Genomic DNA, 94,723 nt, shown 5'->3' with positions numbered 1-94,723 from the left:
AGCTATACGTTTTCCGTTACTGGGACACGTTAGGGACTTTAACCCTTAAGAGTTTGCCCATGCTGGGCAAACAAAAAACACCAACCCTACTAGTAAGGATTGGTGTGTGTAGCTATTATTCTTTACCGTCTAAGATATTCAAACGGACTTTTTTCGGTCCTTCCGTACGGACACCGTAAACGATAGTGCGGATGGCTTTGGCCACACGACCTTGTTTGCCGATGATGCGTCCGATATCTTCAGGAGCGACAGTCAAGTTGTACTCGAAAAAGTCATCGGATTCGACAACCTCCAAGTTTACTTGATCTGGATTAGTGACTAAGGGACGAACGATGGTTAAGACTAAATCTCTTAAGTCAGTCATCTAAGGTCACCTTATTTCGTAAATTTAGCTTCGTGATGTTTTTTCATAACGCCTTGTTGAGACAAGATATTACGAACTGTGTCAGAAGGTTGCGCACCTTTAGACAACCAATCCAAAACTAAATCTTCTTTGATCACGACTTCTGCTGGATTAACCAAAGGGTTGTATGTCCCTACAGTTTCGATGAATCGTCCATCACGAGGAGAACGAGAATCAGCTACCACGATACGGTAAAAAGGTTTCTTTTTAGAACCCATACGTTTCAAACGGATTTTTACTGCCATTACTTACACCTCCATATATTTTTCTCACAATGGGTAGTTTAACAGGTTTTTCCAACGGTGTAAAGAGTTTTTTCTTTACAGCTTAAAAAAGATCCTTTTCCCACCGTCTCTCTCCCCTCAAAAAAAGCTCAAAAACCGGTACAAAGCATATTCTTTGTTAAAATCACCAACTGTCGGTACACTTAAATCAGAGAGAAAAAACTTTAATTATTTTATCTAATGTATAGGAGGATGTTTTATGACAGTCAAAATTGGTTTCATCGTAGGAAGTCTGCGGACAGCTTCTTACAACAAGAAAGTTGCCGAAAAATTTGCAGAATTATTGCCAGCAGATTTTGAAGCAGTCTTTTTAGAAATTGGCAATTTGCCATTATACAATGAAGATTTAGATGTCGACGGCAAAGTCCCTGTGGAATGGCAAGCTTTTCGTGATCAGGCGGCAGCCTTGGATGGTTTCTTCTTCTTCACACCTGAATATAACCGCTCCGTACCAGCAGCCTTGAAAAATGCTTTAGATGTTGGTTCTCGTCCTTATGGGGCAAGCGTTTGGGGTGGCAAACCCGCCTTGGTGGTTTCCGTCTCACCTGGTGCGATTTCTGGCTTTGGGGCTAACCATCACCTTCGTCAATCCTTGGTCTTCTTGGATATGCCGACTCTCCAACAACCGGAAGCTTACATCGGTGGGATCAATAATCTAATCGATGACAACGGTGACATTGCAGAAGGTACTGTGAACTTCTTCCGGACCATTATTTCTAAATACGTAGACTTCTACAATAAACTGAAAGCTTAAACCTTTAATGCAACAGACAGCCACGTGATGGCTGTCTGTTTTTTTATACTTTAGATCGCTATCAAATAACCCCTCCGTTTGCTACTCTTCTTATTTCATTTCGGTCTCGTGGGAAACTTGCAACACTTCCGCCGCAGCCCCTAATAAATCCCCCGTCAAATCTAAGGAATACTCCCAAAACATCAAGCCTCGCAAATCTTCAGCTAGAATATACTGGGCTTTTTCCCTCATGGAACGCGGATTGTCAAAAGACAGATACATCTCCCCATCAAAATAGTATGGAGCGTAAGCAGCTTCATCCCAATAAAGGTTTTCCGGATGGGCTTCAAAAAGTGGTTTCAACTGATTATAATTATTGGTCTCGCCACCGGTGCCTTCCGCCAAAGCTCCCACTGGCATAGCGGTGTCTGCAGGAAATCCCCGCCAAATACGACTATAAAAAGCGGCTCCAATTACGATTTTTTCATTAGGGACGCCTTTCGCCCGCAAGTTATTTACCGCCTGCATCACGGATAAATCCCCATCTGGATAAGAGGCCAAATTTGTATGGTGACCGGCTTGATGGGTAAAACTGCCTCGCATATCATAGGTCATGACATTGATAAAATCTAAATAATCGGCATATTCGTACGCCTCATTCGGACTCATAGTATCCAGTAATTTTTTCGCAGCACCAATTGCAGCGGTCAATAAATAGTATTTGCCAGTTTCGGCACCTTGTTTATCCAACGCTTGACGTAGCTCTTTGACAAAATACAGAAAGTTTTGGGCATCGTCTGGGCTTGCTTTGATCCCCGCTAAATCCATCCCCGGGTATTCCCAATCCAAATCAATGCCATCAAAGTGGTATTTTTCCATATAAGCGACAAGATTTGCAATCAACACCACCCGATTTTCCTTGGTTGCTACACCATCGGAAAAGCCATCAGCACTCCAGCCGCCGATACTGATACAACTTCGCAAATGGGGATGTTCGGCTTTCAGCTCATTGATCAAATGAATCTTTTTCAGATCCCGCAGGATTGTTAGTCCCTGAATATTTGCAAAAGCATAATTAATGATGGTCAATTTCTCAGCAGCGATGTCCTCCTTTTCCCAGACTTTGTTGTCATCTAAATAGGCAATAATCTCTTTCATAAGTTCCTCCTTGAAATTGTAATCCTTTTCATTGCTACCATAGCCAATCCTACGTCACACCTCAATATGTATCCTTCTCCTACTATGTAAAAACCGTCTGCATGCCAGAAAATCACTTGGCCATTGAGGTATCGAAAGGTAGATACAGTCAAACATAAGAAAAACTCCTCTTTAGCAGTGTCTGTCAGACACCATCAAAGAGGAGTTTCTTACTGAAAAAGCGTTTAGCGGTTCAACCCAATCAACAATCCTAATAAGAGGACTAATAAAAGAGTGGCAATCAAGGCTAAAATAACGAGTCCTCTTCGGATATCATCGCCGAAAATACGTGCCAAAATGGAATACAGACAGAGCCCCACCAAACCGCCAGTGGTGTTCATCAGGAGGTCGGTGATGTCCGTTGCGCCGATGCCTAGAAGGTATTGCAAAGCTTCATAGCTGGCACTGATGGCAATTACCAGTGCCAGTTTTTGACCAAAATGCCACCTGCTCCCCCAGATCATCTGAAAATACAGTCCTAATGGCACAAAAGCCAGTCCGTTTAAGACGATTTCATTTAGCTGGATATGCCCATTGACGATGGCTGAACCGGCAAAGGGAATCAGATTCACCTGGCGATAGCTGCCCCAAACTAGCTGATCCAGATTGGTGGCCAGTTTAAAAAGAATGCTCCACGTGAGTAAAACCAAATAGATGACCAGCAAGATCGATGTCAGTTTTCTTTCCCAAGAACTATCCCGTAGCGTTGTTTGTATTGCTTGATCTCGTGGTTTCATTTTAGCCACCACCTTTGAGGGCTTTTTTCTCCAAATGTGCATCCCATTTTTCATGCAAAAACTTGCGGATGCCACCGAAGAATAGTAGCGAAGTAGACAAAGCAATTGCAATCAACAATTGGATAATCATGGAAACGACGACCTCTCGTAATGGATAGGACCAATAACTGCTATCGATTCGTTGAGCGTACAGATAAGTATGCCATGTGTTCGTAAAACTAAAGAGTAAAATAATGAAGGTATAGCCAGTCAACAGGAACCAAACCGGCCAACGAGATTCTGGGTAAAGTAAGAATTCCCCATCATTTTCTAATGAGAGAACTTGGTATTTGCGGTAGGCCCAGAAAAGCAAGGCACCACTCACTAGCAGCATCACCAGGGCGGCCTGCCAATAGCCACTGCTTTTACCGATATCCCAAGTAAAGATGCGAAAATAACTATTGCTATAATTAGCACTTTTCCCTCGTAACAAGATATTCAACGTATCCATTAAATTAAACAAGACATAAGGAAGTTGTGTCCCGGAAGCCAGCAACAACAAGTATGCCAAAGGACCAAAGACGATATTTCCTACCATCGTGCCGACAAACACACTCACACTAAACCCTAGCAAACACGTACTAAAACTAGTACCCACCGAAGCCAGCAGTTGGCCCCAGCTAGCATTCATATATGGTTGCGGAACTCCCAGGTGTAAAATTACTACATTTAAGATACTTCCCACCAAAAAACTCCCTAAAATAGGTAAGCCTACTTGAATCAGCTTGTTCATAAAGAGTTTTTTGCGACTGACAGGTAGACTAAATAGGAAACGATTGAAAGCTGTTTTTTGGTCGACGAAAAAGAGGAGAAACCCGCATAAAGCAATCAAACCAATCACTACTTGACCCAAAGTCTCCTGGTAGCTGCTATAGGTTTCTAGCTTGGGATCGAAGTTTGCTGGTTTCATCTGTTCTCGTAGCTCATCGATTGTCCGATAGCTAGGCCCTTCACTCGTGTCATAGCTCTTCCAAAAATAGGATTCCTCTTCAATATAGGTGGCAAGATCATAATAATGAGTGATGGCATTGCCTTCTCCATCGTAAGTGTAATACTCTGAGGGATATTCCCGGTATTCTTCCCGAAAATCATCTGAGTGCAACCATTTTTGATTGGTATGCCAGTTATGCACAGCGCTATAACCCACCCCGCAAAAATACAGTAAGATCACTACCACTACTGAAAGTGTTATTTTGCCATAACGTTGGCGATAGATTTGTTTGATCATTGTCATCCCTCCTATTGGATCATGCTTTCCCGGTTCAAATTGGCTTCAAATAAATCTTCCAATGATAATGGCAACTCTTCCATCAAGACCGGTTCACACGCCTGGATAGCTTGTTCCAACTCCGGTGTAAAGCGCTCAAAAACAGCAGTAATCACTCGTCCTTGAATAGTCAATAATTTTGAATTTTCTTTTACGACAGCCGGCACCTTTTTCGTTTTGAAAACCAATTGCAGTTTTCGCGCATTTTCTCTCATGGATTCCAGGCGATACTCCCGGACAATCGTCTTGCCCTTCAGTAACAAAGCACGATCGATGATATCTTCTAGTTCCTTCAGATTATGGGAAGCAATCAAGACGCTACAGCCCTTTTCAGCGACATGTTCCAATAAAAGTCCGATCACTTTTTTACGCACGATCACATCCAAACCGTCAAAAGGTTCATCTAGCAATAAATAGTTGGCACCGGAAGCAATCGCTAAAATCATCTGGTATAAGCCCTGCATCCCCTTTGACATCCGGCGATAGCTCAGATGCTCAGGAAACTGGTTTTCAGCCAGCAGCTGCAAGTACAGGTCTTGATCGAACTTTGGATAGGCGTAACGGTAAAAGTGATTGAGTTTTTTAAGGGTATACCCCGATAAGAAATTATCCAATTCATCAATATAGAAAATCTCAGCTTTTTTCGTCGGGTCTTGATAAATCGATGCGCCTGCCACCTGGATATCCCCAGTTTCTGGTAGGTAATTGCCGGCAATCGTGCGAAATAAGGTGGTTTTTCCGGACCCATTGCGCCCAATTAGCCCGACGATTTCATTTTCAAACAATTCAAAATTAATCTGGGTAATGATGATTTCTTCATTCATTTGTTTTCGTAAGTTGGTCACTTTCATGTCCGATTCCCTCCCATTTGGCGATAGTTTTGTTGTAGCCAATTGATTAATTCAGCTTCGGAAATTTGCAAATGAGCGGCTTCCACCACTAACTCCTCAAGTTTTTGTTTTAATTGCCCCACACGGACTTCATCTCGAGGCAAATCTGAAGCTGCTTTGACGAAAGTTCCCTTGCCTTTGATAGTTACTAACGTTTGTTCCATTTCCAAGACTTTGTAGGCTTTGGCCACCGTATTTGGATTCATCAATAGCTCCTTAGCCAGTTCCCGTACAGAAGGCAACTTGTCTCCTGGTCGTAAAATGCCTTGCAAAATCGCCTCTTTGACACTGAGAATCAGCTGCTCATAATAAGGTTTACTGGAACCTTTATCAATCGTAATCATGCCACCACATCCTTCCTCTTTCGATTGAGGTGTTCTACGTGTACTATCATAACTAATACACTTCTAGTCCACAACATTTTTCTGAAAAATTTGGTAGACTATTAAGAAAGACTAAACAACGGCTAAAAGGAAATTACGGAAAAAGAGGGGGATAACATGACCAAAAAACGTTGTGATTGGGCGGAAGCTAATGAGCAGATGCGCCAATACCATGATCAAATCTGGGGAAGGCCAGAGTTTGATGATCAAAAACTGTTTGCCAAGCTAGTGTTGGACATGAATCAAGCTGGCTTGAGTTGGAATACAATTTTACAAAAGTGGGCCCATTTTGAGGTAGCTTACGAAAATTTTGCGATCGATAAGGTGGCAGCATTCTCAGCTGAAAAAGTTGAAGAACTGATGCAGGATGCGGGGATTATTCGCAATCGTCGCAAAATCGAAGCAGCAATCCACAACGCCCAACAAGTACAGGCACTTCAAGAAGAATTTGGTAGTTTTAGTCAGTATCTCTGGCACTTTGTTAATGGCCAACCGGTGATAAATCATTGGCAACATGCAGCTGAAGTCCCTGCCAGCAGTGAATTATCTGATGAGATCTGTAAAGATTTAAAACAGCGTGGCTTCAAATTTGTAGGAACGACGATTATCTATAGTTTTTTACAAGCAGTCGGCATCGTTAACGACCATCTGGTAACTTGTTTTTGTTATGAGGAACTGACAAACTAAAAGAACAAATTTTATGGTCAGAAACACTAAGCATTCCCTTGTTACTTGGCTTTCGTCGTTCTAGCCACTCATCCTCATTTCTACGCAACTAAAGTAAAATACCGTGGGACTCCCTCATTACGAGCTAGTCCCACGGTATTTTATTGGCTTGATTGATTAGTCTCAGCTGACGAGACTGCAAAAAGATAATGGGGCATAGTCACACCACGATAGACTTTGACAAATCGCTTGCGGGCGGTCATGCCGTTGCGAATCGCCACGTTCATAGAAGCTAGATTGGTGTCTCGTACGATGGAAGCCACCGCTGATAACCCTAGCGTTTTAAAAGCGTAGTGTTTCACCGCCTGCGCCGCTTCGGTCATATAACCTTGGTGCCAGGCATCATAAATCAAATGATAGCCGATTTCCGGAAACCTTTCTCCTTCCACTTCTTGCATGGTAAGACCACATTCACCAATCAGCTTGCCGTCAGATTTCCGCTGAATCCCCCATAAGCCAAAACCATGTTCGGCATAAGAGGCTAGATTCCATCGCAGCCACTTAGCGATTTCCGCTTCATTAAAACCACCCTCATAGGCATGCATCACACGGTCATCCCCGAGAAAAGTTGCCAATAACGCCTCCTCCCCTGGTTGCCATTCCCGCAAAATCAATCGCTGAGTTTCAAGGATTTGCTTCATAATTGTTGGGCCTCCTTTAAGGTACGCCATTCTTTTTGCAACAATCCATAGTCATACTGAGGATACCACTGACCTTCATGAAAGATACTTTCACGATTGGTGCCTTCCAGAATAAAGCCGATTTTTTCGTACAGCGCAATCGCTGGCTTGTTGAAACTATGGACGGATAGGCGAACTTTGTGCAAGCCGATATGATCAAAGCAAAAGGCTAGCATCAGTTGCAAAGCTTCTTTAGCATAGCCTTTGCCCCGGCTTTCTGGATCATAGATTGCTAGTCCTAGCTCACCGTTGCGATTTTTGACTTTGACATCAGACAGCGTAATAAAACCCACCGCTTGATCATCTGCTTGTCGCCGGATCACAAAAGCAAAATTCTCGTTGCTTTGGGTATCAGCAAACAGCGCCTCCCAGTCTTTCACCTGAAAAGGGTGGTAAATATCCTCCGCCAAGCCAGACATGAGGGCCGGATCCCATTGCCACATAGTAAAATCAAGCCCATCTTGCTCCCGGTATTCCGTCAGAGCGATATTTGTTCCTTGCATCATTTTTTATCCTCCGCTTCACTTGGCTTACTTAAATACAACACCTCAGTGGCAACATTTTTCAAAAAAGTTTCATCATGCTCCACGATTAGCATCGTCGGTTGTACCTCGGTGATCATCGTTTCCAACTGTTCTTGATTGAAAACATCTAGGTAATTCAACGGCTCATCCCAGATAAACAGTTCAGCCGCAGTCGCCAATGACTTCGCCAGCTCCACGCGTTTTCGCTGCCCCATACTCATGTCTTGGATAGGATTTTGAAAGACACTCCGCTCAAAGCCAAGTTTTTTCAAGTTATTCAATAAATCTTGATAATTCAAATGATGACTTTCCGCAAATTCGGTCAAGGTCCCTTGGTTGTCTTCATAGTTTTGCCGCACATAACTTACAGCCAGTCGCTGGGGTCGGAGGATTTCACCAGTTGCTTCTCCGTCAAAGGTTCCTTGCAACCAGCGAATAATCGAGGATTTGCCCGAGCCATTCGCCCCTTGGATTGCCAAGCGTTGGCCTTGATGTAGCTCAAAAGATAGCGGATCAAACAGCGGTTTCCCCTCATAAGAAAGCTGCAAATCGGTCACTTTGAGTAACAACTTGTGGTGGGTCGGCTGATAATTAATCGTCAAAGGATCGATGTATTCAATATCTTTCAGCAGCTGCTCTTTTTCCGAAATCTGATTATCCATCCGGCGCTGGAGGTTTTTGGCTTTTTTCATCACCCGAGCAGCTCGCGCACCGATTGCACCAGTATCACCAATTGCACCACTGCCCTTGACGTTGGGCTTGCCATATTTATCTTTCTCCCGTCCACGGGACCACTCGGCTTTGTCCGCTGCCGTCTGCTTCAAACGTCCGATTTCTTTTTTTAGCTTCTGGTTTTGCTCTTGTTCGTAGCGATCACGCATGCCTTTTTGTTCTTCGTAGACGGAAAAGTTCCCTTGGTACAACACCAAACGACTTTTTTCGATGGACAAGACATGATCCACCACCTGATCCACAAAACCACGATCATGACTTACCAAAATAAATCCCTGCCGCTTTTGCTTCAAATAATCCGCCACTTGTTTGCGGGCTACCACATCCAAATGATTGGTCGGCTCATCAATCAATGGAAAATTCACTTCATCCACAAATAACAGTGCCAACAATACCTTCGTCTGTTCTCCGCCGGAAAGAGTGCCAAATTCCCGCCACAAAATCTCTGGATCCAGCTGCAACAGATTCAATTCCCGTTGAATTTTCCAATCTTCAAAATCCGTCAGTTCTTGCAAGACATAATAAGTCAGCTGCGTCGGATCCGTCACTGCCTGTGGAAAATACGTAAAACTAACCCGGTGCTGGATTGTTCCAGCATAGGGAAGCTTGTTTTGCAATAAGTTTAATAACGTGGTCTTGCCACGTCCGTTACGACCAATCAAACCCAACTTCCACTCGGTCTGTAGCGTCAACTCCGCATCCGAAAACAGCTCAGTCCCTTGATTATCATAACCAAATGTCAAATGTTTTATTTCAATAGTTGACATCGTTTCACCCCTTTTTGATTTGTGTTTTTCAGATTATTGAATTCTTGCCGAAAAACACAAAAAACCTCGCCAATTTACAGGACAAGGCTTTGCGATATTCAGGTCTGTATCGGCTGTTTGCGACAAAACATCGGCGTTGTAGCCCTCAGTATCACACTGCAAAAACAGCAAAAAAGACCCACCATCGAAAAACCATTTGTCCTGAAAATCTGCACACTCATCCCTTGTCTTCACAAGAAATCAGTCTTGATGCAGCTTCAACAGGTCAAATTAGTTTTTCAACGGAGGATCCCTCATTTCATTTTTTAGTAGTCTTAGAGTAGCACGGTGTTGTTTTTTTGGCAACTAGAAAATACCTAAGACAACTACTTTATGAAAATAGAGGAAATCATTTATGAATATTTTTAAACAAGATTCCCTTGCCCCGCTTTTCTTTTTGGCTCAACTTTTTTATTTGTTTCCTTACCCGCCAAATAATAGCGCCATGCCAGCTGGATGAAAAGAATCAAAAGCGCACCAATCCCCAAAACAGCATAAGCTAGCATGCGGGACGCCGATTCACTACGGGTAGCGGTTACATTGAACTCCCACTGACTAACAAAGATTCCCAAAGAAATAAACAACACACACCAATACACATTTGCCATACGCCAAAATTTCATATTCTCCCTTAACCCTTCTAATGCAACCTCTTACAAAAAGCGGTTACTAAATTTCTCTAATCAAATTATAACACAAATCTTGGAATCTAGGTGGAATTTTTACTAAACGAAGAAAGCCTTTCCTCCCGATTGCAAAAAAACAAGAGTTATACGGAAGGCAATTTCTAAACACAATCCAAAAATCCGAAAATTTTCCTAGCTCAGCTACTCTTATCGTAGAAAGTGGTGAAATGTGGCGGAGTAGGATTGGCGTGACAGTAGCTCTCAGGATTCCAGATGAATTACTTAGAGTTGGGGTGCTTGCGTCACTTACTCTAAGTTTGAAGCGAAAAGGACAAAGCCAAACACGCCTTTCGTTTGGCTTTGTCCGGTCCAGCTACCGTCACCCCAATCCTACGGAGCCACATTTCACCATTTTAACACCACAAAAAAAGAACAAATCACCTGTAAAAATTTCCAGGTAATTTGCCCTAACTGTCTGTCATTAGTTTTATTTCCGTTTTTTCTTTTTCTTCTTATTCTTTTTCACCATGCGGTTCATAGCCATCTTGCCAAGTTTGCCTTTGACGCCGGTCCCAAACATTTGGTCCATCCCCGCCGGCATACTACCTTTGGACATTTGTTGCATCATTTTTTGGCTTTCCTTGAACTGTTTGATAAAGCGATTGACCTCCACTACGGAATTCCCGGAACCCGCTGCGATTCGGCGGCGGCGACTTGGATTGAGCAAATCCGGATTTTCCCGTTCAGCAGGCGTCATGGATAAAACGATGGCTTTTTGGCGAGCCAACATTTTCGGATCGACTTTGACATTTTCGATGCCTGGAATTTGGCTCATGCCCGGTATCATCTTAATCAAATCTTCCAATGGTCCCATGTTTTGAACTTGATCCATCTGTTCGATAAAGTCGTTGAAGTCAAAGGAATTTTCCTTCATCTTGCGGGCCAGTTCTTCGGCTTGTTTTTCATCGTATTCGGATTGGGCTTTTTCAATCAGGGTCAGCATGTCCCCCATTCCCAAAATACGGCTAGCCATCCGGTCTGGGTGGAAGACTTCCAAGTCCGTCAATTTTTCACCAGTCCCGGTGAACTTGATCGGTGCGCCAGTCACTTGACGAATGGACAGCGCTGCACCACCACGGGTATCCCCGTCGAGTTTGGTGATGATCACCCCACTGATACCTAACTGGGCATTAAAGCTATCGGCAACATTCACCGCATCTTGCCCGGTCATGGCATCCACCACCAGTAAGATTTCATCTGGTTGGGCGACCTCTTTGATTTGTTTCAACTCATCCATCAAGGCTTCATCGATATGCAAACGGCCGGCGGTATCAATCAAGACATAGTCATTTTTCTTTTCTTGGGCTACAGCCATCCCTTGACGGACGATTTCCACCGGGCTGACGTCGGTCCCCATATCAAAAACAGGCACATCCAATTGTTGTCCTAAGACTTTCAATTGGTCGATGGCTGCTGGACGATAAACGTCTCCGGCAATCATTAACGGCCGTGCATTTTCATTTTTCTTCAAATAATTGGCCAGCTTACCAGCAAACGTGGTTTTCCCGGCCCCTTGTAGCCCCACCATCATGATGACTGTCGGGATTTTTGGTGATTTATTGAGACCGACTGTTTCTTCCCCTAAGGTTTTGGTCAGTTCTTCATTGACGATTTTAACGATTTGTTGCGCTGGGGAGAGACTTTCTAGAACTTCTGAACCCACCGCCCGCTCCCGGACATTTTTGGTGAATTCTTTGACGACTTGCAGATTGACGTCGGCTTCAAGTAAAGCAAGGCGGATTTCCCGCATCATTTCTTTGACGTCAGCTTCGGTTACCTTTCCTTTTTTACGAAGGCGGCTCATGGCCGACTGTAGGCGTTCTGTTAAGCTTTCAAATGCCATTCATTTTCATTCCTTTATTCATCGATTTCTTGGATTTCTTCAATAAAACCTTGCAAGATAGCATCTTTAGGATAGTGCTCGCTGACATAAGTCGTCAGTTTTTCCAGCACTTCATTACGGACGATGTAATCAGAGAACATATGCAGTTTGCGCTCGTAGTCCTCCAGAATTTTTTCAGTCCTCTTTATGTTATCATAAACTGCCTGACGACTCACCTGAAATTCTTCGGCAATCTCCCCCAAAGAAAAATCATCGGCATAGTACAACTCCATATAATTCATCTGCTTTTCCGTCAGCAAAGTGGAGTAGAACTCAAACAAAGCATTCATGCGATTGGTTTTTTCAATCTCCATCGTTTCCACTCCCTTAATCTTTGTACGTAACTGCTAAGCCATCAAGTAGCTCATGGTAATTGTCTTCAGTGTAAACAGTGATTCCCCGCTTCAAAAAATAAGCAGTAGCTACTCCCACCCCACTAACACGGGTACCTGAAAAGCTACCGTCATAAATCAGCTGACTGCCACAAGACGGACTGCGCTCCTTCAAAATCACTTGCTGGATCCCTTGGGCTTGCAATTGTTGATAAGCTTTTCGAGCACCGTTTTTATAGGCTTCTGTGACATCGACTCCGGCCGTATTGACCACTTGGGCTTGCCCCTGCCAGACGTCAAAGCCATCCCCACCAATGATTTCAGCGGGTTCGCGAGGCGTTGGGAGCCCTCCAAGGACTTCCGGGCAGATTAGTTGGGCTTGCCCCGCTTCAATCAAAGGGCGTAAGTCTGTCAGCTCCTGCGTATTGCCATCATAGCGACAAAAAAGTCCGCCTAAACAGGCGCTAATTCCAATCACGACTTGATTTCCTCATGACTTATTCCTTTCACCGCGGTTACTTCAACAAAATCCGAAACTTCAGTTGCCATTATAGCATTTTTCTGCTTACTAAAATAGTAGCCTACTGGATTCTATGCTAAAATGAAGCCAATTATATGGTCTTTGGTGCCTGCACTTGCTAACAAGCTTTGGCACCATTCACTCTAGTTACAAAAGGAGATTTTCATGAAAAAAGTATTGATTGTCGACGATGAATCCTCCATCGTCACCTTACTAAGCTTCAATCTCGAAAAAGAAGGTTATCACGTTACCAGTGCCAATGACGGCTTAACCGGGTACGACTTGGCGTTGCACCAAGCCTTTGATTTTATTATTTTGGATATCATGCTACCAGGATTAGACGGCATGGAAATTACCAAGAAATTGCGGCAAGAAAAAGTTGATACGCCGATTTTATTATTGACTGCTAAAGATGAAACCATCGACCGCATTTTAGGTTTGGAAATTGGAGCTGACGATTATCTCACCAAACCCTTTAGCCCGCGGGAAGTTTCTGCTCGGATGAAGGCGATTTTCCGGCGTCTGCAACCGCGAAATCTCCCCCACAATGCGGCAGCTGCAGCTAGTGACCAAGAAGCCAAAAGTGACATCCTGACGATTGGCGAAATTACCGCTGACTTGGCTAATTTTGAAGTGACGGTTGCCAAAGAGCCAATCTTTTTGACACCGAAAGAATTCGAACTGCTAGTGTACTTTATGAAACGCAAAGATCGCGTGATTGATCGCGACACGCTATTGGATCGGATTTGGAAGTTTGACTTTGCCGGCCAAAGTCGGATCGTGGATGTCCACGTCTCCCACCTGCGAGAAAAAATCGAAAAAGACCCCAAAAATCCTGAGTATTTGGTGACCGTACGGGGCTTTGGGTATAAATTTCAGGAGCCCAAACAATGAAAAAGCACTATGGGGAATCCCTCGCCTGGTTAGCAGTTTTATTGGTCATTTTCATCGGCGCTTGGCAATTGATTGCAGGCTTTTACCAGCGTCAGGTTTTGGATCAGCAACAGACTTATTTGGAAAAAAAAGGCAGCCTGTTGATGCACATGGCAGAACTAAATGGTGGCGGGGATAGTCTAAAAGACCTTAGCCAACACTACGTCACCTCTTCTGACGAACGCATCACCTTGCTGGCTGCTGATGGGGCGATCTTATTTGATACCTATGACCCTAGTCTCGAAGGTACCCGCAGTGATCGCCCGGAAATCAAAACTTTGTTACAAGGGGGTAAGCTGGGAGTCTCTTTGCGGCAAAGCGATACCTTGAACAAGGAACTGCTCTATGTAGCCATTCCAGTGATGACTGATGGCCATCTCAGTAATATCATTCGGATTGCTGAGCCCACTGCCACCTTTATGGCCGAAGCCGGCTCGGTACGGCAATCGATCTTTTTCGTATACAGTGTTTTATGCCTGCTGATAACCTTTTTGGTGCTGTATTTTTTACGACAAAAAAATCGCCCCATCGAAAAAATCTTACCGGTGCTGAAAAAAATGGCAACCCAACCTCAAAAAACCGAACTGATTATGCAGACTTCACCTCAATGGCAGGAACTTTATCAGACCATCAACCAGTTAAGCGAGCAACTCAGCCAAACTTACCAAGCCTATACCGCTACTGAAAATCAGCTTCATACCTTACTCAACGAATTGATGATTGGCGTCTTTATTTTGGACGAAGAGCAACAGCTAGTGATGATCAATCCCACCATGCAAGAACAGCTTGGCATCACGGGAACGCTCAGCTTGCCAACGGAATTTGCCAGTGTGATAAAAGATCCTGGCTTGATCCAACTCATCTACCGGATCAACAAGCACCAGCCAGTCCTCCAAGAAGAATTGCGGCTAAAGCTCCCAGAAGAAAAAGTACTGGACATCAACCTCCGTCTTTTTAATGAGCAAAAACAGCTGATGGGAATTTCTTATGATCTGACTCGTGTGCGCCAACTCGAAAAAATGCAAAAAGATTTTGTCAGCAATGTTTCCCATGAACTGAAAACACCGGTGACTTCCTTGATTGGCTTTACAGAAACCTTGCTGGCAGGAGCCATGCATGATCCTGAAATCACCGAAGAATTTCTCGTGATTATGCAAAAAGATGCCCAACGTCTGCAACGCCTGATCCAAGATATCATTCAACTTTCCAAAACCGAAGCTGAATTGCAATACGAACTGCAACCTATCGAACTCCCGACGCTCTTCCAGCAACTGAAAGACAGCTATCGTCAGCTATTGGCAGAGAAGCAAGTAACCTTAACCTTGACGGGTAGCGAACCGACTTACTGGTTAACCAATCGAGAGTTCTTCTACCCTATTATCAAAAACTTGGTGGAAAACGCCATCCAGTATTCTCCAAAAAATAGCCAGGTGAAACTCAGCTGGCGCCTGACAGCGGCAGACCAACTGGAAGTCACGGTTCGTGATCAAGGATTGGGCATTGACCAAGATGACCAGGAACGGATTTTCGAGCGTTTTTATCGCGTCGATAAAGCCCGGGCCCGGCATTCTGGTGGTACGGGACTCGGTTTAGCCATCGTAAAAGACTATACCGAAAAACTTGGGGGCACCCTCCATTTGACCAGTCATCCACAGGTGGGCTCCACCTTTTCTGTTGCTTTCCCCAAATTAACCAAATAGAATGGACTTATTTCCGAAAAAACACTTGCTTGAAAGCGGAATTGGTAGGTACCAACGAATGTGTAATTCTTATTTTGCTAATCCGTAAAATAAAGTCTACAAATAAAAACTGCTGGCCACTTTGACAGTGAACCAGCAGTTTTTATGATCCTTTTTCAAAAGAATCAAGGGATGAAGGATTTTCTTGGTAGACCTGGCAAAGCTTATTTTTAATCGTTGAACGTTGCTCGATAGTTATGCAAAGATCCACGAGTCACACGAATAAAGCAATAGAGCAGGGCCAGAAAAAAAGCTCCAAAAAATAACGATCCTATCAGATGAGACAGTTTCAAAAATCCAACTGTTACCATTAAAATAAGCCCCAGAATCAACAAGTATAGAAAGCTGCGCACAATCCCTTGGATGATAAATCTTCTCTGACTAGCACCGGCAGGAGTTCTTTCAAAAATCCATTGAAAGAAGATTTCAAAGACTAAATCAGCCATATTCACTACCTCTTCTATTCACTGTTTTATTTTACTTAGCATAACATATAAAGTAACCTTGGGAAAATCAAATCTTGTCTTTCCCACATTGTTTTGACTAAAGTCCTGCCCCTCTCTGGAACAAGTAAACGCAGCTTTGTCAAAAAAAGTTACTCGTAACAGCACCGAAACACGACACTAGCCAACGTCTGTCTAATCCCTTTCAAAAACCAAGAAAGATTCTTTGACCAAAAGAGCTTTCCCGTCTAAAACTAGACATGTAAGATCATTCCTACTCCTACACTAAGGATGCTTGAGTAAGGATGGCAAGTATTCACCAATAATTGGAGGAATTATCATGAAAGTATTGGTTTTAGGTGCCCATGGACAGATCGCTCGCTTAGTCGAAACACAGTTAGCAGCAGAGGCGCCGGAGATTCAACAAACTTGGTTTTTAAGGGATAGTCAACGCCTAGCCAGTGACGCCTCCCCTAGCATTACCCTTTTTGAAGGCGACGCTGCCAATGAAGCTGATATTCAGCGAGCGTTGCCAGATGTCGATCTCGTCTACGCCAACCTTTCTGGCAGCAATATCGAAGCCCAAGCCACCGCTGTCGTCAAAGGGATGAAAAAAGGCGGGGTCTCTCGTCTCATTTGGATTTCTACTTTGGGTATTTACGATGAGGTTCCCGGTGCCTATGGGAAATGGAATCATGACATGCTAGACGGTGGGTATTTGGAAACCTATCGTGCTGCCGCCAAAATCATCGAAGCTTCCGGTCTGGATTACACCATTATTCGCCCGGCTTGGCTCAGCAACAAAACAGAAGTCGACTATGAGCTGACGGAAAAAGGCACACCATTTAAAGGGACAGAAGTTTCCCGCGCTAGCGTTGCCGATTTGGTGGTAAAAATCATCCAAAATCCCGCCTTATACCAAAAGAGTTCCCTTGGAGTCAACAAACCAAATACCGATGGTGACAAACCAGAATGGTATCGCTAAATCTATGTAAAACAAGTAAATTAGGTAGTAACAACTCTAGATATCAACATACCAAGCCAACAACAAAGACAGCCTCACGGATTCCTGTTTTCCGTGAGGCTGTCTTTGTCGTTTTCACTTCTACAAGTCTTTCACTTCACCAGTAGCCGAGCGCTCGACTTTCATATCTGTGATTGGCAAGTAGCCCAAGTCTTTTACCACGCCTTGTTGCACATCGGCTTCTAACATATAATCAAGGAACTTCTTGGTAGCGGCATCAGGCTCGCCTTTCGTGTACATATGTTCATAGGACCAGATTTTCCAGTCGTTCGTAGCAATTTTTTCCGCAGTGGGTGCAACACCATCGACTGTCAAGGCTTGTAGGCTATCGTCTAAATATGACAACGCCAAGTAACTGATGGCTCCTGGTGTTTCCGCCACAATCTTTTTCACCGTTCCGGAAGAATCTTGTTCTTGAGATTGGATAGCCTCAGCGCCATCTAGCGCCCATTTTTCAAAAGTTGCCCGCGTGCCACTTCCAGATGCTCGGTTAATAACAGCGATTTCTTGGTCTTTCCCACCAACATCTTGCCAGTTAGTGGTCTTACCCGTGAAGATATCAATGAGTTGGGCTTTGGTCAATTCTTTGATCCCCACCTCTTTGTTGGCTACTGGTGCCATGCCAACGACAGCCACTTTATGGTCCACTAACTCATCAGCAGGGACGCCATCTTTTTCTTCTGCGAAAACATCTGAGTTGCCAATAGTCACGGCCCCGGTGGCAACTTGAGACAACCCTGTCCCACTTCCGCCCCCTTGGACAGAGATTTGATAATTAGCGTTTTCCTGTGTAAAGCTTTCTTGTGCTGCATCTACCAATGGTTGCAATGCTGTCGATCCCACGGCAGTAATTTTGACAGCTTCACTGCTTTTACTGCTAGCGTCACTCGCGGCATTTCCACTTCCGTTTCCTTTGCCACAGCCCGCCAATAATAAACCGGCTGCAAGAACTATCAGACTCATTTTTTTCACTTTTTTCACGATTATTCCTCCTTGATAGTCACACACAATGACCTGCTTCATCAGTTGGTAAACAGCCTGTCACGCTCGCAGCTGCCTCACTGACTTACAAGCATAGTCTAACAAGTTCATGTAAAGGCACCACCAACATCAGGTAAAGATTGGGTGAAGGGATGTAAAAGTTCTGTAAATTCTGCCACCAAACTAGTGTCGGAATAAAATCGCTTGTGCCCTTTATTCAAGGAGAACCTAAAAAGACGGCCCAAAATGGCAGCCGTCTTAAACTTATTTATGCTTAAAACCCTTGAGGATTTTCTGCTCGTACATCCAAATGGACCAGATAACGCCAGCGACAAATGATAAACAATAGCGTCATCAACCCACCATAACAAGCAATAATGATGAAAAAGTAATGCCAGAGATTCAAAGAGGATAACTGAACAATCCCCCAATAAGCCACTGCCGAATGAATCGTCGCCACAAGCATCGGGATATAAAACATCCCTACCAATTGCTTAGTCACGATTTGATGTCGTTGTTTTGGTTGTAGGCCCAATTGATACAAACTGCGATGGTAACGCCCTTCTTTGTCCAAATCGCCAAATAAGCGGAAATACATGATAGACGCCGTAAAGATGAAGAAGACGCCGCCTAATAAGACCCCAATCATCAAAATCAAGCCGTTGGACTGGCGTTGTTTTTGCCAGCCTTCATAGCGGGATTCATATTGTAAATAATAGTCGTTGTAGAGTTTTTCCCAATGTTCTTCCATTTCTTTGTCTGACAAGTTTTCATCGACTGGCGCCATGGAAAGTTCCTCGTATTTGTCCTGTTTGTCGTGGAGCAAGGTCAATAGTTTTTGATTGACGTTTTCATCGGTGCGCCATTCTTTAAAGTCTAATAACTGGTAACGAATCATTGGGTAATTATCGTCTTCTGCAATCTGAAATTGAGCTACCATATCATCTGGCGCAATAAAGAAGCGATACATATTAGCAATCCGAAACCGCACTGGTTGGGAAGTCAATGTAATCTCTTTTGTGCCAGACTGCAAGTCAACTTCTAACGTTTGTTGCCGCTGACTAAGCTCCTCTTCCTGATATTTGTTTTCTTCCACCGCCGTTGAAGCCGGTGCAATGATTTCATCGGCTTTGGGATGCAGCGCTTCAAAGCCAAATTTCTTGGCTACCTGATTGTAATCAGAAGCCTTCATACAATAAGCAATGTAAGTCCCGACTTCTTGATCTTGGGCCCCTTTTTCTTGATAACCCATGGGATAAGTAATGACTTGACTATAAAGGGGAGTATGCCCACCAGCTTTGATGATGTTGATCATTTCTTGAGCAGTCTTTGACGTATTGGTGACCTGATCAGCCTTTGTGACGCTTTCGTTTAGTACGAAGGCGGTAGAAATACTATTCCGGCTACCCGTCTCAGAACTTCCCAAAGCCACTGTCACCGAAATCCCAACTAAAGCTACCGAAGCGGTACAAGCAATCAAAGCAAACATGGTAGCATTACTTTTGGCTTTGTAGATCCCTTCTGCAATACCGAGCAATTTCTTTCCTTGCCAATAGCTACTGCTTTTTTTGGCTCCTTTGTAGAAGTACACCACCACTTGATGGAAAAACAAGAAGGTACCCAAGACAGTCAACAACACGCAGGCCAACACTAAAAGAAGTCCCATGCCCGACGAACCATAGATAAAGTACACCAGTGAACCATAGCCACCAGCTAAACACATAAATGCTAAAACGACTAGCAACGGATGGGTCTTAGGCAGAGGTTGTGGCGTTTCATCACTTTTCCCCAGTTGGCTCAATGTTTCTGTCTCGATTCGCAAAGTCATAATCAAACTAATCAACAGATACAGCCCCAAAAAGACCACCACAGTTAGTAAGATTCCCAAAGTCGGGAAGTAAAACCGCAAACCGGTAATAATCCCTAACAGATTTTGAATCACGATCAAAATTACCTTAGTAAACAAGACACCGAGCCCAACACCAGTAAAGATCGAAGCGAAGCCAATCAGCATATTTTCCCCAAATAAAATCTTTCGTAGATCTTTAGGCTTCATCCCCAGCATCAAATAAATCCCCAAGTCTCGCTTGCGAGCTTTGACGAAGGTCCAAAAAGAATACCAAAGAAAAATAATCGATAGTAAGACGATCAACACTTGGCTAGCAATCATCCCGAAACCTGCGAGTTCCGATACATCCCCACTAGAGCCTTGAATCCCGCCACGCATTTGTGGATGGAAGGTCAACATGGCAAAAGTGAAAAAGACAAAGACGGAAAACGTACTGGCGAGAAAATAGCTGCCATAAGTCCGCGCAGAACGCAGAACATTATTAATAATCAGCTTGAAGAAGCTCATGAGAACGACCTCCTAAATGACTTAACACCGTCAAGATTTTTTGGTAAAAGGCATTGCGATCTTCTCCAAGATAGATTTCATTGTAAAAGCGGCCATCTTTGATAAAGATGACCCGATTACAAAAACTTGCTGAAAAGGCATCATGGGTCACCATCAATGTCGTCACTTGTCGTTCTTGATTCATGGCTGACAAAAGCTCCATCACAGCATTGGCAGCTTTCGAATCGAGATTACCAGTGGGTTCATCCGCCAAGATCAAACTAGGATTATGAATCAACGCCCGACAAATCGATACCCGCTGTGCTTCCCCACCAGACAATTGATAAATTCGCTTGTTACGCAAATGAGCAATCCCCAACTCTGTCATCAATCGTTCTGCTTCTTTTAGCATCACTACCGGCTTTTCCCGGTCCAACGTCAATGGTAAGACGATATTTTCCACTACTGTCAACGGTGCGAGCAAATTGTAGTTCTGGAAGACAAAGCCAAGTTTTTGACGGCGAAAATCTGCCAATTTATTTTTATTGTATTCATGGGGATTTTCCCCTTCCAAAAGGATTTTGCCAGAAGTTGGCTGATCCAAAGTCGCCACACAGTTAAGCAAGGTCGTCTTACCACTTCCTGAAGGCCCCATGATTGCTACAAATTCCCCTTTTTGAATCTTTAAGTCGATGCCTTTCAACACTTCAACAGTAACTTCTCCACTGTAGTTTTTCACCAATTGCTTGATTTCTAGCAATGCCATGGTGTTTTTCCTCCTTTAACCTGCCCTTACCCATATGTATTTGACAGGACTTCTTTGTATCCATAGTTTACCAAGGAAGCTAGCTTTTACCTATCTGTCAAGTTGACAAAAAGCTTACAAAGTCGTAAGAAACTAAAAACAGTCGCCTATAGCAAAAAAAAGGAATACCTACACATAAAAATGCTGGTCTTCCTTTAGCTTTATCTTTTTAAGAGTATTATTGCAACCCATCATCTGGAAAACGTAAAGTCACTTGGGTCCCCTCACCGACTGTGGAATCAATCGCAAAAGCAATCCCTAGCTCTTCGCTCACTTGATCCACCAAGTACAGTCCCATCCCTGTGGCCTCGCCGAACTTACGGCCATTTTCGCCGGTGAAGAAGGGCCGTTTGACTCGTGGCAAATCGGCTGGTGGAATCCCAACACCATGGTCAACAATCCGTAAAATAGGAGCGCCTTCAGAGCTTGTTCCAGTCAAAGTAACTTTGCTACCAGCCTTTGAGTATTTGATGCTATTGATCAAAATTTGTTCAAGGACAAATTGCAACCATTTTTCATCCGAAATCACCACGAGCTTTTCTGAAATTTTCATCTCAGGAAATACTTGGTGTTGGATAAAGAAATTTTTCTGTTGATTCACTGCGGTATTGACCACTTTTTCCAATGAAAGTTGCTGCAATGTAAAATCCTGGGCCATGCCACCGATTAACCGCGCTTCGTTTAAAGCTAAGTTAAGGCCACTTTTCAAACGCTGCGTCTCCCGCAAAACTTCTACTGAATCCAGTTGATTTTCCTGGGCCATCATTTCCAAAACACTGATTGGGGTCTTCATCTGATGGGTCCAGAGGTTCATAAAAGTCACTTGTTGTTCCCTTGCACGGGTGGACTGGAGTATCTGATCCTCTTGTTTTTGAAGCAGGCTATTTACCTTATCGAAAATGAGACGACTTTCTTTGTCAGTATCCCCTCGCAACAATGCAGAACTTTTTCCCGACAGAAAATCATACCAGCGCCGTTTCCGAAAATAATCCAAGAGAAAACAGCCAATCAGCAAGAGGGTGCCCACCGCCAAAAGGTATACTAATAAACGCCAATTTTCACTGTGTGCTAGACCCAGCACCACAATTACAAAAAGCTGAACTGTAAAGACTAACAAAAATTGTAGCCAATGGGTCTTCCCATAAAAGGCCATCACCCTTGCCCCCAATCCAATTGGTAGCCTTGGCCCCGCAACGTATGAATCTTAGCCACCAAGCCCATGTCCTCCAATTTTTTTCGTAAACGCCCCATATTCACAGATAGCGTATTGTCATCCACGAAGCGCTCATCATCCCACAGCTTCATCAAAAAAGTCTCACGTTTAACTATGGTTGGGGCATTTTCTATCAATAGTTCCATCAATTCCCCTTCTTTTTTCGTCAGAAATTCTTTTTTATCGCCATAGCGAATTTCTAAACGTTCAGGAAAATACTGTAATTCACGATAGGTCAAAATCCGCTCACCAGCTACCGAGTATTCGCCGGAGGTTCGCCGGAGTTGGCTTTTGATTTTCGCAATCAAGATTTCATTGGCAAAAGGTTTCACCAAATAATCATCTCCGCCGTATTCCATCGCCATCACTTGATCCATCGTATGATCTCGAGCAGACAAAAAGATGATGGGCAGATTGGATAGCTTTCGCAACTCTCGTGTCCAATAAAAACCATCAAAATAAGGCAAGTTGATATCCATAAGGACCAAATCCGGCATCAATTTACTAAACTCCCCCACTAAATCAGCAAAATCTACCGGAACCGTTACCTCAAATCCATATTTTTCAATAGCCTCTTTTACTACTTTGGCCAGTGCCTCATCATCTTCAATTAAAAATATTTTCATATTCAATCCCCATTTCTCAGAGCCGTTTCTTTGCTTCATTCTATCAAATCTTCGAATGCTTTTGGTTATCCTTTTTCACGAGTATGCCAACAACCATTATTTGTGAAAGCGAGGTATACTATTACTAACAAAAAGAAAGAAGGTCTTTTTCATGTTAGAAATTCACTATATTCCTGTCGGTGGTGCTGAGAAAGTCAAAACCTACGAGACGGCAAATGCCTTTTTAGCGGCCCAATATTTGGAAGTCCCTGAACTGCAAGACAACTCCCGTGTGACAAAAGTCTTGTTGGATGGGCAAGCAGTTGAACTACAAGATAAGACGGTCGCCGGTCTCTTTGATTATCTAAACCACTAATTTATTGAAAAACATCCCCATTAAATAAGATAATTTTTATGAGTTGTCTTAGGACTTAGCTAGTCATAGGCTGCCTTCGTTTCATTATTGAAAGGTAGCCATTTTATTTTTAGTCTAAAAAAGCAGTCGTCTTTTCGTTGTGGAAAAGCCGACTGCTTTTTTTATTACGTAAAACAGATTTTTTTGTGGATAACTTCGGTAAATAACACAAAATTTGTTTCATGTTCCGTGAAAACATAGAACCATCAATCTTTTTGATCTTTAAGATACTTTTTGGAAAAAATCCTCAAACTATTGACATCTGCAAAGTTACAAAACTAAAGTCAAAAAATAGAGTTATTTTATTTGCTAGCGTTTCACAAAAAGTAAATGTTTCATATTTGAAAGCGTCTTATTCTTTCCAGCCTAATTATGACTTCTTTCAGAAAATATTTTTGTTCTATCAAAGCAGCTCTTTTTCCATCACCAATAACCGACCTTGAGGTGAATCTTGCTGAGAAACCTCAATGAAGCCTTGTTTTTGCCACATCTTCTGACCAATTCCATTACTCTGATAGACGCCTAAACGTAGCTTGGACTGGCCTTTTTCCCGGCACCTGTTCTCAACTTGTTGGTAACAAAAAGTGCCTAACCCTTGATGCCGTACCACTGGGTGAAAAACCATCAAGCCGAGTATCGTCGTCTCTTCTTGGGGATAGTCATGTAACAAATCAATTAATCCCACTAGCTGACCAACTTTCATCACCGCAAAAACTTCTTTGTCGGCAAGGTCCGTATCCGGTGGAAGGTCATAAAACAAGTCATGTTCGACTTCTTCAATCGACGGTTGCTGCTTTTGCCAGTGGCTAAAATAATCCAAGCAACTCATCATCAGTTCATAAACCGCTGGACTCTGACTAGCAGCTATTTTGACTAGCTCAATTTCCTGATTCATTTTGTGTTTGCCATATAGGCGGCCAAGCGGGTCATCGCCTCTTTTAAAGAAGCCATCTCAGCAGCGTAACTAACCCGTACATAGCCTTCTCCTTCAATTCCAAAGGCGACACCCGGAATTACAGCTAATTTATTTTTTTCCGCCAAATCCACACAAAAAGCCATCGAATCTTGTAAGTAACCTGCTGGAATTTTGGCAAAAAGGTAAAACGCCCCTGCTGGTTTCGCCACTTCAAAGCCCAATTGCGACATCTCATCGTAAACAAAGTCCCGGCGTTTACGGTATTCTTCTTTCATGACTGCTGCATCGAGAAGCCCTGCTGTCAGAGCTTCCACCGCCGCTTTTTGGGAAATCGTAGAAGCTGCCGTCACCAAATATTGATGGACTTTGATGATTTGGGCAGTCAAGCTTTCCGGTGCGAAGATAAACCCAATCCGCCAGCCCGTCATCGCATGGGATTTAGACAAGCCGTTGATCAAGATCGTCTGCTCAGGAATAAACTCAGCGATAGAAACATGAGTCTGGTCATAGCTCAACTCGCTATAGACTTCATCACTGATGACAAAGACCGGATACTTTTGCAAAACCTCAGCTAGTGCTTGGACTTCCTCGCGGTTATAGGTCACACCGGTGGGATTGCTAGGATAATTCAAAATCACCGCTTTGACCTTGTCCCCTTGTTCTTGCAAAGTCGTTTCTAAAACTTCCGGCGACAAGACAAAACCATTGTTGGTGGTATCCATATAGACTGCCTCTGCACCGGCTAGAGTGATGACTGGTTCATACCCGGGATAAATCGGTGCCGGTAGCAAGACTTTATCGCCGGCTTCTAACATGGAGAGTAGCGCAGCCGAGATGGCCTCTGTCGCCCCCACCGTCACCAAGATTTCCTTTTGTGGATGATAGCTTAAGCCATAGCGTTCTTTCAAATAATAGGCCGCAGCTTCTCTGACATCAGTCAGTCCTGCCATCCCGCTATAGTGACTAAAATTTTCAGTAATCGCCTGACGTCCGGCTTCTTTGACATGTTCTGGCGTATTAAAATCCGGTTCTCCTAAAGTTAACTTCAACATACCGTCGATTCCCGACACTCGTTCATCAAACTGTCGAATCAAAGAAACGGCAATTTTGTAGACTTGTTGATTGAAACGTTCTGTTAATGGCTGCATATCCAACGGCTCCTTTTTGATTACACGTTACTGTTATTCATCAGTGACGCCCTCAATTATTTTGAGGTCCTTTTGTACAATCCTATCACACTCTTGACATTCAAAAAAGCCAAAGACTAACAAAAGAAACCACTTAAGACTTTGATGTTCGCATTTTCGCGAGTCTCAGGAAGGCGAATTTTCCGTGGATTTTAACGGCTTAAAAATTCACGAAACCAAGGGCTCATCTTCTGCTCATTTAGCCAACACAAACGTTATCTTTTATTTTTAGAAGAAGTCACTAAAAAAAATCTAATCTTTCTGAAAAATATTAAAATGTGGATTGCTACTAATTTTAAATGGTCGTAAAATGAAAATGAAATAACACATATCTAGGAGGTGTACCATGTTAAAACAACTTTATCGTCTGCCACTTATGTTATTTATGATTCCTTTTGTTTACTTGTCGCTTTGGTTAGATACATACTTCCAGTCAGTCCTTGGTTTTTTCTTTTCATTGGTTTTGGCTGTGTTGCTAGGTTTTTATTTTAAGGCCTCGAAGCAACTGCACTTATGGGCCGTCGGTAATATCGTCAGCACCATCATTTCCTTATTGCTACAGCACCAACATCCAGAATGGCATTTTCATTACCAGCCCTTTAACCCCACCCTTTTGGTATTGTCTCTTTCCTTGCTTTACTTGATTCCGCAGCTATTCGGAATCTTTTGGGCCAAAGTCTTGCGGATCAATCTGGCCCAAGATAATCAAAAATACAAATTCATTTTTATGAAAAAATGACCGTTAAAAACCCCCGAGCCTAGATTGGTTCGGGGGTTTTTGATTACTGGATATCTTTCAAATGAATCTTTTTAATGATCAGCTTATCAAACATCGTGCCTTGATTATCTTGTTCGCCGATGACCTCAGCCACAACATTTTTGCCATCATGTTTTTTACGGAGTTGGTAGATGATTTTGCCGGTTTGCTTCAGCTCAGTCACCATGTCCACTACTCCACCAAAGCCAGTTTTACGGGTGATGAAACCTAGTGCGACCATCCGTTCATCCAAATTTTTAGCCGAGATCGTAGCACCGGTAATCAGTGCTTCTCTCATCACATTTAGAAATTCCTCTAAGCCATCCACGGTGCCGATTTCATCTTCCACCGGTTCAGGGCGACTATGGAGTTCCTGTAAGAGGTTTTCGTACTGCTCTTGCGTCAGCATGACACCAGCGACTTTTTCCCGATTAAACACGTAAACAGCGGTCCCTGCTTGCCGTGCTTGCTCAAAAACATCCATCGGTGATTTTTTGACCTCGGTAATCGATGTTGTCGGTACTTCTAACTTCTTCAGTTCCATTCCAGTCACTCCTATATCTATCTGAGGCGCTAAACCGCGTCCTCCCTAACTTAACAGTGCCTCATCCGGCCATCACTGCACAAACTTCAATGGTCACATTATATCATAAACTCGCTGTTTCACCACCTACTACTGGCAAAAAAACACCACCCACAACTCGCGCTTTACAAAGAAGACGAGCTAATCTCGCTTGATTTTTAACGTCAAAGCATTGATTGCGACAATCACAGTACTCAAGCTCATCAAAATCGCCCCCACCGCTGGATTCAAAACAATTCCAATCGGAGCTAAAATCCCCGCTGCTAAAGGAATGGCAAAAATATTGTAACCAGCCCCCCACCAGAGGTTTTGAATCATTTTTTTGCGAGTTTGTTGGGCCAAGTCAAGGAAATGTAAAATATCTTCTGGGTTGGAATTGGTCAATACTACATCAGCTGAGTCAATCGCAACATCAGTCCCCGCACCAATGGCTATCCCGACGGTAGCACGAGCCAGACTAGGCGCGTCATTAATGCCATCACCAACCATGGCTACTCGTTTACCGGCTTTCGTCAGATCGGCAATAATCGTTTCTTTGCCATCTGGTAGCAGTTCAGCATGAAAACGAGTCACCCCTAAATAATTCGCCACAGCGCTAGCCGCATGTTGGTTATCACCAGTCAGCATCACCGGTTCAATCCCACGATTTTGCAGCGCTTTAATGAAGGCTTTGGCATTGGGTTTGATTTGGTCTCCCAAGGCAATCAAGGCCACCAAGTCATCATCGGCTAACAAGTAACTGATGGTATTGCCTTGCTCTTGGTAACGAGTGATTTTAGCGGTAGGAACCTGTAGAGTCAACCGTTGCAATTCTTTTTCATTGACGATTTTGATTGACTTGCCGTCAACAACCCCTGCTAGCCCTACGCCAGAAATATTTTTTACATTCTCAGCTATAGCCGGTTGGACCTTTTGTTCTTTGATATACTTCATGATTCCAGTAGCGATGGGATGATTGGCGGAAGCCTCCAAGGCCCCAAGCCACGATAGGAGTTTCTCATCATTATAAGTGGTGCTAAGATTTTCAAAACCGGTTACTGCAAAAGTGCCCGCTGTCAATGTCCCAGTCTTATCTAACAACACCATATCTAAATCATGGGCGTTTTCCAACGCATTGCGGTTTTTCAATAGCAAGCCATTTTTAGCAGCAATCGAAGTCGAGCGGGCCACCACCAATGGAATCGCCAACCCCAAAGCATGGGGACAGGCTATCACAAAGACAGTTACCATGCGATCCATTGCGGTTGGTAAATCAGCCACTAACAACCAAATAATAAAGGCCAACACCCCCACTGCTAAAGCGACATAAAAGAGCCATTTAGCCACTTTGTCCGCTAAACTTTCTAGCTGTGATTTTTCTGATTGGGCTCGCCGCACCATCTCCATCACTTTGGCTAAATAACCTGTCTCGCCAGTCCCGGTAACCTGGATCCGAATCGTCCCGTTCCCATTTACCGAGCCCCCGATGACCTTGTCCCCCACTTGCTTTTTCACGCCGCGGGATTCACCAGTTACGGCGGACTCATCGACGGTGGTACTACCTTCTTCAATCACACCATCGGTCGGCATCTTATCACCAGCTCGTACCAGAAGATGATCTGCTGCTTGAACTTCTTGTAAAGAAACTTTTTCTTCCTTGCCCTCCTTGGTCAGACGAATCACCGTATCTGGCAATAACTCTGCCAATTTTTGCAAAGCATTGCTCGCATTTGAAACAGCACTCATTTCAATCCAGTGGCCCAAAAGCATAATGACAATCAAGGTTGCCAGTTCCCAGAAGAAATCCATCACATGGGCACCATGGAGGAAATGATTGGCTACAAACGCATAGAGACTATACAGATAGGAAACAGTAATCCCCATCGCAATCAACGTCATCATCGCTGGGCTTTTTTGCTTCAGTTCCATCTTTGCCCCAGCCAAAAACGGTTGGCCGCCATAGCAAAAGAGCACCGTCGCTAAAATCAATACCACCCAATCAGATCCTGGGAAGGTAAACTGAAATGGCAAATCAATTCCCATCATGGGGGACAAAAGAATTATCGGAATCGCCAAAACTAGCGACAACCAAAATTTTTGCTTGAAGTTTCCCATGTGCATCGAGTGGTCCATCCCCCCCATGTCATGATCCATGTGGTTCATATCATGATGGGTCATCTGGCTGTGATCCATTTCCGACATGTCTTCCTGATGATGCATGTCGCCATGATTCATTTTGCTATGATCCATTTCCGACATATCTTCCTGATGGTGCATGTCGTTGTGGTCCATCTGGCTGTGATCCATTCCCGACATATCTTCCTGATGGTGCATGTCGCCGTGATTCATTTTGCTATGGTCCATTTCGGCCATCTCTTGCCCATTTGATTTGCGAGAAGTTGTTTCCTTTGCTCGCTGCTTAGCTAGCTTTTCAGACATTGCCAACACCCTTTCTTTACTTTCTTCTTTCATCGTAACAACAAATCAAGAAAAGTGAAACGAACTTGTTTAGCATTTAAAGCCAAGTATCCTTTGATTTGGTATGACAAACTTGTCTCAAGTACAAAGTCTGTCATACCTTAATCTAATAAAAAAGCCGGCCGGTCTTGCTTCCGGAGAATCCCTCGGGTGTTAGTGGGACCGGTAAATGCCAACTAAAGAACCGTTGTCATTTTGCTAGCTCATCTTAGCGATTTCTGCTTAGATGAACTGTATGCGTCATGCTTCTGATGGCTCCTTGCCGAAGTCAAACTTGTTGCAAGTCCAACAAAATCGTTGGGCAACAACAAGTAATTTGCTAGTTTATCTTAGCGCTCTCTGCTTAGATGCAACTGTATGCGCAATGGTCTTTTAGCCCTCGGACATCCTCGACACTACTACCGAGACATTCTCCTCCAGCAAGTCCGCCCTGTTTTATCGGTAAGCGATTTATTCTCTTTGCTTCGTAAAACCAGCAAATCATTTTCTTGTAGGGTAGCAGATGTACTGTGAAAAAGGTGAGATTTAGCAGAGTAGAATTGGATTGACAGTCGCTCTAAAGATGCGTAATGAATTACTTAGAGTTGTGGTGCTTGCACCACTTACTCTAAGTTTGAATGTGCAAGGCAAAGCTAAAGGTGCGTCTGCGCATACAGTTCATCTAAACAGACACCGTTAAGATGAACTAGCAAAGACAAACAGATTTTTTCGTTTGGCTTTTACCAGTCTAGCTACCATTAACCCAATTCCTAGGTCGCTAAATTTCACCTTTTTCGGGCATCTCAATGTCGGCATGATAGGCCACTTAATTACTGATACATCAATGGCGAACTAGCTAAGTTTTTTCCGATTTAAACTGAGGGAATTCAAAAGCACGCTCACCGAACTAAAGGCCATGGCCCCACCAGCTACAATCGGATTCAAAAATCCTAATGCAGCGAAAGGAATGCCAATCGTATTGTAAATAAAAGCCCAGAAAAGGTTCTGTTTGATTTTCCGCAAGGTTGCTTGAGAGAGAGCAATCATCTTGCCCACATACGTCAAATCACTGTGAATCAAGGTGACATCAGCGGTTTCCATCGCAATATCCGTTCCGCTACCCATTGCGATACCGATGTCTGCCAAGGCCAATGCTGGCGCATCATTGATTCCATCTCCTACCATCCCGACAATCTCGCCTTTATCTTGTAAATAGGCGACTTTCGCTGATTTGTCTTCCGGCAATACTTCGGCAAAAATATTTTCTACGGGAATCCCCACTTGTCGGCCAATCGCCTGCGCAGCTTTTTGGTTATCCCCAGTGAGCATGTAAACTGAGACTCCAGCTGTTTGCAATTGCTTGATGGCTGCCTGGGACGTCTCTTTGATTTGGTCTGCCACAGCGATCGCACCTAGCACTTTTTCTTCGTCAGCCAACAACATTAAGGTTTTCCCCTCTGCTGCCCACTGGTCGATAACGACTTGATAATCCTTTGCTCCAGCCAACTCTTTGACAAAATTATAGGTTCCTAAGCGGTAGTTCACACCAGCAACTTGCCCTTTGATACCAAAGCCTGGGACCGCAGCAAAATCAGATACTTCTTGCAAGTGAGCCCCTTTTTCTTGGGCGTAACTCAAAATGGCTTGCGCTAAGGGATGTTCCGACTGGTTTTCAAGACTGGCAAGCACTTCAAGATACCCCTCATCAGATAATTGCAAATCCGTCACGACGGGTTTGCCCACCGTAATCGTTCCTGTTTTATCCAAAATCACGCTGGAAATATGAGAGGCCGTTTCTAGGGCTTGTCCACCTTTGATTAAGATGCCATTTTTTGCACCTAAACCTGTCCCCACCATTATGGCAGTTGGTGTCGCTAAACCAAGGGCACAAGGACAGGCAATCACCAAGACCGCCACGCTATGAATCAAGGCTTGTTGCCAATCTCCCACAATTAAACCTGTCAACACTAAGGTCAACAAAGCGGCGATTAACACTGCGGGCACAAAGATACCAGAAATTTTATCGGCAATTTGTTGAATCGGGGCTTTTGACCCTTGGGCATCTTCCACCATGCGAATGATACGAGCTAAAATTGTCTCATTGCCGACTTTCAGAGCTTGCATACGAATGGTTCCAGTAGTATTTACCGTGCCACCAAACACCGTATCGCCAACCATTTTTTCCACCGGCAAGCTTTCCCCCGTCAGCATGCTCTCATCCACGGAAGTTCCCCCGTCAAGGATGGCACCGTCCACCGGAATTTGCTCTCCGGGACGTACTAAAATCGTCATGCCCACGCTTACTTGATCTAAAGTCAAATCGGCCACGCTGCCATCTTCAGCTACCACGCGGGCCGTTTTCGCTTGCAGACCCACCAATTGTTTGATGGCATTAGAGGTTTTAGTTTTCGCTAAGGTTTCCAGGTATTTTCCTAGGAGAATCAGCGCAATAATCATCCCGCTAGACTCAAAATAGAGTTCTTGTGGTTTTCCAGCGAAAAAGCCGTTGTAGACACTTAGTAAATAAGCGGCCGTCGTTCCCATCGCTACGAGGACATCCATGTTAGGGGCTTTGGTTTTGATGGCATGATAGGCCCCTTTATAAAAACGACTACCGATAACAAACTGAATCGGCGTCACCAAGATCAGCTGCACCCACGGATTGTGGAAAAAAGCCACCACTGGATTGTGAATGCCAGCTAACATCAGGAGCATCGAAATCATCAAGGGGGCTACCAAAATCCCACTGATTATCAAGTCTCGTTTCATTTTAAACAAGTGTTGCGCTTTTTCGGCGGCGACTTGCTTCTTATGATTTTCATCATCCAAAATTGCACCATAGCCAATATTGGTGACCGCAGCAATCAACGCCTCCGCTGTCGTCTCGGCATAAGAAACGGTTGCTTTTTCTGTTGCCAGATTGACGTTAGCTGATAAGACTCCCGGGGTTTGGTTGAGTTCCTTTTCCACCCGAGCTGAACAGTTGGCACAAGTCATCCCCGTAATCACAAAACTTTGTGTCTGGGTGCCTGCTACATTTTCTACTCCATTATCATGACTCACTGCCATTTAAATCACCTCAGTAGGGTAACCCACAGCGGTGACCTTTTCAGCAATTGCTGTTGGCGTTACTTGACTTTCATCGAATTTGACCACACCATTGGCTTTTTTTAGGTTGATTTTCACTTTTTGAATGCCAGGCAGTTCCTTGATTCCTTTTTCCACCCGTGCAATGCAGTGTTCACAACTCATACCTTTGATTGAAAATGTTTGTTTCATCTTAATTTCCTCCAATAACTCGTTTTTATTTTTGATGTTCCCGGCACTCACACTGGCCCGGGATACAATTACACTGAATTTCGGCGACCGGCGTCTTTTTCGCCAGAGCCTGTTGAATCATGGCAATATCTGCTGCCGTCAGCTGCGCCTCTGTCACCAAATCGGTAATGGCGCTCCCGACTTTTTTAGCACAAATCCGGGAAAACAGATTCTCTGTCGCGCTTTGTAAAGTTTCTTCTTCACCAACTTGAGGAAAATAAATGTATTTTTTGCCACTAGGTTCGGTGCGGACAGCTTCTTTTTTTACCAGCCGACCGAGTAAAGTCTTCACTGTGGCCAATTTCCAGTCCATCCGTTGGCCTAAAACATCAGCAATCTGCTGTGCATCCGCCTCGCCCAAAGTCCACAAGACACGCATGACTTCCCATTCCGAATCCGAAATCTTGATGGCATCTGTCGTTAGTAAATCGGTTTTAGCCATGAGGGTTCCCCTTTCGTTTACATCCGTAATCGTCATTGACACCGTCAGTTTACACTTGTAATCGATAGCTGTCAATAAAAAAGAACGGAAAACCTAAAAATCAGTTTTCCGCTCGTAAATTGAGTAATTAAAAATGTAATTTAAAGCTGCTTTCTGCCATAAATGGTTTTTCTGGATCAAGACGAATACTACCAAATTGGGGATACTTTTCTGTTCCAGGAATCCCTTGAGGTTCAATGGCAATCGCCGCATGTTGACTCATAACACCATTTTTAAAGTTCAAACCTGCTTCGGCATCCCGAGTCGTGTAAATCACCACAGCCGGTTCGGTGGTAGTCAATTCCATCGAAATCAAGCCGTCTGGTGAAGTCAGAACCAACACGCTCGCTTGGTTGTTATCAAAAACAAAAGGATCATCTAACAAAGTAGCGCCGATTTTCTTACCACCAAGGAAGTCAAATTTCGTTCCTGCTACATCCAAAAGTCGTCCAGTAGTGGTGATATCATCATTGGTTTCACCTACTTTGGAGGCCCGAATTTCTAAGGTATGTTCATCGATTGTATTGGCTGGTGAACCAGTCAAATTGTAATACCCATGATTGGTGGGATTGAAGATGGTTGGTTTATCTGATGTCGCTTCAAATTTAAAACTATAAACGTTTTCGTCACTCAAGGTATAAGTCGCTTTGACTTGAACTGTTCCAGGGAAGCCATGAGCCCCATCAGGATCTGTATAAGCGAATATCACGCCTGCTTTGCCTTCTTCTTGGAAAGGCGTGGCATCAAAGGTTTGCTTGTCATAGCCGTTTAACCCACCATGAAGGGTATTGCCTTGTTGACTATCTTCCGTGGTGAAGGTTTCACCATCCAATTCAAACTGGGCGCCAGCTACACGACCAGCGATTGGTCCAATAGTCGCATTGTAATATGGGTTCTCATGATAGCCTGCCAAATCTTTAGGCCCGACCATCAAGTCTACTTCTTTTTCGCCGACAGGGACGATCAAATCCAACGCCCGCGCCCCAAATGGACTCAGTGCTAATTTGACACCATTTTTGTTTTCAACCAAGTAATAATCTTGGTATGCCTCGTTATGCATTGCTTTAACTGTTGCCATTATTTTGTTCCCACCTTTATTTGCTTTGTAAGTCCTTACACAAGTCTTAGTATAAAGGTAACATTGCCTCGGGTCAAAGTTTTTTTAGTGATATTTACTACAAATATTTACTAACATCAACATGCCGGAAAATGAGCTTTAGTCGTACGAACAGCTTCAAACTCTCTAAAAAAACAAAAAAACGATTCGTCCCAATAACGAAGCGTAAAACTGGGGTAGCTGGATTCGAACCAACGCATGAGGGAGTCAAAGTCCCTTGCCTTACCGCTTGGCTATACCCCAATGAAATGGTGGAGGAGAGTGGATTCGAACCACTGAACCCGAAGGAACGGATTTACAGTCCGTCGCGTTTAGCCTCTTCGCTACTCCTCCATAAGTCGGTCTCAACTTGTTATCTCAACCCGACTTCATTATGATACTAAAAAACATTTTTGATTGCAAGTGGAAATTCCAATTTTTTTACAGGAAAACGTTTTTTTCTTAATCATGAAGATTATGCTGCATTAAAACCGCCTCAACAGCTAAATCCACTGACTTGTATGCCCCAAGATCTTCTTCACCTAGAAAGGCTTCATGTTCTTTTGGTCCCATAGTCAAGACTTCGCCAATCATTTTCTTGCCAATCAACAGTTGGTTGACAGTATACTCAGTACCTTTAATACTGCGAGTGGTTTCTTCCACTTTTACTTCGATATCTTTGTTTTTCTTGGACATGCTACTCACCTCGTTATCATACTCCCAGACGGTAATCGCTGCTACCATCTGATGTGCTTCATTCTGCCTAACTAGCTTACCACAGGCCATCAAAAAAAGCACGAGTCAGCGCGATTTTTGATGGCGAGATAGTCTTATTTTCTGAAGTTCTATTGTATCAAAAATTACTCATCCGTAAGACGTTTTTTCTTACGCCATAATTTACTCAGCTTCAATCCATACAGTTTGGTATATTGTTTAAAGAATACCGCTTCTGGATCAAGATAGGTCATTACCTGCATCAAGGCCTCGGCAGCTGTTTTTTGAATGGCAAACAAATCGTAGTTGCCATTCTTTTTACCATAAAACAAAGCTGATTTATTTCCCATAGTATGTTTTACATTAAAATATGGCGCGATAGCTAAGATTTCTAGTTCAGCAAATAAAATCCGCTTTAGTTTTTTTGTTTCAAACCACTCCACTGGTGTCGTTTTGAACAAACCAGCTGCAGTCAAGATCAAATAATAGCCATTATCTCCCCTAAAGTATTGTTGATAAAGTCGCGATTCTTCTGTATCAGTCGGACAATCTGCAGATAAGTTGCTACCAACACCTGTTGGCAGTGCCGGGATAACCGTTTGCCATAATACTTTTTCTGGTGCCAATTGATGACTGATTGGTATGAAAAACTTCTCTTCAAGAAAAGTAATTTGCGTCTCAGTTGGTACTTGGTTAGGGCATAGTAATTTTACTGTCTTCTCCGCCATATCCTGTGCAGTCATACCTGTCAAAGCCATGATTTTTTCCTCCTTTAGCTGCAACAGTTCATCTAAGGAAAAGTCATAGAGTATCGCCAGTTTCTTCAACATGGTTAAATCTGGAAGACTTTGATCCAGTTCCCACTTTGAGATACTTTGGCGGGAGATCACTAATTGATCTGCTACCTCCGCTTGTGACCATCCTTTCACTTGTCGCATCCCTTTCAAACGAGTTCCCATCGTCATGACCAGACTACCTTCTTTCAAATAAAAATACCATTATTCGTCTCGCATCAGTTTAGTGCATCAGCTTTAACTATCGCAACCACCAGTTGCAAGGCTACTGCATCAAGTTTCTTTAATGTTTTAAGTTAGCTGAGCTAGTCTTGCAATCCTCTCGATAGTTTTATACACAGAAAAAAACCGCTTCATAATTATTGAAGCAGTCTTCCTCCCAAATGTAAAGTTTTCTTCTAGCATTTCCTTAAAAGCAACTAACCGCCATCACAAAATCTCACGCTTTCCATAAAAGCCTCCAACAGTTCCGTCACTTTCCTTTGGGGCAACGACGCTTTTAACTTGCTCCGACTGATTTCAAAATAGGCAGTCGTACAAAACTTCGTGTACCAGAGATTCCAGTCTCATACCCCCACGGTTTCTCCTAACGCATCAGCATCAAATCACTGAGGGACCTTTCTCCATCACTTTAATGAGGATTCGTCGCCACCACGGCTTTGACAACAAAACCTTCTGCAGTCAACAACTGCCTTAGCATCTCCGTATTACGAGAAGACACCTGAATTTCGACAATCGTGGCCAACTCCATGCGATTTACCACGACGGTCAAAATACTGATTTCATGGTCGGCTAGAAGTTGGGTAATCTTTGCCAAAATCCCCTGATGGTCCTCTGTGATTTGAAGGGTAATGCGAGCTCCACCTTCGTTATAGCCGGTAATTTTCAAAAACGCATCAAAAATATCATTATTGGTAATCATCCCCACCAATTTCTCACCAGCTAAGACTGGCAAAACCCCGACATTATGTTGACGCATTTTGTAAATGGCATCTTCTAAAAGGTCATCTGGTGCAATCGTCAGTACTTTTTTCTCCATCACATCGCCGACTGTCGTCTTATTCAAGAGATAATTGGCTTCATACACGCTGAGGCTAGTGGCTTTGGAGGGCATCGCTTCTGCAATAATCCCCTCGGTAATCAAACCTACCAACTTTTCGTGTTTCAGTACTGGTAGTCGATGAATATCATTTTTCTTCATGAGATCCACCGCATCAAAAATTGGCGTCTCAGGTTTGACGGCAATCACATTTTTGGTCATAAAATCCTGTACACTCATCCTTTACCCTCCTAAATAAGCTTTCTTGACTTCTTCTGAGGCTAACAGTTCAGCCCCGGTGCCTGATAACACGATTTTCCCTGTCTCCAGGACATAGCCTCGGTGAGCGACTGAGAGCGCCATTTTGGCATTTTGCTCTACCAATAACACCGTGGTTCCCTGGGCATTGATTTCTTGAATAATGGAAAAAATTTCCTTGATAAAAATCGGTGCCAAGCCCATGGAAGGTTCGTCCAACAGTAGTAGTTTTGGTTTTGACATCAAGGCCCGCCCCATCGCTAACATCTGTTGTTCACCTCCAGAAAGGGTGGCCGCATCTTGATTTTTCCGTTCTTTTAAGACTGGAAATTTTTCAAAAACTTGATCGTAATCCGCTTTAACACCTTGATCTTTTCGAAGGTAGGCGCCCATCTCGAGGTTTTCCATCACTGAAAGGCCAGCAAAAACGTGCCGCCCTTCTGGAACTTGGGAAAGACCGGCTGCCACGATTTTTTGTGGAGCTGTTTTCGTAAGGTCATTGCCTTCAAAAAGGAGCTGACCGGTAGTTGGTCGAATCAGGCCGGAGATGGTGCGTAAAATTGTCGTTTTACCGGCACCATTTGCGCCAATCAAAGTGACGATTTCTCCTGGTTTAACCTCTAAACTGACATCATGAACCGCTTGAATCATGCCATAATGAACGGCGAGATTTTCAATTTTCAGCATCATAGCTCGCCTCCTAAATAGGCCGCGATGACCTGAGGATTGTTTTTGATTTCTTCTGGGGTGCCATGGGCAATCAGCTGGCCATACTCCAAGACATAGATCCGCTGGCAGACTTCCATCACCAAACTCATATCATGTTCAATCAACAAGATGGTAATTTGAAAATCTTTTTGAATTTTACGAATCAAGCTTGTCAGTTCCGCCGTTTCTTGGGGATTCATCCCAGCTGCTGGTTCATCTAAAAACAACAACTTCGGATCCGTCGCCAAGGCCCGCACAATCTCTAGCCGGCGCTGCTCCCCGTATGGCAAGTTTTTTGCTAAGGTGGCGGCTTTTTGAGCTAAGCCGAAAATCGCCAACAAATCCAAGGCTTTTTGTCGTAGCTCCTCTTCTGCTTGATAAAACTTTGGCAGCCGCAAGACACTAGTGAAAAAACCTTCTTTACGTTTTGCATTCATGGCGATTAGCACGTTGTCCATCACCGTTAAGTTTTTAAAGAGGCGAATATTTTGAAAGGTTCGAGAAAGCCCCGCTGCCGCTACTTTGTAAGGTTTCATGCCATTCAGACGCTGGGATTGCCCTTGTTCGTAAAATAAGACATCGCCACTGCTAGGTTCGTAGACGCCCGTCAGCAGGTTAAAAAGGGTGGTTTTGCCTGCGCCATTGGGTCCAATCAGCCCTACTAACTCATTGGTTTCCAACGTCATACTGACATGGGAAACGGCAGTCAGACCGCCAAAATTTTTTGTCAAATTATTCACTGTTAATAAAGGCATCAGACATCCGCTCCCTTCTTAGCAAATTTGTCGAAGATCCGTTTCACCGAAAATTCCCAAGTGCCTAAAAGTCCACTTGGTTTGAAAATCATGATGATAATCAAAGCTAACGCATAGATGATCATCCGGACAGAACCAAAATCTTGCAGTAAAGTGTTTAAAATGCCCAACACCACGGCGGCCACCACAGCACCAGTCGTGGAGCCCATCCCACCGAAAACGACGATGATCAAGATATCCACGGACTTCATAAAATCAAAGTCTCCAGGAAAAACGGATTGCTTGTAACCAGCAAATAAGCTCCCCGCCACGCTAGCAGTCATCGCGCCGACGACAAAAGCCATCACCTTGTATTTCGTGGTATTGACCCCCATGGATTCGGCAGCGATCTCGTCTTCTCTAATCGCCAAAACGGCACGGCCTGGGCCACTATGGATAAAGTTCACGACTATTAAAAGTGCCAAAGCAGCAAAGAGAAATACCATTTCCCAGCTAGTATATTGGGGAATTCCAAAGATTCCGGCCGGTCCATTGGTGATGCCCTCCAAATTCACAATTAAAATCCGGATAATCTCCGCTACTCCCAAGGTGGCAATCGCTAGATAATCCCCTTTTAGACGCAAGGTCGGAATCCCAACGGCTAAGGCCACCAGACCAGAAACCATCGCCCCCACCAACATTCCCAAAAAGAAACCGCCGTATGTGGGCATTTTCATACCAAAGATGGCTCCAGCATAGGCCCCAATCGCCATAAATCCCGCATGTCCTAAAGAAAACTGCCCGGAATATCCAATAATCAGATTCAACCCTACCGCTAAAATCACATTGATCCCAATATTGACAATAGCATTGTCCAAAAATAGATCGATTATCCCCATATTATAAAATACCAATAAAGCCAGATAACTAACCACCAAGATGGCTAGCCAAATCAAGTTGTATTTTAGATTCTTCCTCATGGCTAGCACCTACACTTTCTCTTTGATATTTTTGCCTAAGATCCCCGCTGGACGCACCAACAAGATGATGATCAGCACCAGATACACCAAGGCATCCTTAAACGCCGAGAAACCTAACGCCGTCGCAATTGTTTCGATCAAACCAATCACAAAGCCTCCCAATGCTGCCCCTGGGATGATGCCAATCCCACCTAACACAGCAGCTACAAAGGATTTCAACCCAGGGGCGACTCCCATCATGGGATCGATGGAATTGTAATACAACCCGATCAACATGCCCCCAGCTGCCGCCAAAGCCGAGCCTAACGCAAAAGTAAAGGAAATCGTGCGGTTGACATTGATCCCCATCAATTGCGCAGCATCCCCATCGACAGAAACCGCCCGCATGGCTTTCCCCATCTTGGTCTTTTGGATGATGACTTGCAGCAAAACCATCAATAACAAAGAGACGAATAAAATAATCAACTGAATATTGCTGACTTTGATGATTCCTAAATCATAGCTTTGTTGCTGAATCACTTGAGGAAACGACCGCGCATCCGACTTGAAAAAATAAGTCATCACATTTTGAAGTAAATAGCTGACCCCGATAGCTGTAATCAAAGCTGAAATTCGAGTGGCTTTTCGTAACGGACGATAGGCCAGAAACTCAATCAAGACTCCCAGTACGGCGCAGACTACCATTGAAACAATCATCGCCGGGAAAAAGCCGATATTCTCGTTGTAGTTTAAAATAAAATAGCCGATAAAACTCCCAATCATATAAACCTCACCATGAGCGAAGTTAATCAGTTTAATAATGCCATAGACCATCGTATAGCCGAGAGCCAATAAAGCGTAGATCGAGCCTAAAAACAGCCCATTGACTAACTGTTGCAGGATTATTTCCATAGCGTCACACTGCCCTTCTTTTAGCCCAAAAGAGGAACGCCTACAAAAGACGTTCCACCTTGGTTTTTTTATCTTACGGGTTCACCACATCAGCAGAGGCTTCGACACCTTCTTGCATCCCCAAAACCACGGCTGATTTTTCAGGATTATGATCCTTGTCGATCGTCATCTTGCCAGTGACCCCTTCGAAATCTTTCAGCTCTGCTAAGCCTTTGGTGATGGCTGTTGAATCAGCAGACCCTTGCTCTTCAATCGCTTGTTTCACCATGTAAACTGCGTCATAACTCAAGGCATTGAAAGAAGAGGGTTCTTTCCCATATTTTGTTTTGAAAGCATCGATGAAAGTCGTCACTTTTTCACTTGCGTCCACTTTCGTTGAGAAATGAGAAGCATAATAGATATCATTGACATTTTCTTTGCCAGCAATTTCCACGTATTTTGGATCAGAGAAACCGTCAGGGCCCAAAATTGGAACGTCAATCCCCATTTCTCGAGCTTGTTTGGTAATCAAGCCTGTTTCCCCGTAATACCCTGGCAAATACATCACGTTAAAGTCTTTGTCTTTAATCTTGGTCAAGACAGCTTGGAAGTCTTTGTCCCCTTTAGTAAAGTTTTCTTCTGCGACAATCTCCCCTTCGTAGGCATCCTTAAAGGCTTTGGTCAACCCTTTGGCATAATCACTGGAGTTGTCCCCCAAAATAACCGCCTTATCGGTTTTTAAGGTTTCGTGAGCATAGACAGCCAAGACTTTACCTTGGAAACTATCCTGGAAGCAAGTACGGAAAGCATATTCCTGCACCTTGCCATCCTGAAGGGTAATGGAGTCATCCGTACCAGAAGGTGTCACCAATGGTACTTGGACTTTCGTCGCATTTGGTAAAGCAGCTTTCACCGCACCAGAAGTCGCTGGGCCCAAGATTGCCACCACCTGATCTTGCGTCGCCAAACTCGTAGTTACCGAGACCGCCTCGGTACTGTTGGATTTGTTGTCTTTTGTGATCAATTCGATCTGTTTTCCATCAATTCCACCAGCCTCGTTGATTTCCGCAACGGCCATTTCGATTCCTTCTTTTTCTTGGTTCCCGTAAGCAGACACATCACCGGATAATTCCATATTCATTCCCAGCTTAATGGTGTCGCCACTCTGCTTGTTGCCCCCATCAGCTGTCGCCGAACCGGCTGTTCCCGATCCTTTCGGTGCCGCACTACAAGCTGACAACAGCAGCATCCCCATAAACAAAAACGCCAATTTCTTTTTCATCGCTTTTCCTCCAAATTCTTAATAATTATAAAAGAATCTCTCTTCAAGTATGTTTACAAATATACTGAAACTTTCATGACAAGTCAATACAATTGTCTGAAAATTCCTTTTATTCAGAGAAATAAATCCACCATTTTCTAAAATTCAGATTTCTTGCAATCTTCCCCAGCTAAAAATCATTTAAAGCTAATCTTATTTTTATCATTTTATCATATTGAGTAAAAATCCCAAACTAATTCACTAACCTTTCTTCAAAAGAACTGACACTTGAAGGCTTGCCTTTTATTAAAATGCTTGAAACCACATTCTCAACTCTCCCAGACGAAAGCAGAAATCAAGTCAAAAAAAAGCCGCTCCAACATTGGAGACAGCTTTATTTTCTTGCTTTTGTTATTACCTAGGTTTTCTTTCCAAAATAACTTGGTTGCGGAGTTGTTGTCCGTCCTCAAAGATAGGCTCGGGATAATGCTGAACAAAATAGTCTTTCACAAGAGCGATTTGGTCAAAACCCTTTTTCTGGTACAAGCTTAAGGCTGGTGAAGTCAGATCTCCGGTTTTGACAATGATGGGCAAGTTATCGGCTTCTGCATCGATGTTTGCTAAACAAGCATCCATCAGTTTGCCACCGAGGCCTTGCCCCTGTCGTTGGGGCGCCACTGCGACGTTCAAAATCTCCCAGTTTGCTGCTTGCTTTTCAAAGACCAAACTCCCGATAACTTCCTTAGCAGTCTCCGGAAGCTGCGACTTTCCCTTCGCCATTGCTTCAGTCTCGAAGGCCACGAAGACGCGGCTCCTGGTTAAGTAACTTTTAACAAGGGCCACATTGGGATCAGCATCTAGTAACAACGCCCAGTTTAACAAACGAGGAAACTCTTGATGGGGCAGCTCACTGATCATGATCATTTATTGGGAACTCCTTTGCGAAAAGTATAATTGGGACGTTCTTTATCCACGGTATTGCGTTTTAGGGAAAAATTGCGGGGGACATAATCGATGCCACCTCGTACGAAAGGATGACAACGTAAAATCCGGGCCGTCCCCATCAAAAGCCCTTTAAAGGCACCATGAACTTGAATGGCTTGAATCATATAACTCGAACAAGTGGGGTAATAGCGACAGCTGGGGGGAAATAACGGGGAAATAAACCGTTGGTACCCTCGCACCAGCGCAATCATGATACGCTTCATCACATTTCCTTCTTTCTACATTTCAAATCATAGCTTCTTTCCTATCAAATTTCAAGGATTGAAACTGACGGACTGCATCGGCTTCATTGCTTCGCCAGAATCTAGGAGCCCCATTTCAAAGATCCCTTTCCAGCAAAGAAAAAGACCGAAGCATCCGCCTCGATCTCAATTAACCATTCAATCATAATTAACCTAGTATTGTCACTTGAACTTGACGACGGCCCCAAGCGTAACACTGGGCAGCGGTAGAAAAATGAACATCGATGATATTGCCACGGATGGCACCACCAGTATCTACTGCATAAGCTTCGCCGTACCCTTCAATGTACAATCTTGTCCCCAGGGGAATGACGTTAGGATCCACAGCTACTGCCATAGGATTTTCTAATAGATTCTGACCTGTTGCGGTGATATGTCCCCCACCCAATGAATCAGCTGGATCAGAACTATAGGCAGTCGATTCCATCGTGATGGTCTGACCTCCACTTGGGGCAGTAGAAGCCTGTTCTTCTGCAGCAGCTTCTTCCGCCGCAACCCGTTCAGCTTCTTCTTGAGCTGCTTTTTCGGCAGCTGCTTTAGCGGCCTTTTCAGCAGCTTCCTTGGCGGCTTTCTCTTTAGCTGCTTTCTCTTTGGCTGCCTTTTCTTTCGCAGCTTTCTCACGAGCAGCCTTTTCTTTGGCGGCTTTTTCCTTAGCGGCTTGTTCTTTGGCAGCAATATCTGCTTTCACCAAAGTAACGGCTTGATTATCTTGACTCACTTCTGCCAATGAAGCAGATAAGTTCATAACAGTTTCTTTTGCTACGATTTCTTGCTTGATAGGCGCATCTTCTGATTGATTCTCGTTGGCGTATACTGGTAAAAGGCTGCCAAACGCTAATACGGCGGTCGCTCCAATCAGTGGCCATAGACGTGTATTCATAAAGTGCTATTTCCCTCCTACTTGCTCACGAGGAATATCTTAACACGCCCTCTCTTGCCGTTGGTTACAAACGGGTTAAGCGCAATTAACAGAGGAGTGTAAAGCGCTCTCTATCTTGTTACAATTGAAACACTTTCATCTGATTATCATTATCTGGTGATTATCAAGCATCCAAAACAACTGATTTAACAGTGAATGAACAAACATAGATTAAAATAAAATGAAAATTGTTTGGTAACCTTTTGGATGCCCATGGTTTTGTAAAAGCTCACGAATTTAGCCGCTTTTGCCTTAGGATTATCGTAAAAAACGACTACTATTACATTTTTGTAACAATTAAGTCAAAAAAACAGTCACTCTGCAATAAGAGTGACTGGCTGCTAAAGCTATTTCATGAAATCTAAAATGTGGGTCCAGAGGCCTGGGTAGAATACTTTCAAAGGCATGCCACCACCGATACCGCCATAACCAATCATCGTGCCGAGAATAAACAATCCCAACGCCAACAAAATAACGACTAAAATCTTGACCAGAGTCGTCAAAATATAACGATTTAAACGCATGGGAACACCTACCTTTATCGTATTCTTAGCCAGCTAAAGAAGTGTAGCCGACTAGCCTCTTTTAAAAAAAGCGGGATTCATTTTACTAATTAAGCAATCGTGGTCGTTTGATTTTCGTTAGCGACGACTTCTTCCGTGTCTACCCGTTGAACATTGGCGCCAAGAGCCTGTAATTTTTTATGGAATTGGTAATAGCCCCGGTCCAAGTATTTCAAATTACGTACGCGAGTGATGCCATTTGAAGTCAAACCCATCAAGATCAACGCAGCGGCAGCCCGCAAATCAGTAGCATATACCAACGCCCCTTGCATCGGATGGCCCCCTTCAATGATGGCCACGTTGCCGTCGATTTTCACATGAGCATTCATTCGACGCATCTCTTCTAAGTGTTGGAAACGATTTTCGAAAACAGTTTCTGTGACGATGCTTGTCCCTTTTGCCAACATTTGAACAGCTGTCATTTGCGCTTGCATATCTGTTGGGAACCCTGGATGAGGCATCGTCTTCACATCAGTTGGTTTCAAGACTGCAGGACCAACAACACGAATCCCATTTTCTTCTTCAGTGATTTTCGCACCCATTTCCGTCAATTTGGAAATCAAGGGACGGTTGTGCTCACTGATGGCATCTAAAATCAAGACATCCCCTTGCGTCATTGCGGCCGCTACCATAAAGGTCCCGGCTTCGATCCGATCTTGCACGATGGAATGGGTCACGGAATGAAGATGATCCACGCCTTCGATACGCATCGTTTCAGTCCCAGCTCCATGGATGGAAGCACCCATTTTATTCAAGATATTGGCTAGGTCAACAATTTCAGGTTCCCGAGCAACGTTTTCAATGATGGTTGTGCCTTTTGCTTTGACCGCTGCCATCATGATGTTTTGGGTTGCACCGACACTTGGGAAATCCAAGTAGACGTTATTGCCTCGCAAACCATTTTCAGCGATGGCTTCGATATAGCCGTCACGTTGATTGATGGTGGCACCTAACGCAGCAAAACCTTTTAGATGCAAATCGATGGGACGTTTGCCAATCGCACAGCCACCAGGCATCGCTACTTTGGCATGTCCATTGCGGGCCAAAAGAGGTCCCATGACTACGATGGAAGCTCGCATTTGGCTAACCAATTCGTAAGGGGCTTCGACTTTCAATTGTTTGGTTGCATCGATCGTCACTTGATTGCTCGCTTGATCAAAATCAACAGCGACATTTAGCTGACGAATGACTTCATTCATAATCAATACATCGGACAAGATTGGTACGTTCTTTAAGGTCGTCACGCCTTCTTCCGCTAGCAAAGTTGCGGCTAGGATTGGTAATACGGCATTTTTAGCGCCTTCAATTTTTACTGTACCTTTTAGTTGATTTCCACCTTGGACGATGATCTCTTCCATAATATTCCCTCCAGAATAGCTTTGACTTTCTTAGCAGCCAAAATTCCCACCATTCGCGTCACTTGTACGCATGGGTTTTGTATTTTTTAATTTGTAAATGTCAAAAAGATGTTTTTGCATAAAGCCAAGAGCTCTAAGAAAAAGGTACTCGCCTGATAGCCGACTACGATGGCAACCAATGACAAGACCAAGCGCACTTGGTGGGTGTGGTAAGCACGAAAGAATGTATCCAGACGAATGGCTTTCAAGCCCCAAAAGGCCAAATAAATAAATGCCAAGTGGCTGACAATGCGCACCACAGCGTCCGTTCCATAGAACTGCATAGCACCCCTTCTTTCAAAAAACTCAATACGTAGATAGTACCATAAATACGCTAGAATGAAAAATTACTTTTCTTGCCTCAAAACTTTTAAAGGTTTTTTAAAAGCTTCCTAAGCTCTCATGACTGTTGTGACAAGGTTTCTAACTAGGGTTGAAAAAGTGCGATAACAAAAGGTTTTTAATGCCTCCTGCACTTTTGAAACAGGAAAATTCGCGAAATAACAAGGAAATAATGGACATTTTTTCGAAAAAATTTTCATAAAAAATGACTAGCTATTTGGCCTACAATTAACATTTTCTTAAAATTTACATTACTGTTTTCATTCCTCGTAAACCTAGTGACCCACAGAACCATAACTCCAGCTAGCAAAAAGATAAAATAGCCTTCGTTGTTATTCAGTTACCCATAGTTTATCAGGTTTCCCGAAGCTTTGCGAGAAACCAGTCTGCTCGTCTTTTGTGTTTTCAATATGCCAGCTGCTAAGTCCCAGAGGCAGTTTGCTGTATATTGGAAAAGCTAAAGGAGCCTCTACCGCTCTTGAAAAATTGAAAAAAACATCTCGTGAATAATCACGAGATGTTTTTTGGATTAACACTATCGGATAGTCCCTTTAAAAGTTGCTATCTTCATCATGTACGCGGACTTACAAAGCCTGTCGCCGCGATTGAACTAACCATGTTTTGATACATTGATCCGGTTAATGGCACGATGCAAAGCGACAGTCGCCCGACGCAATTGATCGACATCTTCGGATTGTTTGGCTTCTTCGATCATTTTTTCTGCGCGAATCTTCGCCCGTTCTGCCCGGCTTACGTCAATATCCCGTTCCCGTTCAGCACTATCGGCGATGATGGAAACTACATCGTCGCGGACTTCTAGGATGCCGCCATTGACAGCGATCCAATCCACGTGAGTATCAGAATCCACCCGTTTAACACGGACTTCATCGATATCCAAAGGGGCGATAATCGGAGCATGGCGAGGCATGATCCCGATTTCCCCACTGACTAGTTTTGCTACAACGATTCGGGCATGGTGGTCGTAAACCAAACCATCAGGTGTTACCACATTCACGGTTAAGTATCTTTCTTCCATGGGCCACCTCTCCCTTCACTTCTTAGCGTCAGCTGTTAATAGCCCAGTTTTTTCGCTTTTTCTACGACGTCTTCAATTCGACCAACACTACGGAAGGCTTCTTCTGGGAGATCATCGTATTTCCCGTCTAAGATTTCAGCAAAGCCTTTGACGGTTTCTTCAACTGGCACATAAGATCCTGGTAAACCAGTAAATTGTTCAGCGACGTTAAAGTTTTGTGACAAGAAGAATTGAATCCGACGAGCCCGTGCAACGAGCACTTTTTCATCGTCAGATAGTTCATCCATCCCCAAAATAGCAATGATATCTTGCAATTCACGGTAACGTTGCAATGCATGTTGGACTTCTGTCGCCACGCGGTAATGCTCTTCACCGACGATTTCTGGTGTCAAGGCACTAGAAGATGACGCCAATGGATCCACGGCTGGATAAATCCCTTGTTCCGTCAATTTACGTTCCAAGTTGGTAGTTGAATCCAAATGGGCAAAGGCTGTCGCTGGCGCTGGGTCAGTATAGTCATCGGCTGGTACATAGATTGCTTGAATCGAGGTAATAGAACCTTTTTTAGTAGAAGTAATCCGTTCTTGCAATTGACCCATTTCAGTTGCCAAAGTTGGTTGGTAACCAACGGCTGATGGCATCCGACCTAACAAGGCAGATACTTCAGAACCGGCTTGGGTGAAACGGAAGATGTTGTCGATAAACAACAACACATCTTGTCCGGCTTCATCACGGAAGTATTCCGCAATAGTCAAACCAGTCAAGGCAACCCGCATCCGGGCACCAGGTGGCTCGTTCATTTGCCCGAACACCATGGCTGTTTTTTCGATAACGCCAGAATCCTTCATTTCATAGAAGAGGTCGTTCCCTTCACGAGTACGTTCACCAACACCGGTAAACACGGAAATCCCACCATGTTCTTGGGCGATGTTGTGAATCAATTCTTGGATTAAGACGGTTTTACCAACTCCGGCACCACCGAAGAGGCCGACTTTCCCACCTTTTAGGTAAGGGGCTAACAAGTCGATTACTTTAATCCCAGTTTCCAAAATTTCGGTACTGGTACTTAATTCGTCAAAAGCTGGGGCGCTTTTATGGATACCACTCCGAGGCGCATCAGCAGGAAATGGTGCCTCCATATCGATGGTATCGCCTAATACGTTGAACACACGACCAAGCGTGTCTTGTCCAACTGGTACGGAGATGGCACTGCCAGTATCGACAACTTCCATCCCTCGTTGCAGACCGTCTGTAGATTCCATAGCGATGGTACGAATCACTCCATCACCTAGCTCCAATGCTGCTTCCAAGACGATCCTAGTCTTTTGTTCATCGTTTCGATACACCACGAGGGCGTTATTGATATCCGGTAATGACTGATCCAATGAGAATTCCACGTCGACAACGGGACCGATGACTTGAACAATCTTGCCTGAACTCATGTGTTTTCCTCCTTGCTTAGTGTGCTTGGATGGGTAGCTCTGAAGATGAGTAGTAAAAACGAATAATCATGGTGGTGCTTTGCCACCCTGATTGTTTGGGCTTACTACCGATTCTTCAACCCATTCAAGCCTTCCTTGCTTAGTGTGCTTTGGGGCGTCGCTTAGAAAGTGAGTGATCAAAACGAAGCAACTAGGTTGGCGGTTTTTGCCAACTTATTGCTTTGAGCTTATCAAACTTTCTACGTCTCAAAGCTTGTTTTACTTCTTGTTGCGCGAATGGTGTTTAAGCGGTTGGCTTCCCCCATCACTGCACAAGTTTGTCTGTTACTCTAGGGCAGCTGCCCCGGCAACAATTTCGGTAATTTCTTGGGTAATGGCACCTTGACGCGCTCGGTTATAAGAGATTGTCAGATCACCAATAATATTCTTGGCGTTGTCGGTAGCGGTTTTCATCGCTGTCATTCCGGCAGCGTGTTCAGCTGTTTTGGCATCCACAATCGCGCCATAAATCAAACTTTCGGCATACTGTGGCAACAATTGATCCAAAATCGCTTCTTTTGAAGGTTCGAAAAGATATTCTTGCTCATAGCTTTCCGCTTCATCTGGATCCAAGTCAGAGATGGGGAGCATTTTTTCAACCCGGAACTGATTGGTCAGTGAATTGATATGATGGTTATAACAAACATATAGCTCATCAAACACTTCATTTTGATACATAGTAGTGGCCATCGTCACGATCTTGCGAACTTCTTCAAAGCCTGGCTGATCCGAGAGGTTTCGCAATTCATAAGCCAACTCGATGCCCCGAGCTTTGAAGAAATCCGCTCCAGTAGCACCGATGGCAATCATCACGTAGTCCTCTTGTGAATCATGGTCATCTTTGAGCATGGACATCATCTGCTTCAATATCGAACTGTTGTAACCACCGACTAGTCCACCGTCAGAAGTAATCACGATGTAGCCGGTTTTTTTAACAGGACGACTGATGAGCATGCTGTTGTAATTGACACCATCTTGCACGTTATTGGTGTAGATATCTGTCAATTCTTGAGCGGTCATATGAGTGACGACTTCCCGCACTTTTTGTGCATAGACCTGAAAATCTCGGGAATTACTCTCGGATTTCGTCAATTTTGAAGCCGACACCATTTGCATGGCATTGGTAATTTGACTGGTCTTTTTGGTGGAAGCGATGCGCTGCTTGATCTCATTCAAGGAAGCACCCATGTCCAATCACTCCTTTCTCATACTAATGATGTGATTTTCACAAAAATCACTTCTATTTTCGAGCCGTATACCATTCGACTAGATTATACATGCAAGTCGAACTGGCATCCTTTCTCATACTAATGATGTGATTTTCACAAAAATCACTTTTTCCACCTACTGACGGATTAACGATCAGCTTCGATGGTTTTCATTTTTTCTTGAGCGGTAGCCGTCCGACTATTAGAAGCCATGAAGAGGTCTTTGGCTTCTTTAATCGCCGCATCTAATTTTTCGTTGTCTGGCAGATCTTTCGTAGAGCGAATCGTTTCAAACAAGTCATTGTGATTTGCTTCGATTTGTTCAAATAAGAATTCTTGGAAATCCAAGACTTTCCCTACTGGAATACTGTCGATAAAGCCGTGGGTCAAGGCGTACAAAATAACGACTTGTTTTTCCACTGCCAATGGATTGTGAAGTTTTTGTTTCAAGACTTCCACGGTCCGGCGACCACGATTCAATTTGGCTTGTGTCGCTTGGTCCAAATCAGAACCAAACTGTGTGAAGGCTTCTAATTCACGGTAACTAGCCAAGTCCAAACGCAACGTACCAGCAACTTTCTTCATCGCCTTAATTTGCGCAGAACCCCCTACACGGGATACAGACAACCCAGCATCAATGGCTGGACGCGTTCCGGCATAGAACAAATCACTTTCCAAGAAGATTTGACCGTCAGTGATAGAAATAACGTTGGTTGGAATATAAGCAGAAATATCTCCAGCTTGTGTTTCAACAAATGGCAAGGCAGTCATCGAACCGCCACCCAGTTCATCAGATAATTTCGCAGCCCGTTCCAAAAGACGAGAATGCAAGTAGAAAACATCCCCTGGGTAAGCTTCACGACCTGGTGGACGACGTAACAGCAAGGATAATTCACGGTAAGCAACGGCTTGTTTTGATAAGTCATCGAATACGATCAACACATGTTTGCCGTTATACATAAATTCTTCACCCATCGCAGTCCCAGCATAAGGTGCAATGTAGAGCATTGGTGCTGGTTGAGATGCGCCGGCAGAAACAACAATTGTGTAATCCATCGCACCATAACTGCGCAATGTTTCCACTTGAGCCCGGACAGTTGAGTCTTTTTGACCGATAGCGACATAGATACAGATCATGTCTTGGCCTTTTTGGTTGATGATGGCATCGATGGCGATGGAAGTTTTACCTGTTTTCCGGTCACCAATGACCAGTTCCCGTTGACCACGACCGATTGGTACCAAGGCATCGATGGCTTTTAAACCAGTTTGCATTGGTTCAGAAACGGATTTCCGTTGCATAACCCCTGGTGCCATTGCTTCAACTGGACGGAATTTATCCGTATTGATTGGACCTAAACCATCGATTGGTTGGCCCAAAGGATTTACGACCCGGCCAATCATTGCGTCCCCAACCGGAACTTCCATGATTTTGCCAGTCCGTTTTACTTTGTCACCTTCACGAATGGATTCAAAATCCCCTAAGATGATAATCCCGACATCATTTGTTTCTAAGTTTTGTGCCATACCGAATGCGCCGTTGGAAAACTCCAACAACTCACCACTCATGGCGTTTTCCAAACCGTGAGCCCGTGCGATACCATCCCCTACGTAGGTGACAGTGCCGACTTCTTCAACTGAAAGCTCACTTTGGTAATTTTTTATTTGCTCTTTAATCAAAGCGCTGATTTCTTCAGCTTTGATGGCCATTCGATTCACCTCTTCTTACCTAATGTGCTAAAAAGCGTTGCCCAGAAAGTGAGTGATAAGAATGAAATACCACAGTGACGTTCTTGGTCACGTGGGATTTTAGGCTTATCACCGAACTTTCTACGCTTTTTAGCCGAAATACCTAATGTGCTGCTTCACTGAAACAGCTTATTTTAATAAGTCACGCAGCTTTGCCAATTGAGCGGCAACACTACCATCGATGACCCGATCTTGGACTTCCACTACCACGCCACCAACGATTTGGGGATCGACTTTTGCAGTCAATTGGGCTGTTTCGTAACCAAGACGTTTAGCAACAGACGCTTCCAGACGACTCTTTTGTTCAGAACTCATAGCTACCGCAGTAGTCACCGTTCCTAAAATCAAGCCTTTTTCTTCATCGTAGCGCAGTTCATAGTCGTCAATAATCAATGGCACATCCGCCATACGATTGTAACGATCGGCTACTAATAGGAAGTTTTTTACAAGACCGTCGAATCCGGCAGTCAAGTGTCCGAGCAGTTGCTTTTTCGCTGCGAGATCTAGGCGGACATCACTGAGCATGTTGCCTAGATCAGGGATTTCTTGATAAATCTGACGTAGTTTCAACAAATCTTGATAGACTGCCTCCGACTGATTCTCTTCTGCCGCCAGTTCGAAGAGAGCTTTGCCGTAACGTTTGCCCACCGTGTGCTTATTTAGCTTCATGTTGAGAACCTAGGCCTTCAATGTATTGATCAATCAATGATTCATGAGTATCAGCAGAAAGTTCCTTATTCAAGATCTTGGCTGCGATTTGGAGAGAAAGTTCAGCCACATCATCTTTAACTGATGTTAAGGCATTTTCTTTTTCCATTTCGATATCCACTTGAGCTTTTGACTTCAAGCGGGAAACCTCTTCTTTGGTTTCCTCCAAGATTTTTTGACGGCTGGCTTCTCCACTGTCCTTGGCAGTCTTGATGATCCCAGCTGCTTCAGATTGAGAAGCCATCAGTTTTTGCTGACGCTCTTCTTCCATCTTTGCCGCTTTGATACGAGACTGCTCGGCTGAATCTAAATCATTGGCGATTTGATCTTCACGTTTTTTCATTATTTCGGTGATCGGTCCCCAGGCGAATTTCTTCAAGAGGGCCAACAGGATCAAAAACGATCCAGTGACGACCACCATGCTAGAGATTGTTGTATTGGTAATCTCTGCAAGTACCAAATGATCCAGCATACGCTTGTGCTCCTTTACTTAGGATTAACTCGTGCCCGATTAAAGCACTCAAAAAAGCGAAAGACAAATTTTATAACGTTGACTTCCGCTCCTATAGTCTTCTACATCAATACGAGAATAAAAGCAATTACGATACCCAAGATAGGCACAGCTTCAACTAGGGCAACCCCGATAAACATTGTTGAACGTAATTGACCTGCAATTTCAGGTTGGCGTGCCATGGATTCCAAAGTTTGTGAAATAACACGTCCATTACCATAACCGGCACCGATTGCGGCACCTAATACTGCGATTGCTGCTGCGATTGAATTCAAGTCCATAATTTTCTTCCTCCATTTAAATAAACATTTTTGTGTTGTAACGCATTAGTGTTCTGATTCCACCTTGTGGCTCATAAATACCATCGACAAAGTGACGAATACATAAGCTTGGATTGCACCAATAAACAGTGAGAACCCAATCCAAATCATCTCCAGTGGCATGACGATTGGCAATGACCACCAGCCCAAACTGTTTGCCATTGAGACGATCAATCCCAATAAGACTTCACCGGCATAGATGTTCCCATAGAGACGTAAGCCCAAGGTGATTACATTGGTAAACTCTTCGATAATCTTGATCGGTAACAAGAAGGATACCGGCTCCAAGAAGGAGTTTTTGATGTAACCACGAAATCCAAATTTTTGAACTCCGAAGAAATGAGTGATGACGATCATCATCATGGCTAATGACATGGTCACAATCGGATCAGCTGTGGGACTCTTCCAAAAGGAAAATTCTTGCCCCCCTCGATCGATTGCCAGCTTAGTGATCAGCCCGATTTCGTTGGCAACAAAGATAAACAAAAACAACGTTACCGACATCAAATGAAAATTGTTGACTTCTTTAGTTGAAAGATTGTCTTTCAAGATGCCCCGTACAAAATCGATTAACCATTCAATCACATTTTGCTTTCCTTTTGGCCGCAATTGTAAATTCCGTGTACAAAAGAAGACAAAAGCAAATACGATAACACACGACAATAACGTCATTGACACGACCGTTCCATCAAACCAGACTGGACCTATGTGGAACATCCAGGATTTTTCTTCCAAATTCCTCACCTCTTTTCCTGCAATTTTCCTCAATCTCTTTTGGTAATGAATAATGCCAAAATGCTTTAAGGCGGATAACCAATGGAATCATACCACCATGAAAAGAAAATTTCAAAGTATTTTCACGAAAATTAGACAAAGTCACTATTTTGCCGAGTTTTCTCTAAAATCCCTTGAAAACTACTGAGAAATCCAACTTTTTTGGTAGGGCCTTCATCGTTGGAAAAACCACCTCCAATTGACTAAATGCTACCAAAAAGGGCGATTTTAATAAAGTAATATCCCTCAAATGTCGTGGATTTTTTATGAGTATTTCATGAGGAAAAATTCGTTTTTAACTTAATTTAAGCGCTGTTTTCGACAGATCTTTCCTTTTATTAGAAAATTCTATCGATAAAACTTTCTGATAAGTATTATTAACGATTTTTCAAGGCCCGAGAAATCTGCCGTTCTTGGTCTTTTCGTTTCAAGGTTTCTCGTTTGTCGTATTGCTTTTTCCCTTGAGCCAAGCCGATTAAAACCTTGGCATAGCCATCTTTTAAATAGACTTTCAAAGGGACCACCGTCATTGAGGCTTGTTTCATTTCGCCATAGAGACGATCAATCTGCTTGCGATGCAACAACAGTTTGCGGGTCCGCAGGGGATCGTGGTTAAAAATATTCCCTTGTTCGTAGGGACTGATATGGACATTGTAAAGATACGCCTCGCCATTGCGAATCCGGACAAAACCATCTTTCAAGTTGATGCGACTATTGCGAATGGATTTGATTTCGGTTCCTTGCAAGACGATGCCGGCCTCGATGGTATCGACAATCGTGTAATCGTGCCGGGCTTTTTTATTTTGGGCAATTAGTTTGCCTTCGCCTTTTGGCATCGGGATTCCTCCTACTCCATGGCGCCAATCGCAACGAAGGTTCATTTACGTTAGCGCCATTACTTCTTATTTATGGCCTTTTTTGATTCCTTTATAAAATGGTTTCTTGTTTTTGCGGCCTTTATTGGCTTTTTTACGAGCCTCATTGCTTTTTTTAGCTCCCCGGTTATTTTGATTACCGGATTTATTGCTGGCTTTTGCTTTAGCAGACTGTTCGGCTTTTTTACCGTTGTTTTGTTGCCGCTGTTGTTTTTCATTTTTACGGCGTCGTTTACGATTGGCTTGCGGACGTTGGACTGGGGTAACTTCTTCGGCTGTCACCAACTCAAAATCAATGTCATTGGTAACCGGGTCAGCCTTGACGACTTTGACCCGAACTTTTTGACCAATCTTAAAGGTCAGTCCCGTGCGTTCCCCTACCAAAACCAATTGTGTTTCCATAAAATGGAAATAATCTTGCTTCAAAGCGTTGATGTGAATCAAGCCTTCGATGGTGTTGGGTAATTCGATAAACAAGCCAAATTTGACGACGGAGCTAACCACCCCATCAAACTCTTCTCCCACGTGTTGAGCCATGTATTCGGCTTTCTTCATGGCATCCACTTCCCGTTCACAATCCACCGCTCGCCGCTCCATTTGTGAAGCTTGAACCGCAATTTCTGGCAATTTTGCTGCCCAAGCTTGTTGTCGGGCTAGACTTTTATCTTCGGAATACGAGCGAATCAGGCGATGGACGATCAAATCCGGGTAACGACGAATCGGTGACGTAAAATGAGTGTAATAATCTGCAGCTAAGCCATAATGTCCCAAGTTTTCTTCAGAGTATTTGGCTTGTTGCATGGATCGCAGCAACATTTTATTCACCACAAAAGATTCTGGTTTAGTCGCCACATCTTCTACGATTTTTTGCAAATCTTTCGGAGTAATGCTGCCTTTAGTGGTCTTGACGACGAGCCCTAACGTCGAAGCAAAATCAAAGAAACGCCGGAGTTTATCTTCTTTCGGTTCTTCATGGATTCGGTAGATAAAAGGGAGGTGCTGACGATTGAAATGTTCTGCCACCGTTTCATTAGCAGCTAGCATAAAGGATTCAATCAAACGTTCCCCCAACCCCCGTTCTCGCAACAGAATGTCTTGAGGGTGGCCTTCTTCATCCACCACTACTTTGGCTTCGCGATCTTCGAAAGAAACGGCTCCTCGCCGGATACGCTTTGTTTCTAAAATCTGATGCAGTTCTGCCATTGATTGAAACATCGGTACTAAGTCACGGTAGCGTTCCATCGTGGCGGGGTTTTGCTCTTCTAAAATTTGATTCACCGCAGTATACGTCATGCGCTCCGTCGTTTGGATAAGGCTAGCAAAAATATCGTGAGCGACCACGTTTCCTTGTCCATCGATTTCCATCTCGCAACTCATAGTCAACCGAGGAACATGGGGATTTAACGAACAGATGCCATTAGACAGCCGCTGAGGAATCATGGGAATCACCCGATCTGTCAAATAAACACTCGTCCCTCGCTCAAAGGCTTCACCATCTAACGGACTATCTTCGGTGACATAATAAGAAACATCGGCAATATGGACGCCTAAGAAAAAGTTGCCATTGGCCAGTTTGCGAACGGCGACCGCATCATCCAAATCCTTAGCGTCTTCTCCATCAATGGTGACGATTTGTTGATTCCGTAAGTCACGGCGCTCTGGAAAGTCCGCTGGATCAATGCTATCAGGGACTTGATCTGCCTGCTGCAAAACAGCTGGTGGAAACTCCACTGGAATTCCATGAGCCACCACGATGGCCAAGATATCCATCCCTGGATCATTTTTATGCCCTAAAACCGACTTCACTAAACCTTCCAAACTGGTGGCATAACCTTTTTCAGGATAATGGGTAATTTCCACCAACACGATGGCTCCATCTACTGGGCGGATTCCCTCTGCTGCAATCATGACTTGGAGTTCCGCTTGCTTTTTATCCTTTGGTTTTACCACACCATATAAATCCGTTTCCGCGATTTCTTCTTCCGAAAATACACTAAATTCCCCAACAATCTGGGTAACTCCTCGTTTAAGGATTTCCACCACTTGCCCTTCTGGACCTTTTTCAGCAAAAAGGTTCGCCGCTGCAGTGATGTCCACCGCTACCGTATCTCCGTCCATGGCATAGCCGGTAGCACCTTTGGGAATATAGATATCTTCTTCTTCCTCATCGTAATGAACAAAGCCAAAGCCCCGCTCATTGGCGCGAAAGGTACCTTCCAACAGCACTTGTGGTTCTGGTAATTTCAGTTTTCCTTTTTTGGTAAAAAGCAAACTACCTTCTCGTTCCATCGCTGCGACAGTTTGGACCAAGGCTTTGAAATCCGCACTTTTTTGTAAGCCTAGACCGGCTGCTACCTCTTCCACGGAAAAACTCTTTTTAGTTTGTTCCTGGAGATAGTGCCTAATTTTTTCTTTTAGATTTTCCTTCACTATTTTTCCTCATTCCAAGGTAAATTTTCAATAAAGTTCAGCACAGTTTGCTCAAATTGTTGATGAACAGGATCGACAGTGATGACGTGGCCACTTTCGGCAAACCAATGAAAACTAACATCTGTTTGCTGTAAGGCTTCAAGGGTTTGAAAAGCGGTGGCAGCTGAAATCAGCTCATCTTTTCCTCCTTGAGCAATGTAAACTGGCACACGCAACTGTTGCAATTTCGTCGCCACTTCGGCACCTAATTCTTCTATCCCTTGCATCTGTTGTTGCTGAAGCTCTTTTACTTTCGTTAACCGTTGTTGCCTCTCCTCGGTTGGGAGCTCTGCCACTTGATATACTTGTTGGGCGTATTTCAAGAAATTTTCGGGGACATTGTTTTCATTTTTAAACAAGGGCGAGCAGAATACCCCTCCGCCAAGCAAAGGTAGAGTTGCTTGAGCCAACGCGTCCATCGCTAAAATTCCACCCATGGACAAGCCAAATACCGCCACTTCATCACAATCCTGTGCCAATGTAGCTAACGCATCGCTGACATCTTCCCGCCACTGCTGCACCGATACTTGCACAATTTCCAAAGGTTCCATCGTCCCGTGACCGGTTAACATCGGCGCTGAGACCGTGTACTGATGCTTTTCTAACAAACGACAAAGCATGCGCACATCATTGGGGCTTCCTGAGTAAGCATGTAAAAGCAAAATTCCCCGACGACTTTTTTTCACATAAAAAGGTCTGGGAAGACTAGGTTTTCGTTGCATTTTTTTCATCACCTCGCACCTTTCATTCTACCATATTCAAACAGAAATATCGGCAAAAAGGCTAAGCCACTGCACCTGCATCTTTACTAAAGTCTTTAGTTAAAAACAAGCTTGTCCACTGATAACTAGCCTATTAGAAAAGCTAGAGACATTCTTTCATTCCGAAGAGGACTAGTTTCTGAAGCCAAACATACCTTAATCTATTAAAAAACCGTGACCTCCACATGGCGAAGTCACGGTAGCTTGGTCTTATTTTGATGACATATAGGCTAAGACGAACAGCAAGATCATCCATATTGCGCCCATGATTGCGGTAGCACGCTGCATCACGGCTTCAAACCCGCGAGCTTTTTGCTTACCAAACAATTCTCCAGCCCCGCCGGAAAAAGCACTGGCTGCACTATTTTGTTTACTTGGTTGCATCATGATAGCGATGATGATCACCACCGATAAAATAATGGTCACTGCCAATAAAAATTCATACATTCAGCTTTAGCTCCCTTCATTGCAAAATCACTCTAGTATACTTTATCATATCCCATGTCGTTTGGCTATCATCAATCCCACAACTAATCGAAAAATGCATTCAGAAAAGCCGAACTTCCTTTGATAGTCATCTTTTGAGTGGCCTACACTTTGATACTAAAAAAGGAGCCTGTCGACACAGGCTCCCACGAAAATGTTTTATAAAATTTTACTTGCGCAAGACATCTTGATACTCACTTTTTTCGGCGAATTCTTTTTTGGCGAAGGGACACAATGGAATAATTTTCAAATGGTCGCGACGGGCTTTTTCTACACCAGCTGCTACCAATTGTTCCGCGTAACTATGGCCACGATAAGCTGGATCAACGAAAGTATGATCGATAATGATCATTTCATCTCCTGCATTGGACCAAGTCATTTCACCGATTTCTTCTCCTGTATCATTGTACAAAGCAAAACGATTTTGTTCTTCTTTGATTTCCATAGCTGATTCCTACTTTCTACTCAATCGTTTTAATTCTAAGCAAGCCGTTCCTAAGGCCAGACATCGTTCGTCTCAGAATTATTTGCGAACAAATTTTAAGGCACCCGTCGGACAAGTGTTGATTACTTGGGCATCATTTTCGGCAGTACCATTGTCCGGAATGATCCAAGGTCTGCGTCCTACTTCAAAGACGGCTGAATTGCCCCGCACGCAGTTGCCGACATGGGCGCAAATGTCCTTATTATAATAAATATCGATGGTTTCACCGGTATACTTCCGGTAGCCCTTTGCTAATAACTCTTCTTCGGTTGTTAATTTTCCGCCAATCTTATTTCCTTCCACAATACTTCCTCCTTTTGGTATGTAACCAAGGTTTACGGGACCTGCTATTGGTCGTTTCTTTGTCCCACTGGTGAATCAAAGGAGCGACACTAAATGCCGACCTCAAGCCTGTTGGTTTACTCTTAGTTTATCAGGGGTCAATAAATCACACAAGTAATTGTACCTTAAGCAAAGTCACCCCCCCTTAGAACCTAAAGCACTTCACGTTTATTGTTTCGTAAAAAACAAGTCAGCGTTCATTGTCGAAAAAATTAGTCTAACCCATATTTTTCGATAAAAGCTATTACCGTCTGCCAATACAGGCTGGCTGCCTTTTCTTTGGCTTCCAAATGACCGCAGCCCTCAAATAGTCGGCATTCTTTGGGACCCGCTGTCGCTCGTAATAACGTCTCCATTTCTTTTGCCGCAATAAAGCGATCTTCCTCGCCGTGGAGCAACAAAATCGGCAAATGATTGCTACCCAGCTGCCGGGTGACAGAGGCTTGGATTAGAGAATAACCGATTTTGCGACGGGCATACCGGTTGGCCAGTACCATAAAGCGATTCACTGGGTATTTGGTGTATTTTCGCAACAACCATTTAAATTCACTATAAACTGAAGTATAAGCACTATCAGAAATAATCAGTTTGACGTTATCCGGCAGTTTTTCCCCACTGGCCATCAAGGCTGCCGCACCACCGATGGAACAACCGTGTAAAATAATCTGGGCTTGGGGCTCTCGCTGACAAATTTGCTCAATCCACTGGACTAAATCCAAACGATCCAACCAACCCATTCCGATAATTTCGCCTTGACTCCGACCGTGGCCCCGTAAATCTGGGACTAGGACATTGTAGCCTTCTTCATAATAATGCTGAGCCACATCCGCCATGTCTTGAAAACCAGTACTACGATAACCGTGAAGGGCAATCACCCATGAGGGACTAGCCGTTTTCTGGACAAAAGCCGCTGCCACGAGGGTTAGCCGATCTGGCGTTTCAATCCGCCACGTGTGTTCCTGAAGCCAAAAATCCGCGTGACTGGCCTGATGTTCGCTAGTTCGCCTTTCCCAACCAGGGTTGATTAAAGCCGCCCCCTCTGTGGCAAACCACTGATTACTTCTTTGGACCGCCCCGTCAACGAAAAACTTAACCCAGCGCTTCAAATAGAGCCAGCCAATCCCACTGATAATCACCATCACCATGATAATTAGCACGAACCATTTCCACATAATCTTTCATCCTATCTTTCATTGCAACTGACTTTCCAGCAGCTTCTTGTTGTTTATATACCTTAGCTCAGTTAGAGAGATTTCCTTTCTCTCACCAAAGATTTTGTCTCAAGCCAATTCTTTTCAAGTGTATCATGCTTTTTTTGCGACACAAAAATAAAAGCCACTGATTTTACAAGGACTTAAGCTTTCAGACGGATTTAATGTCGAAATTTTTGCTGGAAACCAATATTTTGAAGTTTTCTATCGAAGGTCTTACAATTAAGAAGTAATGAGTTTTTTAAAATACTTTGAAAGAAGTGAACGTTATGTCAACAATCCATGCAGGTGTTGCAATGTTGAAGGTAATGGAAGCTTGGGGAATCGATCATATATACGGTATTCCTGGCGGGTCCTTTAACTCGACGATGGACGCTTTGTACAAAGAACAAGAACACATTCAATACATCCAGGTGCGCCACGAAGAAGCTGGTGCTCTAGCTGCTGCTGCAGATGCGAAACTCACTGGCAAAATTGGTGCTGTTTTTGGTTCGGCAGGTCCGGGAGCGACTCATCTCATCAATGGCTTATACGATGCGCAAATGGATCACGTCCCCGTTTTGGCATTGCTAGGACAAGTGGCCACTACTTCGATGAACTATCATGCTTTCCAAGAGCTTAACGAAAATCCCCTCTTCGCCGATGTCAGTGTCTACAATCGCACCGTGATGACCGCCGAAAGTCTCCCCCATGTGGTGGAAGAAGCCATCAAAGCTGCCTATCAACATTCAGGTGTTGCCGTGGTCACCATTCCAGTCGATCTAGGTTTTGCAGAAATCGCTGATAATTACCAAACTACAGCGGAAATGCGGCAAACAAGTTTGCCGCAATTGGATGAAACACAGTTGCAAAAAGCTTTACCGCTAATCAAAGCTGCCCAACGCCCCATCTTATTTATCGGACAAGGATTACGGGGGCATTTTGCAGAAATTAAAGCTTTTTCTGAGCATTTCAGTATGCCTATCATCAACGCTGTGTTGGCAAAAGGTATTGTGCCCGATCGCTATGAGAATTATCTTGGCTCCTCTGCCAGAGTTGCCACCAAACCTGCCAATGAAGCCGCTGCTAGTGCGGATTTAGTCGTCTATGTAGGTACCGATATGCCCTTCACGCAAAATGTCGTAAATCCCGAGGCCAAGTTTATTCAAATTGATATTGATGCTTCTAAATTTGGTCGGCGCCATAAAGTCGATGTGGCAATTCTCGGCGACGGCGGCGAAGCTTTGCAGCGCTTAGTGGCCCTGGGCGAACCTCGTCCAAAAGATGACTGGCTAACAGCTAATCAAGAAAACATCAAAAACTGGCATGCTTGGCGCCACAGTTTTGATACGTTTGACGAAGGGATTGGTTTACGCCCCGAACCGGTTTATGCAGAGGTCAACCGGATCGCAAAAGAAGATGCCCTCTTTGTGGTAGATGTCGGTAATGTCACCACCCACTCTGTCCGTCATTTGGAGTTGAATGGTCAACAAGCCTTCACAACTTCCGGTTGGTTTGCGACTATGGGTTACGGTGTACCTGGAGGAATTGCTGCCCAGCTAAGTTTTCCTCAGAAGCAAGTGTTCACTTTTTCTGGAGATGGTGGCTATGCAATGAACCTCTCAGATATCATTACCCAAGTGAAATATCATTTACCAATCATCAATGTCGTCTTGACCAACGATAGCTTTGGGTTTATCCAAGCAGAGCAAGAAACCACTAATACCGCCTTGTTTGGTGTCGATTTGGCAGATGCCGATTTTGGTAAAGCCTCTGAAGCCTTAGGAGCTCAAGGATTTACCGTCAGAACTATGGCTGAGTTACGTCCTGCGTTTGAAGCTGCGGCAAAAACAGTGGATCGTCCAGTGGTTATCGAAGTTAAAATCAAAAATGAAGATCCATTACCAGTCGAGGCCTTGCAACTGGATCCTGCCAAATTTACCGCTGCAGAAATCAGTGCCTTTAGCGAGCGTTATCACGTCCACGATATGCCGACTTTAAGCGAGTTATTAGCGAAGAAATAAAGTCCTTGTGCTGATAAAAAATGATTTGATAAGTTTTTTTGGGGTCAGAAAGCGATAGTGCTCTGTCTTTACACCTGACACATCTTCCCAAAAGACGTCCTCGGACAGAAAGCCATCTACATTTGTAGCTTTCTGTCTCCCAATAAAAAAGTGCCCGTCAGTTGGATGAGCACTTTTTTTACTTCTTCATTCTGTTTTATGGCGTCACCGTCTGAATCCATCCCGGTGGTGCCGCAATATCACCAAATTGAATCCCAGTCAATTCATCATAGAGTCGATGCGTTACCGGTCCAACTTCGGTTTCCGAATAAAAAACATGGAAGGTATCCCCATACTGAATCCCGCCGATAGGACTGATTACCGCTGCTGTACCACAAGCACCGGCTTCAGTAAAACGATTAAGATCAGCAATCGGACAATCCCCTTCAAGGACTTTCATTCCCAAACGATTCTCTGCCAAATACAGGAGGGAAAACTTCGTGATACTTGGCAAAATCGAGGGCGACTTCGGAGTAATAAATTCATTAGCGGCAGTGATTCCGAAGAAGTTTGCCGAACCTACTTCTTCAATCTTGGTATGGGTTTCCGGATCTAAATAGATACAATCAGAAAAATTTCCTTCTTGGGCTTCTGCTCCTGGCAACAAGCTAGCTGCATAATTTCCGCCAACTTTGGCTGCCCCGGTTCCCTGAGGTGCCGCTCGATCGTATTCCGAGACGATAAAATTCGTAGGTGCCAAACCACCTTTGAAATAAGCCCCCACTGGTGTACAAAAGACCAAGAAAATGTATTCCGAAGCTGGGTGTACTCCGATATTTTCCCCGACGCCTATCAATAGTGGCCGCAAATACAACGTCGCTCCACTACCATAAGGAGGAACATAGGCTTCATTGGCCTTGACCGTTTCATGAATCCCTTTTAAAAACAATTCCTCTGGCACCATCGGCATCAGCAAACGCCGCGCGCTACGGTTCATTCGTTGACTGTTTTGATCCGGGCGAAACAAATTGATCTGACCATCTTTACGACGATAGGCTTTCAACCCTTCAAAACATTGTTGGCCATAATGCAACGCCGGTGAGCCTTCGTGAATATGCAAAATATTATCTTCAATCAATTCCCCTTCGTCCCAAGCGCCATTTTTCCAATGAGCAATAAAACGATACGGCGTCTTAATATATGAAAACCCCAACTCATCCCACTTGATATCTACCATGTGATTCCCTCCCGTCTATTGCTAATATGGTACTACACAATCATTTCTTTGTCATGAAAATATTTTTAAAATTTTCAGATTATTGTAAACTATAATTCTCGAGATGACATTCCTCGAAAACAGACAAGCCACTCTAGCGCTAAAATCACCCTGAAAACCGTTTTGAAAGGGCACAGTGTCCAAGCACATTTGCTCCCCAACTAGTCACCGAGTTTTCGAAACGCTCTTCCTCGAAAACAGACAAACCACACTACCGCCCAGCTCACCCTGAAAAACCAAAAAAAGCCTGCAAGGATTTCTCCTCACAGGCTCCCATACAGACGTTCATTTAACAAATAATTACTTTATTTTCTCCATCCCTTAATCCCAGATGATTTGCAATAAAACACCTGGAACTACTCTGTTGTTTCATCTCGCAAAGATTCGATAGCTGCTTCGGTAACTTGGTCAGGAACTGGTTCAATGGGTTCGATAGGCTCCCAATTTTCTTGTGGTTCCATAAAATCTTTCTCCTGATTCACCCGCAACTGATACTCTTCTTCAGTTAAATTTCCACCTTCATATTGTTCTTGAAAAGCTAATAAACGTTTTTCTAATTCAATGGATTTTTGTGTTCGTTTATCCGCTTCTTCTTCCCATTGCTCATACTTATCAACCATCTAATCCCTCCTTTCTTTAACAAGTGACATCAAATAAGGCTTCTACTACTAAAGTATCAAATTTACTACTATTCAGCAAAATATACGTTTAAGTCTTTTTCATAAAGTTTAAGCAAAGGAATCACCCCATCGAAATAGTTTTTTTAGAACATTTCTAACCCTTCACTCCAACAAAAATTCTTCTACGCCTTCTCCACTTACCATTTCTCAAAAAAACACTACCGTTAGAATCGGCATATATGCAACTATTGCAACTAGAACACAACAAAAAAGCCTGCAAGGATTTCTCCTCACAGGCTTTTTTCAATCAAGTAAACAAGCGTCTTAGCTTATTTATTTTTCAAGTTGTAGAAAGAGTTAACGCCTTTGTATTCAGCAACGTCACCCAATTGGTCTTCAATGCGAAGTAATTGGTTGTATTTCGCGATACGGTCAGTACGAGACAATGAACCAGTCTTGATTTGGCCAGCGTTAGTTGCAACAGCGATATCAGAGATTGTAGAATCTTCTGTTTCACCAGAACGGTGGGAAACAACGGCAGTGTAGCCAGCTTCTTTCGCCATTTCAATAGCGTTGAAAGTTTCAGTCAAAGTACCGATTTGGTTGACTTTGATTAAGATTGAGTTACCAACGCCCATTTCGATCCCTTTAGACAATTTTTCAGTGTTTGTAACGAACAAATCGTCACCAACCAATTGAACTTTGTCGCCAAGAGCTTCAGTAAGTTTCTTCCAACCATCCCAGTCGTTTTCGTCCATACCATCTTCAATAGTGATGATGAATGGATATTTTTCAACTAGTTCTTGCAAGTAAGCTACTTGTTCGTCAGAAGTACGTTTTGCAGCGCCTTCGCCTTCGAATTTAGTGTAGTCGTAAACGCCATCTTCGTAGAATTCAGAAGCAGCACAGTCAAAACCAAGACGTACGTCGTCGCCGATCTTGTAACCAGCTTTTTCAACTGCAGCTACGATTGTTTCAACAGCATCTTCAGTTCCTTCAAAACGAGGAGCGAAACCACCTTCGTCACCAACAGAAGTTTCTAAGCCACGAGCTGACAACAATGATTTCAATGCGTGGAAGACTTCAGCACCCATGCGCAAGCCTTCTTTGAATGTTTTCGCGCCAACTGGTAAGATCATGAATTCTTGGAAAGCGATTGGAGCATCTGAGTGAGAACCACCGTTGATGATGTTCATCATTGGAGTAGGCAAAACTTTAGTATTGAAGCCGCCTAAGTAGTGGTACAAAGGAATTTCCAAGTAGTCAGCAGCCGCACGAGCAACAGCGATAGAAACACCTAAGATTGCGTTAGCGCCCAATTTGCCTTTGTTAGGAGTGCCATCCAAAGCGATCATTGCTTGGTCGATAGCCATTTGGTCACGGACATCGTAGCCAATGATAGCTTCAGCGATGATGTTGTTTACGTTGTCGACAGCTTTTTGAACACCTTTGCCGCCGTAACGTGCTTTATCGCCGTCACGCAATTCAACTGCTTCGTATTCACCTGTAGAGGCACCAGAAGGAACCATCCCACGGCCGAAAGCACCTGATTCAGTGTAAACTTCGACTTCGATTGTTGGGTTACCACGGGAATCTAGAACTTCGCGTGCATAAACATCAGTAATAATTGACATGTTTTGTCTCTCCTTTGAGTTGTTTTTCTAAAAGGCTTGATTGCGCCTCTATGAACAATTTTAGTGAAAATACCAGTATTTATCAAATTAAAAGTGGCATTTCTCATAAGAAATTCAGATTATTTAACAGCTTTCAATAAAGCCAAGAATGAATCTGCTTCCAAGCTAGCGCCGCCCACAAGAGCACCGTCAACGTTTTCTTTTGCCATGTATTCAGCAATGTTTTCTGGTTTCACAGAACCACCGTATTGAATCCGTACGCTTTCAGCTACTTCGTTGTCGTACAATTTTTCAACGGTTTTCCGAACTACGCCACAGATTTCGTCAGCGATGTTGGCATCTGCTGATTTACCAGTACCGATAGCCCAGATTGGTTCGTAAGCAATAACCATGCTAGAAACTTGACCAGCTGTTAAGTCTTTCAACCCAGCAGTGATTTGTGTTTCAATCCATTCAGCTGTTTTGCCAGCTTCATAAGTTTCTAATGTTTCGCCACAGCACAAGATTGGGGTCATGCCATTTGCAAAGATTGCTTTGGCTTTTTTGTTGATTTCTTCGTCTGTTTCGTGGAAGTATTCGCGACGTTCGGAATGACCGATGATCACGTATTCGATTCCCATATCTGACAAAGCTGCTGGAGAAGTTTCACCAGTGAAAGCACCCGCGTTTTCCCAGAAACAGTTTTGAGCAGACAATTGCAATTCTGAACCTTGACGTTTGCAGTTCATTGGGGCTAACAATAATGCTGGCGCGCCAATGACAGAATCCACAACATCTTTTGAAGGGATCGCATCTTTGACTGCCAAGACAAAAGCTTTTGCTTCTGGCAAGGTTTTGTTCATCTTCCAGTTACCGGCGATGATTGGTTTACGCATGTTAAAAACTCCTTTGATTAGTCTGTTTTGACTAGCAATGATACTAGTTCAAAGCTTTTTTAAAGACACACCGCCAAGCCAGTAGCAAGGCTACTGACTCAGCTAGCTATCTCAATTATTTGTCGTTAATTGCAGCCAAACCTGGTAAAGTTTTGCCTTCAAGCAATTCAAGAGAAGCGCCACCACCAGTAGAAATGTGGGTGAATTTGTCAGCAAAGCCTAATTGTTCAGCAGCTGCCGCAGAGTCCCCACCACCGATGATTGTAGTCGCACCCTCAAGGTTTGCGATAGCTTCACAAACACCGATAGTACCATTTGCGAAGTTAGACATTTCAAACACACCCATTGGTCCGTTCCAAACGACTGTTTTCGCACCAGCCAAAGTTTCAGCAAACAAAGCAACAGATGCTGGACCGATATCCAAAGCCATTACGTCGCCTTCGATTTCGCCTTCGATGGTTTCTGTTGGTACATCGTTAGAGAATTCAGCCGCACAAATGTTGTCGATTGGCAAAACAAGTTTGTCGCCAGCTTCAGCGATCAATTCTTTAGCCAAGTCGATTTTGTCGGTTTCAACTAAAGATTTACCAATTTTCATGCCTTTTGCAGCATAGAAAGTATAAGTCATCCCGCCACCGATCAAGATTTTGTCAGCTTTTGGAATCAAGTTTTTGATTACGCCGATCTTATCAGACACTTTCGCGCCACCTAAGATTGCGATCATTGGTCGTTTAGGATCTTCTACCGCTTCACCGATGAACTTGATTTCTTTTTCCATCAAGAAGCCAGCAACAGTTGGGATCCCAGTAGAAGCGATACCAACGTTTGAAGCATGAGCCCGGTGAGCCGTACCAAATGCATCGTTAACGAATACATCACCTAAAGAAGCCCAGTATTTACCTAATTCTTCATCGTTTTTGCTTTCTTTTTTGCCGTCGACATCTTCAAAACGAGTGTTTTCAAACAACAACACATCGCCATCTTTCATGTCCGCAATCGCTGCTTCTAAAGCTGCGCCACGAGTTTCAGGAACAAAAATGACTTCTTTGCCCAACAATTCGCCTAAGCGTTTTGCGACGGGTGCCAAAGATTTGCCAGCTTTGTCTTCTTCGGTTTTTACACGACCTAAGTGAGAGAACAAAATTGCTTTACCGTTGTTGTCCAAAACGTATTTGATTGTAGGCAAAGCCGCTTTGATACGAGTATCATCGCCGATTACGCCGTCTTTCAAAGGCACGTTGAAGTCAACGCGGACCAAGACTTTTTTATCTTTTAAATCAAGATCTTCAATGGTTTTTTTAGCCATGTTGATGGATTCCTCCGATTCTTATCATTGTGTGATGGTCGAAAATGACCAAAGGAAAAAGCGGGGAAGCGACGCGCTTCCCCGCTTCAAGTTCATACTATTGAACGCTTGACTTGTAAGAAATCTTACAATTTAGCGAAGTATTCCAAAGTACGGATCAATTGAGCAGTGTAAGACATTTCATTGTCGTACCAAGCAACGGTTTTAACCAATTGTTTGTCGCCAACTGTCATCACTTTAGTTTGAGTTTCGTCAAACAATGAACCGTAAGTCATGCCTACGATATCAGAAGAAACGATTGGGTCAACGTTGTAGCCGTAAGATTCGTTAGATGCAGCTTTCATAGCAGCATTTACTTCGTCAGCAGTTACTTGTTTGTCCAATACAGTAACCAATTCAGTCAATGAACCAGTTGGTACAGGAACACGTTGAGCAGCACCGTCTAATTTGCCGTTCAATTCAGGGATAACTTGGCCGATAGCTTTAGCAGCACCAGTTGTGTTAGGTACGATGTTGATTGCTGCAGCACGGGCACGACGCATGTCACCCTTAGGATGTGGTGCATCCAAAGTGTTTTGGTCGCCAGTGTAAGCGTGGATAGTTGTCATCAAGCCTTCAACGATACCAAATTGGTCGTTCAAAACTTTAGCCATAGGAGCAAGACAGTTAGTTGTACAAGAAGCACCAGAGATAACTGTTTCGTCACCAGTCAAGATTTCATGGTTAACGTTGTAAACGATTGTTGGTACGTCAGCACTACCTGGAGCTGAGATAACAACGCGTTTAGCGCCAGCTTTCAAATGCAATTCAGCTTTTTCTTTAGTAGTGAAGAAGCCAGTACATTCCAAAACGATATCTACGCCAAGTTCGCCCCATGGTAATTCTTCAGGGTTACGGTTAGCCAAAACTTTGATTTCGTTGCCGTTTACAGTGAAAGAACCTTCGTTAACTTCTACAGTACCGTTGAAACGACCTTGAGTTGAATCGTATTTCAACAAGTCAGCCAACATTTTTGCGTCTGTCAAGTCGTTGATTGCTACTACTTCGATTCCATCCACATCTTGGATACGGCGGAATGCCAAGCGTCCAATACGTCCGAAACCATTAATACCTACTTTAACTGTCATTTGAGATTTCCTCCTTATGAAAATCAAAAAAGTTTTTATTTTAAAGGGTTGCCCCTTTTAAAATCTCGTTTGCTGCAGCTTCATCGGTGATGAGCCACGTTTGTTTTGGAGCATTTTTCATATAAGCTCCGATAGCTTTGGCTTTGCTTTTGCCGCCAGCCACAGCCAAAATCACTGGGACTTTCCGGAGCTCAGCCAATTCGATGCCGATTCGAGGTACTTTGTGGACCACTTCTCCTTGTTCATTGAAGAAATAACCAAAAGATTCCGCCACTGCATTTTGCTGTTTAAGCATCACTATTTCTGCTTCAGACATCTTGCGTCGAGCAGCCATATGCAGGGCCCGGCCGATACTATGAATCACACAGTTGGCATGGCTAATCAAATCCAGCACTTCTTGAATGGAGGGTTCAGCCAGTAGTGACCGATACGTTGCGGCACTGAGTTGTTCCGGCACATACAACGCTCGATAGTCCCCATTGGTCCGCATCGCCATCACTGAAGCCACGGAATTGGCTTGTAGAGTGACCGCTTCGCCAATCCCTCCACGAGCTGGGACAAAGAGGTTGTGGCGCTTTTCGCTTTCCAGATTGGTTAAGCGTTCCGCCACCGCTGCCATGGAAGTACCCCCCATGACCGCAATTATATTATTACCTTCTGGGAGCAATAAGTCCAATGATTCGTTTAGACAATCGCCGAGTTCGGCCACGATTTTTTGTTGTCGATCGCTATTTCCCACCGAAATCAAGCAGCGAGAAATGCCAAAATGTTCAGCTAGTTTCTTTTCAAGCTGATGCATCCCAAACAGTTGATCCATGATTTTGCCAAGACTGTTGTAGACTTCTTCACCCTTTGCGGTCAAGGTCATCCCACTTTTGTCAGCATTAATCAATTGCAACTTTTTTAAGGTGTCAGTCTCTGAACGTAACACCCGCTCGGTCAAGGCTAAGCTTTCCGCCAAATTACGACGACCAATGGGTTGCATCCAATAGATATTTTGCAAAATCTTAAATCGTTCTTGCAAAACAGCCAAGATATCTGGCGCAACTGCTTCGATCAATTTTAATTCATCTAGCACGTAGCACCCCTCCGATGGACACTTTTTGTCCAACATAGACTTAAATCGACCCATCTAGTCTAAAAAAAATGAAACACGCTGAAAGTTCAACGACCTCACAAGAACAATACTAACATTTTCTAAAGGATTGTGCAACTGAAAGACACCAATTTTTATCCGCCAAAGATGGCGTTAAATCAAGAATAACATGAAAGCACAAGGCAGTTTTCCCTGTGCTTTCAATAACTCTAGGTTTAATCAAATCGTTTTCTTTTGGCTGAGCTAGGGATTCCTAACGCTTCCCGGTACTTAGCCACCGTCCGTCTTGAGAGTGCCAATGATTCGGCTTTCAATAAATCGACTAACTTCTGGTCTGAAAGAGGTTTATTTTTGTTTTCCGACGCAATCAACTCTTGTAGACGTTGTTTGATGGTATCTGCGGAAATATCTTCTCCTTCACCGTTTTGCCCACCAACTTTTTGACTAAAGAAACTTTTTAGTTCAAAAACACCGAAACTAGTTTCCATATACTTGCCACTGACAGCGCGACTCACAGTCGATTCATGAACCTCTAGCTCATCGGCAATTGTTTTGAGAATCAAAGGCTTCAACGGTCGTTGCTCATGTAAAAAAAAGTCTCGTTGATGGGTGATGATTGCTTGAGCCACTCGTAAAATAGTATCTCCTCGTTGGTGAATCGTCTTTTGTAACCATTGGAAGTCTTGTTTTTTTCCTTCTAGGTATTTCAGAACTTCTGGATCTTGACTTTGAGCCATCTGTTCAAAGTAACTCTGTTGAAACTTAACTTCCGGCATCCCCCGCCGATTGGAGACCACTTGAATCTCCTCACCGTCGATTTTGACCAGGACATCTGGAATAATGTATAAACCCTCCGTGGAACCAAAGCTTGCTCCTGGTGTCGGGGTTAGGGTTTGGATATAATCAAAGACTTGTTGAATTTCCGTCACCGGAACAGCTAGGGCTTTTGCAATCTCCGGCCATTTCCGCGCCACCAGCTCTTCAAAATGCTCCTCCAAAACTAAATAGGCGATGGCTGGTGCCCGGTCGTCTCTTTCCGTCTGCAACATCAGGCATTCTTGCAAGTTGCGTGCCCCGACTCCCGGCGGATCGAGTTGTTGAATCAAGGTCAAGGCATCCAACATCTGAATTGGGGAAGCCCCCGATTCTTCACAAGCATTCTCTAAGGTAATCTTCAAGAAACCATTTAAATCAATGTATTCAACTAAAAACAAGACCAACGTCCGGAGATAAGTATCCCGATAATTTAAATGAATCTGATCTAATAAATGTTCAAACAACGACAACCGGTTATCCGGTATCTGACTCAAATAATTGACTTCAGTGCCACTACCAGACATTGGTTTATTGTATTGCAACGTATAATTGGGTTCGATCACTTCAATTAGTGGATTATCCAAGGCCTCGCTATCGACAAACGCTGACAGCTCCTCCACTGAGTATTGCAAAACTTGAATTGACTGTTGCAATTTCTGAGTTAAAGCCAGTTTTTGCGTTTGTTTTTGGGCTTGGGAAAAATTTTGTTGAAATTTCATGAAATTTCCTCTTGTCTTTTTATGAATTATTGGTTACACTATTAAATGTTCCGCGTCCTTAGTGTAGTGGATATCACGTAAGATTCCGGTTCTTGAGACGGGGGTTCGATTCCCTCAGGACGCGTTATTAGCAACAGAATTGATTATACTGGAAATTTGCCAGATAATCAAAAGGAGAAACGAGCCACTTCCAATTGGAGGTGGCTCGTTTTGTTATTCTTGGATTTGTTCTCGTTTCAAAAACTCGTCCGACTTTTCTAAAAGGCAAAAATGAACCTTTGCCTTTTAGAAAGGTGGAATAAACTTGTTTTGCAATCGAGAACGATGGCAGAACCACCACAGGCTATTCTTTATCTTGCACCGGTTTCGACTGAAGTTGATCAGAGCCTTCCCTCAGTTATCACTTGCCCTTTTTGATCGAGGGCCAAAGCCTCTACTCCAGATAATTCAATGAGTTGACACTGTTTATTAAGTAAGGGGTCTGCTACACACCTTTCGATTAAATCTATTTTTTGTTGGCAGCGGGTAATCCAGGCTATCAGAAATTCATCGGCAGAGATAATCTTCCTTGCTAAATCATCGATAGTCTCCACGCCGGCTGTTGCACACCATTTGACACAAGTTTCGTAAAAAGGACGCATCACAGGATTTTCGATTTCAGCAGTAGGAAGAAATGCTACCTCAATCTCTTTCACACCAGCTTGCTGTAATAAAAACGAACGGGTGTGACCATCAATAATATGCAGTTTCCCCGGAAAAATTTCATAAACAGCAATTGGTGGATAATTTTTATAGCCCTCTTGTTGAAGCAGTTGCCGATTTTTCTCAACTTTTTCTTGATTTAAATATATTTGAGTTAAGCCTAATTGATTAATTGGTACTAACACCTTCCTCACTCCCCACTATTTTTATCATCTGCTGCTCTTACTTACATGAAAGGCGGAAGCGACACAGATTTTCTTTATTTTGAGTCGGTTTACCCTTGGTATTTTCCGTTCCAGCTACAGCTATTTCAGTTCCTAGGTCGCCAAATGTCACCATTTTTGTGCCATCGAACAAACGGCATGGAACTCTCGATACCCCTTGGGAAAATAGGATTTCCCATCGCTTAAAATTTATCGTACCTTAATCTACAAAAAAGGAAGCCGACATCGGCTTCCTTTTTTATGGCTATTGGACTATTTTTCTTCGTCTTCCTCATCATCAAAGTCATCATCTACATCATCGTCATCGATAATCGACAAATCTTCTTCAATGCCACCAGGGACTTCTTCTTCGTCATCAGTGGGTTCGTCAGCGCCGATTTCTTGTAAATCAGAGTTGTACTCAGCGATTTCTTCATCATCGTCATCGTCATCATCATACAATTCTTTATCGTCTTCGTCGTCATCCACCAAATCAGTGTCTTCCGGATCATCATCGTTGTAATCAATCGCATCGTCGTCGCCATTGATGAAGGCATTGACCCGTTTGCGTTTGCGTTTTTTAGGAGTTTCTTCTTCGTCTTCTTCAAGCCCTGAGTTCAACTCTTCGTCGATGGAGTCGATGGCATACCAAGAACGCAATCCCCAGCGGTTTTCACCAAGAGAGATGAAACTGCCGTCGATGTTCAAGTCAGTATAAAATTGCGCCAATGAGTCCCGAATCTCGCTGTCAGTTTTACCAAGATAGTTTTGAATTTGGTTGACCAAATCCGAAAAATCCATCACGTCGCCTTTTTGTTCTAAGATTGCATGGGCAACCTCGATCATGGACAGCTCGTTCTTGTTTAGCCCTTCAAATACTTTAATTTCCAAATTAGGACACGTCCTTTCACAGTCTACGCTTTATCATACAAAAATGCTGTGGAAAAATCAATTTTATTTAACAAAAATCAAGCAGTAAACGCCAAGTCAATCAAATAATTGCCCACCAACTCATCTGCCATAAACAAATCATACTCGATCAAAATCTTTCCTGAAGTCGGTCGATCCTTCAAACTCACATGAAGATTGCGGGTATAGGTACCAAAAATCATCTCTCCATAAGGCGTTCGGTAACTGGTTTTGACCGTCTCCCGATAAACAAATTTCAACTTCAAGCGCATTTCTCCCGAACGAGTCAATTGGACTCCCCCATCCGGCATGATTTTAATAGTCACCGGGATGCTTTCGCCATTTTCTTGCAATTCTTCATAGCGGATGTATAACGTATCGCCAATCGTGACAATCTGTCCCTCAATATCAAAAAAGAAATCTTGTGTTTGCCCTTGTTGAGTGACCTTTGTTTGTAAGTTGATGGAGACGGGGGTGCCATTTTTAATCGCCATTTTCAAAAAACTTCCTTCCTCTGATTTACTTGCCACCCAGCAGGCTTTTATGTAAGGAAACTTGCTACAACAGACACAGCTAGCCTTAGGATGGGCAATTGAATTTGCTTTAATTGTCAACAGATTTCCTGCATTTGTCAACAAATCGCTCCTTTAAAACCTTTGAAGTTATTTATTCCGAGGTTTTCGTATATAATGTATGTGACATTAACTATTAAAGGAGTTTTTTTATGCAACCGTCGCTGATTTTGAATCAGGTTGTTTATCCGCCAGAGCAACAGGTTCTGCCCTTTGCTTTGACGGATGTCCTCACCGAATATACCAGTCTAACCGGCCAGTCTTTGCTTCATTTTTGGCAACTGACACCTACCATGATCCTAGGTATGAAAGATACAAGGGTGCCTCATCTCTCGGCAGCACTAGCCACTTTAACCAACCAACAGCTGCAAGTAGTGGTGCGTAACTCCGGGGGCCTCGGGGTGATTTGCGATGAAGGCGTCTTGAATATCACCTTATTTTTGCCCCTTACTGAAAAAAAACTTAGCACAGATGCGGCCTACGATGCCATGTATCAGTTGACCCAACAAGCTTTTCCAGAACTCACCATCACCACTGGCGAAGTGGCCGACTCATATTGTCCTGGTGAATACGACTTGAGTGTCAATGGTCGCAAAATCGCCGGCATCGCACAACGTCGCCTAAAACAAGGGGTCGCTGTGATGATGTATCTCAGTGTCTCAGGAGATCAGCAAAGCCGGGGCCAAATCGTGCGTCACTTCTATCAAGCCGGACTAGCGGAAGGGTTTGGCACTGCTGGCTACCCACCAGTTAATCCAGATAGTATGACTACTCTGACCCGGGAGCTAGGTCAGGAGTTGACGATTCACGACTGTCAAGCCCGCTTTGCCACCGCCTACGCGCCTCAAGCTCTCCCACTGGCAAGCGATCAGTGGTTAGCTACCCACGAAGAACTAGCTGACAGCTACCAGCGACGAATCACTAGCATGCTAAACCGCAACCAAGAAATAAAGGAGTTGATCCATGATGACCATGTATAAAGAGCAGTTACTACCTATTGAAAAAGTCTTTCGTGATCCTGTTCACAATTATATCCACGTGCAACATCAAGTAATATTGGATTTGATCAATGCCAAAGAATTTCAACGCCTGCGTCGCATCAAGCAACTAGGAACCACCTCTTACACCTTTCACGGCGCCGAGCACACCCGCTTTGCCCATTCCCTAGGTGTCTATGAAATCACTCGTCGCATCTGTGATATCTTTGCTCGTAACTTCTCCATCGAAAAAATCGGACGGGGGGGCTGGGACGAAAACGAACGTCTTGTCGCCTTATGTGCGGCTTTGTTGCACGATTTGGGTCACGGCCCTTTCTCCCACACGTTTGAGCATATTTTTGCTACCGATCATGAAGCAATCACCGTAGAAATCATCACTTCCCCTGAAACCGAAATTTTTCAGATTCTCAACCAAGTGGAAGCTGGTTTTCCGGAAAAAGTGGCCAGTGTCATCACCCACGAATACCCCAATCCACAAGTAGTCCAGATGATTTCCAGCCAGATTGATGCCGACCGGATGGATTATCTTTTGCGAGATGCTTATTTTACTGGGACAGAATATGGCACCTTTGACCTCACCCGAATCTTGCGGGTAATTCGCCCCTATGAAGGAGGAATCGCCTTTTCATATAGTGGCATGCATGCAGTGGAGGACTATATCGTTAGTCGCTATCAAATGTATGTTCAAGTCTATTTCCACAAAGTTTCCCGTAGCATGGAAGTCATGTTGGAGCATCTTTTGGATCGCGCCCACGAACTCTACCAAGAAACCCCTGAGATTTTTGCGCTGCATTCCCAGCTTTTGGTCCCCTTTTTACGTGGGCAATTTACCTTAGCAGACTACTTAAAGTTGGATGATGGCGTGTTAACCACTTACTTCATTCAATGGGCGGAAGAAAGCGACCGCCTGTTAAGCGACTTGGCGAAACGCTGGCTCCACCGCAAACCGTTGAAATCTGCCACTTTTGATGAAGATCGGCAGCTGCCTTTGATTGAGGAACTGAAGCTTTTAGTGGAAAAAGCAGGCTTTGATCCTACTTACTATACTGCCATCAATTCCAGCTATGACTTGCCTTATGATTTTTACCGACCAAAATCTGGTGTCCATCGTACGCAAATCGAGCTGCAGCAAAATGATGGCACTTTGATAGAACTCTCCCAAGTCAGCCAACTAGTGGCGGCCATAGCTGGGGAAATCACCGTCGATCACCGTTTCTATTTTCCTAAAGAAATGATTGACCGGGACAGCTCTGCCAATTATGATTTATTTAGCGAGACCTACCAAGAATTTGCTGCCCATATTCACAATGGCGCATTGATCTAACTACCTCTCTAGGATGAAAAGGAGCAATTACAACTATGTCTATTCGCATGATTGCCATCGATATCGACGGCACCCTGGTCAACTCTCAACGCCAACTCACTGAACGGGTCAAAAATACTTTGGCTGCTGCCCGTGACAAAGGCGTCAAAATCGTCTTGTGCACTGGCCGTCCCATCCCCGGTGTCGAACCGGAATTAAAAGAGCTTGGGCTAGTAAGTGATGAGGATTACGTCATCACTTACAATGGCTCAATGGTTCAAAATGTCGGCACAAAAGATGTGATTTTCTCTGCTGATTTAAAGCCGGCAGATTACATCGATGTCAACGCCATGGCGCAAAAGCTGGGGGTCCATCTCCATGTATCCTCGACTGATGCGATTTACACTGCCAATCGCGATATCAGCCCCTATACTGTCCACGAATCTTGGTTGGTACACATGCCGATCAACTACCGCACAGCCGACGAAATGGTCCAGTATCCAGTTCCCATGATCAAGATGATGATGATCGATGAACCGGCGATTTTGGATGCAGCCATCGCTAAAATCCCCGACGATTTCAGAGAACGCTACACGGTCGTAAAAAGCGCCCCCTTTTACCTGGAGATTCTCCATCCTGGTGCTAGCAAAGGGGTGGCATTGTCACAACTAGCCAGCCATTTGCACATGACCGCCGATGAAGTCATGGCGATTGGCGACAACGAAAACGACCTGACCATGATCGACTACGCCGGAATCGGTGTTGCCATGGAAAACGCTATTCCAGAAGTCAAAAAAGCCGCCGATGTCACCACCGCGTCCAATGATGAGGATGGCGTCGCGTTGGTCGTGGAAAAATACGTTCTCTAATCCTATATCCACTAATAAAAATCGCAACGCCCCCCCTTCAGCGCTCACGAATAAAGGCGAAATCGACTCATGATGTTCTTATGAATCGGTTTCGCCTTTATTTCGCAGCTACTAGGTGTGAACTTAGTAGCTTTTACTTAGTCAACTATATGGGGTAGCTGCTGCGTTCGTGAAGCCAACTCTCCTGCGACTTGGGAGGAGGGATTTTTCGCTTGTGAAAATTTTATAATCCCTCACTCTATAAAAAAGACCTTTTTGCCAACGCCTCTCCTCCACAGGATAAGGCTACGGTAAAAAGGTCTTTTAGCGTTTAAAATCACAAAGGTCAGCAGCTAAAAAAGGTCACCCCTGCGCCTGTTTAGCCAACCACTGGGACACCGCCCACCGATGACTGCCTCGTTTCAACAAGCTTAGCGCTTCAGCTGGTGTGTGCCATTCAATCACGTTGGTAGTTTCCGTCGGTTCAGCAACCTTGACAAAACGAGTCACTTCATAAAAATAACCAGGATGTTCATACCAGGTATTCCGATGGCGGGAGTAAAAATATTCTACCGCTTCCCCAAAATACTCCCCGATGGTTACTTCAAAGCCAACTTCTTCTAGCATTTCCCGATCGATTGCCATCCGATGGTCTTCCCCTTTCTCAATCTCTCCTCCCGGCAAAAAATACGCGCCATTGGGAGCTTGGACTAAGACCAAGCGATTATCTTCCGGTCGTGGTATTACCACGTATGCCCCATATCGTGCAGTATAAGGTTTCCCTGCTATTTTTTCCCCAAAAGTCGGGACCATCCGCCAACAACTCCTCTACCCCATTTGTTTAATTTTACCCAATTGTCACGGTAGATACAAGATAAAGCTGATTACTTATCAGCAGTTGGCCCCTATGTTAAGATGAAAGTAACGGAATTTTCCGTCCATTTAATAACTAGCTAGCCAATCCAACGAATCACTCACGGCCGGCATCTAAGAAAGGAAGATTACTATGAAAATGGCTCATACTTGTGTTCGCGTCAAAGATTTAGAGGCTTCATTAGACTTTTACCAAACCGCTTTTGACTTTGTCGAAAGTTCCCGACGAGATTTTCCCGAAAACAAATTCACTTTGGTTTATTTGACTTTACCTGAAGATGATTACGAATTGGAATTAACTTATAATTATGATCACGAAGCCTATGATTTGGGGAACGGTTACGGACACATCGCGATTGCTGTGAAGGATCTGGAAGCTCTCCATGCTAGCCACCAAGCAGCCGGTTTTCCTGTTACTGACCTAAAAGGCTTACCAGGAACAGCTCCTTCCTATTATTTCATCAGCGATCCTGATGGCTACAAAGTCGAAGTTATCCGGGAAAAATAAAGTCGATTAACCTCACTTCTCCTTTAACTCCTTAGTCCTCAGAAAGCAGGTGCCGTCATGAAACCCGTTATCGGAATTTGTGCGAATGAAACCACGATTATCGACAGCGATAGTCACTGGGTTAGCTATACGCCGAAAAACTTTGTCTCTGGTTGCCAACAAGCTGGTGGCCTTCCCCTCTTATTGCCTATTAGCAAGCCAGCTGATTGCCAGCAGTATGTACAGCAGATAGACAAACTTCTGTTGACAGGAGGGCAGGATGTGGATCCACGTTTTTATGGAGAGTTGCCACATCAAACTCTTGGCGGCACGCAGCCTGAACGCGATCGCTTTGAACTAGCTTTAATCAAAGAAGCCCGAGCGCAAGGGAAGCCCATCCTCGGAATCTGTCGAGGAATGCAGCTGCTGAATGTCGCCTTGGGAGGTAGCTTATATCAAGATTTGAGTTTGCGGCCAAATCCCAGCTTGAAACATGTGCAGGTGCCCACGCCTTTTCGACTACCAAGTCATCCCGTGGAAATTGAAAAAGACAGTTTACTGGCTCAAATTCTTCCCACGAACCAACCTTACCAAGTGAACTCTTTTCATCATCAAACCATCCACGAAGTCGCTCCCGCCTTCACTGTCGCAGCTACAGCTCCAGACGGGGTGATTGAGGCTTTGGAAAACAAACAAGAACGCATCCTCGCTATCCAATGGCACCCTGAGTTAACCTTCGACAGCATCAAAGAAGAACAGGGGATTTTCGACTATTTTGTCAATCAGTTATAACGCTACGACAAAGCGCCCACTAGATTTACTCTCACAAATCTAGCGGGCGCTTTGCCATGTTTTTTTCTTACGCTTTTTTATGATTATTCTTCAATAAAACAATTGACTGTTTCAAGGAAGCAATAAAGCCGTTGTCATTGTACACCAAGACGTTGGACTTGTAGAGACCAGCGGAGACCAACATCATAAATAGCGTGACGATTGCTAAGATGATTACTGAAACTACGGCATTTCCCACAGTAGCTGTATCCGAAGCTAGGCGGACCGGCATCGAAAAACTTGAGAAAAATGGGATGTAAGAGGTCACCTTCAACACTGCACTGTGAGGGTCCATCAAGCCCAGCAAGTAAGCGACAAAATACCCTGCCATCGACAGATAAGTCACCGGCACGATGGCTTTAGCAGTATCTTCAGCTTTGTTCACCAACGAGCCACATAAAGCCGCTAAGACCGAATAAATCAAAATACCTAGCAGGACAAAGATGACCGTAAAAATCAAAAAAGGTCCAAAAAGTTTTTCAACTGACACATTTCCGATAAACTGCTGAACAACTTCCATGTCTTTGAATTTTTGCCAACCAAAGACTGCCATCAGCGCGTAAATCACCATTTGAGTCAAGGCCACTAACAAGACACCAGCTAATTTGCCATAGTAGTGAGTTTGCGCTTTGGTAGAGGACAAAATGACTTCCATGATGCGGGTCCCTTTTTCGGAGGCAATTTCTTGAGCGATAATACTCGCATAGGTCATGATAAAAACCAGTAGCAGAATCGTTGCTACCATAGCGACCACACTTTGTAGATCGCTGTAGTCATCTTTATCTTCCACCTCGCCAGCCTCATTAAAGCTGATTTTCTGAGTGGTAAAAGTTGCCGGAGTATCCAATTGTGCCACTTCAGCTGCTGTCAGTCCCAAAGCTTGGGAGCGGGCACTGCGTTGGACACTGTTTAGTAGCTGTTGGATGGTCATTTGTAAGGTATTGCCCACCGATGACTCCGAATACAGCGTTCCTGCAACTTTGTCATCCGTGACTTCCAAAGTCAAGTAAGCATCGATTTTTTCTGCTTGCAACTGTTTCTCTGCTTCTTTTTGATCAGCCACTGCCACAAACTGGTAATCCCCCTCTTTCATCTGGGTAAAGGCCTCAGCAACTTGTGTTTGATTGGCCACCACGCCAACCTTATTTAAGTCACTACCAGAAGCCATATTGTTGATTACCCAGAAAAAGGCACCGAAAAGAAAAGGCGCCAAAATCAAAATAGCAAAACTGAGGGATTTGACATTTTTCTTATAAACATCCCCTGCTATCACCCAAAATTTACTCATGGCGGTCACCTGCTTTCATTTTGAAGATTTCTTCCAAAGTTGGTGGCTGTTGATTGAACATCGGAATATAGCCTGCTTGGGTGGCTAGTTGGAAGATTTCTCGCCCTACTTCAGGACTGTTCAATGTGATACTCAGTGCGCCATCTTCTCGACTAGTCACCGTTTCAACCCCAGCTATCTCAGCAACTTGCTGGGCTGTCAAAGGCGATTCCAAAAACAGGCGCGTCCGGCCAAAGGACTCACGAATATCGTGTACCTTCCCTTTCAACACGGAGACACCATTGTTCAGCATAATTAAATGGTCACAGATTTTTTCAACGTTGTCCATGTTGTGACTGGAAAAAATGACACACGACCCTTTTGCCTTCAACTCGAGAATCCCGTCCATCAACAACTCGGCATTGACTGGGTCTAACCCGCTAAACGGTTCATCCAAAATAACTAATTGTGGTTCATGAATCAAGGTAGCAATCAACTGAACTTTTTGTTGGTTCCCCTTGGAGAGGGCTTTGACCTTATCTGTTTTCTTGCCTTTTACTTGGAATTTTGCCATCCATTCATCGATTTTCGGCAAGATTTCTTTCTTGGTCTTTCCCCGTAGCTCTGCAAAAAAGACCAGCTGATCTTGAATCGTAGCTTTTGGATATAGCCCACGTTCCTCTGGCAAATAACCAATCTGATTGTAGACTTGGCTATTGATGGGTTTTCCCTCCCATAAAACTTCTCCGCGATCCGCTTCCAAAAAATCCAAAATCAAGCGGAAAGTCGTGGTTTTCCCAGCACCATTTTGGCCGATTAGACCCATGATGGTTCCAGGTTCAATGGTAAACGACAAATCCTCCACGGCAGTATAATCACCAAAAGTCTTCTTTAAATGCTTCACCTCTAACATAGCTTCACTCCTCTTTTTTTAATTACTTATCCAGCTATTTATCAACGGGCAAATATGGCAACCGCTAAACCAATAATTCCGCCAAAAACCGCGAAAATAAGCGTATCCCGCCAAACCTGTTGCCCTTTTGCATAAGTTGCTGGGTTGCGGAAATGTTCTTTACGCCGCCGGTACAACAAGGCAAAGATTTTCTGCATTGCCACCATCATAAATGGCCAGAGCACCAACAGATACCCCAATAATTTAAGCATCGCCACTACTCCCTCATCAAGAAACGGGAAGACACGGGCCCCGGTAAAACCGCTGAATAGTACGAGCAAGCCCAACGGTAGCAAATACCATACTTGTCGGACAGCAAAATGTTCCTGTAGCTTAATTTTTTCTTGATAGGTAGCTGCGTCAGAAAAGAGGGCAGGCGTTTCTGGATCGGCTTCAAAATAATAATAATGCTTGCCAAAGACATAGACACACTGCCATCCCGCAGCCTGATAGAGCTCCAAAAAATCCGCCGCTTCCTGGGGATCTTCGGCCAAAAAATCGATGGCGTACTTTTTTTCTGCTGGTTGACAAGGCTCAAAAACCATTAAGCCTAATTGATTCATCTTAACGAAACGCCACCCTTTGCGCCGCATCGCCTCAATGCGCAAAACTTCTTTTTCCGGATAAAAACTGATTCCCAGACTAAGTAAATAACGACGTTTTCTCATCAAAAGATCCCTCCCTACCATCAAATTGTTGGAGCAGCTGGGCACCGGCTTGATAAAATCGTTTCCGGCGTTCCACTTCTTTGTGCAACGTCTCCAAACCTAGCGGCGTAATTTGATAGACTTTTTTCCGGTCATCACTTTCTTCCAAGCGGATCAACTGGTTTTTCAGTAGCTTTTTCAAAATCGTATACATACTGGCAGGTCCGATTTCGATTACCCCCTCAGTCAGTTGAGTGACTTCCTTCATAATCGCATAACCGTGTTGGGGTTTTAGCAAAGCCAACAAGATCAAATAGGTGGAATCCGTTAATGCTTCATCCATTCACACCACCCTCTCATTTACGTACCGAATAATTCAATAGCCTAACTGGCAAAAATATATCGTCTTGCGATATATCACTTAATGATATAGTATCCTAGGCGCTTGAACCTGTCAATCAGCTTTCCTTATAAAATTATACAAAGCCCCCAAAAAACGTAGAAAATAATGAGGAACTAGCTGGAGCCTTTTTATTGTTTAAAATGATAACTATGAGAAAGCCGGCCGGTCTTGCTTCCGGAGAATCCCTCGAGTTGCAGTGGGACCGGTAAATGCCAACTAAAGAATCGTTGTCATTTACCTTGCCGAAGTCAAACATGTTGTAAGTCCAACAAAATCGTTGGACAACAACAAGTAATTCCTCGGACATCCTTAACACTACAACCCAAGGCATTCTCCTCCAGCAAGTCCGCCCCGTTTTATCGATAAGCGATTTATTCCCTTTGCTTCGTAAATCCAGCAAATTATTTTCTTGTAGGGTAGCCTATGTACCGTGAAAAAGGTGAAATTTAGCAGAGTAGAATTGGGTTGATAGTAGCTCTAAAGATGCGTAATGAATTACTTAGAGTTGTGGTGCTTGCACCACTTACTCTAAGTTTGAATGCGCAAGGCAAAGCTAAAGGTGCGTTTGCGCATACAGTTAATCTAAACAGACACCGTTAAGATGAACTAGCAAAGACAAACAGATTTTTTGTTTGGTTTTTGCCGGTCTAGCTACCGTCAACCTAATTCCTAGGTCGCTAAATTTCACCTTTTTCGGGCATCACAATGTCGGCATGATAGGCCACTTAATTACTGATACATCAAGCTTTTTGGAACTTAATTTTTTATAAGTTTTTTATCTACAAAAAATAGCAACCATGCTAGAAGTCACCTTCTAGCATGGTTGCTACTCATCATTACGTATTTGTGGTTAAACAGCGCCTTCCGTCACCAATTCATCTTGAAATTGATGCCCCTCTTTCCAATCATCCAGTTGGATTGGCTGTTGAACCTCAATCAGTTCTCGTTTCAAGCGACGGATTTGTTCCAGTTTGCCTGAGACTTCATCCAATTGTTCTGGCAAGCTGCGACTGCGTTTAGCAAAGTCTTCTAATTGAGCACGAACATGATCCACGAAGACGCCTTGATTTTCCACTTGAATCCCCAGCGTTTTTTCTACTTCTTGACGCCAATCCAGCATGCCATCAAACTGGCTCGCGACCTCATTTTGTAAACGGAACAGTTCATTGGTCAATTCCCGAACATTCTGTGTTTCTTCCTCCATGCGCGTTTCTTGCTCAGCTTTGAAAGTATCTGTTTGTTGGTGGGTGTATTCCAAACATTCCGCCATCAAATTTTTCCGTAAATTGTTGACGACAGCTTCCGTTTCAGTCATTTTTTTATCTTGTTCATTATTTCGTACCCGCAAACGTCCTTCAAATTGTGCGATTTGTTTACGACTGCTGTATTGTCCGTAAATAGTCACGAAAAGAGCTATCACTGCTACAAAACAGGTCAGCACTGCAATTGTTGTTTCCACAAATCAATCCCCCTATATGCTAGTTTCGCTCATTATAGCAAACATGAACGGAACTTACCATGAGTTTTTTGAGAGATTGTCACTTATTAAATCTCATAAGTAACACTAAAAATAGTAATAAATGAAACTTTTTGCAGACTGACCAATATGACTAACCTTCATAATATTCTTTTAATTTCAGCGTTTGACACTCATTCAAGTTACTCTGATAGCACTTAAAGCAATAAATATAAAAAAACATATAAAAAGTTTATTTAAGGTAGATTAATAGATTTAAATGTTTTTTTAAGATAAAACTAGGTAGTCAAAGACGAACATTCAACAAAAAGGTACCTTTCCTACTTATCGTCAAGGATTTCATCTGATGAAGAAGCTTCCGTTTTTTGATGGTCCCCTAAAGTTGTCTTCACGGCTTCCGCAACTTTTACCGGGATACCCAGTTGATGAATCTCCTCTATCGTGGCGGCTTGAATGTTTTTCAAGGACTTAAATTCCTTCAACAGCATTTTTTTTCGTTTTGGCCCTAATCCTTCAACGTTGTCCAACTTGGAAGCAAAACTATTTTTACTGCGGAGTTGCCGATGGAAAGTAATGGCAAAGCGGTGCACTTCATCTTGCACCCGCTGCAATAAGAAAAATTCCGGTGAGTTGCGGGCGAGAGGAACCACTGCTAGCTCTGGTCCGAAGAGGAGTTCACTGGTTTTATGTTTATCATTTTTCGCCAGTCCGGCAATGGGAATATCCAACCCGAGCTGATTTTCTAAGACTTCTCTAGCAGCATCCACCTGCCCTTTGCCACCATCGATAACGACTAAGTCAGGAAACGGCAAGCCTTCTTTCAACACACGGGAATAACGGCGATAGATGACTTCCCGCATCGAAGCGTAGTCATCTGGCCCCACGACGGTTTTGATTTTGTATTTCCGGTATTCGTTTTTAGCTGGGCGGCCATCGATGAAGACCACCATGGCAGATACGGGATCCGATCCTTGGATATTGGAGTTATCGAAGGCTTCAATGCGGGTTGGAGTAGGAATATGCATCGCATCCCCTAGTTTTTGAACAGCTCCGATTGTCCGTTCTTCCTTTCGCTCAATTAGTTGGAATTTTTCGCTAAGAGCCACGCGGGCATTTTTCCCAGCTAAATCCACTAATTTTTTCTTCTCCCCGCGTTTTGGTTGGAGAATTTTGGTATTCAGCAAAGCCTCCACCGATTCCAAATCGATATCATCAGGAATCAAGACTTCTTTAGGAATAAAGTGCTCGTTTTCCTGATAAAACTGACCGATATAAGTCAAGAAATCCTCTGGCGCTTCATTGTAAAAGGGAAACATGGATACGTCTCGTTCGATGAGTTTGCCTTGGCGGACGAAGAAGACTTGGACACACATCCAGCCTTTGTCCACGCTGTACCCAAAGACATCCCTATCCATCATGTCCGTTTGGGTCATCTTTTGGCGGGTCATGACGGTTTCGATGGCTTTGATCTGGTCCCGATACTCTGCGGCTTTTTCAAATTCCATGGCTTCAGCCGCCAGCTGCATTTTCGCTTCCAAATCATGCTGGATTTCACTGTGACCCCCGTTTAAAAACTGCTTGATTTCCTTTACCATCTCCACATAAGTCGCTTTCGGAATATCAAAGACACAGGGTGCTAGACACTGCCCCATGTGATAGTAAAGGCAGACTTCTTTAGGTAAGACTTTGCATTTACGTAAAGGAAACAGGCGATCCAATAATTTTTTGGTTTCATTGGCGGCCCCGACATCAGGATAAGGACCAAAGTAATAGGCCTTATCTTTCAAGACCTTACGGGTGATCAACAGGCGCGGATAGTCTTCGTTGGTTATTTTGATAAAAGGATAGGTTTTATCATCTTTCAGCATGATGTTATATTTGGGATCATTTTTTTTGATTAAATTAATCTCCAATAACAAGGCTTCGATATTTGATTCCGTCACGATATATTCGAAATCTTCAATTTCTGAGACCAACCGTTCCGTTTTGGTATTATGGCTCCCAGTAAAATAGGAGCGGACACGATTTTTCAGGATTTTTGCCTTCCCGACGTAGATAATCGTGCCATTTTTATCTTTCATCAAATAGCAACCCGGCTGATCTGGCAACAGGGCTAATTTGTTTTTGATTCGTTCATTCAAAAGGCTCACCTTCCTTGTATCGACTATACCGAAAACTACGAAAAAGTGCCAGCCCGGCGCTATCCTGAAAAGACTCACGGGAAGTCTCATGGGATAGTACCGGGCTGGCGATAATCTCACTGGTTAAATTTTAGAGATGAGGTTGGATTAATTGTTCCAACTGTTCTTTTGTATGAACTCCCACCACTTTGTCCACCACTTCGCCATCTTTTTTCAAGAGGAGAGTTGGGATAGACATGATACCAAATTGGCTTGGTGTTTCAGGATTTTCATCCACATCCATTTTGACGATTTTCAATTCAGTCTCGTCGTACTCGCCAGCCAATTGTTCTAAGATTGGGGCTTGCATCCGACAAGGACCACACCAAGTTGCCCAAAAATCGATTAAAACTAAGCCTTTGTCTGTTTCCTGTGAAAACGTTGCATCTGAAATAGCTACTGCCATCTTTGCTTTACCTCCAGTTATTTTGCAAATAAAAATGCTTTGATAGATAACCTATCATCCATTTTTATAACGCATTTAAATGTTATTTTGAGTTTATCTCAATCACTGAAAACATTATAGCACGCAACGGAAGCTTTTCAAATCCTTCTGCTTACAAATTGTAAGATTTCCTGAACTTTTACAAAGGATTACTTAAACTTGACGATTGTGGCCCCATTGCCCCCTTGATTGGCGGGAGCAAATTCATAAGATTTAACACTGCGGTGGCCCTTCAAATACTCGGTGATTCCTTGACGCAAGGCCCCGGTTCCTTTCCCATGAACGATGGTTACTTGGGGATAACCGGCTAAGATCGCTGCATCCAGATATTGATCTACTTCATTCAAGGCTTCCTCGTAGCGTTTGCCTCGGAGGTCTAGTTGAGTAGCCACATGAGAAGCCGTGTTGGAGCGAACGGTGCTAACCACCCGCTGGACTGGCTCTTTAGCGGGTGCCACTGATTGTAAATCGGCTTCTGGCAACGTCATCTTCAAAATGCCCAATTGGACTTGCCATTGATCATGGCCCATCTTTTGAACCAAGGTTCCCCGTTGACCATAGGAAGTTACCAAAACTTCATCTCCGGCTTTGAGTTTTTTTGCTTCTTTGGCTTTTTTTAGGACTTTATTTTTTTGCAAATGTTCTTCTTGATGAAGATCCTCTAAACGGCTTTTAGCATCAATCAGTTCATGTTCTTTGACCTTCGTTTGGCCACCAGCTAACTGCAGCTTTCGCAAATCAGAAATGATGGTTTCGGCATCAGCTTTCGCTTCTTCCACCATCTCATTGGCCTTGCGTTTGGCCTTAGCGATTTCTTTTTCCCGTTCCTCAAAGAAATAGGTGTAGGCATTTTGCAAATCGCGATGGAGTTTTTCGGCTTCTTCCACATGATGACGCAGTTCCAAATATTCGGTTTCGGTCATTTTACGACGATTTTCCAAGTCGGCAATCATTTCGTTGAGGTCTTGACTTTCTCCGTCCATGATGGCTTTGGCGGCATCGATAACCGACGCATCCAGTCCCAAGCGTTTGGAGATTTCAAAAGCATTGGAACGACCTGGCACACCGATCAATAAGCGATAGGTCGGGCTCAAGGTATCCACGTCAAACTCCATGGAAGCATTGATGGTGTTGGTGCGATTGTAGCCGTAAACTTTCAGCTCAGGGTAATGGGTTGTCGCCATGACGTAGGCGGATTTCGCCCCAAGTTCATCCAAAATGGCAATCGCTAGAGCAGCCCCTTCTTGCGGGTCAGTCCCAGCCCCTAACTCATCAAATAGCACCAGGCTGTGTTCATCAACTTTTTTCAAAATCGCTACGATATTGGTCATATGAGAAGAAAAAGTGGACAAGCTTTGTTCGATGGATTGTTCATCGCCGATATCAGCAAAGACTTCCTCAAAAATCCCCATGACACTTTCTTCTTCTGCAGGAATCGGTAAGCCGGCTTGTCCCATCAACTGCAACAAACCCAACGTCTTCAAGGTAATGGTCTTCCCACCAGTATTAGGACCGGTAATGACCACTGCTTGATAATCTTTACCAATCATGATGTCGTTGGCCACGACTTTTTCTTGGTCAATCAAAGGGTGGCGGGCTTGTTTAAAGACCACATGATTTTCCTCGCTAATGCCCGGCACGATGGCTTTGAGTTCCTGACCAAAGCGGGCCTTGCCATTGATAAAGTCCAGCCGCCCAATCACAAAAGCATTTTGTAAAATATCTCGACGATAAGGCACCAAGGCAGCAGAAAGTTCCGCCAGAATCCGTTCAATTTCCCGACGTTCGGCAATTTGTTGGGAACGCAGCCGGTTGTTGGCTTCCACGATTTGTTTTGGTTCGATAAATAAGGTTTGGCCAGACGCACTTTGGTCATGGACCACACCGCCGAAAACACCCCGGTATTCTTGTTTTACTGGAATCACATAGCGGTCATTACGCATGGTAACGATGGTATCGCTTAAATATTTGGCATTGCCACCACGAATGATGCTGTCAAGTTGTTCCCGCACCGTTTGCTCACTGCGGCGGATGCTGTGGCGGATAGCTTTCAACTCCGGAGAAGCATCATCGGTTACGCGACCATCTTCGTCAATGGCGGTTTTCAGCTGACGAGTCAATTCTGGCAAAGTCACCAATTTGTCCCGCCATTCATAAAGTCGCTGAAATTCGATTTCGGCATCTTCCAAATCATCCAAAAAACGGGTCAATTCATTGGTGGTGGTGAGGACCCGAGTGACTTGGGCCAGCTCCACCCCGTTTAAATCCGCGCCGATTTCAATCCGTTTCATTTGCGGACGGATGTTTTCAATTTTGGGAATCGGAATTCCCCCTCGGAGACGTTGGACTTTTAACCCGTCCTCGGTTTCTGCCAACCATTGGGCCACTGTGGTTGCCTGGCTGGTAGGGGTCAACTGGCTTAGCTCTTCTTTTCCTGGCTCCGTCACCAAGTATTGAGCCACCAGCTGTTTGACTGCATCAAACTCTAATGTATTTAAAATCCGTTCATTCATCAGGATTCACCTACCTATTCTTATTTTGCGGCGTACTTTCCCAGACTAGGATTTCTCCGCATTTTATAATATCAAGTCGAACAACGGCTGCCTTCACGAACTAGCTCAGCTACCCCAGACAGTTGGATTAAGCAAAAGTCGCTAAGTCCAACTGATATCTTCTAAAATTAAGTCGAACCCGACTCATGATAAAGAACATCACGTGTCGATTCGCCTTAATTCTCGAGAGCTAAACGAGTGCCTTCAGCCTTTCTTACTCTAAACAACTTGAGGGCAGACAGCTTGCCACCGTCTGCCCTGCATTTATTTGGAAAGATTAGTAAACCAAAGTCCCTCAAAAAACCAAGAGAAAAATGGCGTATGTTCCACTACCGTCCGGGCGGCAAAACTATTTCGAAAAACGTTTTGAATCGTTGCCAAAGGAAGCATGGACAAAACGGACAAGACCAAGAAAATCACCAAATAAACCGTCAAGGCGTTCAAAACCCCACTGATCAACCAGTCGAAGTTTTTGGTCATGCGTTTAAACCGGAGATTGTACAGAAAGATCCCGATAAAGCGTGTCACGAGCCAGCCGATGAAGAAAATAAAAATAAAGGCCACCGCCGCATAGTAAGACTTATCTAAATCTAAAGACTCCGCTAATGTATAAAAGACCATCTTACTATCCGGGGTCACGGATAGATAAGGGACAAACAATTCAATTTTTTTTGCTAAATCTTGGTATTGGCTAGCCGCAACTAAAAATGAAATCAAATAGCCAATGGAATAGGCCACTTGTAGCGGTCCACCCCGGCGCCCTCCTACATAAAAGGCAATCACCAACAAGAGGAGAATGATAAATCCGATCATATACAGTTCCTTTCCAATGAAACAAAATGTGCAACTTTTAAACGTGAGGGCACTTGGCAATCTGACTTTTAAAGATTTTCCTAGTGGCGGGTGACGAGCAAGCGCTCTTTGCAAACCTCAGCCAACTTTCACTAGCCAGTTGCTAAGCTTACTGACGATGCCAGCATTTTCAGACCTATTGTCATAAAATACCACCGTTTGCTACTGATTCGCCTTTTCAATCTGTCTCGCCCGAAAATTTCTCACTTTAAGCAGATACTTAAACTTTTGGCGCTTCTGCTTTTGGCGTCCCAGCTTGCGGTGTCTTCGTCTCTACCGCTGTCCCTGTACCTTGGGGAGCCCGGCCTAAAATTTCTTTTTTCCGATGTTGATTCAAAATTTGCTGAGCTTCCACGTGGTTATGGATGACAACGTCTTCTTGACCGGATTGTTCCAAGACTTGCTTAGCTTCCGCCTCGATAGCTTCAATGCGCTTGATGCGGTTTTCCAGCTCCGTAGCTTTCATGGCTTGCGCTTTTAGTTCCCGATTCCTTTTCTGAAGCAACAGCAGCTCTTCTTGCCGCTTCAATTGATCACTGATGGCATTAACCGCTAATAAAATTGCTGCTTGTTCACTGTCGATGGCAGGAGACAAGTGTTTAATCTCTTTTAATTGATCATTGACCACCTTGATGACCATATCCATATGAGAGGTGGTCTCGTGGCCAATAATGGTGTAAGTTTGATTGGCAATTACCGCTTTGTAACGTTTTTTTTCTGCAGGCATCCCTGATTGATTCCTCCCCATCTATGGTCCTTTATTCGACAGTCTTATGGTGCGGTAAAAACTCGCCCATTCACCATTGTCGAGTATCTTTGTTTGGTCTTGATCCACTTCCCGAAACCGGCTACTCGCAAGCGTTTGGGCTGATCCATTTTGGTAATGGATTCCATTCGAAAAGCGCCGAGTCCAGCAGTCAAATCAAGCGTTGATTCTGACCCTTTCTAGACACCGCCGCACGATGCTTGGCTTCAGTTTTCGTTGGAAGTGAAAACTCCTAACCATTATAAGGTAAAAACTGTAGAATTTCCATGGATAAATGGTTTAAGCTATGATTTCTTATGCTTTTGCCCATCTCACTAAGCTAGACTGCGAGAGATATGGTAAACTGTGAAGCGAAATAATCGAGAATGGATGAAGAAAATGACCCAAGTCGTACTAACCTCAGGGACTGCCCAAGTCGCTCAAATGAAAGAACATTATCAAAGCAGTCTTGTCGCCAATAAAAATCCTTATGCCGCATTTACCGCTAAAGTTGCAGGGGTGACCATCACCGCCTATCGCTCCGGCAAAGTGATGTTTCAAGGCCCCGGCGCGCAAACTGAAGCCGGTCGTTGGCAAAGTGTCCCCTCGGCAGCCCAATCGAAAAAGACCGCGCCAAAGAAGAAAACGGTCAGTAAAGGAAAAAGCAATGGCATCGATACTAGTAAACTGCCAGCTGGCTTTTCCCAGTGGAGCGTCGCCGGATCTGATGAAGTCGGCAACGGCAGTTATTTTGGTCCGCTAGTCGTCGCCGCAGTCTATGCTGACAAAGAAAACCTCGCTGCCTTGAAACAACTTGGCGTCAAAGATTCAAAAATGCTGACGGACACACAAATTCGTCAATTGGCTCCAGCTATCATGAAGTTAGTGCCTTATCAAAAATTGGTGGTAACACCTGAAAAATATAACCAGGTTCAGCCCCGTTACAATGCCGTGCATATGAAAGTCGTACTGCATAACCAAGCCTTGGATTTGTTATTAAAAAAAATCGCGCCAACTAAACCGGAAGCAATCTTAGTGGACCAGTTTACCAGTCCAGCCAACTACAAAAAATACTTGCAAGCAGAACCTCATAAAGTCACCGAGAAACTGTATTTCGTCACAAAAGGCGAACAGTATCACTTGGCGGTGGCTGCCGCCTCCATCTTGTGTCGGGCTAGTTTTTTAGAAGAATTAGAAAAAGCCTCAGCAGAAGTCGGCATGACTTTACCCTCAGGTGCCGGTAGCAAATCCGACCAAATCGCTGCCCGTCTCCTGCAAAAAGGTGGCCTTCCTTTACTAACAAAATACGCCAAATTGCACTTTGCCAATACGGAGAAAGCGAAGAAGATTGCTGGTGTCTAGCCACAAATCTTGCCAACACAAAAAGGGATTGAACCTGATTAATCAGCGGTTCAATCCCTTTTTTCTAACTTTATCGCCAAGCTGATGGCAAGATAAAGGCGCCCTCATTTTCAAATAGTTCGCCAATTCCCAATAATAAATCTTCGCGACCACGGTCAGCCATCAATTGAATCCCCAGTGGCAATCCTTCCTCAGTCAGGTGTGTCGGCAAGCTAATGGCCGGCTGCCCCGTCAAATTGGCCAGCTGGGTAAATGGCGACAAGGCCAGGCTTTTTTCAAACATGCGATAAATCAGCTCCGCCCCTTGTGCCTCCGTCCGTTCCTTCATAGCAGACAACTCCAGTAACAGGCTGGCACTAACTAGTTCTTGACCGATTAGAGGGGCTGGTTGCCCAGTGGTCGGCGTCAAGAAAAGGTCGTACTTATCATGAAAGGTTGCCATTGCCGCTGCTGCCTGATCCCATACGGCCAAGGAATTGACATAGCTGGCAGCCGAGATCTTTTCGCCATATTGCCAAATCGCCCAAGTCATCAGCTCAACTTCCTCTTGGGCAATCTTGCGACCAAAGCCTTTTTGGATATTGGCAAACATCGCCGCCGTCTCTGCCCCATTCATCCGGTAGTAACTGCGAATGATTGCCTCACCATCTAGGGGATAGGCCACTTCTTCTACTTGATGTCCAGCTGCCGTCAATCGGGCAACCGCCTGTTGTACCGCGGCAACGGCTTCAGGAGAAACGGGGCTTCCTACCGGTGATTGCGTGGTAAACGCAATCTTCAAAGGCCGCGAAGGCAAGCGACGATTATTAGCGGTGTGGGTCCACTCCGGCTTAGGTGCTTGATAAGGCGATGAGTGTTCTGTCCCTCGCATCCCATAGAAAAACGCTGCTGTATCTCGCACGGAAACCGTCAAAGCAAAATTAATCGATGCCCCTTGCCAGCCACGCCAGCCATCAGGCCCCACCGGCATCGTGCCTCGAGTGGGTTTAAGACCAATCAAGCCGGAAAACGAGGCTGGGATCCGGATCGAACCCCCACCATCGCTGGCTGCTGCCAAGGGAAACATCCCCGACGCCACCGCTGCAGCCGCGCCACCAGAAGAGCCTCCCGGATAGCGGGTCGCATCCCACGGGTTGTGGGTATCGCCAAATAAAACCGGATCTGTGATATTTTTAAAGCCAAATTCTGGTGCATTGGTTTGCCCGAGAGGAATCAAGCCGAGAGCTTCCATTTTCTCGACAAAATGATCGCTAGATGTAGCAATAGCATCAGCAAATAAACGCGAACCGCTAGTGTCGGCCCACCCCGCTTTGCTTTGGCCTAAAATTTTTAAAGGAATCGGCACTCCCGCAAATAAGCTATCTGCCAGTTTTCCTGTTGCCAGTTGGGCTTCATATTCTTGCTGTGCTTGAGCATAATCGATAGCCACCACTGCATTTAGCAGAGGATTTTGGACATCGATAGTTTTTCTGATTTGCTGGATTAACTCACCAAAACTAATTTTTTTGTTGTGCAAGGCCTCAGCCCAGTCAGTCGCATCTTTCAACAACATCGCCTCCAATCCGGGAAGTTGCCCCGGTTGCTAATTGGATTATACTATAGGAAACTGACAAACTAGAAAGAGATGATTTGATGATGAAAGAATACCAATTTACCGCTGAAATTCTTGCTTCAGAAGTTGGTAAAGGTGGTGCCTACGTTATTTTTCCTTATGATATTCGCGAAGAGTTTGGCCGTGGGCGGGTGAAAGTCCACGCAACTTTTGACGGCACCCCTTACGATGGTAGCATCGTCAATATGGGGGTCACCGATAGCAAAGGGCGAATCTGCTATATCCTTGGCATCCGTAAAGATATACGCCAAACAATCGGCAAAACCATTGGAGACACAGTTGAAGTCCGCCTTCATGAACGAGCCTAAAACCAACAACACCCAATCTGACAACCAGTTTTCTGGCAATCATGATTGGGTGTTGTTTTAACCAGCGTGAGCCAGCCAATCTTTTTTCAGGATTCCTTGATAACCCGCCGTTTCAATCGCAGCCAGGGTCGTTGCTCCAATCGCAACCAATTGAAGGGGGGCATCAGTCTGTTTCGGCGCTGCTTCATAGATTGCCTTGAATCGTTGCCAAGCAGAAGGACTCGTCAGATAGACCGCCTGCACTTGCCCTTTTGCCAACAATTGCCAAAGCTTTTCGCTGCTTTCACGGGGACATTTATTTTCATAGACCACAAAACTGGTAACTTGAAAAGCGGCGGCTAACTCTTCTTCCAGTGCACTGTCTGCCAATTGCGATTTCCCGTAAACGATTTTTGCCCCATGAGGTAGCTTGGCTTTG

At 44.0% G+C, this 94,723-nt stretch carries 95 protein-coding genes, 3 tRNA genes and 1 pseudogene (1 of these 99 only partly in view); 16 read left to right on the top strand and 83 right to left on the bottom strand.

Translation table 11 applies throughout. From position 1 onward, the window contains the following. Positions 1–115: 115 nt before the first annotated feature. Complete coding sequence (locus tag ACO03U_RS01605) at positions 116–364, bottom strand: KH domain-containing protein (protein ID WP_161869594.1); 249 nt, start codon at positions 362–364, stop codon at positions 116–118. A gap of 11 nt (positions 365–375) precedes the next feature. Beyond that, the gene (gene rpsP, locus ACO03U_RS01600) at positions 376–648 is read right to left on the bottom strand and encodes a 30S ribosomal protein S16 (protein ID WP_161869595.1); all 273 of its coding nucleotides are present in this window, start codon (positions 646–648) and stop codon (positions 376–378) included. A gap of 238 nt (positions 649–886) precedes the next feature. On the opposite strand from rpsP, the gene ACO03U_RS01595 reads away from it, so the two are divergent. Next, positions 887–1,441 (top strand): NADPH-dependent FMN reductase, encoded by a 555-nt coding sequence (locus ACO03U_RS01595; protein WP_204684635.1) that lies wholly within the window; start codon positions 887–889, stop codon positions 1,439–1,441. Between the two features lie 90 nt (positions 1,442–1,531). On the opposite strand, the gene ACO03U_RS01590 is transcribed toward ACO03U_RS01595, so the two are convergent. From ACO03U_RS01590 to ACO03U_RS01570, 5 genes are all read right to left on the bottom strand, one after another. Then, positions 1,532–2,578, bottom strand: coding sequence for a glycoside hydrolase family 18 protein (locus tag ACO03U_RS01590; protein WP_204684637.1), 1,047 nt, complete (start codon positions 2,576–2,578; stop codon positions 1,532–1,534). 224 nt (positions 2,579–2,802) lie between these two features. Beyond that, positions 2,803–3,354, bottom strand: a complete 552-nt coding sequence (locus ACO03U_RS01585; RefSeq protein WP_204684639.1) for a VanZ family protein — start codon at positions 3,352–3,354, stop codon at positions 2,803–2,805. 1 nt (position 3,355) lies between these two features. Continuing rightward, entirely contained in the window at positions 3,356–4,621 is a 1,266-nt protein-coding gene (locus ACO03U_RS01580) for an ABC-2 transporter permease (RefSeq protein ID WP_204684641.1), read from the bottom strand. Positions 4,622–4,632: 11 nt separating this feature from the next. Then, entirely contained in the window at positions 4,633–5,511 is an 879-nt protein-coding gene (locus tag ACO03U_RS01575; RefSeq protein WP_204684643.1) for an ATP-binding cassette domain-containing protein, read from the bottom strand. Continuing rightward, positions 5,508–5,894 carry a GntR family transcriptional regulator gene (locus ACO03U_RS01570; protein ID WP_161869601.1) on the bottom strand — a complete coding sequence of 129 codons (387 nt, stop codon included), beginning with the start codon at positions 5,892–5,894 and terminating at the stop codon, positions 5,508–5,510. The genes ACO03U_RS01575 and ACO03U_RS01570 overlap by 4 nt, the downstream gene beginning before the upstream one ends. 156 nt (positions 5,895–6,050) lie before the next feature. Here ACO03U_RS01570 and ACO03U_RS01565 point away from each other — a divergent pair, with 156 nt between their 5' ends. Continuing rightward, complete coding sequence (locus tag ACO03U_RS01565) at positions 6,051–6,620, top strand: DNA-3-methyladenine glycosylase I (RefSeq protein ID WP_204684645.1); 570 nt, start codon at positions 6,051–6,053, stop codon at positions 6,618–6,620. 140 nt (positions 6,621–6,760) lie between these two features. On the opposite strand, the gene ACO03U_RS01560 is transcribed toward ACO03U_RS01565, so the two are convergent. From ACO03U_RS01560 to ACO03U_RS01530, 7 genes are all read right to left on the bottom strand, one after another. Continuing rightward, complete coding sequence (locus ACO03U_RS01560) at positions 6,761–7,300, bottom strand: GNAT family N-acetyltransferase (RefSeq protein ID WP_204684646.1); 540 nt, start codon at positions 7,298–7,300, stop codon at positions 6,761–6,763. Then, positions 7,297–7,845, bottom strand: a complete 549-nt coding sequence (locus tag ACO03U_RS01555; protein WP_204684648.1) for a GNAT family N-acetyltransferase — start codon at positions 7,843–7,845, stop codon at positions 7,297–7,299. Before ACO03U_RS01555 ends, ACO03U_RS01560 begins: the two co-directional genes overlap by 4 nt. Beyond that, positions 7,842–9,362 (bottom strand): ribosomal protection-like ABC-F family protein, encoded by a 1,521-nt coding sequence (abc-f, locus tag ACO03U_RS01550; RefSeq protein WP_204684650.1) that lies wholly within the window; start codon positions 9,360–9,362, stop codon positions 7,842–7,844. The genes ACO03U_RS01555 and abc-f overlap by 4 nt, the downstream gene beginning before the upstream one ends. A 404-nt stretch (positions 9,363–9,766) precedes the next feature. Then, positions 9,767–10,024 (bottom strand): DUF3923 family protein, encoded by a 258-nt coding sequence (locus tag ACO03U_RS01545; protein WP_204684652.1) that lies wholly within the window; start codon positions 10,022–10,024, stop codon positions 9,767–9,769. A 490-nt stretch (positions 10,025–10,514) separates the two neighbouring features. Beyond that, entirely contained in the window at positions 10,515–11,930 is a 1,416-nt protein-coding gene (ffh, locus tag ACO03U_RS01540; protein ID WP_204684654.1) for a signal recognition particle protein, read from the bottom strand. A 14-nt stretch (positions 11,931–11,944) separates the two neighbouring features. Then, entirely contained in the window at positions 11,945–12,283 is a 339-nt protein-coding gene (locus ACO03U_RS01535; RefSeq protein ID WP_204684656.1) for a putative DNA-binding protein, read from the bottom strand. A 13-nt stretch (positions 12,284–12,296) separates the two neighbouring features. After that, positions 12,297–12,779 (bottom strand): 2-thiouracil desulfurase family protein, encoded by a 483-nt coding sequence (locus tag ACO03U_RS01530; RefSeq protein WP_204684658.1) that lies wholly within the window; start codon positions 12,777–12,779, stop codon positions 12,297–12,299. A 207-nt stretch (positions 12,780–12,986) separates the two neighbouring features. Between ACO03U_RS01530 and ACO03U_RS01525 the strand changes: the two genes are divergently transcribed. Both ACO03U_RS01525 and ACO03U_RS01520 read left to right on the top strand, forming a co-directional pair. Further along, positions 12,987–13,715, top strand: a complete 729-nt coding sequence (locus ACO03U_RS01525) for a response regulator transcription factor (protein WP_204684659.1) — start codon at positions 12,987–12,989, stop codon at positions 13,713–13,715. Next, positions 13,712–15,454: a sensor histidine kinase gene (locus tag ACO03U_RS01520; protein WP_204684660.1), complete on the top strand. Its 1,743-nt coding sequence runs from the start codon at positions 13,712–13,714 to the stop codon at positions 15,452–15,454. The genes ACO03U_RS01525 and ACO03U_RS01520 overlap by 4 nt, the downstream gene beginning before the upstream one ends. A gap of 209 nt (positions 15,455–15,663) precedes the next feature. Here the strand turns inward: ACO03U_RS01520 and ACO03U_RS01515 are convergent, their stop codons facing one another. Further along, positions 15,664–15,939, bottom strand: a complete 276-nt coding sequence (locus ACO03U_RS01515; RefSeq protein WP_204684661.1) for a hypothetical protein — start codon at positions 15,937–15,939, stop codon at positions 15,664–15,666. A gap of 334 nt (positions 15,940–16,273) precedes the next feature. Between ACO03U_RS01515 and ACO03U_RS01510 the strand changes: the two genes are divergently transcribed. Continuing rightward, on the top strand, positions 16,274–16,921 hold the full coding sequence (locus tag ACO03U_RS01510) for an SDR family oxidoreductase (RefSeq protein WP_204684964.1): 648 nt from the start codon (positions 16,274–16,276) through the stop codon (positions 16,919–16,921). Between the two features lie 120 nt (positions 16,922–17,041). Here the strand turns inward: ACO03U_RS01510 and ACO03U_RS01505 are convergent, their stop codons facing one another. The 5 genes from ACO03U_RS01505 to ACO03U_RS01485 all read right to left on the bottom strand — a co-directional run bounded on the left by ACO03U_RS01505 (position 17,042) and on the right by ACO03U_RS01485 (position 22,920). Continuing rightward, the gene (locus ACO03U_RS01505; RefSeq protein WP_204684968.1) at positions 17,042–17,932 is read right to left on the bottom strand and encodes a phosphate ABC transporter substrate-binding protein PstS family protein; all 891 of its coding nucleotides are present in this window, start codon (positions 17,930–17,932) and stop codon (positions 17,042–17,044) included. 283 nt (positions 17,933–18,215) lie between these two features. Then, the gene (locus ACO03U_RS01500) at positions 18,216–20,297 is read right to left on the bottom strand and encodes an ABC transporter permease (protein ID WP_204684662.1); all 2,082 of its coding nucleotides are present in this window, start codon (positions 20,295–20,297) and stop codon (positions 18,216–18,218) included. Continuing rightward, entirely contained in the window at positions 20,272–21,042 is a 771-nt protein-coding gene (locus ACO03U_RS01495) for an ABC transporter ATP-binding protein (RefSeq protein WP_204684663.1), read from the bottom strand. The genes ACO03U_RS01500 and ACO03U_RS01495 overlap by 26 nt, the downstream gene beginning before the upstream one ends. A 217-nt stretch (positions 21,043–21,259) precedes the next feature. After that, positions 21,260–22,234 (bottom strand): sensor histidine kinase, encoded by a 975-nt coding sequence (locus ACO03U_RS01490; RefSeq protein WP_204684665.1) that lies wholly within the window; start codon positions 22,232–22,234, stop codon positions 21,260–21,262. Continuing rightward, a complete protein-coding gene (locus ACO03U_RS01485) occupies positions 22,234–22,920 on the bottom strand; it encodes a response regulator transcription factor (RefSeq protein ID WP_204684667.1) in 687 nt (228 codons plus the stop codon). Before ACO03U_RS01485 ends, ACO03U_RS01490 begins: the two co-directional genes overlap by 1 nt. Before the next feature lie 151 nt (positions 22,921–23,071). Here ACO03U_RS01485 and ACO03U_RS01480 point away from each other — a divergent pair, with 151 nt between their 5' ends. Next, a complete protein-coding gene (locus tag ACO03U_RS01480) occupies positions 23,072–23,275 on the top strand; it encodes a hypothetical protein (protein WP_204684668.1) in 204 nt (67 codons plus the stop codon). Positions 23,276–23,717: 442 nt separating this feature from the next. Here the strand turns inward: ACO03U_RS01480 and ACO03U_RS01475 are convergent, their stop codons facing one another. Then, a complete protein-coding gene (locus ACO03U_RS01475; protein ID WP_204684670.1) occupies positions 23,718–24,209 on the bottom strand; it encodes a GNAT family N-acetyltransferase in 492 nt (163 codons plus the stop codon). After that, positions 24,206–25,378, bottom strand: a complete 1,173-nt coding sequence (locus ACO03U_RS01470; protein WP_204684671.1) for a pyridoxal phosphate-dependent aminotransferase — start codon at positions 25,376–25,378, stop codon at positions 24,206–24,208. The genes ACO03U_RS01475 and ACO03U_RS01470 overlap by 4 nt, the downstream gene beginning before the upstream one ends. A 385-nt stretch (positions 25,379–25,763) precedes the next feature. Here ACO03U_RS01470 and ACO03U_RS01465 point away from each other — a divergent pair, with 385 nt between their 5' ends. Next, a complete protein-coding gene (locus ACO03U_RS01465; RefSeq protein WP_161869621.1) occupies positions 25,764–26,156 on the top strand; it encodes a hypothetical protein in 393 nt (130 codons plus the stop codon). 43 nt (positions 26,157–26,199) lie between these two features. Here the strand turns inward: ACO03U_RS01465 and ACO03U_RS01460 are convergent, their stop codons facing one another. The 37 genes from ACO03U_RS01460 to ACO03U_RS01280 all read right to left on the bottom strand — a co-directional run bounded on the left by ACO03U_RS01460 (position 26,200) and on the right by ACO03U_RS01280 (position 60,287). Then, complete coding sequence (locus ACO03U_RS01460) at positions 26,200–26,718, bottom strand: type II toxin-antitoxin system Phd/YefM family antitoxin (RefSeq protein ID WP_204684672.1); 519 nt, start codon at positions 26,716–26,718, stop codon at positions 26,200–26,202. Positions 26,719–26,898: 180 nt separating this feature from the next. Then, positions 26,899–29,085, bottom strand: coding sequence for a heavy metal translocating P-type ATPase (locus ACO03U_RS01455; protein ID WP_423104382.1), 2,187 nt, complete (start codon positions 29,083–29,085; stop codon positions 26,899–26,901). A 960-nt stretch (positions 29,086–30,045) separates the two neighbouring features. Continuing rightward, a complete protein-coding gene (locus ACO03U_RS01450; protein WP_204684673.1) occupies positions 30,046–32,262 on the bottom strand; it encodes a heavy metal translocating P-type ATPase in 2,217 nt (738 codons plus the stop codon). Continuing rightward, positions 32,263–32,472, bottom strand: a complete 210-nt coding sequence (gene copZ / locus ACO03U_RS01445) for a copper chaperone CopZ (RefSeq protein WP_204684676.1) — start codon at positions 32,470–32,472, stop codon at positions 32,263–32,265. 25 nt (positions 32,473–32,497) lie between these two features. Next, complete coding sequence (locus ACO03U_RS01440; RefSeq protein WP_204684678.1) at positions 32,498–32,953, bottom strand: CopY/TcrY family copper transport repressor; 456 nt, start codon at positions 32,951–32,953, stop codon at positions 32,498–32,500. Between the two features lie 127 nt (positions 32,954–33,080). After that, positions 33,081–34,070: an aldose epimerase family protein gene (locus ACO03U_RS01435; protein WP_204684680.1), complete on the bottom strand. Its 990-nt coding sequence runs from the start codon at positions 34,068–34,070 to the stop codon at positions 33,081–33,083. Between the two features lie 210 nt (positions 34,071–34,280). Beyond that, a tRNA-Gln gene (locus tag ACO03U_RS01430) sits at positions 34,281–34,352 on the bottom strand. Positions 34,353–34,358: 6 nt separating this feature from the next. Then, a tRNA-Tyr gene (locus ACO03U_RS01425) sits at positions 34,359–34,442 on the bottom strand. Positions 34,443–34,550: 108 nt separating this feature from the next. After that, positions 34,551–34,784, bottom strand: coding sequence for a DUF2969 domain-containing protein (locus tag ACO03U_RS01420; protein ID WP_161869651.1), 234 nt, complete (start codon positions 34,782–34,784; stop codon positions 34,551–34,553). Between the two features lie 164 nt (positions 34,785–34,948). Beyond that, the gene (locus ACO03U_RS01415) at positions 34,949–35,767 is read right to left on the bottom strand and encodes a helix-turn-helix domain-containing protein (RefSeq protein ID WP_204684681.1); all 819 of its coding nucleotides are present in this window, start codon (positions 35,765–35,767) and stop codon (positions 34,949–34,951) included. Positions 35,768–36,227: 460 nt separating this feature from the next. Beyond that, positions 36,228–36,875, bottom strand: a complete 648-nt coding sequence (locus ACO03U_RS01410; protein ID WP_204684683.1) for a CBS domain-containing protein — start codon at positions 36,873–36,875, stop codon at positions 36,228–36,230. A 3-nt stretch (positions 36,876–36,878) separates the two neighbouring features. Beyond that, on the bottom strand, positions 36,879–37,580 hold the full coding sequence (locus tag ACO03U_RS01405) for an ABC transporter ATP-binding protein (RefSeq protein ID WP_161869652.1): 702 nt from the start codon (positions 37,578–37,580) through the stop codon (positions 36,879–36,881). Then, positions 37,580–38,356, bottom strand: a complete 777-nt coding sequence (locus ACO03U_RS01400; RefSeq protein WP_161869629.1) for an ABC transporter ATP-binding protein — start codon at positions 38,354–38,356, stop codon at positions 37,580–37,582. The genes ACO03U_RS01405 and ACO03U_RS01400 overlap by 1 nt, the downstream gene beginning before the upstream one ends. Next, positions 38,356–39,315 carry a branched-chain amino acid ABC transporter permease gene (locus ACO03U_RS01395; protein ID WP_161869630.1) on the bottom strand — a complete coding sequence of 320 codons (960 nt, stop codon included), beginning with the start codon at positions 39,313–39,315 and terminating at the stop codon, positions 38,356–38,358. Before ACO03U_RS01395 ends, ACO03U_RS01400 begins: the two co-directional genes overlap by 1 nt. A gap of 9 nt (positions 39,316–39,324) precedes the next feature. After that, a complete protein-coding gene (locus ACO03U_RS01390) occupies positions 39,325–40,206 on the bottom strand; it encodes a branched-chain amino acid ABC transporter permease (RefSeq protein ID WP_204684685.1) in 882 nt (293 codons plus the stop codon). A 73-nt stretch (positions 40,207–40,279) separates the two neighbouring features. Continuing rightward, complete coding sequence (locus ACO03U_RS01385; protein WP_204684687.1) at positions 40,280–41,467, bottom strand: ABC transporter substrate-binding protein; 1,188 nt, start codon at positions 41,465–41,467, stop codon at positions 40,280–40,282. 393 nt (positions 41,468–41,860) lie between these two features. Beyond that, the gene (locus ACO03U_RS01380) at positions 41,861–42,370 is read right to left on the bottom strand and encodes a GNAT family N-acetyltransferase (protein ID WP_423104381.1); all 510 of its coding nucleotides are present in this window, start codon (positions 42,368–42,370) and stop codon (positions 41,861–41,863) included. Beyond that, on the bottom strand, positions 42,367–42,654 hold the full coding sequence (yidD, locus tag ACO03U_RS01375) for a membrane protein insertion efficiency factor YidD (RefSeq protein WP_161869633.1): 288 nt from the start codon (positions 42,652–42,654) through the stop codon (positions 42,367–42,369). Before yidD ends, ACO03U_RS01380 begins: the two co-directional genes overlap by 4 nt. Positions 42,655–42,841: 187 nt before the next feature. Further along, positions 42,842–43,573, bottom strand: coding sequence for a 3D domain-containing protein (locus ACO03U_RS01370; protein WP_204684689.1), 732 nt, complete (start codon positions 43,571–43,573; stop codon positions 42,842–42,844). Between the two features lie 386 nt (positions 43,574–43,959). Beyond that, positions 43,960–44,136, bottom strand: a complete 177-nt coding sequence (locus tag ACO03U_RS01365) for a DNA-directed RNA polymerase subunit beta (protein WP_161869635.1) — start codon at positions 44,134–44,136, stop codon at positions 43,960–43,962. An 89-nt stretch (positions 44,137–44,225) separates the two neighbouring features. Then, complete coding sequence (gene murA, locus ACO03U_RS01360; RefSeq protein ID WP_161869636.1) at positions 44,226–45,533, bottom strand: UDP-N-acetylglucosamine 1-carboxyvinyltransferase; 1,308 nt, start codon at positions 45,531–45,533, stop codon at positions 44,226–44,228. Positions 45,534–45,619: 86 nt separating this feature from the next. Beyond that, positions 45,620–45,856 carry a DUF1146 family protein gene (locus tag ACO03U_RS01355; RefSeq protein WP_161869637.1) on the bottom strand — a complete coding sequence of 79 codons (237 nt, stop codon included), beginning with the start codon at positions 45,854–45,856 and terminating at the stop codon, positions 45,620–45,622. Positions 45,857–46,524: 668 nt separating this feature from the next. Next, positions 46,525–46,950: a F0F1 ATP synthase subunit epsilon gene (locus ACO03U_RS01350; protein WP_161869638.1), complete on the bottom strand. Its 426-nt coding sequence runs from the start codon at positions 46,948–46,950 to the stop codon at positions 46,525–46,527. Positions 46,951–46,985: 35 nt separating this feature from the next. Further along, a complete protein-coding gene (gene atpD, locus ACO03U_RS01345; RefSeq protein ID WP_161869639.1) occupies positions 46,986–48,392 on the bottom strand; it encodes a F0F1 ATP synthase subunit beta in 1,407 nt (468 codons plus the stop codon). A 324-nt stretch (positions 48,393–48,716) separates the two neighbouring features. Beyond that, positions 48,717–49,619 carry a F0F1 ATP synthase subunit gamma gene (locus ACO03U_RS01340; protein ID WP_204684691.1) on the bottom strand — a complete coding sequence of 301 codons (903 nt, stop codon included), beginning with the start codon at positions 49,617–49,619 and terminating at the stop codon, positions 48,717–48,719. Between the two features lie 167 nt (positions 49,620–49,786). Beyond that, positions 49,787–51,346, bottom strand: a complete 1,560-nt coding sequence (atpA, locus tag ACO03U_RS01335) for a F0F1 ATP synthase subunit alpha (protein WP_204684693.1) — start codon at positions 51,344–51,346, stop codon at positions 49,787–49,789. Between the two features lie 168 nt (positions 51,347–51,514). Beyond that, positions 51,515–52,054, bottom strand: coding sequence for an ATP synthase F1 subunit delta (gene atpH / locus ACO03U_RS01330; RefSeq protein ID WP_161869642.1), 540 nt, complete (start codon positions 52,052–52,054; stop codon positions 51,515–51,517). Further along, complete coding sequence (gene atpF / locus ACO03U_RS01325; RefSeq protein ID WP_161869643.1) at positions 52,041–52,565, bottom strand: F0F1 ATP synthase subunit B; 525 nt, start codon at positions 52,563–52,565, stop codon at positions 52,041–52,043. The genes atpH and atpF overlap by 14 nt, the downstream gene beginning before the upstream one ends. A 101-nt stretch (positions 52,566–52,666) precedes the next feature. After that, complete coding sequence (gene atpE, locus ACO03U_RS01320) at positions 52,667–52,879, bottom strand: ATP synthase F0 subunit C (protein WP_161869654.1); 213 nt, start codon at positions 52,877–52,879, stop codon at positions 52,667–52,669. A 51-nt stretch (positions 52,880–52,930) separates the two neighbouring features. Continuing rightward, complete coding sequence (atpB, locus tag ACO03U_RS01315) at positions 52,931–53,659, bottom strand: F0F1 ATP synthase subunit A (RefSeq protein ID WP_161869644.1); 729 nt, start codon at positions 53,657–53,659, stop codon at positions 52,931–52,933. 416 nt (positions 53,660–54,075) lie between these two features. Beyond that, positions 54,076–54,534: an SsrA-binding protein SmpB gene (gene smpB / locus ACO03U_RS01310; RefSeq protein WP_161869645.1), complete on the bottom strand. Its 459-nt coding sequence runs from the start codon at positions 54,532–54,534 to the stop codon at positions 54,076–54,078. 66 nt (positions 54,535–54,600) lie between these two features. Continuing rightward, positions 54,601–57,006 carry a ribonuclease R gene (rnr, locus tag ACO03U_RS01305; RefSeq protein ID WP_204684973.1) on the bottom strand — a complete coding sequence of 802 codons (2,406 nt, stop codon included), beginning with the start codon at positions 57,004–57,006 and terminating at the stop codon, positions 54,601–54,603. Then, positions 57,003–57,773, bottom strand: coding sequence for an alpha/beta hydrolase (locus ACO03U_RS01300; RefSeq protein WP_423104380.1), 771 nt, complete (start codon positions 57,771–57,773; stop codon positions 57,003–57,005). The genes rnr and ACO03U_RS01300 overlap by 4 nt, the downstream gene beginning before the upstream one ends. A gap of 240 nt (positions 57,774–58,013) precedes the next feature. Then, positions 58,014–58,250 (bottom strand): preprotein translocase subunit SecG, encoded by a 237-nt coding sequence (gene secG / locus ACO03U_RS01295; protein WP_161869647.1) that lies wholly within the window; start codon positions 58,248–58,250, stop codon positions 58,014–58,016. A gap of 208 nt (positions 58,251–58,458) precedes the next feature. Next, complete coding sequence (locus tag ACO03U_RS01290; protein WP_204684694.1) at positions 58,459–58,734, bottom strand: GNAT family N-acetyltransferase; 276 nt, start codon at positions 58,732–58,734, stop codon at positions 58,459–58,461. A 78-nt stretch (positions 58,735–58,812) separates the two neighbouring features. Next, a complete protein-coding gene (locus ACO03U_RS01285; RefSeq protein ID WP_161869935.1) occupies positions 58,813–59,076 on the bottom strand; it encodes a (4Fe-4S)-binding protein in 264 nt (87 codons plus the stop codon). 251 nt (positions 59,077–59,327) lie between these two features. Beyond that, entirely contained in the window at positions 59,328–60,287 is a 960-nt protein-coding gene (locus ACO03U_RS01280) for an alpha/beta hydrolase (protein WP_204684695.1), read from the bottom strand. A 308-nt stretch (positions 60,288–60,595) separates the two neighbouring features. On the opposite strand from ACO03U_RS01280, the gene spxB reads away from it, so the two are divergent. Then, positions 60,596–62,329: a pyruvate oxidase gene (gene spxB, locus ACO03U_RS01275; protein WP_204684696.1), complete on the top strand. Its 1,734-nt coding sequence runs from the start codon at positions 60,596–60,598 to the stop codon at positions 62,327–62,329. Between the two features lie 196 nt (positions 62,330–62,525). On the opposite strand, the gene ACO03U_RS01270 is transcribed toward spxB, so the two are convergent. The 8 genes from ACO03U_RS01270 to rpoN form a co-directional block, all read right to left on the bottom strand. After that, positions 62,526–63,545 carry a branched-chain amino acid aminotransferase gene (locus ACO03U_RS01270; protein ID WP_204684697.1) on the bottom strand — a complete coding sequence of 340 codons (1,020 nt, stop codon included), beginning with the start codon at positions 63,543–63,545 and terminating at the stop codon, positions 62,526–62,528. A 395-nt stretch (positions 63,546–63,940) separates the two neighbouring features. Beyond that, complete coding sequence (locus ACO03U_RS01265; protein WP_161870058.1) at positions 63,941–64,204, bottom strand: hypothetical protein; 264 nt, start codon at positions 64,202–64,204, stop codon at positions 63,941–63,943. Between the two features lie 329 nt (positions 64,205–64,533). After that, entirely contained in the window at positions 64,534–65,838 is a 1,305-nt protein-coding gene (gene eno, locus ACO03U_RS01260) for a phosphopyruvate hydratase (protein WP_161870059.1), read from the bottom strand. 119 nt (positions 65,839–65,957) lie between these two features. Next, on the bottom strand, positions 65,958–66,713 hold the full coding sequence (gene tpiA, locus ACO03U_RS01255) for a triose-phosphate isomerase (RefSeq protein ID WP_161870060.1): 756 nt from the start codon (positions 66,711–66,713) through the stop codon (positions 65,958–65,960). Positions 66,714–66,828: 115 nt separating this feature from the next. Further along, a complete protein-coding gene (locus ACO03U_RS01250) occupies positions 66,829–68,019 on the bottom strand; it encodes a phosphoglycerate kinase (protein ID WP_161870061.1) in 1,191 nt (396 codons plus the stop codon). A gap of 125 nt (positions 68,020–68,144) precedes the next feature. Further along, positions 68,145–69,146, bottom strand: a complete 1,002-nt coding sequence (gene gap / locus ACO03U_RS01245) for a type I glyceraldehyde-3-phosphate dehydrogenase (RefSeq protein WP_161870062.1) — start codon at positions 69,144–69,146, stop codon at positions 68,145–68,147. A gap of 40 nt (positions 69,147–69,186) precedes the next feature. Next, a complete protein-coding gene (locus tag ACO03U_RS01240) occupies positions 69,187–70,278 on the bottom strand; it encodes a sugar-binding transcriptional regulator (RefSeq protein WP_204684703.1) in 1,092 nt (363 codons plus the stop codon). Positions 70,279–70,457: 179 nt separating this feature from the next. Further along, complete coding sequence (rpoN, locus tag ACO03U_RS01235; protein ID WP_204684705.1) at positions 70,458–71,777, bottom strand: RNA polymerase factor sigma-54; 1,320 nt, start codon at positions 71,775–71,777, stop codon at positions 70,458–70,460. Positions 71,778–71,829: 52 nt separating this feature from the next. On the opposite strand from rpoN, the gene ACO03U_RS01230 reads away from it, so the two are divergent. Then, positions 71,830–71,901: transfer RNA gene (locus ACO03U_RS01230), tRNA-Arg, on the top strand. A gap of 256 nt (positions 71,902–72,157) precedes the next feature. Here the strand turns inward: ACO03U_RS01230 and ACO03U_RS01225 are convergent. From ACO03U_RS01225 to ACO03U_RS01215, 3 genes are all read right to left on the bottom strand, one after another. Further along, positions 72,158–72,664: a hypothetical protein gene (locus ACO03U_RS01225; RefSeq protein WP_204684707.1), complete on the bottom strand. Its 507-nt coding sequence runs from the start codon at positions 72,662–72,664 to the stop codon at positions 72,158–72,160. A 291-nt stretch (positions 72,665–72,955) separates the two neighbouring features. After that, positions 72,956–73,573, bottom strand: a complete 618-nt coding sequence (gene rpoE, locus ACO03U_RS01220; protein ID WP_161869480.1) for a DNA-directed RNA polymerase subunit delta — start codon at positions 73,571–73,573, stop codon at positions 72,956–72,958. A gap of 77 nt (positions 73,574–73,650) precedes the next feature. After that, positions 73,651–74,085, bottom strand: coding sequence for a YwiB family protein (locus tag ACO03U_RS01215; protein ID WP_204684708.1), 435 nt, complete (start codon positions 74,083–74,085; stop codon positions 73,651–73,653). A gap of 230 nt (positions 74,086–74,315) precedes the next feature. On the opposite strand from ACO03U_RS01215, the gene ACO03U_RS01210 reads away from it, so the two are divergent. From ACO03U_RS01210 to yidA, 3 genes are read left to right on the top strand one after another with little or no spacing between them, the layout of a single operon-like run. Continuing rightward, positions 74,316–75,143 carry a lipoate--protein ligase family protein gene (locus tag ACO03U_RS01210; protein WP_204684709.1) on the top strand — a complete coding sequence of 276 codons (828 nt, stop codon included), beginning with the start codon at positions 74,316–74,318 and terminating at the stop codon, positions 75,141–75,143. Beyond that, positions 75,127–76,485 (top strand): HD domain-containing protein, encoded by a 1,359-nt coding sequence (locus ACO03U_RS01205; protein ID WP_204684710.1) that lies wholly within the window; start codon positions 75,127–75,129, stop codon positions 76,483–76,485. The genes ACO03U_RS01210 and ACO03U_RS01205 overlap by 17 nt, the downstream gene beginning before the upstream one ends. A 35-nt stretch (positions 76,486–76,520) precedes the next feature. After that, the gene (gene yidA, locus ACO03U_RS01200; RefSeq protein ID WP_204684711.1) at positions 76,521–77,333 is read left to right on the top strand and encodes a sugar-phosphatase; all 813 of its coding nucleotides are present in this window, start codon (positions 76,521–76,523) and stop codon (positions 77,331–77,333) included. Positions 77,334–77,675: 342 nt separating this feature from the next. Here yidA and ACO03U_RS01195 read toward each other — a convergent pair whose 3' ends face one another. Then, positions 77,676–78,125: an NUDIX hydrolase gene (locus tag ACO03U_RS01195; RefSeq protein WP_161869484.1), complete on the bottom strand. Its 450-nt coding sequence runs from the start codon at positions 78,123–78,125 to the stop codon at positions 77,676–77,678. Between the two features lie 193 nt (positions 78,126–78,318). Between ACO03U_RS01195 and gloA the strand changes: the two genes are divergently transcribed. Both gloA and ACO03U_RS01185 read left to right on the top strand, forming a co-directional pair. Then, complete coding sequence (gene gloA / locus ACO03U_RS01190) at positions 78,319–78,693, top strand: lactoylglutathione lyase (RefSeq protein ID WP_161869485.1); 375 nt, start codon at positions 78,319–78,321, stop codon at positions 78,691–78,693. A gap of 57 nt (positions 78,694–78,750) precedes the next feature. Continuing rightward, complete coding sequence (locus ACO03U_RS01185) at positions 78,751–79,464, top strand: gamma-glutamyl-gamma-aminobutyrate hydrolase family protein (RefSeq protein ID WP_204684712.1); 714 nt, start codon at positions 78,751–78,753, stop codon at positions 79,462–79,464. Between the two features lie 67 nt (positions 79,465–79,531). Here the strand turns inward: ACO03U_RS01185 and ACO03U_RS01180 are convergent, their stop codons facing one another. The 10 genes and pseudogenes from ACO03U_RS01180 to zapA all read right to left on the bottom strand — a co-directional run. Continuing rightward, complete coding sequence (locus ACO03U_RS01180; protein WP_161869487.1) at positions 79,532–80,791, bottom strand: ABC transporter permease; 1,260 nt, start codon at positions 80,789–80,791, stop codon at positions 79,532–79,534. Further along, the gene (locus ACO03U_RS01175; protein WP_204684713.1) at positions 80,784–81,683 is read right to left on the bottom strand and encodes an ABC transporter ATP-binding protein; all 900 of its coding nucleotides are present in this window, start codon (positions 81,681–81,683) and stop codon (positions 80,784–80,786) included. Before ACO03U_RS01175 ends, ACO03U_RS01180 begins: the two co-directional genes overlap by 8 nt. Positions 81,684–81,724: 41 nt before the next feature. Beyond that, positions 81,725–82,390: a DUF2812 domain-containing protein gene (locus ACO03U_RS01170; protein WP_204684715.1), complete on the bottom strand. Its 666-nt coding sequence runs from the start codon at positions 82,388–82,390 to the stop codon at positions 81,725–81,727. Next, positions 82,365–82,712 (bottom strand): PadR family transcriptional regulator, encoded by a 348-nt coding sequence (locus tag ACO03U_RS01165; RefSeq protein ID WP_204684716.1) that lies wholly within the window; start codon positions 82,710–82,712, stop codon positions 82,365–82,367. The genes ACO03U_RS01170 and ACO03U_RS01165 overlap by 26 nt, the downstream gene beginning before the upstream one ends. 910 nt (positions 82,713–83,622) lie before the next feature. Then, positions 83,623–84,231, bottom strand: a complete 609-nt coding sequence (locus ACO03U_RS01160; RefSeq protein ID WP_204684717.1) for a hypothetical protein — start codon at positions 84,229–84,231, stop codon at positions 83,623–83,625. A gap of 338 nt (positions 84,232–84,569) precedes the next feature. Next, a complete protein-coding gene (gene uvrC, locus ACO03U_RS01155) occupies positions 84,570–86,390 on the bottom strand; it encodes an excinuclease ABC subunit UvrC (protein ID WP_204684718.1) in 1,821 nt (606 codons plus the stop codon). Between the two features lie 130 nt (positions 86,391–86,520). Beyond that, complete coding sequence (trxA, locus tag ACO03U_RS01150; RefSeq protein WP_161869493.1) at positions 86,521–86,835, bottom strand: thioredoxin; 315 nt, start codon at positions 86,833–86,835, stop codon at positions 86,521–86,523. A 188-nt stretch (positions 86,836–87,023) separates the two neighbouring features. Then, entirely contained in the window at positions 87,024–89,387 is a 2,364-nt protein-coding gene (locus ACO03U_RS01145; RefSeq protein WP_204684719.1) for an endonuclease MutS2, read from the bottom strand. Positions 89,388–89,690: 303 nt separating this feature from the next. Next, positions 89,691–90,239 carry a CvpA family protein gene (locus ACO03U_RS01140; protein ID WP_161869495.1) on the bottom strand — a complete coding sequence of 183 codons (549 nt, stop codon included), beginning with the start codon at positions 90,237–90,239 and terminating at the stop codon, positions 89,691–89,693. A gap of 349 nt (positions 90,240–90,588) precedes the next feature. Next, positions 90,589–91,005 (bottom strand): annotated as a pseudogene (gene zapA, locus ACO03U_RS01135) (cell division protein ZapA); the annotation flags it as partial. A gap of 417 nt (positions 91,006–91,422) precedes the next feature. Between zapA and rnhC the strand changes: the two are divergent. Further along, the gene (gene rnhC / locus ACO03U_RS01130; protein WP_204684724.1) at positions 91,423–92,385 is read left to right on the top strand and encodes a ribonuclease HIII; all 963 of its coding nucleotides are present in this window, start codon (positions 91,423–91,425) and stop codon (positions 92,383–92,385) included. Between the two features lie 70 nt (positions 92,386–92,455). On the opposite strand, the gene ACO03U_RS01125 is transcribed toward rnhC, so the two are convergent. Then, the gene (locus tag ACO03U_RS01125) at positions 92,456–93,931 is read right to left on the bottom strand and encodes an amidase (protein WP_423104372.1); all 1,476 of its coding nucleotides are present in this window, start codon (positions 93,929–93,931) and stop codon (positions 92,456–92,458) included. Between the two features lie 86 nt (positions 93,932–94,017). On the opposite strand from ACO03U_RS01125, the gene ACO03U_RS01120 reads away from it, so the two are divergent. After that, entirely contained in the window at positions 94,018–94,305 is a 288-nt protein-coding gene (locus ACO03U_RS01120) for a DUF1905 domain-containing protein (RefSeq protein ID WP_204684726.1), read from the top strand. Positions 94,306–94,362: 57 nt separating this feature from the next. On the opposite strand, the gene ACO03U_RS01115 is transcribed toward ACO03U_RS01120, so the two are convergent. Then, on the bottom strand, positions 94,363–94,723 hold the 3' portion of the coding sequence (locus ACO03U_RS01115; protein ID WP_204684727.1) for a uroporphyrinogen-III synthase. It continues 341 nt past the right edge of the window; only the last 361 of its 702 coding nucleotides appear in the window; its start codon lies off the right edge, out of view; its stop codon occupies positions 94,363–94,365.

It is taken from the genome of Enterococcus diestrammenae (assembly GCF_049384045.1).
Classification (GTDB): domain Bacteria; phylum Bacillota; class Bacilli; order Lactobacillales; family Enterococcaceae; genus Enterococcus_C; species Enterococcus_C diestrammenae.
Note: the sequence above shows the minus strand (reverse complement) of the source record. Positions and strands in the feature narration are given on the sequence as shown.

What these genes read in the sequence shown, in the direction of transcription:
- ACO03U_RS01605 (WP_161869594.1), bottom strand. Translation starts at nt 364, where the DNA reads ATGACTGACTTAAGAGATTTAGTCTTAACCATCGTTCGTCCCTTAGTC.
- rpsP (WP_161869595.1), bottom strand. Translation starts at nt 648, where the DNA reads ATGGCAGTAAAAATCCGTTTGAAACGTATGGGTTCTAAAAAGAAACCT.
- ACO03U_RS01595 (WP_204684635.1), top strand. Translation starts at nt 887, where the DNA reads ATGACAGTCAAAATTGGTTTCATCGTAGGAAGTCTGCGGACAGCTTCT.
- ACO03U_RS01590 (WP_204684637.1), bottom strand. Translation starts at nt 2,578, where the DNA reads ATGAAAGAGATTATTGCCTATTTAGATGACAACAAAGTCTGGGAAAAG.
- ACO03U_RS01585 (WP_204684639.1), bottom strand. Translation starts at nt 3,354, where the DNA reads ATGAAACCACGAGATCAAGCAATACAAACAACGCTACGGGATAGTTCT.
- ACO03U_RS01580 (WP_204684641.1), bottom strand. Translation starts at nt 4,621, where the DNA reads ATGATCAAACAAATCTATCGCCAACGTTATGGCAAAATAACACTTTCA.
- ACO03U_RS01575 (WP_204684643.1), bottom strand. Translation starts at nt 5,511, where the DNA reads ATGAAAGTGACCAACTTACGAAAACAAATGAATGAAGAAATCATCATT.
- ACO03U_RS01570 (WP_161869601.1), bottom strand. Translation starts at nt 5,894, where the DNA reads ATGATTACGATTGATAAAGGTTCCAGTAAACCTTATTATGAGCAGCTG.
- ACO03U_RS01565 (WP_204684645.1), top strand. Translation starts at nt 6,051, where the DNA reads ATGACCAAAAAACGTTGTGATTGGGCGGAAGCTAATGAGCAGATGCGC.
- ACO03U_RS01560 (WP_204684646.1), bottom strand. Translation starts at nt 7,300, where the DNA reads ATGAAGCAAATCCTTGAAACTCAGCGATTGATTTTGCGGGAATGGCAA.
- ACO03U_RS01555 (WP_204684648.1), bottom strand. Translation starts at nt 7,845, where the DNA reads ATGATGCAAGGAACAAATATCGCTCTGACGGAATACCGGGAGCAAGAT.
- abc-f (WP_204684650.1), bottom strand. Translation starts at nt 9,362, where the DNA reads ATGTCAACTATTGAAATAAAACATTTGACATTTGGTTATGATAATCAA.
- ACO03U_RS01545 (WP_204684652.1), bottom strand. Translation starts at nt 10,024, where the DNA reads ATGAAATTTTGGCGTATGGCAAATGTGTATTGGTGTGTGTTGTTTATT.
- ffh (WP_204684654.1), bottom strand. Translation starts at nt 11,930, where the DNA reads ATGGCATTTGAAAGCTTAACAGAACGCCTACAGTCGGCCATGAGCCGC.
- ACO03U_RS01535 (WP_204684656.1), bottom strand. Translation starts at nt 12,283, where the DNA reads ATGGAGATTGAAAAAACCAATCGCATGAATGCTTTGTTTGAGTTCTAC.
- ACO03U_RS01525 (WP_204684659.1), top strand. Translation starts at nt 12,987, where the DNA reads ATGAAAAAAGTATTGATTGTCGACGATGAATCCTCCATCGTCACCTTA.
- ACO03U_RS01520 (WP_204684660.1), top strand. Translation starts at nt 13,712, where the DNA reads ATGAAAAAGCACTATGGGGAATCCCTCGCCTGGTTAGCAGTTTTATTG.
- ACO03U_RS01515 (WP_204684661.1), bottom strand. Translation starts at nt 15,939, where the DNA reads ATGGCTGATTTAGTCTTTGAAATCTTCTTTCAATGGATTTTTGAAAGA.
- ACO03U_RS01500 (WP_204684662.1), bottom strand. Translation starts at nt 20,297, where the DNA reads ATGAGCTTCTTCAAGCTGATTATTAATAATGTTCTGCGTTCTGCGCGG.
- ACO03U_RS01495 (WP_204684663.1), bottom strand. Translation starts at nt 21,042, where the DNA reads ATGGCATTGCTAGAAATCAAGCAATTGGTGAAAAACTACAGTGGAGAA.
- ACO03U_RS01490 (WP_204684665.1), bottom strand. Translation starts at nt 22,234, where the DNA reads ATGGCCTTTTATGGGAAGACCCATTGGCTACAATTTTTGTTAGTCTTT.
- ACO03U_RS01485 (WP_204684667.1), bottom strand. Translation starts at nt 22,920, where the DNA reads ATGAAAATATTTTTAATTGAAGATGATGAGGCACTGGCCAAAGTAGTA.
- ACO03U_RS01480 (WP_204684668.1), top strand. Translation starts at nt 23,072, where the DNA reads ATGTTAGAAATTCACTATATTCCTGTCGGTGGTGCTGAGAAAGTCAAA.
- ACO03U_RS01475 (WP_204684670.1), bottom strand. Translation starts at nt 24,209, where the DNA reads ATGAATCAGGAAATTGAGCTAGTCAAAATAGCTGCTAGTCAGAGTCCA.
- ACO03U_RS01470 (WP_204684671.1), bottom strand. Translation starts at nt 25,378, where the DNA reads ATGCAGCCATTAACAGAACGTTTCAATCAACAAGTCTACAAAATTGCC.
- ACO03U_RS01465 (WP_161869621.1), top strand. Translation starts at nt 25,764, where the DNA reads ATGTTAAAACAACTTTATCGTCTGCCACTTATGTTATTTATGATTCCT.
- ACO03U_RS01460 (WP_204684672.1), bottom strand. Translation starts at nt 26,718, where the DNA reads ATGGAACTGAAGAAGTTAGAAGTACCGACAACATCGATTACCGAGGTC.
- ACO03U_RS01455 (WP_423104382.1), bottom strand. Translation starts at nt 29,085, where the DNA reads ATGAATCACGGCGACATGCACCATCAGGAAGATATGTCGGGAATGGAT.
- ACO03U_RS01450 (WP_204684673.1), bottom strand. Translation starts at nt 32,262, where the DNA reads ATGGCAGTGAGTCATGATAATGGAGTAGAAAATGTAGCAGGCACCCAG.
- copZ (WP_204684676.1), bottom strand. Translation starts at nt 32,472, where the DNA reads ATGAAACAAACATTTTCAATCAAAGGTATGAGTTGTGAACACTGCATT.
- ACO03U_RS01440 (WP_204684678.1), bottom strand. Translation starts at nt 32,953, where the DNA reads ATGGCTAAAACCGATTTACTAACGACAGATGCCATCAAGATTTCGGAT.
- ACO03U_RS01435 (WP_204684680.1), bottom strand. Translation starts at nt 34,070, where the DNA reads ATGGCAACAGTTAAAGCAATGCATAACGAGGCATACCAAGATTATTAC.
- ACO03U_RS01420 (WP_161869651.1), bottom strand. Translation starts at nt 34,784, where the DNA reads ATGTCCAAGAAAAACAAAGATATCGAAGTAAAAGTGGAAGAAACCACT.
- ACO03U_RS01415 (WP_204684681.1), bottom strand. Translation starts at nt 35,767, where the DNA reads ATGACGATGGGAACTCGTTTGAAAGGGATGCGACAAGTGAAAGGATGG.
- ACO03U_RS01410 (WP_204684683.1), bottom strand. Translation starts at nt 36,875, where the DNA reads ATGAGTGTACAGGATTTTATGACCAAAAATGTGATTGCCGTCAAACCT.
- ACO03U_RS01405 (WP_161869652.1), bottom strand. Translation starts at nt 37,580, where the DNA reads ATGCTGAAAATTGAAAATCTCGCCGTTCATTATGGCATGATTCAAGCG.
- ACO03U_RS01400 (WP_161869629.1), bottom strand. Translation starts at nt 38,356, where the DNA reads ATGCCTTTATTAACAGTGAATAATTTGACAAAAAATTTTGGCGGTCTG.
- ACO03U_RS01395 (WP_161869630.1), bottom strand. Translation starts at nt 39,315, where the DNA reads ATGAGGAAGAATCTAAAATACAACTTGATTTGGCTAGCCATCTTGGTG.
- ACO03U_RS01390 (WP_204684685.1), bottom strand. Translation starts at nt 40,206, where the DNA reads ATGGAAATAATCCTGCAACAGTTAGTCAATGGGCTGTTTTTAGGCTCG.
- ACO03U_RS01385 (WP_204684687.1), bottom strand. Translation starts at nt 41,467, where the DNA reads ATGAAAAAGAAATTGGCGTTTTTGTTTATGGGGATGCTGCTGTTGTCA.
- ACO03U_RS01380 (WP_423104381.1), bottom strand. Translation starts at nt 42,370, where the DNA reads ATGATCATGATCAGTGAGCTGCCCCATCAAGAGTTTCCTCGTTTGTTA.
- yidD (WP_161869633.1), bottom strand. Translation starts at nt 42,654, where the DNA reads ATGAAGCGTATCATGATTGCGCTGGTGCGAGGGTACCAACGGTTTATT.
- ACO03U_RS01370 (WP_204684689.1), bottom strand. Translation starts at nt 43,573, where the DNA reads ATGAATACACGTCTATGGCCACTGATTGGAGCGACCGCCGTATTAGCG.
- ACO03U_RS01365 (WP_161869635.1), bottom strand. Translation starts at nt 44,136, where the DNA reads ATGCGTTTAAATCGTTATATTTTGACGACTCTGGTCAAGATTTTAGTC.
- murA (WP_161869636.1), bottom strand. Translation starts at nt 45,533, where the DNA reads ATGGAAGAGATCATCGTCCAAGGTGGAAATCAACTAAAAGGTACAGTA.
- ACO03U_RS01355 (WP_161869637.1), bottom strand. Translation starts at nt 45,856, where the DNA reads ATGCAGTTCTATGGAACGGACGCTGTGGTGCGCATTGTCAGCCACTTG.
- ACO03U_RS01350 (WP_161869638.1), bottom strand. Translation starts at nt 46,950, where the DNA reads ATGGAAGAAAGATACTTAACCGTGAATGTGGTAACACCTGATGGTTTG.
- atpD (WP_161869639.1), bottom strand. Translation starts at nt 48,392, where the DNA reads ATGAGTTCAGGCAAGATTGTTCAAGTCATCGGTCCCGTTGTCGACGTG.
- ACO03U_RS01340 (WP_204684691.1), bottom strand. Translation starts at nt 49,619, where the DNA reads ATGGGTGCTTCCTTGAATGAGATCAAGCAGCGCATCGCTTCCACCAAA.
- atpA (WP_204684693.1), bottom strand. Translation starts at nt 51,346, where the DNA reads ATGGCCATCAAAGCTGAAGAAATCAGCGCTTTGATTAAAGAGCAAATA.
- atpH (WP_161869642.1), bottom strand. Translation starts at nt 52,054, where the DNA reads ATGAAGCTAAATAAGCACACGGTGGGCAAACGTTACGGCAAAGCTCTC.
- atpF (WP_161869643.1), bottom strand. Translation starts at nt 52,565, where the DNA reads ATGCTGGATCATTTGGTACTTGCAGAGATTACCAATACAACAATCTCT.
- smpB (WP_161869645.1), bottom strand. Translation starts at nt 54,534, where the DNA reads ATGCCAAAAGGCGAAGGCAAACTAATTGCCCAAAATAAAAAAGCCCGG.
- ACO03U_RS01300 (WP_423104380.1), bottom strand. Translation starts at nt 57,773, where the DNA reads ATGAAAAAAATGCAACGAAAACCTAGTCTTCCCAGACCTTTTTATGTG.
- secG (WP_161869647.1), bottom strand. Translation starts at nt 58,250, where the DNA reads ATGTATGAATTTTTATTGGCAGTGACCATTATTTTATCGGTGGTGATC.
- ACO03U_RS01290 (WP_204684694.1), bottom strand. Translation starts at nt 58,734, where the DNA reads ATGGAAATCAAAGAAGAACAAAATCGTTTTGCTTTGTACAATGATACA.
- ACO03U_RS01280 (WP_204684695.1), bottom strand. Translation starts at nt 60,287, where the DNA reads ATGTGGAAATGGTTCGTGCTAATTATCATGGTGATGGTGATTATCAGT.
- spxB (WP_204684696.1), top strand. Translation starts at nt 60,596, where the DNA reads ATGTCAACAATCCATGCAGGTGTTGCAATGTTGAAGGTAATGGAAGCT.
- ACO03U_RS01270 (WP_204684697.1), bottom strand. Translation starts at nt 63,545, where the DNA reads ATGGTAGATATCAAGTGGGATGAGTTGGGGTTTTCATATATTAAGACG.
- ACO03U_RS01265 (WP_161870058.1), bottom strand. Translation starts at nt 64,204, where the DNA reads ATGGTTGATAAGTATGAGCAATGGGAAGAAGAAGCGGATAAACGAACA.
- eno (WP_161870059.1), bottom strand. Translation starts at nt 65,838, where the DNA reads ATGTCAATTATTACTGATGTTTATGCACGCGAAGTTCTAGATTCCCGT.
- tpiA (WP_161870060.1), bottom strand. Translation starts at nt 66,713, where the DNA reads ATGCGTAAACCAATCATCGCCGGTAACTGGAAGATGAACAAAACCTTG.
- ACO03U_RS01250 (WP_161870061.1), bottom strand. Translation starts at nt 68,019, where the DNA reads ATGGCTAAAAAAACCATTGAAGATCTTGATTTAAAAGATAAAAAAGTC.
- gap (WP_161870062.1), bottom strand. Translation starts at nt 69,146, where the DNA reads ATGACAGTTAAAGTAGGTATTAATGGTTTCGGACGTATTGGACGCTTG.
- ACO03U_RS01240 (WP_204684703.1), bottom strand. Translation starts at nt 70,278, where the DNA reads ATGGGTCGATTTAAGTCTATGTTGGACAAAAAGTGTCCATCGGAGGGG.
- rpoN (WP_204684705.1), bottom strand. Translation starts at nt 71,777, where the DNA reads ATGAAATTTCAACAAAATTTTTCCCAAGCCCAAAAACAAACGCAAAAA.
- ACO03U_RS01215 (WP_204684708.1), bottom strand. Translation starts at nt 74,085, where the DNA reads ATGGCGATTAAAAATGGCACCCCCGTCTCCATCAACTTACAAACAAAG.
- ACO03U_RS01210 (WP_204684709.1), top strand. Translation starts at nt 74,316, where the DNA reads ATGCAACCGTCGCTGATTTTGAATCAGGTTGTTTATCCGCCAGAGCAA.
- ACO03U_RS01205 (WP_204684710.1), top strand. Translation starts at nt 75,127, where the DNA reads ATGATGACCATGTATAAAGAGCAGTTACTACCTATTGAAAAAGTCTTT.
- yidA (WP_204684711.1), top strand. Translation starts at nt 76,521, where the DNA reads ATGTCTATTCGCATGATTGCCATCGATATCGACGGCACCCTGGTCAAC.
- ACO03U_RS01195 (WP_161869484.1), bottom strand. Translation starts at nt 78,125, where the DNA reads ATGGTCCCGACTTTTGGGGAAAAAATAGCAGGGAAACCTTATACTGCA.
- gloA (WP_161869485.1), top strand. Translation starts at nt 78,319, where the DNA reads ATGAAAATGGCTCATACTTGTGTTCGCGTCAAAGATTTAGAGGCTTCA.
- ACO03U_RS01185 (WP_204684712.1), top strand. Translation starts at nt 78,751, where the DNA reads ATGAAACCCGTTATCGGAATTTGTGCGAATGAAACCACGATTATCGAC.
- ACO03U_RS01180 (WP_161869487.1), bottom strand. Translation starts at nt 80,791, where the DNA reads ATGAGTAAATTTTGGGTGATAGCAGGGGATGTTTATAAGAAAAATGTC.
- ACO03U_RS01175 (WP_204684713.1), bottom strand. Translation starts at nt 81,683, where the DNA reads ATGTTAGAGGTGAAGCATTTAAAGAAGACTTTTGGTGATTATACTGCC.
- ACO03U_RS01170 (WP_204684715.1), bottom strand. Translation starts at nt 82,390, where the DNA reads ATGAGAAAACGTCGTTATTTACTTAGTCTGGGAATCAGTTTTTATCCG.
- ACO03U_RS01165 (WP_204684716.1), bottom strand. Translation starts at nt 82,712, where the DNA reads ATGGATGAAGCATTAACGGATTCCACCTATTTGATCTTGTTGGCTTTG.
- trxA (WP_161869493.1), bottom strand. Translation starts at nt 86,835, where the DNA reads ATGGCAGTAGCTATTTCAGATGCAACGTTTTCACAGGAAACAGACAAA.
- ACO03U_RS01145 (WP_204684719.1), bottom strand. Translation starts at nt 89,387, where the DNA reads ATGAATGAACGGATTTTAAATACATTAGAGTTTGATGCAGTCAAACAG.
- ACO03U_RS01140 (WP_161869495.1), bottom strand. Translation starts at nt 90,239, where the DNA reads ATGATCGGATTTATCATTCTCCTCTTGTTGGTGATTGCCTTTTATGTA.
- rnhC (WP_204684724.1), top strand. Translation starts at nt 91,423, where the DNA reads ATGACCCAAGTCGTACTAACCTCAGGGACTGCCCAAGTCGCTCAAATG.
- ACO03U_RS01120 (WP_204684726.1), top strand. Translation starts at nt 94,018, where the DNA reads ATGATGAAAGAATACCAATTTACCGCTGAAATTCTTGCTTCAGAAGTT.